Annotated in this window: 89 protein-coding genes (2 of these 89 cut by a window edge); 47 read left to right on the forward strand and 42 right to left on the reverse strand. The window is 43.4% G+C overall.

Annotated features, from left to right (window positions below; all coding sequences use genetic code 11):
• The 4 genes from DXX94_RS15420 to DXX94_RS15435 form a co-directional block, all read left to right on the forward strand.
• Positions 1–431, forward strand: partial view of a glycosyltransferase family 4 protein gene (locus tag DXX94_RS15420; protein ID WP_116017246.1) — the end only. 742 nt of this gene lie to the left of the window's left edge; only the last 431 of its 1,173 coding nucleotides appear in the window; the start codon falls outside the window, past its left edge; it ends in the stop codon at positions 429–431.
• 208 nt (positions 432–639) lie between these two features.
• Positions 640–1,356 carry an acyltransferase gene (locus tag DXX94_RS15425; protein WP_116017248.1) on the forward strand — a complete coding sequence of 239 codons (717 nt, stop codon included), beginning with the start codon at positions 640–642 and terminating at the stop codon, positions 1,354–1,356.
• A 3-nt stretch (positions 1,357–1,359) separates the two neighbouring features.
• Positions 1,360–2,691 carry a glycosyltransferase family 1 protein gene (locus DXX94_RS15430; protein WP_116017250.1) on the forward strand — a complete coding sequence of 444 codons (1,332 nt, stop codon included), beginning with the start codon at positions 1,360–1,362 and terminating at the stop codon, positions 2,689–2,691.
• A gap of 107 nt (positions 2,692–2,798) precedes the next feature.
• Positions 2,799–4,148 (forward strand): response regulator, encoded by a 1,350-nt coding sequence (locus DXX94_RS15435; protein WP_116017252.1) that lies wholly within the window; start codon positions 2,799–2,801, stop codon positions 4,146–4,148.
• A gap of 156 nt (positions 4,149–4,304) precedes the next feature.
• Here DXX94_RS15435 and rpoD read toward each other — a convergent pair whose 3' ends face one another.
• The 4 genes from rpoD to rpsU form a co-directional block, all read right to left on the reverse strand.
• Complete coding sequence (rpoD, locus tag DXX94_RS15440; protein ID WP_116001189.1) at positions 4,305–6,161, reverse strand: RNA polymerase sigma factor RpoD; 1,857 nt, start codon at positions 6,159–6,161, stop codon at positions 4,305–4,307.
• A gap of 122 nt (positions 6,162–6,283) precedes the next feature.
• Positions 6,284–8,056, reverse strand: coding sequence for a DNA primase (gene dnaG / locus DXX94_RS15445; RefSeq protein WP_116017254.1), 1,773 nt, complete (start codon positions 8,054–8,056; stop codon positions 6,284–6,286).
• Positions 8,057–8,236: 180 nt separating this feature from the next.
• On the reverse strand, positions 8,237–8,683 hold the full coding sequence (locus DXX94_RS15450) for a GatB/YqeY domain-containing protein (RefSeq protein WP_116001187.1): 447 nt from the start codon (positions 8,681–8,683) through the stop codon (positions 8,237–8,239).
• Between the two features lie 55 nt (positions 8,684–8,738).
• Complete coding sequence (gene rpsU, locus DXX94_RS15455; RefSeq protein WP_074500846.1) at positions 8,739–8,954, reverse strand: 30S ribosomal protein S21; 216 nt, start codon at positions 8,952–8,954, stop codon at positions 8,739–8,741.
• A gap of 336 nt (positions 8,955–9,290) precedes the next feature.
• Between rpsU and tsaD the strand changes: the two genes are divergently transcribed.
• Complete coding sequence (gene tsaD, locus DXX94_RS15460; protein ID WP_116017256.1) at positions 9,291–10,304, forward strand: tRNA (adenosine(37)-N6)-threonylcarbamoyltransferase complex transferase subunit TsaD; 1,014 nt, start codon at positions 9,291–9,293, stop codon at positions 10,302–10,304.
• A 66-nt stretch (positions 10,305–10,370) separates the two neighbouring features.
• On the opposite strand, the gene plsY is transcribed toward tsaD, so the two are convergent.
• On the reverse strand, positions 10,371–10,949 hold the full coding sequence (gene plsY / locus DXX94_RS15465; protein ID WP_374188839.1) for a glycerol-3-phosphate 1-O-acyltransferase PlsY: 579 nt from the start codon (positions 10,947–10,949) through the stop codon (positions 10,371–10,373).
• A 137-nt stretch (positions 10,950–11,086) separates the two neighbouring features.
• Between plsY and folB the strand changes: the two genes are divergently transcribed.
• The 13 genes from folB to DXX94_RS15530 all read left to right on the forward strand — a co-directional run bounded on the left by folB (position 11,087) and on the right by DXX94_RS15530 (position 27,505).
• Positions 11,087–11,443: a dihydroneopterin aldolase gene (folB, locus tag DXX94_RS15470; protein ID WP_116017258.1), complete on the forward strand. Its 357-nt coding sequence runs from the start codon at positions 11,087–11,089 to the stop codon at positions 11,441–11,443.
• Positions 11,443–11,952 carry a 2-amino-4-hydroxy-6-hydroxymethyldihydropteridine diphosphokinase gene (gene folK / locus DXX94_RS15475; RefSeq protein WP_116017260.1) on the forward strand — a complete coding sequence of 170 codons (510 nt, stop codon included), beginning with the start codon at positions 11,443–11,445 and terminating at the stop codon, positions 11,950–11,952. The genes folB and folK overlap by 1 nt, the downstream gene beginning before the upstream one ends.
• A gap of 19 nt (positions 11,953–11,971) precedes the next feature.
• Positions 11,972–12,781 (forward strand): undecaprenyl-diphosphate phosphatase, encoded by an 810-nt coding sequence (locus DXX94_RS15480; RefSeq protein WP_116017262.1) that lies wholly within the window; start codon positions 11,972–11,974, stop codon positions 12,779–12,781.
• A gap of 198 nt (positions 12,782–12,979) precedes the next feature.
• On the forward strand, positions 12,980–13,432 hold the full coding sequence (locus DXX94_RS15485; protein WP_116017264.1) for a BLUF domain-containing protein: 453 nt from the start codon (positions 12,980–12,982) through the stop codon (positions 13,430–13,432).
• 146 nt (positions 13,433–13,578) lie between these two features.
• Entirely contained in the window at positions 13,579–14,427 is an 849-nt protein-coding gene (locus DXX94_RS15490; RefSeq protein ID WP_116017266.1) for a co-chaperone YbbN, read from the forward strand.
• 132 nt (positions 14,428–14,559) lie between these two features.
• Positions 14,560–14,787 carry a glutaredoxin family protein gene (locus tag DXX94_RS15495; protein ID WP_116017268.1) on the forward strand — a complete coding sequence of 76 codons (228 nt, stop codon included), beginning with the start codon at positions 14,560–14,562 and terminating at the stop codon, positions 14,785–14,787.
• Positions 14,788–14,993: 206 nt separating this feature from the next.
• The gene (locus tag DXX94_RS15500) at positions 14,994–16,784 is read left to right on the forward strand and encodes a tetratricopeptide repeat-containing diguanylate cyclase (RefSeq protein ID WP_147302301.1); all 1,791 of its coding nucleotides are present in this window, start codon (positions 14,994–14,996) and stop codon (positions 16,782–16,784) included.
• Positions 16,785–16,933: 149 nt separating this feature from the next.
• Positions 16,934–18,307 (forward strand): hypothetical protein, encoded by a 1,374-nt coding sequence (locus tag DXX94_RS15505; RefSeq protein WP_116017280.1) that lies wholly within the window; start codon positions 16,934–16,936, stop codon positions 18,305–18,307.
• Between the two features lie 12 nt (positions 18,308–18,319).
• The gene (gene ovoA, locus DXX94_RS15510; RefSeq protein ID WP_116018577.1) at positions 18,320–20,461 is read left to right on the forward strand and encodes a 5-histidylcysteine sulfoxide synthase; all 2,142 of its coding nucleotides are present in this window, start codon (positions 18,320–18,322) and stop codon (positions 20,459–20,461) included.
• A 194-nt stretch (positions 20,462–20,655) separates the two neighbouring features.
• A complete protein-coding gene (locus DXX94_RS15515) occupies positions 20,656–21,816 on the forward strand; it encodes a pyridoxal phosphate-dependent aminotransferase (protein WP_116017282.1) in 1,161 nt (386 codons plus the stop codon).
• A 151-nt stretch (positions 21,817–21,967) separates the two neighbouring features.
• On the forward strand, positions 21,968–24,211 hold the full coding sequence (locus DXX94_RS15520) for a carbohydrate binding family 9 domain-containing protein (RefSeq protein WP_116017284.1): 2,244 nt from the start codon (positions 21,968–21,970) through the stop codon (positions 24,209–24,211).
• 255 nt (positions 24,212–24,466) lie between these two features.
• Positions 24,467–26,416: a TonB-dependent receptor gene (locus DXX94_RS15525; RefSeq protein WP_116017286.1), complete on the forward strand. Its 1,950-nt coding sequence runs from the start codon at positions 24,467–24,469 to the stop codon at positions 26,414–26,416.
• A gap of 462 nt (positions 26,417–26,878) precedes the next feature.
• Positions 26,879–27,505, forward strand: a complete 627-nt coding sequence (locus DXX94_RS15530) for a hypothetical protein (protein WP_116017288.1) — start codon at positions 26,879–26,881, stop codon at positions 27,503–27,505.
• A gap of 388 nt (positions 27,506–27,893) precedes the next feature.
• Here DXX94_RS15530 and DXX94_RS15540 read toward each other — a convergent pair whose 3' ends face one another.
• Together DXX94_RS15540 and pulA are read right to left on the reverse strand one after the other, a co-directional pair.
• Positions 27,894–29,849 (reverse strand): glycoside hydrolase family 13 protein, encoded by a 1,956-nt coding sequence (locus tag DXX94_RS15540; protein WP_116017292.1) that lies wholly within the window; start codon positions 29,847–29,849, stop codon positions 27,894–27,896.
• Positions 29,850–29,863: 14 nt separating this feature from the next.
• Positions 29,864–32,803 (reverse strand): pullulanase-type alpha-1,6-glucosidase, encoded by a 2,940-nt coding sequence (pulA, locus tag DXX94_RS15545; RefSeq protein WP_181901574.1) that lies wholly within the window; start codon positions 32,801–32,803, stop codon positions 29,864–29,866.
• A 397-nt stretch (positions 32,804–33,200) separates the two neighbouring features.
• On the opposite strand from pulA, the gene DXX94_RS15550 reads away from it, so the two are divergent.
• The 4 genes from DXX94_RS15550 (at position 33,201) to DXX94_RS15570 (ending at position 42,435) form a co-directional block, all read left to right on the forward strand.
• Complete coding sequence (locus DXX94_RS15550) at positions 33,201–35,627, forward strand: glycoside hydrolase family 31 protein (RefSeq protein ID WP_116017296.1); 2,427 nt, start codon at positions 33,201–33,203, stop codon at positions 35,625–35,627.
• A gap of 709 nt (positions 35,628–36,336) precedes the next feature.
• Entirely contained in the window at positions 36,337–39,120 is a 2,784-nt protein-coding gene (locus tag DXX94_RS15560; RefSeq protein WP_116017300.1) for a TonB-dependent receptor, read from the forward strand.
• A 240-nt stretch (positions 39,121–39,360) separates the two neighbouring features.
• Positions 39,361–40,863 (forward strand): tryptophan halogenase family protein, encoded by a 1,503-nt coding sequence (locus DXX94_RS15565; protein WP_116018579.1) that lies wholly within the window; start codon positions 39,361–39,363, stop codon positions 40,861–40,863.
• A gap of 72 nt (positions 40,864–40,935) precedes the next feature.
• Positions 40,936–42,435: a tryptophan halogenase family protein gene (locus DXX94_RS15570; RefSeq protein WP_116017302.1), complete on the forward strand. Its 1,500-nt coding sequence runs from the start codon at positions 40,936–40,938 to the stop codon at positions 42,433–42,435.
• A gap of 92 nt (positions 42,436–42,527) precedes the next feature.
• Here DXX94_RS15570 and DXX94_RS15575 read toward each other — a convergent pair whose 3' ends face one another.
• Positions 42,528–44,321, reverse strand: a complete 1,794-nt coding sequence (locus DXX94_RS15575) for an alpha-amylase family glycosyl hydrolase (RefSeq protein WP_258872190.1) — start codon at positions 44,319–44,321, stop codon at positions 42,528–42,530.
• A 259-nt stretch (positions 44,322–44,580) separates the two neighbouring features.
• Between DXX94_RS15575 and DXX94_RS15580 the strand changes: the two genes are divergently transcribed.
• Both DXX94_RS15580 and DXX94_RS15585 read left to right on the forward strand, forming a co-directional pair.
• Entirely contained in the window at positions 44,581–46,215 is a 1,635-nt protein-coding gene (locus DXX94_RS15580) for an alpha-glucosidase family protein (protein WP_116017306.1), read from the forward strand.
• An 838-nt stretch (positions 46,216–47,053) separates the two neighbouring features.
• On the forward strand, positions 47,054–49,657 hold the full coding sequence (locus DXX94_RS15585; protein ID WP_116017308.1) for a TonB-dependent receptor plug domain-containing protein: 2,604 nt from the start codon (positions 47,054–47,056) through the stop codon (positions 49,655–49,657).
• A gap of 128 nt (positions 49,658–49,785) precedes the next feature.
• On the opposite strand, the gene DXX94_RS15590 is transcribed toward DXX94_RS15585, so the two are convergent.
• A complete protein-coding gene (locus DXX94_RS15590; RefSeq protein ID WP_116017310.1) occupies positions 49,786–51,045 on the reverse strand; it encodes a multifunctional CCA addition/repair protein in 1,260 nt (419 codons plus the stop codon).
• Between the two features lie 137 nt (positions 51,046–51,182).
• On the opposite strand from DXX94_RS15590, the gene DXX94_RS15595 reads away from it, so the two are divergent.
• Positions 51,183–52,805 carry an AAA family ATPase gene (locus DXX94_RS15595; protein ID WP_116017312.1) on the forward strand — a complete coding sequence of 541 codons (1,623 nt, stop codon included), beginning with the start codon at positions 51,183–51,185 and terminating at the stop codon, positions 52,803–52,805.
• Positions 52,806–52,818: 13 nt separating this feature from the next.
• On the opposite strand, the gene DXX94_RS15600 is transcribed toward DXX94_RS15595, so the two are convergent.
• Genes DXX94_RS15600 through leuA form a run of 5 tightly spaced genes read right to left on the reverse strand, consistent with a single transcriptional unit; the run spans position 52,819 to position 58,868 of the window.
• Positions 52,819–54,063 carry an HD-GYP domain-containing protein gene (locus DXX94_RS15600; protein ID WP_116017314.1) on the reverse strand — a complete coding sequence of 415 codons (1,245 nt, stop codon included), beginning with the start codon at positions 54,061–54,063 and terminating at the stop codon, positions 52,819–52,821.
• Positions 54,064–54,103: 40 nt separating this feature from the next.
• A complete protein-coding gene (gene leuD / locus DXX94_RS15605) occupies positions 54,104–54,700 on the reverse strand; it encodes a 3-isopropylmalate dehydratase small subunit (RefSeq protein ID WP_116001159.1) in 597 nt (198 codons plus the stop codon).
• A gap of 10 nt (positions 54,701–54,710) precedes the next feature.
• Positions 54,711–56,150 (reverse strand): 3-isopropylmalate dehydratase large subunit, encoded by a 1,440-nt coding sequence (gene leuC / locus DXX94_RS15610; protein WP_116017316.1) that lies wholly within the window; start codon positions 56,148–56,150, stop codon positions 54,711–54,713.
• A gap of 10 nt (positions 56,151–56,160) precedes the next feature.
• Positions 56,161–57,258, reverse strand: coding sequence for a 3-isopropylmalate dehydrogenase (gene leuB, locus DXX94_RS15615; protein ID WP_116017318.1), 1,098 nt, complete (start codon positions 57,256–57,258; stop codon positions 56,161–56,163).
• A 38-nt stretch (positions 57,259–57,296) separates the two neighbouring features.
• A complete protein-coding gene (gene leuA, locus DXX94_RS15620) occupies positions 57,297–58,868 on the reverse strand; it encodes a 2-isopropylmalate synthase (protein WP_116017320.1) in 1,572 nt (523 codons plus the stop codon).
• 496 nt (positions 58,869–59,364) lie between these two features.
• Here leuA and DXX94_RS15625 point away from each other — a divergent pair, with 496 nt between their 5' ends.
• Positions 59,365–60,429 (forward strand): CDP-glycerol glycerophosphotransferase family protein, encoded by a 1,065-nt coding sequence (locus DXX94_RS15625; protein ID WP_116018581.1) that lies wholly within the window; start codon positions 59,365–59,367, stop codon positions 60,427–60,429.
• Positions 60,430–60,556: 127 nt separating this feature from the next.
• Here DXX94_RS15625 and DXX94_RS15630 read toward each other — a convergent pair whose 3' ends face one another.
• The 4 genes from DXX94_RS15630 to DXX94_RS15645 all read right to left on the reverse strand — a co-directional run bounded on the left by DXX94_RS15630 (position 60,557) and on the right by DXX94_RS15645 (position 64,659).
• A complete protein-coding gene (locus DXX94_RS15630) occupies positions 60,557–62,092 on the reverse strand; it encodes a capsule assembly Wzi family protein (RefSeq protein WP_116017322.1) in 1,536 nt (511 codons plus the stop codon).
• A gap of 19 nt (positions 62,093–62,111) precedes the next feature.
• Positions 62,112–62,531, reverse strand: coding sequence for an adenylyltransferase/cytidyltransferase family protein (locus DXX94_RS15635; RefSeq protein ID WP_116017324.1), 420 nt, complete (start codon positions 62,529–62,531; stop codon positions 62,112–62,114).
• 54 nt (positions 62,532–62,585) lie between these two features.
• Positions 62,586–63,647, reverse strand: a complete 1,062-nt coding sequence (locus tag DXX94_RS15640; RefSeq protein WP_116017326.1) for a CDP-glycerol glycerophosphotransferase family protein — start codon at positions 63,645–63,647, stop codon at positions 62,586–62,588.
• Positions 63,648–64,059: 412 nt separating this feature from the next.
• Positions 64,060–64,659 carry a TIGR04211 family SH3 domain-containing protein gene (locus DXX94_RS15645; protein WP_116001152.1) on the reverse strand — a complete coding sequence of 200 codons (600 nt, stop codon included), beginning with the start codon at positions 64,657–64,659 and terminating at the stop codon, positions 64,060–64,062.
• A 265-nt stretch (positions 64,660–64,924) separates the two neighbouring features.
• Between DXX94_RS15645 and DXX94_RS15650 the strand changes: the two genes are divergently transcribed.
• Together DXX94_RS15650 and DXX94_RS15655 are read left to right on the forward strand one after the other, a co-directional pair.
• Positions 64,925–66,424 (forward strand): CYTH domain-containing protein, encoded by a 1,500-nt coding sequence (locus DXX94_RS15650; RefSeq protein WP_116017328.1) that lies wholly within the window; start codon positions 64,925–64,927, stop codon positions 66,422–66,424.
• Between the two features lie 175 nt (positions 66,425–66,599).
• Positions 66,600–67,610 carry a L,D-transpeptidase family protein gene (locus DXX94_RS15655; RefSeq protein ID WP_116017330.1) on the forward strand — a complete coding sequence of 337 codons (1,011 nt, stop codon included), beginning with the start codon at positions 66,600–66,602 and terminating at the stop codon, positions 67,608–67,610.
• 34 nt (positions 67,611–67,644) lie between these two features.
• Here DXX94_RS15655 and DXX94_RS15660 read toward each other — a convergent pair whose 3' ends face one another.
• The 9 genes from DXX94_RS15660 to DXX94_RS15700 form a co-directional block, all read right to left on the reverse strand.
• Entirely contained in the window at positions 67,645–67,896 is a 252-nt protein-coding gene (locus DXX94_RS15660) for an Lpp/OprI family alanine-zipper lipoprotein (protein WP_116017332.1), read from the reverse strand.
• Between the two features lie 227 nt (positions 67,897–68,123).
• Positions 68,124–68,594: an ion channel gene (locus DXX94_RS15665; RefSeq protein WP_116017334.1), complete on the reverse strand. Its 471-nt coding sequence runs from the start codon at positions 68,592–68,594 to the stop codon at positions 68,124–68,126.
• A gap of 12 nt (positions 68,595–68,606) precedes the next feature.
• Positions 68,607–68,933 carry a hypothetical protein gene (locus DXX94_RS15670; protein WP_116017336.1) on the reverse strand — a complete coding sequence of 109 codons (327 nt, stop codon included), beginning with the start codon at positions 68,931–68,933 and terminating at the stop codon, positions 68,607–68,609.
• A gap of 2 nt (positions 68,934–68,935) precedes the next feature.
• The gene (locus tag DXX94_RS15675) at positions 68,936–69,574 is read right to left on the reverse strand and encodes a hypothetical protein (protein ID WP_116017338.1); all 639 of its coding nucleotides are present in this window, start codon (positions 69,572–69,574) and stop codon (positions 68,936–68,938) included.
• Positions 69,575–69,723: 149 nt separating this feature from the next.
• The gene (locus DXX94_RS15680) at positions 69,724–70,419 is read right to left on the reverse strand and encodes a PspA/IM30 family protein (RefSeq protein WP_116017340.1); all 696 of its coding nucleotides are present in this window, start codon (positions 70,417–70,419) and stop codon (positions 69,724–69,726) included.
• 28 nt (positions 70,420–70,447) lie between these two features.
• On the reverse strand, positions 70,448–70,861 hold the full coding sequence (locus DXX94_RS15685; protein WP_116017342.1) for a YjfI family protein: 414 nt from the start codon (positions 70,859–70,861) through the stop codon (positions 70,448–70,450).
• Between the two features lie 204 nt (positions 70,862–71,065).
• Positions 71,066–72,760: a polyamine aminopropyltransferase gene (locus DXX94_RS15690; protein ID WP_116017344.1), complete on the reverse strand. Its 1,695-nt coding sequence runs from the start codon at positions 72,758–72,760 to the stop codon at positions 71,066–71,068.
• 112 nt (positions 72,761–72,872) lie between these two features.
• Entirely contained in the window at positions 72,873–73,778 is a 906-nt protein-coding gene (locus DXX94_RS15695; protein ID WP_116001142.1) for a DUF350 domain-containing protein, read from the reverse strand.
• A 17-nt stretch (positions 73,779–73,795) separates the two neighbouring features.
• On the reverse strand, positions 73,796–74,842 hold the full coding sequence (locus DXX94_RS15700; RefSeq protein ID WP_258872191.1) for a hypothetical protein: 1,047 nt from the start codon (positions 74,840–74,842) through the stop codon (positions 73,796–73,798).
• A gap of 275 nt (positions 74,843–75,117) precedes the next feature.
• Between DXX94_RS15700 and glnE the strand changes: the two genes are divergently transcribed.
• Positions 75,118–78,006 (forward strand): bifunctional [glutamate--ammonia ligase]-adenylyl-L-tyrosine phosphorylase/[glutamate--ammonia-ligase] adenylyltransferase, encoded by a 2,889-nt coding sequence (glnE, locus tag DXX94_RS15705; protein WP_116017346.1) that lies wholly within the window; start codon positions 75,118–75,120, stop codon positions 78,004–78,006.
• Between the two features lie 83 nt (positions 78,007–78,089).
• Here glnE and DXX94_RS15710 read toward each other — a convergent pair whose 3' ends face one another.
• Positions 78,090–78,812: a TcpQ domain-containing protein gene (locus tag DXX94_RS15710; RefSeq protein WP_116017348.1), complete on the reverse strand. Its 723-nt coding sequence runs from the start codon at positions 78,810–78,812 to the stop codon at positions 78,090–78,092.
• 97 nt (positions 78,813–78,909) lie between these two features.
• Positions 78,910–79,854, reverse strand: a complete 945-nt coding sequence (gene lpxL, locus DXX94_RS15715) for an LpxL/LpxP family Kdo(2)-lipid IV(A) lauroyl/palmitoleoyl acyltransferase (protein WP_116017350.1) — start codon at positions 79,852–79,854, stop codon at positions 78,910–78,912.
• A gap of 47 nt (positions 79,855–79,901) precedes the next feature.
• Here lpxL and hldE point away from each other — a divergent pair, with 47 nt between their 5' ends.
• Positions 79,902–81,329 carry a bifunctional D-glycero-beta-D-manno-heptose-7-phosphate kinase/D-glycero-beta-D-manno-heptose 1-phosphate adenylyltransferase HldE gene (gene hldE / locus DXX94_RS15720; protein WP_116017352.1) on the forward strand — a complete coding sequence of 476 codons (1,428 nt, stop codon included), beginning with the start codon at positions 79,902–79,904 and terminating at the stop codon, positions 81,327–81,329.
• An 88-nt stretch (positions 81,330–81,417) separates the two neighbouring features.
• Here hldE and tolC read toward each other — a convergent pair whose 3' ends face one another.
• A complete protein-coding gene (gene tolC, locus DXX94_RS15725; protein ID WP_116001137.1) occupies positions 81,418–82,794 on the reverse strand; it encodes an outer membrane channel protein TolC in 1,377 nt (458 codons plus the stop codon).
• Between the two features lie 154 nt (positions 82,795–82,948).
• Between tolC and DXX94_RS15730 the strand changes: the two genes are divergently transcribed.
• From DXX94_RS15730 to parE, 5 genes are all read left to right on the forward strand, one after another.
• Complete coding sequence (locus tag DXX94_RS15730) at positions 82,949–83,596, forward strand: NUDIX domain-containing protein (protein ID WP_220348121.1); 648 nt, start codon at positions 82,949–82,951, stop codon at positions 83,594–83,596.
• The gene (locus tag DXX94_RS15735; protein ID WP_116001136.1) at positions 83,583–84,050 is read left to right on the forward strand and encodes a DUF1249 domain-containing protein; all 468 of its coding nucleotides are present in this window, start codon (positions 83,583–83,585) and stop codon (positions 84,048–84,050) included. The genes DXX94_RS15730 and DXX94_RS15735 overlap by 14 nt, the downstream gene beginning before the upstream one ends.
• Positions 84,051–84,108: 58 nt before the next feature.
• Positions 84,109–84,960, forward strand: a complete 852-nt coding sequence (locus DXX94_RS15740) for a metallophosphoesterase (protein WP_116017354.1) — start codon at positions 84,109–84,111, stop codon at positions 84,958–84,960.
• Positions 84,961–85,042: 82 nt separating this feature from the next.
• On the forward strand, positions 85,043–85,624 hold the full coding sequence (locus DXX94_RS15745; RefSeq protein WP_116017356.1) for a YqiA/YcfP family alpha/beta fold hydrolase: 582 nt from the start codon (positions 85,043–85,045) through the stop codon (positions 85,622–85,624).
• 30 nt (positions 85,625–85,654) lie between these two features.
• Positions 85,655–87,541 carry a DNA topoisomerase IV subunit B gene (parE, locus tag DXX94_RS15750; protein ID WP_116017358.1) on the forward strand — a complete coding sequence of 629 codons (1,887 nt, stop codon included), beginning with the start codon at positions 85,655–85,657 and terminating at the stop codon, positions 87,539–87,541.
• A gap of 161 nt (positions 87,542–87,702) precedes the next feature.
• On the opposite strand, the gene DXX94_RS15755 is transcribed toward parE, so the two are convergent.
• The 5 genes from DXX94_RS15755 to DXX94_RS15775 all read right to left on the reverse strand — a co-directional run bounded on the left by DXX94_RS15755 (position 87,703) and on the right by DXX94_RS15775 (position 93,394).
• Positions 87,703–88,419 (reverse strand): ZIP family metal transporter, encoded by a 717-nt coding sequence (locus tag DXX94_RS15755; protein WP_116017360.1) that lies wholly within the window; start codon positions 88,417–88,419, stop codon positions 87,703–87,705.
• A gap of 235 nt (positions 88,420–88,654) precedes the next feature.
• Positions 88,655–89,062, reverse strand: coding sequence for a phosphate ABC transporter substrate-binding protein (locus tag DXX94_RS15760; RefSeq protein ID WP_116017362.1), 408 nt, complete (start codon positions 89,060–89,062; stop codon positions 88,655–88,657).
• 9 nt (positions 89,063–89,071) lie between these two features.
• A complete protein-coding gene (locus DXX94_RS15765; RefSeq protein WP_116017364.1) occupies positions 89,072–90,265 on the reverse strand; it encodes a porin in 1,194 nt (397 codons plus the stop codon).
• 244 nt (positions 90,266–90,509) lie between these two features.
• Entirely contained in the window at positions 90,510–91,697 is a 1,188-nt protein-coding gene (locus tag DXX94_RS15770) for a porin (RefSeq protein WP_116017365.1), read from the reverse strand.
• A gap of 77 nt (positions 91,698–91,774) precedes the next feature.
• Positions 91,775–93,394 carry a methyl-accepting chemotaxis protein gene (locus DXX94_RS15775; RefSeq protein ID WP_116017366.1) on the reverse strand — a complete coding sequence of 540 codons (1,620 nt, stop codon included), beginning with the start codon at positions 93,392–93,394 and terminating at the stop codon, positions 91,775–91,777.
• A gap of 548 nt (positions 93,395–93,942) precedes the next feature.
• Between DXX94_RS15775 and acs the strand changes: the two genes are divergently transcribed.
• The 6 genes from acs to DXX94_RS15805 all read left to right on the forward strand — a co-directional run bounded on the left by acs (position 93,943) and on the right by DXX94_RS15805 (position 102,141).
• Entirely contained in the window at positions 93,943–95,886 is a 1,944-nt protein-coding gene (gene acs / locus DXX94_RS15780) for an acetate--CoA ligase (RefSeq protein ID WP_116017367.1), read from the forward strand.
• Positions 95,887–96,049: 163 nt separating this feature from the next.
• On the forward strand, positions 96,050–96,505 hold the full coding sequence (nrdR, locus tag DXX94_RS15785) for a transcriptional regulator NrdR (protein WP_116001126.1): 456 nt from the start codon (positions 96,050–96,052) through the stop codon (positions 96,503–96,505).
• A gap of 76 nt (positions 96,506–96,581) precedes the next feature.
• Entirely contained in the window at positions 96,582–97,706 is a 1,125-nt protein-coding gene (gene ribD, locus DXX94_RS15790; protein ID WP_181901575.1) for a bifunctional diaminohydroxyphosphoribosylaminopyrimidine deaminase/5-amino-6-(5-phosphoribosylamino)uracil reductase RibD, read from the forward strand.
• 62 nt (positions 97,707–97,768) lie between these two features.
• Positions 97,769–98,425 carry a riboflavin synthase gene (locus DXX94_RS15795; protein WP_116001124.1) on the forward strand — a complete coding sequence of 219 codons (657 nt, stop codon included), beginning with the start codon at positions 97,769–97,771 and terminating at the stop codon, positions 98,423–98,425.
• A gap of 24 nt (positions 98,426–98,449) precedes the next feature.
• Complete coding sequence (ribBA, locus tag DXX94_RS15800) at positions 98,450–99,559, forward strand: bifunctional 3,4-dihydroxy-2-butanone-4-phosphate synthase/GTP cyclohydrolase II (protein ID WP_116001123.1); 1,110 nt, start codon at positions 98,450–98,452, stop codon at positions 99,557–99,559.
• Between the two features lie 548 nt (positions 99,560–100,107).
• Positions 100,108–102,141, forward strand: coding sequence for a methyl-accepting chemotaxis protein (locus DXX94_RS15805; protein ID WP_116017369.1), 2,034 nt, complete (start codon positions 100,108–100,110; stop codon positions 102,139–102,141).
• A gap of 262 nt (positions 102,142–102,403) precedes the next feature.
• Here the strand turns inward: DXX94_RS15805 and dxs are convergent, their stop codons facing one another.
• The 3 genes from dxs to DXX94_RS15820 are packed head-to-tail and all read right to left on the reverse strand — an operon-like array spanning position 102,404 to position 105,435.
• Positions 102,404–104,266, reverse strand: a complete 1,863-nt coding sequence (gene dxs, locus DXX94_RS15810) for a 1-deoxy-D-xylulose-5-phosphate synthase (RefSeq protein WP_116017370.1) — start codon at positions 104,264–104,266, stop codon at positions 102,404–102,406.
• A gap of 14 nt (positions 104,267–104,280) precedes the next feature.
• The gene (ispA, locus tag DXX94_RS15815; protein ID WP_116017371.1) at positions 104,281–105,171 is read right to left on the reverse strand and encodes a (2E,6E)-farnesyl diphosphate synthase; all 891 of its coding nucleotides are present in this window, start codon (positions 105,169–105,171) and stop codon (positions 104,281–104,283) included.
• Positions 105,172–105,189: 18 nt separating this feature from the next.
• Positions 105,190–105,435, reverse strand: a complete 246-nt coding sequence (locus tag DXX94_RS15820; RefSeq protein WP_116001119.1) for an exodeoxyribonuclease VII small subunit — start codon at positions 105,433–105,435, stop codon at positions 105,190–105,192.
• A 342-nt stretch (positions 105,436–105,777) separates the two neighbouring features.
• On the opposite strand from DXX94_RS15820, the gene pomA reads away from it, so the two are divergent.
• From pomA to thiI, 4 genes are all read left to right on the forward strand, one after another.
• The gene (gene pomA, locus DXX94_RS15825) at positions 105,778–106,542 is read left to right on the forward strand and encodes a flagellar motor protein PomA (protein WP_116001118.1); all 765 of its coding nucleotides are present in this window, start codon (positions 105,778–105,780) and stop codon (positions 106,540–106,542) included.
• A gap of 11 nt (positions 106,543–106,553) precedes the next feature.
• Positions 106,554–107,513, forward strand: coding sequence for a flagellar motor protein MotB (locus DXX94_RS15830; protein ID WP_116001117.1), 960 nt, complete (start codon positions 106,554–106,556; stop codon positions 107,511–107,513).
• A 209-nt stretch (positions 107,514–107,722) separates the two neighbouring features.
• A complete protein-coding gene (locus tag DXX94_RS15835; RefSeq protein ID WP_116017372.1) occupies positions 107,723–108,313 on the forward strand; it encodes a cytochrome b in 591 nt (196 codons plus the stop codon).
• Positions 108,314–108,425: 112 nt separating this feature from the next.
• On the forward strand, positions 108,426–109,880 hold the full coding sequence (gene thiI / locus DXX94_RS15840; RefSeq protein ID WP_116017374.1) for a tRNA uracil 4-sulfurtransferase ThiI: 1,455 nt from the start codon (positions 108,426–108,428) through the stop codon (positions 109,878–109,880).
• Between the two features lie 116 nt (positions 109,881–109,996).
• Here thiI and DXX94_RS15845 read toward each other — a convergent pair whose 3' ends face one another.
• A complete protein-coding gene (locus tag DXX94_RS15845) occupies positions 109,997–111,019 on the reverse strand; it encodes a ketopantoate reductase family protein (protein ID WP_116017376.1) in 1,023 nt (340 codons plus the stop codon).
• Positions 111,016–111,405 (reverse strand): VanZ family protein, encoded by a 390-nt coding sequence (locus DXX94_RS15850; RefSeq protein ID WP_147302302.1) that lies wholly within the window; start codon positions 111,403–111,405, stop codon positions 111,016–111,018. The genes DXX94_RS15845 and DXX94_RS15850 overlap by 4 nt, the downstream gene beginning before the upstream one ends.
• 182 nt (positions 111,406–111,587) lie before the next feature.
• On the opposite strand from DXX94_RS15850, the gene DXX94_RS15855 reads away from it, so the two are divergent.
• Together DXX94_RS15855 and DXX94_RS15860 are read left to right on the forward strand one after the other, a co-directional pair.
• Positions 111,588–112,070, forward strand: coding sequence for a YajQ family cyclic di-GMP-binding protein (locus DXX94_RS15855; protein ID WP_116001113.1), 483 nt, complete (start codon positions 111,588–111,590; stop codon positions 112,068–112,070).
• A 257-nt stretch (positions 112,071–112,327) separates the two neighbouring features.
• Positions 112,328–113,677 carry a sodium-dependent transporter gene (locus DXX94_RS15860; RefSeq protein ID WP_116017380.1) on the forward strand — a complete coding sequence of 450 codons (1,350 nt, stop codon included), beginning with the start codon at positions 112,328–112,330 and terminating at the stop codon, positions 113,675–113,677.
• Positions 113,678–113,934: 257 nt separating this feature from the next.
• On the opposite strand, the gene DXX94_RS15865 is transcribed toward DXX94_RS15860, so the two are convergent.
• Both DXX94_RS15865 and DXX94_RS15870 read right to left on the reverse strand, forming a co-directional pair.
• Positions 113,935–114,636, reverse strand: a complete 702-nt coding sequence (locus tag DXX94_RS15865; RefSeq protein ID WP_116017382.1) for a TIGR01621 family pseudouridine synthase — start codon at positions 114,634–114,636, stop codon at positions 113,935–113,937.
• Positions 114,636–115,343, reverse strand: partial view of a Na+/H+ antiporter NhaC family protein gene (locus tag DXX94_RS15870; protein ID WP_116017384.1) — the 3' portion only. Its footprint extends 651 nt past the window's final position; only the last 708 of its 1,359 coding nucleotides appear in the window; its start codon lies beyond the right edge, outside the window; it ends in the stop codon at positions 114,636–114,638. Before DXX94_RS15870 ends, DXX94_RS15865 begins: the two co-directional genes overlap by 1 nt.

Genomic DNA, 115,343 nt, shown 5'->3' on the forward strand with positions numbered 1-115,343 from the left:
ATGTTTGTTACATCAAACCACCTGCAGGTGAATCGAGCTGTGTTGATATTGATAGTTTGAGCAGAGAGTTACCGCCGAATGTCAGGCTGTTTGAACAACCAGAAAATTTAGCTCAGTTGCGTGCCCGTTCCAGTATTTTTGTTTCTACTTCTGAGCAGGAGCCTTTTGGCTTAGCAATTTTAGAGGCGCTAGCAGCAAAACTGGCAGTAGTCGTGCCAAGTGATGGTGCTTATTGGGATAGAGTGCTTGAAGACGGTAAAGACTGTGCCAAGTATCAAGCATTATCACCACTTGAATTGGCGCAATGCTTGGCAAGGCTTATTCACAACCCGAAACGCTGTCGTCGTATCGCGGCAAAAGGTAAAGCAAAAAGTAAGCAGTATCGAGCAGCAAACTGTTATTCGCAAATCACAAAAGCACTTTCAATTTAATAAGTTTCCAGCTTGCAATCTGCAATTAAGTTTTCTTTTTTGGTTAAGTTGTTGTTATTTATGGTTTTAATTTTTGGTTCGATTTCTGCAACTCAAAAACAGCAAATAGCAACTTGGAACTAGGAACTAGCAATTAGCGAGAGATCTGCGTCACAGGTTGCTAGCAGACACAAAAGTGGTAATTGAGCTCACATGAGCAGGAGGCAGTATGCAAAGCTTTAGTATTCATTATGCCAAGCAATGGGCGAAAACGAGTGACAATTGGTTAGCCAAGTTAATTAAGAAAGCTTGGTTAGCCGTTAAATCGGCCGAAGTGCCTAATCTACCATTAGTGTTTAATGTGCTGTATCACCTGCATGTTTTGCTTAAGCAATGTTTTAGTGATGTGTTACGCATACTTTACTACACCCCTATTTTTAAAGCGCGATTAAGCAATCAGCCTAAAAAGCTTTACTTGTACGGCGGTTTGCCTGTGGTGATTGGTAGTTTAGATATTTATATGGGTGACCGAATACGATTGGCAGCAATGACCACGATCAGTGGCCGAGCCGTCGGTAATAGAGTACCTAAGTTAGTGATTGGCGATAATGTGGGCATTGGCTGGCGTACTTCAATTTCAGTGGGGCACAATGTGGTGATTGGCGACAATGTGCGTATTGCGGGCGACTGTTATTTAGCTGGCTATCCAGGTCACCCTGTTGACGCCCAAGCGAGAGCAAAAGGGCTACCGGATACTGAAGAGCAAGTGGGTGATATTGTGTTATATGACGATGTTTGGCTGGCCACCGGTGTAAAAGTAATGCCTGGAGTCACCATAGGTAAAGGAACCATAGTTGCGGCTGGTAGTGTGGTGACCAAAGACTTACCTGAGTATGTCTTGGTTGCGGGTTCTCCAGCAAAAGTAGTGAAGTCGTTAAAGGAGTAAGTAATGAATAAGTCATATGCTCCGAAGCAAAGAGAACAAGTTACTCATGACCCGCAAGCTCAGCAAGCGACTGCGACTAAGGGCAACAGTGAAACGAGTCGCCCTATGGTCGTTTTTGGCGAAGACTGGGGGAAACATCCAAGCTCGACCCAGCACTTAGTAAAAGTACTGAGCACGCAAAGAGATATTATCTGGATTAACTCGATTGGGTTGCGTAAACCGAAATTTAGCTGGCGTGATATTAGCCGTGTTTTTAGCAAACTCAAGGCGCGATTTTTTAATGCAAGTGATAAAGCTGGCAAGCGCATGAATGGGCAATATGAGCAGTTCGGCCCACATGAACAAGATGTACAAGATGAATGTACAGCACAAAAACTGCCGGCGAGTCCGTATCAATTTACAGTGATAAATCCGCTAGTGCTTCCTTGTACCGATCAGCCGATATTGCTCTGGCTTAATAAATTCTTACTGAAACGGCAGTTAGCTAGTGCCATAGATGCACTGTCAGGCCGTCCGATCGTTTGGACGTCACTGCCAACAGCGGTCGATTACCTATCGATTTTTGAAAGCACTGAGCATGAATGTGACTGCGTTTATTATTGTGGCGATGACTTTAGTGCGTTGGCCGGTGTTGATCATGAATTTGTGGTTAGCAAAGAGCAAGAGTTGTGTGAACGAGCAAGCACGGTATTTGCTGCGAGTCAGCCGTTACTCGGCAAGCTGCCTGAAAATAAAACTGTGGTTATTCCGCATGGCGTTGATTGCCAGTTGTTTCAATCAGACAGTGTCAATAATGGTTGTCAAGGAACTCCTTGGCCGCGAGATTTACCGCTAGGAAAACCTATCGCTGGGTTTTATGGCAGTATATCGCAATGGCTTGATCAAGCGCTATTGCAGGAAAGTGCCTTAGCATTGCCTAATTGGAATTTTGTGCTAATTGGTAATATTGAGTGCGATGTCAGTTTGCTTGAAAATCAGAATAACATTTACTTTCTGGACGCTAAACCTCATGACGCTTTGCCAGCCTATTTACAGCATTGGCAAGTGGCGATGTTACCGTTTAAAAACAGTCAGCAAATACGTATGTGCAACCCGTTAAAGCTGCGTGAATATTTGGCTAGTGGTACACCCATTGCCAGCACCTACTTTAATGCGTTGGCTGAATACCAGCATTTAGTTGAGGTAGCGAGTGAGCAACACAGCTTCGCCAAAACTATTGTTGCTGCCAGCCGACGCGCTAGCGTGCAAGAGAAAGAAGCGCGAGTGTCGAGTGTTCGACAAGCATCATGGCAGCAACGTGCTGCTGACGCAGCGCTGTATTTGCCTCAATCGTAATAAGCAATAAAAAGGGTTAGGAGTAAGGTGTTGTAAGACATAGGTGATTGCAAAGAGATGCATATTGCAAAAGTTAAATATCGAGTTGTTATTTGTGGAGAAGTATCATGAAGCCGTCAATTTTAATTGTCGACGACGAGCAAGAAATTGTAAAAGCCTTAACACGTTTATTGGTTAAGCGTTACCAAGTGCATGGATTTACCGATCCTCAGCAAGCGCTGGCTTTTTTTGAGTCGTCGCCAACACATATTGTGCTGAGTGATATGAAGATGCCAGAGGTAAATGGCGTTGACTTGATGGCGAGCATCTACAAACTAAGTCCGAAAACGCGTCGTGTGATTTTAACGGGATACGCTGATGCCGAAATGGCGCAAGCGGCAATTAATCAGGGGCATGTTCAAGCCTACTTAGACAAGCCATGGGACAACGAAGTGTTGCTGGCAACCCTAGAGCGCTTGATTAATGACTTAAAGCGAGAAAATAAACGAGCGTTTGCGGTTAAAAAGCTGAAGCAAAAAAACCAATATCTTAAAGATAAAAGTGAGGCGAGTGAGCTAATCAGCACTATGATGTTGTCAAGCAATGAGCATTCTCAACAGCAAACAGAGCGTCTAGTCAGTTCACACAATGATCTAATTAACTTGTCGGCTAACCTAGTCGCTAGTCACACTCAGGACAGCTCTGGTCACGCTAACCGTATTGCACAGCAGGCAAAAATATTGGCAGAACAAGCTGGGTTGCCGATGGAATTGGGGAATGCAATTTATTTGGCGGGCTTGTTCTATCGTATTGCGTTGACTGAACAAGATGCCAATTTAGCAGGCACGCCATTGGAAGAGCTAAAACCACAAGCATTGCATATCTGGCAAAAACTACCTCAGTTAAGCAGTGATATTTTGCTAGATACGCCCATGCTGAGTGCAAGTGCGAAAATCGTAAGCAGTGCTTATTTTGTTTGGGGTAGCACTCATTGCCAGCTTGACGATGCGGAGCCATTTCAGCAAGACAATTCGGTATATGCATTGGCCGCGAAAGTACTTTCGTTAGTGGTGTTTTTAGACCTATATATTTGCGGTCAAATTGATGGCGAGTTACATCAACCTGTTGCGGCTTTTAAAACTCTTAAACCTGTGATGAAAAAATACTTTAACGGCAAACTTATTCTTGAAGCTGAAAAATTGCTTTGTCAGCCATTGCCTAACCACCAGTACGAACTTCCGCGCACTATTAGCCAATTAAACGTTGGGCAAGTGCTAGCTCAAGATGTTTTTGATCGCCTGGAGCAGTGTTTGTTAACACAACATTCAGTGCTGACAGAAGCGAATCTAGAAACGTTAAAGCTGCTGCAAGAAGAGTGCGAGCAGCCAATGTTAGTTTTTGTATATTCAACAGCGCCGACAGTGCCAAAAAGTGCTGATGATACGACATCAGAAGTAGATAAATTAGCAGCAGGTTAAGTGAAAGCCTTGTTTTACTCGCCACTGCGTTTTACTGAAAGGTTAAAAGTGAAAGGTTTAAGAGAAAGTTGAAAAAAGAAATAGTTATAAAAAATCCAGCACTAGGCTGGATTTTTCATATTATGAATTCAATGAGTGTAACTCATTGCTAACCAATTACTCGCCGTCTAAGAAGCTTTTAAGCTGCTCAGAGCGAGAAGGGTGGCGAAGCTTACGAAGTGCTTTTGCTTCGATTTGACGAATACGCTCACGCGTAACATCAAACTGCTTACCAACTTCTTCTAACGTGTGGTCAGTATTCATGTCGATACCGAAACGCATACGTAGTACTTTTGCTTCACGGGCAGTTAAGCCTGCAAGTACTTCGTGAGTTGCGTGCTTAAGGTTCTCTGATGTTGCAGAGTCTACTGGAAGTTCACCGCTGCCATCTTCGATAAAGTCACCTAAGTGCGAATCTTCATCATCACCGATTGGCGTTTCCATTGAAATTGGCTCTTTGGCAATCTTCAATACTTTGCGGATTTTATCTTCCGGCATCACCATGCGTTCTGCCAACTCTTCTGGTGTTGGTTCGCGACCCATTTCTTGCAACATTTGACGTGAAATACGGTTAAGCTTGTTAATCGTTTCAATCATGTGCACAGGAATACGGATGGTACGTGCTTGGTCGGCGATCGAGCGAGTGATCGCTTGGCGGATCCACCATGTTGCATAAGTTGAGAACTTGTAACCACGACGGTATTCGAATTTATCAACCGCTTTCATTAGACCAATATTACCTTCTTGGATAAGGTCTAAGAATTGTAAACCACGGTTGGTGTATTTTTTCGCGATTGAAATAACAAGACGTAAGTTCGCTTCAACCATTTCCTTTTTCGCGCGGCGAGCTTTTGCTTCACCGATTGACATACGACGGTTGATATCTTTAATACCGTGTACGTTTAAGAAGGTTTCTTCTTCTAGCTGTTTGAGCTTAAGAATACTGCGCTCAACATCCATTTCAATGTCTGATAAGCGTTTTGCGTAGCTTTCGCCAGAGGCTTTTTGTGCTTCGAACCAGTCTAATGAGGTTTCATTACCTGGGAAGATTTTGATAAAGGTAGCTTTTGGCATGCCAGCACCAACCACACAGTGCTTCATGATAAGACGTTCTTGAACACGTAAACGATCCATCACGTCACGCATGTTTTTCACTAAGCGGTCGAAAACTTTTGGTACTAAGCGGAACTCTTTGAATACGTCAGCTAGTGCGTCGATTGCTTTTTCTGAATCAGCATGACCACGACCTTTAGCGTCAATTACCTTATTCGCTGCTTCATACGCTTCGCGCAGGGCAGTGAATTTCTCTTTAGCTAGCTCAGGATCTGGGCCTGTATCTGCTTCTTCTTCGCTATCATCATCGCTATCGTCAGAATCTTGGATATCTGAATCTTCATCTTCCAATTCTTCTTCCGATAATTCAGAGCCAACGTGCGTTGCCGCTGCGGCTACGTCATCGTCTTCAGCGTCAGGGTCTAAGAAACCAACAATAATGTCACTTAAACGAATTTCTTCAGCAACAAAGTTGTCCCATTGATCTAATAGGAAATTGATCGCTGGCGGGTATTCGGCTACCGAGCGTTGTACTTCTTTGATACCTTCTTCGATACGCTTGGCGATAACGATTTCGCCTTTACGCGTTAGTAGTTCAACCGTACCCATTTCACGCATATACATACGTACCGGATCGGTTGTGCGGCCTATTTCACTCTCTACCGTGGCAAGTGCTTGAGCAGCAGCTTCGGCAGCATCTTCATCAGTATTGGCCTCGCTCATCATCAGTTCATCGGCGTCAGGGGCATTTTCAAATACCTGAATACCCATGTCGTTGATCATGCGAATAATATCTTCAACTTGATCGGAATCGATAATGTCTTGAGGGAGGTGATCGTTAACTTCTGCAAAAGTTAAATAACCTTGTTCTTTACCTTTGGTTATTAACTCTTTAAGTCTAGATTGTGGGGCTTGATCCATTGACGAATGTCCACCTATTTATGGCTATCAAAATAAGAACAGTAAGCGATAAATTCTAGCAAGTTGACGATAAAATTGCCAGCGCTTTCATTGTTTACTGCGTTACATATTGTCAGATCTTGTTACAGCGATTGCTCGTTTAACAAGGCCTGTAATTCTCTTTTTTCTTGTGCTGTTAATTGATTTAGTCGACCTTTTTGCAGCAGTAATTCGGTGCGTTGTTCAACTAAGGTATTCAGCAACTTTTCAATGCTATCAAGGAATACGTCCTCAGCATTGTCAGCGTTTATTTGATGTTCCCAACACAATAGTTTGGCAAGTTGTTTACCTTCAACACGGTCACGGAACATCTCAATAATTTGACCGCTGTTGATATTGGGGCTGCGCGTGCAAATTTCAAGCAGCTCTGTTAATAAACTTACACCGGGCTGATCTAGCTGGCCGAGTACTTGCGGATTTGGCAGCGTTTGTGCCAATGCTGGTGATTCGAGTAAAAGTGCAATGGCAAGCCTTGCCGGTGTTGTTCTTGTTGGCGTATTGGCTTTGGCTTGCGCTTGCGCCGGTGATGGTGAGGCTTGGCTAAGCTGTTTGGCTAAATGCTCACTACCCGTACCAAAGTTATTGGCAATTTCATTGATCAGACTTTCTTTTAAAATACTGGCGGGCATTTTATTTAAGAACGGTTGGAAAGATTCAGCGAGTGAGGCGCGACCTTCTAAACTGGTCATGTCCACTTTGGCGATAAGGTTCTCCAACAAGAATTTTGACAAAGGCTGTGCTTGTTCTAGCACTTGCTCAAAGGCTTGTTGCCCTTGCTGGCGCACTAAACTGTCAGGATCTTCGCCGTCAGGCAAAAACACAAATTTTAACGATACACCATCTCGCACTAGGGGTAGGGCGTTATCCATGGCGCGCCACGCTGCTTCACGACCAGCTCTGTCACCATCATAGCAACAAATCACTTCATTAACGGTGCGAAACAGGGTTTGCAATTGCTCTGCTGTGGTCGAGGTGCCAAGCGACGCTACCGCATAGTCAATACCGTGCTGGGCAAGTGCGACAACATCCATATAACCTTCTACGACCACTAGTCGCTGTAGGTTTTTATTTGCCTGTTTGGCTTCGTACAGGCCATAGAGTTCTTGGCCTTTATGATAAATACGAGTTTCCGGTGAGTTTAAGTATTTAGGCGTGCCATCGCCAAGCACTCGACCGCCAAAACCGATTACTTTGCCTCGCTTCTCGCGAATGGGAAACATAATGCGACCGCGAAATCTGTCGTATGGACGGCGACCATTTTCACTTTCAATCGCCATCCCCAGATCAATCAGTTGCTTGGCTAATTGATGATTGTGAGCAAAGGTATTCATCATGCCATCCCAGTTATCTGAGATATAGCCAATGCCAAAACGTTTGGCAATTTCTCCAGACAGCCCTCGGCTTTTTAAGTAGTTAATCGCGACATCTTTGTCGCTGGCAACTCGCAATTGTTGCTGATAAAAACGTGAAACTTGCTCTAGTAATTGGTAGTCACTTTGTTTTTGCTGTTGGGCTTGTTGATATTTACGCTGCTGTTCAGGTGTGTGACTGCGCTCTTCGCGCGGCACTTCCATGCCTTGCATTGACGCGAGTTCTTCAATTGCATCAACAAAATCAAGTCGGTCGTATTCCATCAAAAATGAGATGGCGTTGCCATGCTCACCACAGCCAAAACAGTGGTAAAACTGTTTGTCGGGGCTAACACTAAATGACGGTGTTTTTTCGGTGTGAAATGGGCAGCAAGCCTGATAATTCTTACCCGCTTTTTTTAAAGTAACGCGGCCATTGATAAGCTCTACGATATCAGTGCGAGCAAGCAAGTCATCTATAAATTGTCGTGGGATTAATCCGGCCATGGCTGGGAACAAAACTACCTAAGTTATTATCATTATAGCGGCAATGCGAGTTGAGATTTTATGGAAACTATCCAAAGAGAAATACCCGCATAACAGAGCATTTTGACATAAAAAAACCGCGATGCAAAACATCACGGTTTTCTTTGCATATCGCTTGTTGCTTTCAAAGCAACAAGAAAATTATGCGTTTAAAGTTGCTCTAACTTTACCACTGACAGCGCCTAAATCGGCTTTACCCTGCATTGCAGGCTTTAATACTGCCATGACTTTGCCCATATCGGCCATTGAACTGGCTCCGGTATCGGCAATAGCATCAGAAATCATTTTTGCGATTTCTTCGTCGGTAAGAGGCGTTGGTAAAAAGGCTTCTAATGCGGCAACTTCGGCTGCTTCATTAGCGGCTAACTCTTCACGACCACCTTCGGTGTACATAGTAATCGACTCTTTGCGTTGTTTAACCATTTTGGTTAACACAGCAATAATACCAGCATCATCAAGCTCGGTTTTATTGTCGATTTCCGCTTGTTTGATTGACGAAAGCGCCATACGTATTGCACCAAGTTTAATTTTTTCTTTGGCGCGCATTGCGACTTTCATTTCATCTTTTAATTGAACAAGCAAACTCATGTTTTCAGTCTCAAGCAAGTTGACTAATTAGTGTTTTAACAGGGTAAAACAGTGATTAGTACATACGAACGCGACGTGCGTTCTCACGAGATAATTTCTTAGCAGCGCGCTTAACAGCAGCAGCTTTCTTACGCTTACGCTCCCAAGTCGGCTTTTCGTATGACTCGCGACGACGTACTTCAGAAAGGATACCTGCTTTCTCACAAGAACGTTTGAAACGACGTAGTGCTACGTCAAATGGTTCGTTTTCTCTTACTTTAATTACTGGCATATGCCTCTTACCTTAATATTTCTATATAAATCTATAAACGCTTTCGGTTATTACTGTTGGTTGTTAACAGCAACTAGACCTAACGTTTATACGCTCATATTGTGTTAATTGGGGCGCGCATTCTATGCCGAATAGCGAGGTTTGTAAAGATAAAACGCGTTTTGATAGTGAAAAGTTATAAAAGTCTTTTAGGTAAAAGCTACTTTGATAAATTTGGCAGCAACTTGGCTTTTTATCTTTACGGTTTGTATAGCTATAGATATACAGTTACTGCTAAAATCGCGCCCCAGTATTTTTACTATGGTTGCCGCTGAACCAGATTAATAGGTTATTAGTATGCGAATTTTAGGTATTGAAACTTCTTGTGATGAAACAGGCATTGCAATTTATGATGAAGAGCAAGGCATTATGTCGCATCGCCTTTATAGCCAAATTGCAGTACATGCTGATTATGGCGGAGTAGTACCTGAACTCGCATCGCGTGATCACGTACGCAAAACCATTCCATTGATTAAAGAAGTGCTAGCCGAAGCAAACCTAACTCCTCAAGATCTTGATGGGGTGGCTTACACGGCTGGCCCTGGTCTTGTTGGTGCCTTATTAGTTGGCTGTTCAATTGGCCGCAGTTTAGCGTATGGTTGGGATTTACCTGCGGTACCGGTGCATCATATGGAAGGGCATTTGCTCGCGCCAATGTTAGAAGACGATGTCCCTGAATTCCCTTTTGTTGCCTTATTAGTTTCTGGCGGACATACCATGTTAGTGCGTGTTGATGGCATTGGTCACTATGAGTTACTCGGCGAATCTGTCGATGATGCGGCAGGTGAGGCATTTGATAAAACCGCTAAGCTGCTGGGGCTAGACTACCCAGGTGGCCCAGTTTTGGCAAAAATGGCAGAAAATGGCACACAAGGGCGCTTTAAGTTCCCTCGCCCAATGACCGATCGTCCGGGCTTAGACTTTAGCTTTAGTGGTTTAAAGACTTTTGCTGCTAACACGATAGCCAAAGAAGACAGTAGCGAACAAACGTACGCAGATATTGCTTATGCGTTCCAAGAAGCTGTGGTTGATACTCTTGCAATTAAATGTCGCCGTGCGTTAGAGCAATGCGGCTTAAAACGCTTAGTTATAGCTGGTGGTGTAAGTGCGAATACTTCATTGCGTGAAAAGCTCGAAGCAGTGACCGGTAAGCTTGGTGGTAACGTGTATTACCCTAGACCTGAGTTCTGTACTGACAACGGCGCAATGATCGCTTATGCAGGTATGCAACGCTTGAAAGCGGGTGTGTCAGCCGACTTAACTTTTAAGGCAACACCGCGCTGGCCGCTTGATACGTTACCAGCGATTTAACGGGTAATTTGTTAACGGGGAATTTGCTGATAAGTAAGGCGCTAACTATTAATTAAACTACTGCTTCTAGCTGATTTGAGGTTCCGTACCTTTAATCAGCCGAGAAATATTGTCTTTGTGGCGGATCACTATTAGTGCAGACAGCATAAGTACCGGATAGACATAAAGCGGTTTTAATAGCCAAACATACAGCGGTGCCAGCAATACCGTAACGATGGCGGCGAGACTCGAATAACGGGTCGACTTGGCAACAATAATCCAAGTAAGTAGCAGTAACACTCCAAGGTCAATACCGATTGGTACTAGCACACCGAATGCAGTCGCAACGGCTTTTCCCCCTTTAAGTTCAAAAAAGATGGGGAACATATGGCCCAAACATGCTGCCATACCAACCACCCCTAACCATATTGGTTCAACTCCCATAAAGTAAGCCCCCCAAACTGGTAAGGTACCTTTTAACACATCAAGTAGTAATACCGTCGCGGCTGTTGCTTTGTTGCTGATGCGAAGTACGTTGGTAGCACCGGGGTTTTTTGAGCCTGTAGAGCGGGGATCTGGTAGGCCAAGAAGTCGACAGATCAATATCGCGCTTGAGATAGAGCCAAGCAAATAGGCAATCACTATCATAGCTGCGGTAACAATCATCTCGTCTTTAATCCATCAATACGCTTGTTCTTGGTTATTGGTTGGCCATTCTAGCGCTTATAGCACTGGTTTTTCTATACCTTGAGAGGTAAACTCGCGGTTAAATTTAGCAAATCCTGATATGGCTGGGAATAAGCGTGGATAAAGTTTTTATTCAAGGACTTAAGATACAAACCACGATTGGTTTTTATGAGTGGGAAAAGCAAATCAAGCAAACCTTAATGATTGATTTAACCATGGGATGGAACACGCGATTGGCAGCAGAGAATGACGAACTCGATAAAACGTTAGATTATGCTGAAATCTCTGTTGCACTAGAGCAATTTGCCAATGAAAATCCGGTCGATTTACTCGAAACACTTGCCGAACGCATGGCGAACTTTCTGATCACTGAATATCAAATTCCTTGGCTTAAATTAGCGATAGGTAAGCCAGGGGCTGTGCATAACGCGCAAACGGTAGGCATTGAAATTGAACGTGGTCACTTAAGCTAATGGCACAAGTTTTTATATCGCTTGGCAGCAATGTTGAACGTGAAAAGTATGTGGTTAAAGGGCTCGATGATTTAGCTCAAGCTTTTGGCCAGCTTGAGGTTTCGTCTTTGTATGCATGCGAAGCCGTTGGCTTTGATGGCCCTGAGTTTTATAACTTAGTGGTGGGAGCTCGTACGTCAATGTCGCTTGATAAGGTTGCTAAAGTGCTGCGCGATATTGAGTATGCTAATGGTCGCAGCCCAAATGCGGTAAAGTTTAGTCCGCGCACGTTAGATTTGGATCTCTTACTTTACGACGATTGTATCGCCGATTCACCGGCACAAATTCCGCGTGATGAAATTTTAAAAAATGCTTTTGTTCTTTGCCCATTAGCGGAAATTGCACCAAGGTTGCGCCATCCAATTGTTCAGCAAAGTTATGCAAGCCTTTGGCAGGCCTACGATCAAGCCAGCCAGCACATTCAACAATTGCCATTACCGTGGCAACAGCCTGTTTTCACAAACCAATAGCCAGTACCAATTATTATTTATGGATATTATTGAAATTATTCTTTTGGCGCTCATACAAGGACTAACAGAGTTCCTGCCAATTTCTAGCTCAGCACATTTAATTTTACCATCTCAGCTATTTGGCTGGACAGATCAAGGTTTGTCGTTTGATGTTGCCGTACATGTTGGCTCCTTGCTGGCGGTGATGATTTATTTTCGTGAGGAAGTTGGCCGTATGTTTATGGCCTGGTTGGGTTCATTCTCAGCCAGTGGCAGGGCGAGTGGCAATTTTGATGGCAAACTTGCCTGGTGGATTTTATTCGCCACCATTCCAGCTGGCTTATTTGGCTACTTTGGTAAAGATTATATTGAAGAATACTCGCGCTCAATATTGGTAATAGCCGCAACCACGGTATTATTTGGCGTGCTATTAGGCTTTGCTGATATTAAAGCCAAACAAAATGTCTCGCTTGAAAAATTAGGTTTTAAAGGCGCCATGATGATTGGCTTGGCGCAAGCAATTGCTATTATTCCCGGCACATCACGCTCAGGTATCACCATGACCATGGGGTTGATGCTGGGCTTGAGCCGCGACAATGCTGCGCGCTTTTCTTTTTTATTGTCGATTCCCGCAATAGCCATGGCGGGTAGCTATTTAACGTACAAAGCAATTAGCGACTCTGAACCCTTAGTTTGGGGCGATATCGGTATTGGTGCTTTGTTATCATTTATTAGTGCCTATGCTTGCATCCATTTCTTCTTAATTTTAATTAATAAGCTCGGCATGATGCCGTTTGTGATTTATCGCTTGTTGCTTGGCGCTGGTTTGCTAGCGTTTGCGTTTAGTTAAACTTTTGCAAGGTGTTAGGTAGGCTAATAGCATGAACATTCAAAATGTTTTTAGAGTTTTTGTGCTACCTCAAGTTCTCACTCAACGTAATGTTGCAAACTAAGCTGTAACTTCTATTATCAGTATTTGATTTACCCAAGGTTGGGCATGTCTTGAACAACCGACATGTTAGTTTGATAAAGTGCTCTAAAATCAGTTATGAAAGCCTATTTTTATATTAGCCAGCCGTTAGTTCCTGTCGATAGTGCTTCGTTAGAGAGGCTAGTTGCCAGCGCTGAAGTAAAAAACGCAGCCTATGGCATTACGGGTTTTTTGTGCTTTAAAGAGGTGTTTATTCAGTACTTTGAAGGTGAAGCCAACGAAGTTGATGCACTCTTTGCAACAATTAAAGCGGATCCTCGCCATCAAATTTTAAACTGTTTGGTATTTGATAATATTGACTGCCGTCAGTTTCCTAACTGGCGAATGAAGTTAATCAGCCGTGATGTGCTGAATCACGATCGCGTAGAACCTTTCTTATTTAAACAACTAGCACGGGCAAAAGACAAAACGTCTCACCTCGATAAGTGGCGCAAACAAGTATGGCTTGCTGTGCAGTATATTGCCGCTCAATCAGCCCATGAAGTAGCGTTCGTCGAAACTGAAAAGTAAAAGTTTCTTATTTGATTCATTTTAGGCTTGTCTCAATCTGTATCGTTAATCATTGTCAGCGGTTGGAAAACATAGTATTCGACTTGATTGAAATTACTTTTTTTGCCCCAATTAACGTTATTAGACAAAATCATTGAGGATAAAACGTGAACCCAAACGCAGTATCGCTAACGTTAGAAAACTTTCAGCAAGTTGTACTGGAAGACAGTAAAGAAAAGCTTGTGTTGGTGGCCTTTTGGGCTGATCAGATACCAGAAAGTCTTGAGCTACGAGATAAGCTTGCAAGCAAAACCGCAACTGCTGGTGAACACGTTATTTTTGCCGACGTTGACTGTCAGGCACAACAGCAAATTGCTATGCAGTTTGGTATTCAAGGTTTACCAACAGCGGTGCTGGTAAAAGCTGGGCAGCCAATAGATGCGTTGTCAGGCCCACAACCTGATGAAGCTATTGAGCAGTTTTTGGCTAAACACCTTCCGCAGCCGCAAGATGAATTTTTAGCTCAAGCACAAGCTGCGCTAGCCAATGGCGATGCTAACCAAGCGTATTCGGCAGCGAAGCAAGCCTTCGACTTAGATAGTAGCCGTGCAGACATTAAATTAGTGCTGGCTGACGCATGTGTTAGTTGTGGTAAAACTGAAGATGCGCAAGCATTGCTTGATACGGTCATGATGGTTGATCAAGACAGCTATTATCAAGCTGTTGTTGCTAAGCTTGAACTGGCAAACGAGGCGTCGAACTCACCTGAATTACAAGCCCTTGAAGCTAAGCTTGCAGAGTCCCCTGATGACCCTCAGCTTATTCAGCAATTGGCAGCGCAGTATAGTCAGGTTAACCGCCATGAAGATGCGCTCGCCCTGCTATTTAAACGCGTGCAAACTGCCCGTGATGATGCCGATAGCAAAAAGCTACTACTAGATGTGATGAAGGCGTTACCAGACGGTGATCCACTTGCTAGCAAATACCGTCGCAAGCTTTATACCTTGCTTTACTAGCATCGACTCACGAAATAAGAAACAACCTTAAGCAAGAGGTAGTTTGCCTACTCTTGCTTTCTTGTTAACTAAAATGAAGTTAACTCCACTCTAGTTAACTCGGTTTGACCCTCAAATGGCAGGCTTATCTTTATGAAACGCATAGTCTTATACACTATGGCTCGTTGCCCTCATTGCGATACGGCAAAGCGCTATTTAGACGAAAATAATTACCCATATCGGCTGGTGAATGTTAAAACACCCGCAGGGCAAAAAGAGTTAAACCGCCTTGGCTTTCGCGCAGTGCCAGTACTCAAAGTAGGTGACCAACTACTCAATGGCTTTTCAATAAAAGACTTTAAGCGCTTAATGAATAACTAAAGCTAGAAAATTATCAAAATAAGGTTTGAAATTAACCTCTTGTACAAATGTTAAACGCTTTTGAATTGCGTTATCATGGCCCTTATTTAATCGGTTAACCATCTACAAGGACGTTGTAAGTGCTGCAATTTAGATGTGCAATCATACTTGCTTGCTTTTTTGGCGCTGGGTTATTTAGTGCTGTGGTTTTAGCTAACAGCTACTCAGTGGAACATTTTAAAGCTATTGGCAATGATATTAATCGCAATCCACATCCGGTTTACCAACAGCTGCTCGCCATTGAAAACAATAAACAAGCGCTGAGTGATGAAGCTTATCTTTGGCTACTTTACCGTAAAGCCCACGCTGAAGATTTACTGTATTTTCACAAGGAATTTGAGCAAACCGTTGCTGCCGCAAAAGCCTTAATTACTGATCAAACCTCGCCTGAAATACGAGCCCATATTGGCATTTATAGTGGCGTTGTTGCCGAACGCCAAGGGCAGTACGGTCAAGCTATTGCGAGTCTTAGGGCCGCAATGGCGCTAGCAAAAAAAGAAAACCTCAATTACGCCTACACATGGGGAAAACAACATTTAGCATACTCACTTAGCCTGACCGAGCTTTATGAAACTTCTTTATCAGATTTACAAGAAGCCTATGTAGAAGCATTTGCCATGGATGACCATTTTCTTATTGCCGTGATCAATGAAACCTATGGCGCTGTTTATGGCTACATGCATGAATATGACAAATCGATTGAATATTATAATCGCGCGCTCGACACTTATGAGCGTCTAGGCTACCGTCCCTTCGTTGCTGAGGCTATTTATGGTTTGGCTTCAACCTACCGTTATATGAAGCAATACGATAAGGCTATTGCGAAATTCAATTTGTATTTAAAGCGCATAAATTACACCACAAATCGAGACATTAGTTACTTTGGCGCTTATGGATTGGGAATGACTTATGCCGAACAAGGCGACTGTTCAAAGGCGATAGCCACCATAGACAATGCGTTAATGCTCAACGGCCAGATAGATTATGATGCTGAGCTATATAAGCAAAAAGCGAGCTGTTTTATTAAGCAAGGGAAACTGGAGGAAGCAGAAGAAAACATTGTTCGTGCAGAGCAAATTTTTGCGAAAATGCCAGAACTTGCTGACACTACATGGACGCTGGAAAACAAAAAAATTCGCGCCGCTTTACTTTATGCCAGAGGGCAATATCAACAAAGTTATCAGCTATTGAAAGACTATTATGAAGCTTACTCTTCATTGCTCATTAATAACTCCACTAGACAGCTTATTCGTGTTCGTGCGGCCATGGAGCTGGAACGACAAAGTGTTGAACTTTCCTTATTAGAGCAACGTAGTAGGGTGCAATCGTTGCAGCAGGCAAGCAAAGAGCAAAGCACTTGGCAGCAAATAACCATTACGGCTGGTATAGCTACAGCGCTAGTACTAGCGTTGACCATTGCCGTTGTTTTATACCTCAAGAATAAACGAATTTATGAGCTGTCAATTACCGACCCATTATCGGGGGTTTTTAATCGTCGTTATGTTTTTGAATACTTAGATAAGCTCATCGCAACCAGTCACGGCAGAAACGGTGATTTAGCGATTTTGTTGTTTGATATTGATAATTTTAAGCAAGTTAACGATAACTATGGCCATCCATTTGGCGATGAAGTGATTTATCGGGTTAGCCAGATAGCGCAAGACACATTACGTGTTGGTGATGTTCTAGGGCGCATTGGCGGCGAAGAATTTTTGTGTATTTTACCCAGAACTGATGCCGAGCAAGCTGAAACTATTGCCAAACGGTTAGCGGCAAATATTCAACAAGCCTTGTTTACCAATGAATCTGGTCAACAAATTACTATTACTTGCAGTGTCGGTATTAGTGCTATTGACAGTAGCATGCAAGATAGAGCAACGCTCTATGTGCAGTCTGATAAAGCGCTGTACCAAGCAAAAATGAACGGTAAAAACCAAGTAGTGATTTATCAAGAATAATAGCGAAATCTTGGCTGTTTTATTTGTTGTGCGATATTGTTAGGGTAGAGTTAATCGATGCTTAAGCAGGTCTGTTTGCAATTAATGCCAATTAATTAATTGAAGTTGGTAATAAGTAATACACATAGCTTAAATAGACGGGCAAGCATTTGAATCAAAAGCTAAGCAAAAAGCCGTACCAAACCAATAGAGAAGACGGTATGACAACTAGCGCGCTCGCAAGGCGAGCAATTACTATTTTCCAAGATCATATTGAAGCGCTCGGTTATAAGCCGCTGGTTCATTTTGAGCTAGAAGGCTGTTGTCATTCAAGCCAAAACTCAGCGAGTCAAGCTCCGTTTAATCGTACATTGTCAGGTACTAAAGCAGGCACTAAAACTGGCAACAAATTAGCTACTGCCGCTGAACTTTCACATAGAAAGTCAGCTTCGCACAGAGGTCGAGAGCATACTCGCGAGCGAAAGTTATCCTCTGAACACTTTGTTCACATTAACAAAGCACTAAAACATGCAGGTATTGAGGGGCAGTTAGTTGCTGAATATTGGCATAACCAGTGGGAGTACGTGTCATTATTCGCAGGTCAATCGCCATTAAAAGAGGCACAGAACCTTGCGCAGGCTATGCAATTGTTGCCGAAACTTTTTGCTCAGCACGGCTTTGATCAAACCCTAATTAAGCCAGTGGTATGGTCTGGCGATCAGGGGCAATTAGCACTCGGCAGTAAAAACATCTTTACCGAAAAAGCGCGTGCTGTTCATATTCCCAATGCCATTCAAGTCAATGTCAGTGTGCTTGATAGCGACGGTGAAAACTTAGTCGCACGCGATAATTTCGGCGAATTACTGCAACGCTGTTTTCTCAATACTAGCCTAGCGAACTGTTTGTTATTTATGCCTGAACCGGATGCATTTGAACGACTTGCATTGAAAAACAAATATGGCCTAGCACAAGAACTTTGCTCGCCAACCGACATTTCTGGTGGTCATCAAGGTAGTATTGCGCTTTATAAAGAGCGAGGAAAACACAACCAACCCATGGGTGTTGAAGTCATATTGTATGATCAACACAGCCAAGCGTTGCTAAGCGAACAAAACTGGCAAAAAACTGCACGAGTGGAGCATAGATTAGGCTCAGCTAGCATGGCATATGATCCTTATGTCAATGTGGTATTTGCCCTTGCTAACCTTGTTGATGCACTTGAGGCATATCACAACGACAAAGGAAGAGCTTTGTTAGCCACGCCGTTTATTGAACAAGCCTTACCCGTTCAAATGTACTCTCGGATAAAAGAACATCACCTTAACAACGGTCTCGATAATAAATGCACAACTAAGCAGGCGCAGGAACCCAGTGCGTACGAGTTATTTGCAGGCAGTGATTGGTTGGCCAAACGCATTAATCGCTCTGGCCAAGCCTTGAATAAAAGCAATTTACTGCACCGTGAGCTAGGCGAGCAGTTAACTCGTAGTGTACTCACTAAGTATCAGCCCAATAACAATATTGCATTACTGACGACAGGATAATGCGTTTTTATGATGAATATTACGAAACAACAACTAAAAACTCCATATTTAACCGCAGCAGACTCGCAATCAGGCAACATCGAGCAAATTGCAGCAAAACGCGCGGAATTAAAAGCTTACTTTATCAACAGCTGGCAGACTTATGAGTCGCTGTTTGCTTTGATCAATAACGACGAGGCGTTTTACTCTCGACCAGAGCCCTTGCGCCACCCATTGATTTTCTATTACGGCCATACGGCAACTTTTTACATTAACAAACTGATGCTGGGTAAGTTTATAAAGCAGCGAATAAATGAAAAGCTTGAAGCGATTTGCGCTGTGGGTGTTGATGAAATGAGTTGGGACGATCTCAACAGTGCACATTACGACTGGCCAAGTGTTGACGAAGTTAGAACATATCGCAATCAAGTGTTTGATTTGGTCTGCGAGTTAATTGATACCATGGAGCTGAGCTTGCCTATCACGCAAGACTCACTTGCTTGGATCATTTTGATGGGGAGCGAGCACGAACGAATTCACTTGGAAACCTCATCAGTAATCATGCGTATGTTGCCATTGCAAGATTTAACACCGACTGAAGCATGGCAGTCATGTCCTTATCAAGGCCAAGCACCAATTAATGAGTTGCTGCCAGTTGTCGCACAAGCGATTGAGCTAGGAAAAAAAGCCGACGATAACACCTATGGCTGGGACAACGAATATGGCGCTGTATCGCTAGACGTACCTGATTTTCGCGCCAGTAAGTATTTAGTTTCTAACCAAGAGTTTATGGCTTTTGTCGAGGCTGGGGGTTATCAAACACCTTCGTATTGGTCGCCTGAAGGTCAGCAATGGTTGAGTTATAAGCAGGCGACTATGCCGCGTTTTTGGTTGAAAAAAGACGATGGTTATTATCAGCGCAATCTGTTGTCGGAAATGCCGTTACCTTTAAATTGGCCAGTTGAAGTTAACTACTTGGAAGCGAAAGCTTTTTGTAATTGGCAGTCGAGTGTTACGGGGCGCAATGTCAGGTTGCCTACTGAGCCAGAGTGGTATGTGCTGCGTGAAAAAGTCGCTGGCGACTTACCCGATTGGCAAGAGGCTCCAGGCAATACAAACCTAGAATATTTTGCCTCTAGCTGCCCTGTCGATAAGTTTGATAACCAAGGCATTTTTGACGTAGTGGGTAATGTTTGGCAATGGACTGAGTCGAGTATTGATGCTTTTGAAGGCTTTAAAGTGCATCCGTTATACGATGACTTTTCCACACCAACCTTTGACGGTAAACATAACTTGATTAAGGGCGGCTCATGGATTTCCACCGGTAACGAAGCAATTGCGAGTTCGCGTTACGCGTTTCGTCGCCACTTCTTCCAACATGCGGGATTCCGTTATGTGGAAAGTGAGCAACAAGCTATGCCATTGGTGCCTGCCAACCATTTTGAACAAGACCAAGATGTTTGCCAACAACTGCAAAGTCACTATCAAAATGTCGGTCTTAGCGGTGGTAATTACCAGCAGCAATTAGCCGAGCAGGTTCGTACTTGGCTTGTCGAGCACAATGCCAACACCGAGAAATTATTGGACTTAGGCTGCAGTGTTGGCCGCACAAGTTTTGCTCTTGCGGACTTGTTTGAGCATGTTGATGGGGTCGATTTTTCTGCGCGCTATATTCAGCACGGCGTTAAACTTCAACTTGGTGAAGCGGTGCGTTTTGAAACAGTGCAAGAGGGAGATATTGTAGACTTTCATGAGCTTTCATTAACAGATGTTGGCTTGTCTGCTGCCCAAAATGTGTTGTTTAGCCAAGGCGATGCAACGAATCTAAAAGACATTTTCACTGGCTATGACGTAATACTCGCTCAGCAAGTACTAGAGCAATGTTATGATCCAAAGCAGTTTCTAAAGCAAGTCTCGACTCGTTTGAACGACGGTGCTTTGTTAGTGATAGCTTCAGATTATCAGTTTGATGCTCAGGTTGCTCCAAAAGAAAAGTGGCTTGGAGGTATCAAGGTTAATGGCGAAAACCTAGTGGGATTTGAAGGTGTTCAACAAACCTTGGGTAATAGCTTTGAATTACTGGCACAAACTCAACTTAACCAAGTGATTAAAGTGACCAAACGCACCAGCCAGCTCAGTGAAAAGCACGTAACCTTATGGCGCTTTAATGCATAATGGTTTGCTTAGCACTTGCTAATCAGCCGCTAGCAAATCGCGTTAGCCAGTTGATAACTAATCGATAAGGTTCGAGTTAATTAATGGCTATTAACCATTACTGGGTAAAAGGCTAGATAAAAGAGTAGTTAAAAGGCCAGGTAAAAGGAGCTTCGTAAGAAGTTCCTTTTTGTTTTTTTAATTTAAATGTACACATGAAATACGACAGCTTACCTCCTCATATTGCTTATACGCGAGCACTAAACGCTGACATTCGCTATAACCTCAGCCACTCCTGTGGACAAGCGTATTCACTCGCCGAATTAACTGCGATGGATAAACATGGGCGGCTAAAATCATTTGCAGATCAGCCATTAGATTATGCCAGCGTGCAAGGGCTACCGGAGTTACGAGAGGAAATTGCAAGTTTTCATCAATCCATCAATGAAAGTGAGCAGCTACCCTCTGCAAACTCGCTTAGTGCATTGTCCAAAGAATGTGTTGTTACCTTTTCGGGGGCACAAGAGGCATTGATGGGGATTTATCAAAGCTTGATCCGCAGCGGTGATGAAGTCGTTGTTTTTACTCCAAACTACCCTTCATTAACGGCGATGGTAAAGCCACTTGGTGGCAAGCTAATTGAAATACCTGTCACGTTAGATAAGGAAAATGGTGGTTGGCAGTTTGCTATTAAGCAGCTTAGCGCAAGCGTTAATGAGCGGACCCGTTTAGTGGTCATCAATGCGCCACACAACCCAACGGGGGCGACGCTTTCTCAAGCACAGCGCAATGAAGTGCTAGCAACTGTCAAAGCTTACGGTTGTTACCTGCTAAGCGATGACGTTACGCAGCCATTGGCTTATGAACCCTCACTTACACATCAATATTTGAACTACGATAAAGCGATATCAGTATCTGTGATGTCAAAAAGCTTTGGCCTTGGTGGAGTTCGGATTGGCTGGGCAGTAACGCGCAACCGTCAATTAATAGAACGATTAGTTGCTTTCAAAGCCAGCCATAGTATTTGTACATCTCGTTTTGATGAGCAGCTCGCGATAGTCGCTTTAGAAAACAATGAATTAATCATCCAAAATACAAAGGCAATCGCTAAACGAAATATTAATCGCTTTGCCCAGTGCGTTGATAAGTTTCCGAGTTTATTTGAATGGCATCCACCAAGTGCGGGTTTGTTAACGCTTGTTAAGGTTAATACTAATCAGCCGATAGCACAGTGGTGCAAACATATTGCCGAACAAACGGGGATATTGCTGCTGCCGAGCGAATTATTTGGACTAAATGAGCCATACATTCGCTTGGGTTTAGGGCAGGAAAACTTCGTTGAAGCGGTTGGCGTATTAGAGCGTTACTTATCATAGCGTTTTTTATCACTACAAAAGTAGCCTCTTATTTTTAACACAATTTGTTACATTTAGCGGTCAACCAAAATCCCCCATTTCCCGACTAAACCACTAAAATACCAAGCATAAAGCAACGAATGGAATTCGTTCCAATAATAAATTTTATTACATGTCACTGAAAAAACTCTTATCGATAGGAGCTGCGTTAGTCCTTACGCAAAGCTCAATTGCTGCTTATGCCGAGCCAGCAAAAAATTACCAATTACCTCACTTTTCAACATCCATTGAAACGGATGGAAAACTTGACGAAGCGATTTGGCAAAGTGCGCTAGTGATTGACCTTGCTTATGAAAATCGTCCAGCAGAAGGTCAAACTGCGCCAGTAAAAACGCAAATGCTGGTCTTCGAAAACGGGCAAGCATTGCATATTGCCTTTAAAGCATATGACCCTAATCCAAGCGATATTCGCGCCGTATTGCGTGATCGCGACAGCTTATGGCGTGATGATCATGTTGGTATTGTCATTGATACGTTCAATGATGAGCGCAGTGGCTACGAGTTTTATGTTAACCCATTAGGTATTCAAGCCGATTTACGTATGGATGACAGTAATGGTTGGGACGATGATGATTCCTGGGACGCGATTTGGGATAGTGCGGGTCAAATCACCGACTTTGGTTATGTGGTTGAAATGGTTATCCCATTTAATGCACTCAGGTTCCCAGAGCGAGCGGGGAGCTTAACGTGGAATATTGCCGGTCGTCGTATTTACCCACGCGAAGTGCGTTATGAATTGGCAAGCTATAAAAACGACCGCAACTTAAAGTGTAACTTATGCCAATTTGACCAACTTGTTGGGTTTGAATCTGCCAAAGCCGGTAATAACTTTCAGCTAACGCCAACGCTGACCATTTCTCGCTTTGATGAAAAGCCAGAAGTTCCAGGCGACTGGCAACAAGGTGATATCGAAGTTGAACCTGGGTTAGATGTGCGTTGGGGCATTACCCAAGATATGGTACTTAATGCCACGATTAATCCAGACTTTTCTCAAGTAGAAGCAGATTCAAGTCAGTTAGACGTGAACAATACGTTTTCGTTGTTCTTTCCTGAAAAGCGACCGTTTTTCTTGGATGGGGCGTCTTATTTTGATGTCGCAGAGTTTAACTTTGTTCACACGCGCAACATAGTTGAGCCAGATTACGGCGTAAAGCTGACAGGGAAAACCGAAAATCACAGCTACGGTGTGCTTGTTGCTAACGATAAACACACGAATTTTTTGATCCCTGGCGCACTCGGCTCTGACATTGCTGAACTATCGCAAGAGTCAGACGTGGCACTAGCCCGTTATAAAGTGGACTTTGGGGAGCGTCACAATGTCGGCGTGTTAATGACTAATCGCAGTGGCGATGATTATCGCAACACACTGGCATCAATTGATGGTAACTACTGGTTTTCTGATACCGACAGTTTACGAGTCAATTTTGCCTTTGCTGATACGCAAAACCCAGAGAGTGTACAAAACGATTTTGAGTTAGACGAAGAGCAGCAAGACCATGCTTACAGCATTCGTTACGGGCGCGAAACTCGTGATTATAATTTGCGTGCTTCATATCGAAATGTGGGGGAGGATTTTCGCTCTGACTTAGGCTTTGTTTCTAAGGTTGATTTTGAACGAGCCGTATTAGGTGGACGCTACACTTGGTATGGTGAAAAAGATAACTGGTTCCACCGTTGGGGTGTTTTTGGTGACTGGGATGCCACCTACGATCAAGCGGGTAACTTGCTTGAACGTGAGTATGAGATTCACGGCAACTTGCAAGGGCAATCTCAGTTTTATAGCAATTTTGGTGTTGTGACGCGTGAGCGCTTGTTTGACGAGCAATATTTTGATGAAACCCAGTACATGGTTTATGCAGAATTTACCCCAATTGCTGGGCTTGAGTTGGCAAACTTTATTCGAGTTGGCGATCAAGTAGACTTTGCCAATACGCAGCTTGGCGACGCTATTGTGTTAGAGCCAAGAATACTGTGGGATGTGAATCAACATTTAAAGTTAGATATTGCCTATAATTTCTTTGAGCTTGATGTTGATGAAGGGCGCTTATTTACCGCCAACCAAATGGATTTTCGCATTAATTATCAGTTTGATTTACGCAGCATTATTAAACTTGTCGTGCAGTACACAGATATTGATCGCAATGTCGATTTATACCAATACGACACCATTGATGACCGACCTCAAGCGACTGAGCGATTTTTTGCCACTCAGTTAATTTATTCCTACAAAATCAATCCGCAAACCTTGTTTTTCATAGGCTATTCCGATGGCGGCTTTCAAGATGATTCGTTGGAAAATTTAGAGCGAGATCAGCGTAGTATTTTCACCAAATTTAGCTATGCATGGCAGTTGTAGTTATTAGTAGCCAAACTTTGGGTAATTGCTGAAACTGCCGTTGGCAAGTTTTCGTAACAGTTCGTCGCAAATTAGATACCTGACATCGATCGTCGGCTGTTAGGTATCGACATTAAGCTAAATATAGCTACACTCACGACCCTAATTGTTTTGCTTAGTTTTGTTTGGCGTAGCTTTCTTTTAGATAGCCTAGCTCTGCTAACTCACTTAGCCGATGCTCTTTTAGTGCGCTATCAGTGAATCACATAGGTTGTTATGACGTTTTCTCATTTTGCCAAATTATCTCCTATCTATTGCGCTTTAATCGGCGCAGCTTTGGGTCATGGCAAATTGCGTGCAGAGGAGCTTCCCAACTTACCAGCGACACAGGCGTTTAGTGCAATTGAGGTGATGCAGGTAAGTGGCTCACGAAGCCATTTACTATCTAGCCAGTTGGTCGATAATTCCATGTCGAGCATTGAGATAATGGATAGCGCTACTGTTAACCCTACGATTGCCGATTGGCTAATCAATGCGCCGAGCATTAGCTTGAATGGGCAAGGTGGCTTGTTTCAAAGTTATAGTATTCGCGGTTTTAGTCGCTCTCGCATTCGCACTGAGGTTGATGGTATTCCCATTATTACCGATAGACGTGCTGGCAATTCAGCGTCGTTTATCAATAGTGAGCTATTGGCTCGAATTGATATTCAGCAAGGTCCAAGTGCTACTCTATATGGCTCTGAGGCCATGGGTGGCGTGATAAATTTGATCTCTGCCGAGCTAGGCACTAAAAAGCTAACGGCGAGTGCGCAAAGTGACGATCAAGCGACTAATTCAGCTTTACTGTGGGGCAGTGAAACATGGCAAACCGGATTTGCTTATCGCCATGCAAATCAGGCGAGTGCCGCTGACAATACGCCACTCGACAGTGATTTTGAGCAGCGCTCAGCATTGCTCAAATTTAGCCAGACTTGGCAAGGCTTTACCGTAAATGGCAGTACCATTGTTTCGCAAGGTAACGATATTGGTAAATCTTCAAGTCAATTTCCTAATGATCGCGTAGTGCAGTACCCAACTGATGAGCATTGGCTTTCGCAGCTCTCATTGCAAAAAGATCAAGACTGGTTTGTACAGCTATATCAGCATTATCAAAACTGGGAGACAGATACCTTACGTGTTGGCAATCGACGAAATCTAACCCAGTACCAAAGTCATACCTTAGGAGCGCTTGCCTTGGCAAGTCTTGACGCTGTTGGCGGGCAGGGGCGATTAGGTGTTGAATGGCTGGCAAGGCGCGGCGTAAAGATAGCTGAATCTGAATTTTCATTAGGCGGCCAGCAGAACTTTGCGCAACCATTAGTGGATGGCAAGCAAGATAATATTGCTTTATTTAGTGACTGGCATTGGCAGTGGCAGAATTGGCAACTCGATCTCGGTGGACGTTTTGACCACATCAATCAAACGCAGTTTATTAGTAAGCAGTCACGTGATGATCAGCAGTTTAGTGCTAGCTTTCGCATTGGCTATCAACTTAACACACAGCATATGTTAAGCGCTGAAATGGCAACTGGTTTTCGCTTTCCTACCTTGTCAGAACTTTACTTTGCTGGCGAAACGCCACGTGGCACTACGTTAGGTAATTCTGAATTGGCACCTGAGCAAAGCCGAGGCGCTCAGCTAAACTGGCTATACCAAATCAACTCAGCTTGGTCTATTGATGTTGCGGGTTACTACTACGGACTTGATGATTACATTGAACGGTTTACCAGCCAAAATGATCAAGGTGAGAGTTTTCGCAGCTATAGAAATTTAGGTCGAGCGGATATTCAGGGTATTGAAGCAAGCGTGCGTTGGCAGGGTGATAGCGGAATGAGTATGCAGTGGCTTGGTCATTATCAACAAGGTGAAGACAAGCAAGGCGATACGTTAGCTGATTTAACACCAGCCAAATTGAGTTGGCATACCCAATGGCAATGGCGAGGGATTGAATTTAGCAACCAGTTAACTTGGCTAAAGAATCAGTCCGAAGTAGGCAGTGGTGAAGTGACAAGAGCACATCGATTTTTGTGGCAAGCATCATTGAGTAAATCGCTCACATCAAAGTTTACACTGCATTTTTATGGTAAAAATTTAACGGATGAATTGGCGTTTGCCAGTGCTGATGAAGATGCTTCGTTAATGCAAGGGCGCACTGTTGGCGTTAAGCTAGATTATCAGTTTGATTAGCTCCATACTCTTCGCTGAATACTTCCTTGTTTATTGCTTTAAGGAGCTAGTTCAAGGCTAACGATAACTTGCGCACTCTCAGTAATGATTATCTGCTGAACTTAGGCAATTAGTCACGTAAATGTCACCTATTTGATCGTAAAATACACGATCTTGTTGATCTATCGCTATTTTCTCTTATTATTAACGATAAGAAGACAATAAAAAGTGAACAAGCGAAACACATTTATACCAATTGAATTAATTAATTGAGCAATTATGGCGTAGGAAAAAGGTTCATAAACAAGGCGTTATTTTTTGTTAACTAGTTATTCTAATTTCAAAAATAACAACGCAGTTAATGAGCATTTTAACCAGCCAGAATGATCGAGTATTTATTGAAATTGGTATTTATATCTAAATCAGCCCTTATCTAGCTGTTTTCCAATGTTTTAAGAATAATTAAAAGAAAAGGATGTAAACATGCCGTGGAAGCTATTAGTGCTTATTGGCGTAATCTTGCCTTTACTTAACTTTTCTGTCGCTGCTGATGAGTTTGTTGAAGGCAGACACTATCGTGTGCTTGATTTACCTAAGAGCCAACAACAAGAAATTCGAGAGTTTTTTTCTTTTTACTGCAAGCAGTGTTATAGCCAACAAGAGTTTATGCAGCAGTTGGTTAAGCGTATCCCACGCCGTGCTAGCTATGTTAAAAACCATGTCACAGGTCAACCCAATCGTTCAGCTGAGGTCGAGAATTTATTGACCAGTGCAGTGTTAATCGCAGATAAAATGAGGATGCGAGACCAAGTTGTTGAAGCAATTTTCGACCATATACATCAGAAAAAACTAGACTTTAAAACGGTGGACGATGTTCGAAAACTGTTTATTTCAGTTGGTGGTAACGAGTTTATGTTTGATAGTAGCCTTGGCAGCTATAGTATCGACATGCAGCTTGCAGAAATGCAACAAACTGCTAAAGCGTTAAAGGCACAAGGCGAGTCTAATTTACCTAACCTTATTATTAATGGGCGATACAAGCCATTGGCCAGCCAAATCACTAATATCGATGAATATAAACGGTTGATTTACTTTCTACTGCGCAAATAACGCCATTTTTTACCAAGAAAAATTACCAAGAAAAAGCCTGCACTTAGCAGGCTTTATTAATTTTTAAGTCTTGTTTTAAAGTAATGGCTATTAAGTTTTGGCTAAATAACCTCAGGTTTGGATAAGAAATTGTGAATAACAAATTTATTCAAGTAGTTATGCTCAACGTTATCTTCTGGTGAGAAATTTTTGCTGATATCAAGGCAAATTTGCGCGTCAATAGCTGGTCTATTGCAAGTAAATTTAACGCAGGTAGCAGTAAAAATAGCCGCTAGAAGCACATTAGTTATCCGGAGCTGAGGTTAAATAACCTCAGGTTAGGATAAGAAATAGTGAAAAACAAATTTCTTCAGGTAGTTATCCAGAGCTGAGGTTAAACATTTACTCACTATCGTACTTGAAAGATTGTCGCTGTCTTTGCTGGCATCAACATATTTTCTTGAATCGCAATAGGCTTATTATTTAGCACTGGAATAAGGCTTTTGGCTTTACCTAAGAGTTCTGAATATTTCTCCATTGCAAGCGTAACCTCACTGGCGTTTTTGTTTATCACCACCATGTACTTGTTCAGCTCGTCATATCGGAAATATACGTAAACGCCGCTCTCTGGTGCGTAGTGGCGAAGTTCTCCGTGGTGAATGGTCGGCGTGTTTTTACGCCAGTTCATCAATTTACGCATAAATTCTTGCGCTTTTTTCTGGGTTGACGTTAATCCTTTGCCAGTAAACCCACTCACGTCATCACCTTGCCAGCCGCCTGGGAAGTCGGTACGTATCACACCGTGATTTGTAGTGCCCGGATTAGCCATTAAGATCTCGGTACCATAGAAAACCTGTGGAATGCCACGGGTTGTCATTAGGTAGGTCATCGCGATTTTGAACAACTCGTAATCTTCATTTAATTGCGTGAAGATACGGCTCATATCGTGGTTGTCTGGGAAAATCACTAAATCTTCTGGCGCTGCGTATAAAAAGTCATTAGCAAGCACCTGATATAGCTGATTGAGCCCCGTATTCCAGCTTTCTTTATTCGTTAACGCTTTAACGAGCAAGTCTTGCATTGGGAAGTCCATCACACTGGGTAAATAAGATTGATAACCATCGTGTGTGTTAGCGCCTTTTTGCCAATAGGCGACAATAGCTGGATTGGTTGACCATTCTTCGCCGACAATATTGATATTGGGATATTCGTCGGTCACGCGTTTTGTCCATTGCGTTAAAAACGCTTTATCAGGGTAAGAGTATGTATCAACGCGAATTCCCGACAGGTTGGCGTACTCAATCCACCACAAGGTATTTTGAATTAAGTAGTTAGCTAGGTATGAATTACGTTGATTAAGATCTGGCATAGTTGGCACAAACCAACCATCGCTAAATAGCTGCTTGTCGGCGTTAACGGCGTAAGGGTCGTGCAGTGCCTCGCGCTTATGATTGGTACCTACGTATACCTTGCCTTGGTTGTTATACCAATCTTCAGTTGGTAGGTCGTTGTGCCACCAGTGACCTGAGCCACTGTGATTTAATACCACATCAATAATCAGCCCGATACCACGTTTCTGGGCTTCGGTCGCTAATTTTTTATAAAGCGCATTGTCGCCAAAGCGAGCGTCAATTTGATAAAAGTCAGTGGCTGAATAGCCGTGATAGGAATATTCTTGCTGATTATTTTCGACCACTGGGTTGAGCCAAATCTGAGTGTAGCCCATGTCTTCAATGTAATTGAGGTGATTAATAATACCTTGTAAATCACCACCGTGGCGGCCACCAGGTGCCGTGCGGTTTTTTCTTTCCAGCAGCTGGGGCACTTGGTCATTATTAGGGTTGCCGTTAGCGAATCGGTCAGGCGTCACTAAGTAAATAACATCTTTGGCACTAAAACTAATATCGGCTGCAGAGGTTTTATTACGTGCTTTCAGTTGATAAGGGTGGCTGATAACCACTTCGTTGTCTTGTAAAAAATCGATATTAAAGCGATGTGGTTTTGTGCCTTCGCGAATGATCACATCGACAAACAGGTAATTGGGGTTAGCAACCTTGTTAATTTGCTTGATAACGACCTTATCGGCTTTTATTTGCGGTGTCAGTTCGCTGATATTATCGCCATGCACCAACAACTGAAGCGCAGGGCTTTTCATATCAACCCACCAAGAGCTGGGCTCTAAATGTTTGATTTGATAGCTTACATTTACATTATCTGTTTTGCTCGCTGCCACCGCCGTGCTAGCTAGTTCGGAAGCAGCTGCGGCACTTACTAAGGATGAATGTGTTAGCAGCACAGCTGCGATCGCGGTTAACGACTTGCCAGCTGTTTTGGTTGCTAACTTATTGAAAAATGTTTTTTGCATAAATTAAATTACTCTTAATTTGCGGCTGGCGTTGTTTGTTGCACAAATACGGCGGTGGTAAAAGCTGGCACAGTCACAACACCGGCGGTAATTTTACTGGCTTTCACTATCTTGTCAGCGCCATCTTGCTGGCGAGGGTGCAAGGTGAATTCGCTGATATTTTTAAGGCCTACTCTCATTTTAGAAGCGCTATTAAGCTCAAACGACTGTTCAGATGGCGCTGAGTTAAATACCACCAACAGCTGCTGAAAATCATCTGCTAATGCACGCCCTTTGCCGTTATCAATATGCATGACAATGAGGCCGCTTTGTTGGTTTTTACCCGTATTTAAAAAGCTTAGCTTATCGATAATGTCTTGCTTATTCGTTAAGCGCAGCAAACGTGTGCTAGTGCGAATTGCCAAGAAATCGGTAAATACATCGCTAGCAAACCCAATGTCGTTAGCACTTGGCTTGTCACGCCCTTCATTTGCGGCGAGTAAGCGAGAAATAAGCGGCCAGTTAGCTTGATCTTTCTCTGCTGGCGGCAAACCTGCGGAATAAAAGTTTTGCTGTTTGCTAAAGTCGACGCGATTAAACCAATCACTGTAGTCATAGCTGTCACGCAGATAAGACTTTGAACGCAAAAATTCTGAACCCATATGCAAGAATGGAATGCCTTGCGCCAACAATGGGTAAGACAAACTTTGATTATGTAAACGGACGCGCTCTGCTGTCGTTAAGTCAGTGGCGTTACGATATTGGTTGTTGTCCCACAAGGTTTGATTGTCGTGCTTCGAGACATAGTTGATGGTGTCGGCAGGATCGTGCGCGTATCCGGTTGGTTGACCACCATAGAGAATGTCTTTACCAGTAACGGTTGTGCCATCGTGATCAATAAGTGGGTAATCAGCTAGGTTGCCCGCTAGGCCAACGCGCAACTGATCAAGCAGTAAGCCATAGTCAGGTTTGTTGGCATGACTATCTGTAGCATGCGCTGAAGTTAATTCGTTTGGCTTTACGTTAAGGCCGTTACCAATGCCTTGATGGCGGCGAATATCGTCCCCTTGAATATTAAAGCCTGCGCCGCGCACGGCGTCGCGTAAACGATCACTAAATGTACCTATTTCGGTGCCAGCCAGTTCAAGTTGAGAAGCTTGGATAAATTGACGATTGTTCGCCACTTCGCCAAAGTTCCAACCTTCGCCGTAAAAGTAGGTGTCTGGGTCAACAGCTCGCACGGCATCTCGCGCTGCTAACATCAAGTCTTTGGGTTGGTGGCCCATTAGATCAAAACGAAAACTGTCAATTTTATAATCGCGTGCCCACACAACTAACGAGTCTGTCATCAGCTTGGCCATCATAGTGCGCTCGGTGGCCGTGTTGTCGCAACAGGTTGATTGTTCAATGTCACCTGTTAGTGGGTGCAAACGCTGGTAATAGTTTGGCACTATCTTATCAAGTACTGCCGTGCGCTCTAGGCGAGCTTTATGTGTATGGTTATAAACCACATCCATCACGACCCTAAAACCCAAATTGTGCAGGTGCTGGACCATTTCACGAAATTCAACAATACGACTAATACCGTCTGGATTTACGGCATAGCTGCCTTCTGGCACTGTGTAGTGAAATGGATCATAGCCCCAGTTGTACTTGTCAAAGGTTTTCAGCTCGGTAACAAGTGCCTGTGCTTCGCTGCCCATAGGGTCAAATTGCGATAGCACTTGCTTGAGCGATAGCTTGGCGTCTAGGTTTTGGCTACACAGGCTAATGTTTGGTTGTTTTTGACAAATATCACCAACGGTTGAGTGTAAATCAAACGCCTCGCCTTGCGCTTCATTCACCGTACCTATATCAAATGCGGGGAGTAGGTGAATATGGTTAAGGCCAGCGTCTTTGAGTGTATTGAGGTGGTTCATGCCATCTGAATTTTGCTCAGTAAAGGCTTTATATTTTCCGCGATATGCAGTGTTAGAGAGCTTTGCCTCATTGGCGCTAAAGTCGCGAATATGCACTTCATATAAAACTGCATCCTCTGATGCGGCAAGCGCCGGTTGCGCTTGGCTTTCCCAATTTTTCGGCTGAGTGTAATTGGCATTTAAATTGACAATCTGACTGTATTCACTATTAGTCGACAAGCTCAGCGAGTAGGGATCCGTGGTAACAATTTCTTCAACCTTGCCCGTTGCTGGATGGTAAACACTAATTCGGTATTGATAAAACAGTGTTTCGGCACTGGTTGGCAACTTGGTTTGCCAAACACCTGTCTGCTCATCGAACCCCATTGCCATTTGTGCTGGAGCTGCTGGCGATTTATCTTGGTTGAATAACAATAAGTCGACCGAAAGTGCTGTTGGTGCCCAAAGTTTAACGTTAACTGCGCCATCTAAAACACTCGCCCCTAGATCATTGACCTCATCGGCGTCATTGGCTTCGCGTGTGTATAAATCGTCAATAACAGCGCCAGTTTGCACATAGGCAACAATATGCTGAGCTGTTTTATGTTGACCAGTTTTACCGTTAGCCGTCTGCTCAAATACATACAGCGGTTGCTTTAACCAAGTTTTTGCTGTTGCTGGAGCAATACTCACAGTAAAAGCTTGGAATTCTGATAAGTGTGGAAACTTGATAGCTAATGCTGGTGGAAAATCAATTGGCACTAACTTTGTACTTAGTTGTTGGCCTGAAAGCTGGTTGGTAGCGGGCGTGATTGACTGAGTGGCTAAACGATAACTTTTTTTCGCGTTTGCATTTGCCAGCACTATCACGTTTTGACTTAGCCAATGCGCGCTAAAAGATGATGCTTGTTTGTCGATATTAATTAAATCGCCAGTGGCCATATCATCGGTGACTAGTTGCTTGCCTTGGCTTTTGCTGGTTGACTCGTCGCTAATTGGCTGGCAGCCAGTTGTCAGTAGCATTGTTGGCAGTACAAGTGTTGGTAACAGTAATGACGGTTGTAAAGTTTTTGTCAATTTGACTCTTGGTAACCTAAGTGTTGGTAGTGTGGCGTGTTTGCTAATCATATGATGATCCAAAATTCCCCGACTAATTGCTTATGTTAAAGCATGTTGTTTTTATGGTTGCCATGGTAAAAGGTCTGGGTAGCAAAGATATCATTTGCATACGTATTCAGTCGTTTAACTGGGCTACCATCAACACTCAAGCCAGCAAAATAATTACAATGAACCTACAAAAATAAATATTTCATGCAGTTGGTTATTGATCTCCTAAGCATAGCGAATGCCTAGCGTAGCTTGCTTTAAACAAGACATTTACATAGTTCTTTGAGGAATACGCTAGGCTCTAATTGTGCAATCGATAACGACAAAATAAGCATTACGTACCACATCAAAACAGGGGGAAATAGCAATGCGTTACCTGATAACAGGCTTGCTAGTACTTTCGAGCAGTTCATTTATGGCATCAGCCAGTTATATTGAGCATGCTGTCAAGGAGCATAGCGTTCACATTCTCGGTGATGAGGCTTCATTCACGTTGACCGCATACCAGCACAACGCTATTGAGGCTGTGTTTGCCAGTGAGCATCACCGGGAGTTGTCCTCGTATGCCATTGCCCCCAATGCTAAAGGCAGTGCCTTTCAAGTAACAGAAACCCCTAGCAATTTACAAGTCACCAATGGTGCTATTACGGCGATTGTTGATAAAACGTCGCTTACCATTCGTTATCAGCGTGATGGTCAGCCGTTATTAACTCAAACGGACTTTACCAGTCAGCCAGCAGGCATTTCGTTTAGTTTTGCCATTGATGAGCAAGAAAAGCTTATTGGTGGTGGCCAGCGTGTGCTTGGGATGGATCGCAGGGGACATAAACTGCCGCTTTACAATAAGGCTCACTATGGCTACACCACTGAATCAAGCCAAATGTATTACAGCCTGCCAGCCGTGCTCTCATCGAAAAAATACATGCTGTTATTTGACAATTCAGCGACTGGGGAATTGGACTTAGACAGCAGTGCGACGAATACCGTTAAGTTGTCTGCCGTTGGTGGCCGTGCCAGTTATATTGTTGTGGCTGATAACTCATACCCAGCGTTAGTGAAAAACTACGTGGAACTAACCGGTAAGCAACCGCTGCCACCGCGTTGGTCACTTGGTAACTTCGCTTCTCGCTTTGGTTATCACAATCAGCTGGAAGTTTACGATGTTGTCGAGCGTTTTAAGCAAGAAGATATGCCGTTAGACGCGTTGGTGCTTGATTTGTACTGGTTTGGCAAAGACATCAAGGGGCATATGGGCAACCTAGCATGGGATCGCACAGCCTTTCCAACGCCTGAAAAGATGATCGCTGACTTAAGCGCTGACGGTGTGAATACGGTTGTGATTACCGAGCCTTTTATTCTGTCAACCTCAAATCGGTGGTTAAAAGCCGTTGAAAACCAAGCGTTAGCGCTCAACAGTGCAGGAGAGCCGTATCGCTTTGATTTCTACTTTGGTAATACTGGCCTGGTGGATGTATTTAACGAGCAAGGCACCCAGTGGTTTAATCAAGCATACGAGCGTTTAGCTGAGCAAGGCGTTACCGGTTGGTGGGGCGATTTGGGCGAGCCGGAAGTGCACCCTGATGATATTTTGCATACCTTAGCTGATGGCTCGCAAGTGCGCGGCGATAATGTTCACAATGTTTACGGACATAAATGGGCGGAAATGGTGTATCAAAAAAGTTTGGAGCTGGTGCCAAATCAGCGACCAATGGTGATGATGCGCTCAGGGTTTCTTGGTAGTCAGCGCTACGGCATGATCCCTTGGACAGGCGATGTGAGCCGTTCATGGGGTGGTTTAAAGCCGCAGGTAGAGCTTAGCTTGCAAATGAGTTTATTTGGCCTTGCTTACACCCACTCTGACCTTGGTGGCTTTGCTGGTGGTGAAGCGTTTGACGCAGAAATGTATACCCGCTGGTTGCAATATGGGGTATTTCAGCCAGTGTATCGCCCACATGCGCAAGAGCATATTGCGCCTGAGCCAGTGTTTCACGACGAAGAAACCAAGCGTATCGTGCGAGAGTTTATCAAGCTTAGATATCGTTTATTGCCATACAACTACACGCTAGCGTTTGACAACACAACGACCGGCATGCCATTAATGCGCCCACTCATGTTCGAGAATGAACAAGATCTATCGCTGATTGATGAGCAAAACACTTACTTGTGGGGAGATGCTTTTTTAGTGACTCCTGTAACGCAAGCTGGAGCAGCGCAAGTTGATGTTAACTTTCCTGATGGCGTGTGGTTTGATTACTTTACGGGGCAGCTGGTGACGGGAGGAGAAGTGAAAGCTTATCCTGTTTCGCTATCAAGCTTACCTGTATTTGTTCGTGCGGGTAGCTTTGTGCCAACAACCACAGACATTGAAAACACCAAAGCCTACAATCCAAATCAGTTTAACTTGAATTATTATTACCACGATAGCATTGCTAACAGCACAGGTCAGCTATACCAAGATGATGGTATCAGCCAGAATAGCTTGGCTAATAAGGCTTACCAGCTTTGGCAATTTGAGGCGACGAATAACTCAAACCAGCTAGCGATAGATTTTGGGCAATCTGGCAAGGGTTTTACTGGTTTAGCAACGAGCCAAGCGGTTGAATTGATGGTGCATCATTTGCCACATAACCCTAAGGAAGTGTTATGGGCGAACAAGAAGCTGCCATTGTTGCATTCTAAGCGCGCATATTCGCTAGCAAGTGCTGGCGCATTTTGGGACGCTGACACACAAAAATTACAGGTGAAACTAGCGTTGAATAAGTCGCAGCAACAGCTTGTAATTAAAAAGCACTAAGATATTAATTGACACTAAAACATGGACGTTTTAGTTAACTTTTCAACAAACTCTTTACTCCTAAGTAAGCCCCTAAAAGTTTGTTTGGTTTCAAAGCTTTTATGTATTTGGACGTGCTCTAACCAGTGCTCTAGCCAAATTAAACTCAACTTACTTACTAATTGCTCTCGAATAACATCCAAGTAATATGACAAACATACGGGTTTGCATACGTATTCAATATCCCATAATTCAAGGAAAGCAGTTATCGCGCCCCTAGCTAATAAAATAACGATTTTCATTCAACAATAGCCAATAAACAGGAGAATAATGCCTTTTTATCTTCCTATTGAGTTAATCGCTAGCACATATAAATCAAGTAATTAAGGTGCTTAACGTCATAGTACAGGCGATTTATTCTTCGAGAGTTTCCCATCTTTTATATGACAAATTAACTTGTGTTTTTTAATTTTTTGAAAGCGCTTACATGTTGATTTTGTTGGCCTTGTTGGTAATTGCTGACAAAGATGAATACGTATGCAAAATGTGTTTTTAGCTTAGGCTGCAAATTACTATTAGCATATCCATCTGTACCTATGTCATGAGCTTAGTGTCACGAGCTGTATGTGAGAGGGGCGTTGGAACTATCAATTATTAATAAGAAGTCATCACATCAGCGGGATGCTGAATACAATTAAAACAACAAGGATGAAACGGGGGAGAAACCTACATGTTAAAGTTCAAACCAAGCAAAGTAACGCTTGCCATGGTTTCTGGTGGTTTAATGGCGACCAGCTTACCAGTACTTGCCCAAAACGCTGACGAACAAGCGGCAGAGCAAGAAGTTGAAATTATTGAAGTACGTGGTATCCGCGGCTCATTACAACGCGCACAAGCGATCAAAATGAGTGAGAAGTCGATTGTTGAAGTACTTTCAGCAGAAGATATTGGTAAATTACCAGATACTTCAATTGCAGAATCTTTGTCGCGTTTACCGGGTGTAACGGGTGAGCGTCGTAACGGTCGTACTAGTGGCTTATCGGTACGTGGTTTCAATGAAAACTTCGTTGCCACTTCACTTAACGGTCGTGAACTTTTAGGTATGGGTGACAACCGTGGTGTTGAATTTGACTTATACCCAACCGAAATTGTTTCAAATATCGTGGTTTACAAGTCGCCAGAAGCTGGCTTATTAAACCAAGGTATTGGTGGCACCATAGACCTACAAACGGTTAGCCCACTAAACACGACTGAGCGCACACTAGCGTTTAACGCGTCATACGAAGAAAACGGTGACGAAGCCGCAAACCCTGACTTTGACAACAACGGCCATCGCTTATCTTTCAACTATGTTGATAAGTTTATGGACGACACTTTAGGTTTAGCACTTGTTATTGCGTCACAAGAAACGCCGCGTCAGGAAGAGCAATTCCGCGCATGGGGTGACGGCAACTATGCAACAGATCCTGATGGCAATTTTATTATAGGTGGCCACGATTCGTTTGTTCGTTCTGCGATGCTTGAGCGTGACTCAATTGCCGCAGTTGTTGAATATGCACCAACTGATGATTTAAAAATTCAATTTGATGCCTTATACATCGACTTCGAAGAAAACGACGTGAAACGTGGTCTTGAAGAAGGTTTAATTTGGGGCGGTGTAAATTACACCTCAACTAACGTTGAAGATGGTTTTGTAACCTCTGGCTTTTACGATGGCTTCCATTCTGTTGTTCGTAACGATGGCTTAAGCCAAGAAGCAGAATTAACGACATTCGGCTTAAACATTGAGTATGCGATTAACGATGATTGGACGTTAGTTGCTGACTTCTCTACAGGTGAAGTTGATAAAGACATTATTGACGTAGAAAGCTACTCAGGTGTTGGCCGTGCAGGTACTGACGGTCGCCCAACGCCAGCACGTTCATGGCAACAAACGTCATCAGGCATCTTCTTTAGTCCGCACCCGACATTATCTGATGTCGACTATACCGATGAAAACTTAATTCGTTTAGCTGGCCCACAAGCATGGGGTGCGCCAGTGATTGGTGCAGATGCACAAGATGGCTTTATTAACCGTCCAACGTTCGAAGAAGAGCTTGATGCCATTCGTCTAGAAGTTAACGGTGTACTTGAGTACGGTATTGTGTCTGGTCTAACTGCAGGTGTGGCTTATGCAGACCGCAAGAAAGAGAAGATCAACGAAGGTGATTACTTAACTGCACCAACATACCCAGGTGACGGTCCTATTCCGGATGTGTTGGGTGTTGCTGACTTAAGCTTCCTAGGTTTAGGTGGTGTCTTAGCTTACGACAGTGTTGGTTTGTACCGCAGCGGTTATTACACAGAAACGCCAGCGTCATTAGTACAAACAGACCGCTTGGGCGATACCTACACAGTTAACGAAGAGCAAACCACGGTTTACGTAAAAGTAGATCTAGATGCTGACTTTGGCGGCGTATACATGACCGGTAACTTCGGCTTGCAGTACGTTGATGTTGACCAAGAATCTTTCGGTTTCTCAACGGTTGAGAATGCGCAAGGTTTTGTTGAAGCAACACCTGTTAGCGGTGGTGACTCATACGGTGACTTACTACCAACGTTAAACTTAAGTTTCGAAGTTGCTGAAAATCAGTTTGTTCGTACCGCTATGGCAAAAGTATTAACACGCCCACGTATCGATGATATGCGTCCTAATGCGCGTGCTACTTTTGCCTACAACGATAACCAAATTAACAGTGCAGATCCTTCAAATGGCCCATGGAGCGGTAACTCAGGTAACCCGCTGTTAAAACCATATGAAGCAAACCAGTTCGACTTATCTTACGAGAACTACTACGCTGATGATGGCTACTTTGCTGCGACTTTCTTCTACAAAGAACTAACAAACTGGCACCGTAGTACGTCAATCTTAACTGACTTCACGCCAGTGTATATCCCATCGCTACATCAAGACTCAAACGGCAATGCACCAGCCACCCTAAACGGCTTTGTTGATGCTAACATTGATGGTTTCGAAGGTTTTGTGCGCGGTTACGAATTCCAAGCAAGTTTACCACTTCGTTTAGTTGCTGATGCACTTGATGGCTTTGGTATTGTGGCGAGCGCAACATACCTTGATGGCGAGCTAGACGAAAACGAAGAGGCAGGTGTTCCTGCTGGCCGTGTTCCCGGTTTGTCTGAAGAGTCTTACTCATTCACCGCTTACTATGAAAATAACGGTTGGGAAGTGCGTATCTCGGGTACTAAGCGTGATGAGTTCGTGACTGAAACTCGTGGTACCAGCTTAGCGTTAACCGAAGTTGCACGCCAAGGTGCTGAACTTTGGGATGCACAAATTGGTTACGACTTTGATGCGTCAGGTATTGAGTCGTTAAAAGGCTTGCGTATTACGTTGCAAGGCCAAAACTTAACAGATGAAGACGATGTTGAGGTGAACTTAGACGATCCGCGTTTAGTGGTACGTCATCAGTCATTCGGCCGTAACTTTATCTTAGGCTTAAACTACCGCTTCTAATTTGATGCGGTAAACCTAGCGAATAAAACCTGCTAAATTCCTATTTAGCAGGTTTTTTGTTTTTGGCTCTTTTACTTTGGCTCCTCTAGTTTGATTAAGCTCACTTTTTTCGCTGTAAAAGTGGGTACACTAAGAAGCTAGAAAATTATAAAAAATAAAACATTAACAATAATTACGATAAGCAGTCTTATACAATAACGTCAATATATGATGAACAACTCAACGAAAGCGGAATCTTCAATGTTACATTCTCAACCCATCCGAAAAGTCGTCATTTTAGGTGGTGGCACCGCAGGCTGGATTTCAGCAGCCTTACTTAAAAAGTTACTTGGAGAGGCAGTTGCCATTGAACTCGTTGAGTCTGAAACTATAGGCACAGTAGGGGTTGGTGAAGCCACGATTCCCCCGATTCAAGTGCTTAATTCTGTACTTGGCATTAACGAGGCGGAGTTTTTAAGGGAAACCAAAGCAACCATTAAGCTGGCTATTCGTTTCGAAAATTGGAAACAACAAGGTCACCAGTACTACCACTCATTTGGCGCGATTGGCAAAAGCATGGCGTTTTGCCATTTTCATCATTTGCTTAAACGCGCTGGTGGTTTAGATGACGAATCTCAGCTGTGGCAATATGACTTAAATTACCTGTGTGCAGAAGCAGGCAAGTTCGCCAAAATAAAAAGCAAAGATCCGATTATTGATATGCCTTACGCCTATCATTTTGACGCGGGGTTGTATGCTCAGTACTTGCGAAAGTTTAGTGAAAAGCTGGGTGTTGTTCGCACGGAAGGCTTGGTTGAACAGGTTGTTCAATGTCAGCAAAGCGGCAGTGTTCAAGCACTTGTATTAAAAAGTGGGCAAAAGGTGACAGGCGATTTGTTTATCGACTGCTCAGGTTTTAAAGGCTTGCTGATTCAAGACACCTTGCGCACTGGCTACGAAGATTGGAGTCATTGGCTGCAGTGCGATAGTGCGCTTGCTGTGCCAACAGAGCGACATGAAAAAACGGCACCTTATACCCGTTCAATCGCACATAGTGCAGGCTGGCAATGGCGTATTCCACTGCAGCATCGAAACGGTAATGGCCTAGTTTACTCGAGCAGCCATTACTCGCAGCAAGAAGCCGCTGATATTTTGATGAGCAACATCGACACTAAACCGCTTGCTGATCCGAAACTCATTCGCTTTCAAACCGGTCGCCGTTATCAGCAATGGCATAAAAATGTGATTGCCGTTGGCCTTGCTAGTGGCTTTCTAGAGCCGCTGGAGTCCACCAGTATTCATTTAATTCAGTCGGCCGTTGTGCGCTTAGTACACTTGTTCCCACACCAAGGCATTACGACGGATATTGTCGATGAATACAATAAACAATCGAAAGTTGAGTTTGAGCAAATTCGCGACTTTTTAATTCTGCATTATCACGTTACAGAGCGCACCGATAGCCAGTTTTGGCGTGATATGCGGGCAATGGAAATTCCAGATAGCTTGCGCCACAAAATTGCTTTGTTCCAAGAGAATGGTCGTCTATTTCGCGATCAAAACGACTTATTCTTGGAGAACTCTTGGCTTCAGGTCATGGTGGGGCAGGGCATTATTCCGAAAGATTACCACCCCACGGCTAATAGTATGTCGCTTGAATATATTGAAGAGACGTTGAAAAAAATCAAAGCGATTAAAGCGGATCCGGTCAGTAAGCTACCATCGCATGATGAGTTTTTAGCTCACTATTGCAAATTAGGAAAATAGTGTCAGCTTGGAAAATAGCGTCAGTTAGAAAGTCAGTGGTAGTTAACAAAATAGCGAGGAGTTGTGCACTCAATGAATAAGCCATTCAATATTGTTATTCTAGGGGGCGGTACCGCAGGCTGGATGGCGGCTAATCTATTTGCCAAGCGCTGGGGCAATAAGGTGAAAGTGACCTTAGTGGAATCGCCTGATGTTGGTATTATTGGCGTAGGCGAGGGCTCTACGCCTAGCTTGAAACGCTTTTTTGAAATCTTGGGCATTGAAGAGCACCAGTGGATGGCGCGTTGTCAGGCAACTTACAAACTCAATATTCGTTTTAATGATTGGTCTCCGGCATCCGGTATTACCAGTTATAGCCACCCATTCCCTGCACAAGTAGACACTTTCACCAAACGCGCTTTTATGGTGAATGCGCAAACTCGCCGAATGGGCCTAGACACGCATATTCAACCGGAAGACTTTCTACTTAATGGTGTCCTAGCACGTCAAGGGAAAGGGCCAAAGGTAGGGGCTCACTTCCCCTTTAAAATGGAATACGGTTACCACTTTAACTCAGCATTACTGGGGGAGTTTTTAGCAGAATTTGCACAGGGTCTCGGTGTTGATTACCAGCAAGCGCATATCGCCGACATTACCCGTTTAGAAAATGGCAATATCAATTCACTTGTTACCGATCAAGGGGAAGCTATTTCCGCTGATTTTTTTGTTGATTGCACTGGCTTTGCTGGCTTGTTGATGGAAAAAACACTAGGGGTGGGTTTTAACTCCTACAAAGAAAACTTGTTCAATGATGCCGCAGTGGTGCTGCAAACACCTTACTCGCCAGAGCAGGCTGCTCAGATTCCCGTTGAAACTGAATCAACGGCATTGTCGGCGGGTTGGTGTTGGAAAATTCCTTTAACAGAGCGCTTTGGCAATGGTTATGTCTATAGCCAAGACTTTATTAGCGCGGAGCAAGCAGAGCAAGAATTTCGACAACACCTTGGTGTGTTAGATGACAATGTTGAAGTTCGGCATTTAAAAATGAAAGTCGGGCAACTGAATCAACACTGGTCACATAATTGTTTGGCGCTTGGCTTATCACAAGGCTTTATTGAACCACTTGAAGCAACAGCGCTGCACCTTGTGCAAGTGAGTATCGAGCTGTTTATGCAAAAACTTGAAGCAGGGCACTTTAGTGCTCAATATCAAGCGGAATATAACGAACTGGTTTCAGAGCGATTTGAACGGGTGCGCGATTACATAGTTGCTCACTATAAACTGAATACCCGAAACGACAGTGAGTATTGGCGAGCTAACCGCGACAATATGAAGCTTTCTGATTCGCTAAAGGAAATTCTTCACGTTTGGTATAGCCGAGGCGATATTGCCAAAGAAATCGCACGAAAAAACATTAGTAGCCATTTTGATGAGATCTCATGGCATTGTTTATTGGCAGGCTATGGCGCGTTTCCGCTGTTACACCCAAATCAGCCGGGCAAGGGTGACTTATACCAAGAAAAAGATATTCAAGCCTTCTTGGCAGGATGTGCGTTAAACTTTGATAGGCATAATACGAATCTATCGATGTAATACATTGATAAATTGCAGCATTAAAGAAAGGTAAAACATTGAAAACAAAAGGACGCCTAAGCGCCCTTTTTTTTAACTGACTGAGACTTAGCCTAGTTTGACAATTGGAAAATTGCTACGCTAAGTGGTGCCATGTTTAGATTTAATTGGTTACTTTGCGAATTACCCTCTGCTGCCCCGGATTGATAAATTAACTTCTCGACATTTTGCGACAGCAATATATTGGCGTTACTAGTGTGGTTGGCAGTATTAAACGCTACCAAATATTGCTCGCCCGATGGCAAAGTGCGCGTCACGGCAAAAATCTCAGCCTTGTCATTGCTATGAACAACTTGTTGCTGACCGTAGCGCAGTACAGGGTGAGCTTGATAGATTTCTGCCATTTCTTTAAGCGCTAAATACAAAGGGTGCAATTGGTCAAAGTTGTCATCCTCGGTGGTTTTATCTGTACCTAACAGGTCATCATCGTTATAACTCGCCACTTGCGATGGCATCATATCTTGGCGTGAGTCATGGTTGCCGCCGTCACCAACAAAGCCTTGTTCTGTGCCATAGTAGGTCACAGGGATACCACGCAGGAAGTACATCATTTGATGGGCTAACGTTAAACGCGCAAGTTTTTCTGCCTCAACGTAGTTGTGCTCGCTTTGCTGCAAATACCAAGCGAATCGGCCAAAGTCATGATTGCCGACAAAATTAAGTAGTTGGTTTTCATCGCTATCGTGATCGCGATATTTAACATCTTGCGCAAACAAATTAGCTAATTCACTTGTACCTTTTTGGTCTACTAAAACGTTGCGAACCGCAAAGGCAAAGCCGAAATCGAGTACCGATGGCACTTTGCCTTCGGTGGTGAATCGACTCAAGACATCAGGGTTCCCATCGAAAACCTCTCCGAACATAAAGAACTTGGGCAAACCTTGCGATTTTGCATGTTCAACTAGGGCAGGCGAGAATGCTTGCCAGAACTCAATATTTACGTGCTTAACTGTGTCTATTCTAAAACCGTCAGGCTTGAATTCGGTGATAATGTCTTTGAATACCTCTGTTAAACCCGCCACTACCTCTGGATCATCAGTGTTAATATCGTCTAAACCAAAGAAGTCGCCATAAATAGAATTTTCACCTTGGAACGTAGAATCACCTTGGTTGTGATAGTACTTAGTGTCATTTAGCCAGCTAGGTACCTTTAGATTTTCCATACCATCTGGCACAAACGGTGTGTACTTATCGCCTGCGGCAACTTGTGCCAACGACTTATATTCACACTGCTGTTCGCCATCAGAAAAGGCAGTTTCGCCTTCACCATGGCATTCTTTATAGCGGATCACATCAGCTGTGTGGTTGGTAATAATATCGAAGAATACTTTAATGTTCTCATCGTGTGCGGTATCGATAAAGCGCTTTAAATCAGCGTTTGTGCCTAGGTGTGGGTCTATTTCCGTGAAATCGAGCACCCAATAGCCGTGGTAGCCAGATACATCACCTTGCACTGCTTGATTGCGCAAAATAGGGGTTAACCAAATGGCGGTAATGCCCATTTCTTTTAGGTAAGGAATTTTGTCGGTTAAGCCTTTTATGTCACCGCCGTGATAGTAACTTTTGCTGGTTTTATCAAAGCCGCCACGTGAAATTGCAATGTTCTCGGAGCCTAGGTCATTGGCAGTATCACCGTTGTGAAAGCGATCCGGCATGACGAAATAAAACACATCATCTTGAATGTCACGGTTTAAGTAGTGCGCGAGCGTCGAAGTGTTTTCTTGCTCGACAATCGAAGTATTATTATCGCTTTCGTTCGAGTTATTTGAATCGTTACAGGCGGAAAGTGCTAGCGTCACGCTCAAGGCCATGCTTGAGAGGACGAGAGGCTTGTTAAGTTTCATCATAGTGGCGTCGATTAGTTGTTATTTATTTTGTATTTTAGTGCCAAATTATCGCGTCATTAGCTGTTTGGAAACAAACTACATACGTATGCAAACTATATTGTTGCATACGCTGGCTTGCATACGTATGCAGGCCGTTCACATCACTTGCTAGATACCAGATACTGAGCACCATCTATAACTAACAATTGTTTATAGCGAGCCTAGAAGGTAGGGGGAAGCTGTACTTCTGAGCGCGTAATGTAAACATCATGGGATTCTCATGCAGCAACAACCTTGGTGGCGCGGCGCCGTTATCTATCAAATTTATCCTCGTAGTTTTATGGATGCCAATAACGATGGCATTGGTGACCTGCAAGGTATTATTGCCAAACTTCCTTACATCAAAAGCTTAGGTGTCGATGCGATTTGGATTTCACCGTTTTTTAAATCACCAATGAAGGACTTTGGTTACGACATTAGTGATTACCGTGATATTGATCCTATGTTTGGCACCATGGCTGACTTTGATAAGTTAATGGCTGATGCGAAAGCCAAAGATATTAAAGTTATCATTGATCAAGTCCTTAGCCATACATCAGATCAGCACCCTTGGTTTTTGGAAAGTCGCGAGAGCCGAGACAATGCCAAAGCTGATTGGTATGTGTGGGCTGATGCCAATCAAGACGGTTCACCGCCGAATAACTGGTTGTCGATTTTTGGTGGCGTAGCTTGGCAATGGGAGCCAAGACGTCAACAGTACTACTTGCACAACTTTTTAACAGAGCAACCCGATCTTAACTTCCACAACCCTGAAGTACGCAAGCATGTGTTAGATAACGTTGAATTTTGGTTGAAAAAAGGCGTTGATGGCTTCCGTTTAGATGCGATTAACTTCTGTTTCCACGATAAGTTATTACGCGATAATCCTGCTAAAGCCATTGAAGATCGCAAAGGCCGTGGCTTTAGTGAAGACAACCCTTATGCCTTCCAATATCACTACTACAACAATACTCAGCCAGAAAATGTTGAGTTCATGGAAGAAATCCGCGCCTTAATGGATAAGTACCCAGGTGTGGTGACGCTAGGTGAAATTTCCTCTGAAGATTCACTGCAAACCATGGCTGAGTACACAGAAGGTGATAAGCGTTTGCACATGGCGTATAGCTTTGAGCTGTTAACGGAAGATTGTTCGCCGAAATACATCCGCGACACCATTGAAGAATTAGAAACCAATATGGCGGACGGCTGGCCGTGCTGGGCAATCGGTAACCATGATGTGCAACGTGTCGCCACACGTTGGAATAAGCATGACAAAACCAAAGCAAATCCTGCTCAGGTAAATATGTTTAATGCAATGTTAGCTTCGCTACGCGGCAGTGTGTGCAGTTATCAAGGTGAAGAACTCGGTTTGGTTGAAGCTGAGCTAACCTTTGAGCAGTTGCAAGACCCTTACGGTATTACCTTTTGGCCAACGTTTAAAGGCCGTGACGGTTGTCGTACACCTATGCCATGGCACACCAATGAACAACATGGTGGATTCACTAATGCTGAGCAACCTTGGTTACCTGTTGTTGATAGCCAACTTGCCAGTGCCGTTGATGCTCAGCAAGGTGTTGCGGGTTCAATGTTGAGTCGTTACCAAGGCTTTATGGCGTGGCGCAAGCAACAGGGCGAATTGCTATACGGTGATATTGAATTCCTCGAAGCGAGCGATAGCGTGCTAGCCTTTACTCGAGAATTTGAAGGGCAGAAAGTACTCGCGGTATTCAATTTTTCAGATGCCGCTCAGTGCTATCAGTTGGGTCAAGTACAATTGCTTGAGCAACTATCAGGACATGGTTTCGATGCCGTGCAAGCAGATGAAAAGCAAGTTGAATTAACAGCCTACGGCGCTGCATATTTCCGCCTAAAATAGCCAATTTAGCGGTAATTTGTCCGAACAAATTGTTGATTAAACGGTTTCGTATAAGCCCTTTGTAGCGTGCTACAAAGGGCTTTTTCATTTCCGTCAGTTACTGATTAATATCTATAGGTCGCTTACTGATCACTGACAAAACCATACCTCTACTAAATACTGATAATACTACTTTCATTTCAGGGCTTTTATGTCGTTGAAGTGGCTCTATTGCCAATTAGATTGATCAGTGAATTCTTAATAAATGCACTGAGCAAATAGATTTATTTGCACGCTAATTTCCCGATTGAATTCGATTAGTAGTGAGTGATTAGTGAACAAGTACATTCGCCATTAACCTTACTTTTTATCATGGAAATATCGCCTAAGTGGCAGAAATGTAAGTTAAAATTCACATTGTAATTTAGATGTTAATTTTGCTGCTGCTCACTAATTTAGGCTGTTTTTTGGTCTATTCAAACACAGGTTTTAAACAAAATTTGAAAAAATTTTTTGTAATCACTTATACGAAATTGTTCGCATAGTACGCTAACCCTGTTTAGCCTCTAGACACTGATAGCGCTAGCTTTGAATGATTTATGTGCAATGAATCATGTTCCGTATTTTTCGTAGATACTCTGATGAGCTGAACAGAATTCATCCATTTTCCCAAAACCCTCTCTTGTAAAGCCATATTAGCTGTTTTATAAATAATTGAACTTAGTCGTTTTGTGTTGCTGCGTTTAGCCGCTAATCACTAGCTAAGCAAAATAAATAAGTGCGCAAAGACGCACTCAAAAAACAAAACACATAAAAATAATTAGTTAAAAATAACTATAAATTTTTGGAAGGAAATAACATGTCTACTACATTCCGTGCTGGCGCATTAGCCTTAGCCGTGGGCGCTGCGCTGGGTACAGCTCCAGCCTACGCGTTCGATGATGATGCCGCCGTTGAAGAAGTTGAAAAAATCGTTGTTGTTGGTTCACGTGCTGCGCCACGTTCAATCGCCGACTCTGCTGTTCCCGTTGATATTGTGGGTGGTGATGAGCTAGGTAAGTCTGCTTCGAGCGATATGCTTGATCAGCTGGTAAGTTCAGTACCGTCGTTTAACGTACGTGCTCAACCTATTTCAGATGCTGCTACGCTAATTCGTCCAGTGAATTTACGTGGCTTATCGTCAGATTCAACCCTAGTTCTTGTCAATGGTAAGCGTCGTCACCGTGCATCAGTTATTGCCTTCCAAGGTGGTGGTGTTAACGATGGTGCCCAAGGTCCTGATATTTCAGTTATCCCTTCAGTTGCATTAAAGCAAGTAGAAGTGCTACGTGATGGTGCTGCGGCTCAATACGGCTCTGATGCAATTGCTGGTGTAATGAACTTCGTTTTAAAAGACGATGCCGATGGTGGTTCACTGTCGATTAAACGTGGTGAATTTTACGAAGGCGACGGTGCTACAACGACTATCGATGGTAACATCGGTATGCCATTTACTGATGATGGCTCGGTTAACTTAAGCTTCCAATACAAGCAAGCTGATGCAACTAGCCGCTCTGTTCAGCGTGCCGATGCTCAAGGCATTTTTGACGCTGGTAACACGGCAATTCAAAACCCTGCACAAATCTGGGGTAATCCTGAAATTGACGACGATATCACTTTGTTTGGTAACGTTAAGTTAGATTTGGGTGACGACAAAGAATTCTATCTATTTGGTAACTACGCAGAGCGTGATGTTACTGGTGGCTTCTACTACCGTAACCCTCATAACCGCGGTAACGTATATTCAATTGATGGTGGCCAAACGCTATTAGTGGGCGATGTTGGTTTTGCAACTGACGGTGTACCAACTTGTACATTGTCTAACGCTTATGCGGAAGCCTTCCTAGGTGGCGACGGCAGCTCATCAAGTGTTTCTGCAAATGTTGGTAACGTATTGAATACGCAGGCGTATCAAGATTTAGTTGCAGATCCAAACTGTTTCTCAATGAACCAAATTTTCGAAGGTGGTTACACGCCTCAATTTGGCGGTAATATTACGGATACATCACTAACTGCAGGTGTTAAAGGTGATATTCAATCGGGCTTCTTAGAAGGCTGGTATTTTGATTTAAGCGGCTCAGTTGGTCGTAACGAATCTGATTTCTTCTTGAAAAACACCTTAAACCCTTCACTTGGTCTAGCGACTCCAGTTGATTTCGATACTGGTAAATATATTCAGTTAGAAAAAACCTTTAACTTTGATTTAGTTAAAGGTGTAGATATCGGTTTAGAAGAACCATTAAACGTAGCAACCGGTATTGAATTCCGTGAAGAAAGCTTTGAAATTATTGCCGGTGAAGAAGCGTCTTGGGTCGCTGGTCCATATGCAGAACAAGGCTTTAACATCGGTTCACACGGTTTTGCTGGTTTCTCTCCAGCAGCGGCTGGACGCAACGACCGCCGCAACTGGGCAGCTTATGTTGATTTAGAAGCATACTTAACTGACGACTTTATGGTTGGTGGTGCACTACGTTGGGAAGACTTCAACACCTTTGGTAGCACAACCAACTACAAGTTAACGGCGCAATACTCGTTAACTGAAGAAGTGTCATTACGTGCTTCAACAAGTACTGGTTTCCGTGCACCGACGGTTGGTCAAGCAAACGTGGTTAACACAGCAACGTCACTTGTGAACGGTGAGCTAATTCAAAGCTTCTTAGCGCCACCAACAGATCCTCTATCTTCTTTCTACGGTGGTCGTGAACTAGACCCAGAAGAGTCAGAATCATATGCAGCGGGTCTTGTTTACTCATCAGGTGATTTCTTCTTAACGATTGACGCCTACAGCATCGAAGTAACTGACCGTTTAGCACAGTCTAGCCAAATTGACGTGTTGCCAGAAGATTACGACGAGTTACGTGCACGTGGTGTACAAAACCCTGAATTAATCTCTGCGGTAACATTCTTCGCGAACGATTTCGATACTACCACTCGCGGTGTTGATATTGTTGCTAACTACTCAATGTCGTTAATGGGCGGCGATACGCAATTCGCGCTTGCTTATAACTTTAACGAAACGGAAGTAGATGAGTTCAACCCTGAAACGGTTAGTGAAGGTAAAGTTCGTCGTTTAGAAGAAGGTATGCCAGATCACCGTGCAACCTTCACGGTTAGTCAAAGCTGGGATGAGGTTGCTGCTTTCGTTCGCTTGAACTACTTCGGTGAATACTACGCAGTGCATGCTGATGATACATCAGACTTGTTCTCAGAGACTGCTGATGCGGCAGTAACGGTAGATGTAGAAGCTAGCTACTTTATTAATGACATGTTCACTGTATCAGTTGGTGCAAGTAACATCTTTGACCAAGAAGCTGAAGAGCTACAAAACGGTGTTCCTGAGATCTTAGGTGCGCAGTACTACGAAAGTGGTCCATTCGACTACAACGGTGGTTTCTACTACGCGAAGTTAACGTACAACTTCTAATTCTGTCACCACTCCCTTTTAAACCCTGCCTTGGCAGGGTTTTTTTATGCCTACTGCAAAAATAGAGTAAACAAACGATGATAGCGTATAAGAATGGCTTTTAGGCAATTTTGCTGAAACAGGGGGCGCTAGCTTAGCTTTGCCAATAATTCTGCCTTTTTCTCAGCGATTACGTTGATTTTAGCAGCAGTCATCGCCTCTTTAATTGCTTTACCTTGCAGGCCCTGTTCAACGAAAGGTTTAGCAATCACTTGTTTACCCACATTAGCTAACTCGGCGATATAATCTGCTTGTGGGTAATCATTATGCTCTGCGCCCATCCGGCCTAGGCTATCGGCTCGGCAAACGAGCAAAATATTCGCTAATAGCTCAGGTTTACGTTGATACTCACACTGCTCTAGCAGTTTTAATACTGTGCTTGGCTTAAGCTCAAATGCGCGATGCACATTAAGATGAAACTGCGAGACTTTAGCTGCTAATAGTTTGTAATCGTTAGGCACTTTTAAACGCGCCGCGACTTGCTCTATAACTTTGACGCCTGCCAGTTCATGACCGTAATGTTTTGGCCATTTTGCTTCGGGGGTTAAGCCTTTGCCTAGGTCATGACAAAGGGCGGCAAACCTAACTTTCGGCTCAGCTGACAGTTTTACAGCTTGTTTCAGCACTAACATAGTATGTTCGCCTGAACAGATTTCAGGGTGGTGTTCGACAGGATTAGGAATGCCCCACAGTTTATCTAGCTCTGGCCAAAGTTCTTTTAAAGCACCACAGGCTCTTAGCACCTCAATAAATACTTCCGGGTTAGGCTCAGTTAGTGCCCGCTCCATTTCCTTCCAAACACGCTCTGCTGATAATGCCTTCAGTTCACCACTAGTTGCTATGTTAGTCATTAGCTCTAGAGTGTCATCGGCAATGGTAAAACCGTACTGATGATAACGCGCGGCAAAGCGAGCAACGCGTAATACCCTCAGAGGGTCTTCACTAAACGCAGGTGATACATGGCGAAGAATGCGATTGTCGAGGTCTTGCTGGCCATGGTAGGGATCGATTAAGTCACCATTTGGCGCTTGCGCCATGGCATTGACGGTTAAATCACGGCGGATTAGATCTTGCTCTAAGGTAACATCTGGCTCGGCGTAACAAATAAAGCCAGTGTAACCTTGCCCTTGCTTACGCTCAGTGCGCGCTAGGGCATACTCATCTTTTGTTTCTGGATGCAAAAATACAGGAAAGTCTTTACCAACTTGTTGAAAGCCTAAATCAAGCATTTGCTGTTGGCTGGCGCCCACCACCATATAGTCGTGTTCGAGCACTTTACGGCCGAGTAATTGATCGCGCACTGCGCCGCCGACCAAGTAGACTTCTAAGTCAGCTAGTTTAGTTACCATAAGCTATTTGAATTTTAATGATTTTACCTAAATTACGGTGCCATCTTACCATGAATCAGGCGGATGCTTGTATGGCCTTTGACTTATGCTGATTGAGCAGGTAGTTTGAGCGTGTAATTAACCAACGTATTGGCTTCATGTACACAAGTTTTTTTGGTCTTAATGATATCCCGTTTTCGATAGCACCTAATCCTGATTATCTATTCTTAGGTGATCGTCATAAGGAAGCCTTGTCGCATTTGAGCTATGGCTTAGGTGATACGGGCGGTTTTGTTTTATTAACCGGTGAAGTCGGGACAGGGAAAACCACTATTAGTCGCCGTTTACTGGAGCAGTTGCCAGAAAACACCCAAGTCGCCTTTATTTTAAACCCGACGCTCTCTTGTTTAGAGCTATTGGCCACCATTTGTGATGAGCTTAACGTTCGCTATAAAAAAACAGGTACCACGCTTAAGTACTTAACCGACAAAATTCAGCAAAAGCTGCTGAGTAATCAAGCAGAAGGCATTAATACTTTACTGATTATTGATGAAGCGCAGCATTTGCAACCGGAAGTGCTAGAACAGTTAAGGCTGTTAACTAACTTAGAAACGAATACCAAAAAGTTGCTACAGGTGGTGTTAATTGGCCAGCCAGAGCTACAGCAGTTGTTGCAACGTCGTGATTTACGCCAATTAGCGCAGCGCATTACCGCCCGTTATCATTTGCTGCCATTAACGCGCAAAGAAGTCGCGCTTTATATTAAACACCGTTTGACGGTTGCAGATTGCCATCGTCAATTGTTTAAACCAAGCGCGATTGCCTTAATTCATAAAATCTCAAAAGGTATTCCACGGCTAATTAACTTACTCTGTGATCGCGCCTTGGCCACGGCGTATGGTAATAATGACTCTGTGGTTAACCGCAAAACTGTGCTCACTGCCTCTGAGCAAGCGTTAGGTAGCGAATTTCACTTAACGCCTTGGTGGCAGAAAAAGTCATTAATCGCAGCGAGCATTGCGGCAAACCTAGCGATTGTGGTTGCTGGTGCCTACTGGTTTGGTGGCTACTATCAGACACAAACTCAAGCGGAAACAAGTACTGTAAATGAAGCAGCTAATGAAGTGGCTAATAAGGATCTAAGTGGCAGCAACGCTAAGTTATCAAGTCAGAAACCAGTCGATGAAAGTAGTAGCGAGCAAGCTACATTGGTTGAATCAAGCGAGCTAGCACAAGATGTAGTTCAAGTGAGTTTGAACCAATCAACACAGCCGGAAGTATTGCCAGCTAAAGTGGCGTCGGTTGAAATAGTACCTGCTAATATGCAAAATGAATTGGCGAACAATAATGCTAACCTAGAGCAAGCGACTGAACGAAATTTGAAGCCTCAATCCGCATCTGAGCCAATACCAGCCGCTGAACAAAATTTGGATTTTGATTTAAGCCAACTAGAAGGGGTGTCACCAGAATTACTCGCTAAAGTTCAGCAGGCGGTAGATGACACCGAGCAGCAACAGCCGCTAGCTCCAGCTGCTCCTGAATCGCCAGTACCTTCGTTATTAGACATGCCGAGCCATATTCAAAATAGCGTACCGGCTATGACCTTTGAAGTTCATATTTTTGCCACTGATGGCAATGGTTGGGTCAGGGTCAATGGTCGAGAGAGATATGAAGGTGATGTGGTTGCTGGCCGTGTGGTATTAGCGCAAATCAATCAAGAAGACGTTGTGCTAGAGCTTGATGGCCAACAGTTTTCACTGCCAGCCTTAAGCTCTTGGTAAGCGTTTTACAATACTATGCTTCAAACGCAGTTTTGAAAAAGCTCATTAAATTTAGGTTAAATTCTTCTGGGCGAATGCATTTGTCGATTTGATCGCGATATTTCGACTTGCTTAAGTCAATATCTTCAATGGGGATGGTTTGATTTAAGCGCGCGTTATAAAACACTTTAACAATTGGGTGAGTTGGCTTGGTTTGGTTAATTTCTGAAATTAAGCCAATTTTTCCGCTGTTAAGCTGTACGAGCGTACCAACTGGATAAACCCCCAAGCACTGGATAAATTTCTCAACCAACTCTTCATCGTAAGCGGTTGACGACTCTTGCGTTAAGGTTTTAAATGCCGCTGTTGGGTGCACCGCTTTTTGATAACAACGATCTGAAATCATCGCACCGTAGCTGTCGACAATCGCCATCATTTTGCCGTACTTGCTGATGTCGTCATCTTTTAGCTGTCGAGGGTAGCCACTGCCATCAAGGCGTTCATGATGTTCGCGAATACAGGTCATCGCAATATGAGAAATATGCGGCGTGTCTTCGAGTATTTTAGCGCCCAAAGCAACGTGAGTTTGCACTAACTTTTGCTCTTTATCATTAAGCGCGCCTGGCTTATCTAAAATATCGTTTGGAATAAACACCTTGCCAACATCATGCAGGAAAGCGCCCAAGGTAAGTTGCTCAATAATCTCGCGATCAAGCTTTAAGTGCTTAGCAAAAATCGCCATCAAAATAGAGCAATTTAGCGCATGCTCAGAAAGGTAGTCACTTTTAGAATGCAGACGTGATAAGCAAGCCAGCGCATCTTGGTTGCGAAAAATGGAATCCACCATAGCATCGGTGGTTTCACGCACTTCTTCGGCATCTAGTGAGCGGTCAGCTTGTACAGTGCCGAGAATTTTCTTTTGTATGTCTTTTGCGTTGCCATACAGTGATTTGGCATTTTTAAGCTCGTCTTCCAGCGATACCGACTTGTGATTCCCCACTTTATTAAGCTTGGTTAGTGGGCTAGAGGTAATGTTGGGCATTACCTTATCAATCTGCTCAGCAGCTTTTTGCTTAGCTGGGTCGATAATCAGTTTTTTGATGCCGGCCGCTTTGAGCTGCATCACTTTGCTAGCACTCAGCACATAGCCTTCAGACTTTAGAATAAAGCCCTTATCTTGAAAGGAGATAGATTTAACATACATACCAGGACGAAGCTGGTTGATGTCGATTTCGTTGAATTTAGATGAGTTGTCGTTAGCTAATTGATCACTTGGCATCTGGCACTCTTTAATGCAGGAGATGCCAAGTGTGTAAAGGTTATTGCCAGCTCGCTAGCTTACCTTCATAGGCTTCAATGGCATCGATTTTCTTCAATGTCCAACCAACACTATCAACACCATTTTCCAAACAGTACTGGTGGAACTTGTCTAAGCTGAAAGTGTAGCAGGTCTCGTTAAGCGAGACTTTATTATTAACTAAATCTACCGTCAACGATTTTGTGTCGCCGTTACATTGTTGAAATAATTCGTTAATTTCTTCACTGCTCAGTTTTACCGGCACGATACCAATATTTATACAGTTGGCGTAGAAAATGTCGGCAAAACTTGGTGCGATAATCACCTTGAAGCCATATTCCTGCAATGCCCAAGGCGCATGTTCACGACTAGAGCCACAACCAAAGTTTTCACGAGCAAGCAAAATACTTGCCCCCTGATATTGTGGCGCGTTTAAAATAAACTCAGGGTTAGGTTGAGTACCCTCAGCATCCAGGTAGCGCCAATCGTGAAAGGCGTGTTGGCCAAAGCCAACGCGCTCGGTTTTTTGCAAAAACTGTTTTGGGATAATTTGGTCGGTGTCAACGTTAGCAACATCTAAGGGGACGACTAAACCAGTATGGGTTGAAAATTTTTCCATGATAAGACTCCTAGTGTTGCTGGTCTGACTGAGTAGCTAAATTTGCACTTAGGTCTACAAAGTGACCTTCAATTGCCGCCGCTGCCGCCATTTCTGGACTCACTAAATGAGTGCGGCTACCACGGCCTTGGCGGCCTTCAAAGTTACGGTTCGAGGTCGAGGCACAGCGGTCACCTTCAGCTAGCTTGTCATCATTCATGCCTAAACACATAGAGCAGCCCGGTAAGCGCCATTCAAAACCTGCTTCGGTAAAGACTTTAGCCAAACCTTCTTGCTCTGCTTGTTCACGCACTCGGTATGAGCCGGGTACGACAATGGCATCAACGGTTTTTGCGACTTTTTGTCCTTTCGCGCTGTATTCGCGAACAATGCTGGCCGCAGCGCGTAAATCTTCAATACGTGAATTGGTACAAGAGCCGATAAAGACCTTGTTAACTTCAATGTCAGTAATTTTAGTGCCAGCTTCTAAGCCCATGTAAGCCAATGCTTTGGCACACGAGTCTTGCTCAACTGGATCGCTAAAATCTTGTGGCGCAGGCACTGTGCTATCAACTGAAGTTACATGGCCCGGCGTTGTGCCCCAAGTCACTTGTGCTTTAATTTCGCTACCTTCTAGTATTAATTCGGCGTCAAAGGTTGCTTCAATATCTGTTTTTAACGTTTGCCAGCTTGCTACCGCTGCGTCCCATTCGTCTAGCTTTGGCGCATATTCTTTGTGCTGTAAGTAGTCGAAGGTAGTTTGATCCGGCGCAATTAAGCCAGCTTTAGCGCCAAACTCGATGCTCATATTACAAATGGTCATGCGTTCTTCCATCGATAATGCGCTAATCGCATCACCACAGTACTCAACCACATAACCCGTTGCACCCGCGCTGCCAGTTTTACCAATAATGGCAAGGATAATATCTTTCGCGCTAATGCCCGGTGCTACTTGGCCGCGTACTTCAATTTTCATGGTCTTCGCTTTGGTTTGGCGTAGCGTTTGTGTCGCTAACACGTGTTCTACTTCGGACGTACCAATACCAAAAGCTAATGCACCAAATGCGCCATGCGTGGCGGTGTGTGAGTCGCCACAAACGATCACTTGGCCCGGTTGGGTAATGCCTAATTCTGGCCCCATAACATGAACGATACCTTGGTTTTTATGGCCCATGCCGAAAAGCTTAATGCCAAAGTCTTCACAGTTCTTTTCTAACGTACGTAGCTGATTGGCCGCGCCTTCACCGGCTGCGTCAATCGCGACTGAGCGCGTAGAAATATTGTGATCCATGGTTGCAATCGTTTTGTCAGGGCGACGCACTGGGCGATCATGGAATTTTAAGTTAGCAAATGCCTGTGGTGAGGTCACTTCGTGAATTAGGTGACGGTCGACATACAACAAAGGTGTTTCACCGGGAGTATCGTCAACCACGTGACGTTGCCATAATTTCTCGTATAAAGTAGTAGCCATGGTGAGTGTCCTATTGTGCTGGTGCTGCTTGAATTGCTTGGCAAATAAAGTCGCCAACTTCTGCTGTGCGTTTCGCTAAATGTTTTTGCTCGGCTGGTAACAGATCTGCTGTTAACACCCCTTCATCTAGGGCTTTTGCTACCGCAGCTTCAATTGCATCTGCTGCTGCCCCTTGGTTTAAGCTGTAACGTAGCATTAGCGCTGCTGATAAAATTTGGGCAATCGGGTTAGCGATACCTTGGCCAGCAATATCAGGTGCACTGCCACCAGCTGGCTCATACATACCAAAACCAGAAGAGTTTAGGCTTGCCGAAGGTAACATGCCCATTGAACCTGTGATCATGGCGCAAATATCAGACAAAATATCGCCGAATAAGTTAGGGCACAGCATGACATCGAATTGGTTTGGATCGCGTACTAACTGCATAGCAGCGTTATCAACATACAAATGCTCTAACGCCACGTCTGGGTAATCTTGTGCCACTTCGTTGACTACTTCGCGCCATAAAATACTGGTCGCTAACACATTGGCTTTATCAACAGAGGTAACTTTGTTGTTGCGTTTCTGGGCAGCTTGGAAAGCAAGACGAGCAATGCGGCGAATTTCTTTACGCGAATAAATCATGGTGTCAAAGCCCGACTCTTCTTCGCCTTCACCTTTACGGCCTTTTGGTTGACCAAAATAAATATCACCGGTTAGCTCGCGCATCACTAAAACATCAAAACCTGAAGAAGCAATATCGCTACGCAATGTTGAAAGGCTTGCTAGTGCCGGTTGCAGTGTTGCTGGGCGCATATTACAAAATAATTCAAAATGACCGCGTAAGCCCAATAATGCACAGCGCTCTGGTTGCTCTGTTGGTGGTAAGTTTTCCCACTTAGGGCCACCTACTGAGCCAAACAAAATAGCGTCTGCTTGTTCACAACCCTTAACCGTGGATGCAGGTAGGGCTTCTCCGTGATTGTCGATAGCACAGCCGCCAACATCATAGTCTTGTGTTGATAATGGGAAATTAAATTTATCCGCAACAGCAGCAAGCACTTTTTTGGCTTCCTGCATTACTTCTGGGCCGATACCGTCGCCGGCTAAAATTGCAATGCTTGACATCTTTCTTCCTAACTATATTAGTTCTATTAACTTTATATTTATTTGCTTTCGCTTGCCGCAGCTTCTTGATTGGCTTTTTGCGCGCGAATCGTTTGAATTTGTTGGGCGCGATAAATCGCGTTTAATGCTGAAACCAGTGCTTGTCCTGACGCTTCAATGACGTCAGTATCGATACCATAGCCGTGGAAATTACGGGCTTGCCAATTGACCACTAGGTTGGCAACACCTAAGCCGTCTTCACCAGCGCCTTTGTTAGAGATTTTGTAATCGGCGACTTCAATATCAACATCGATACACTTTTTGATTGCTTGGTATAACGCGTCAACCGGGCCGTTACCGGTTGCTGATTCGGTAAATACTTCATCACCAATCGCCAATTGCACACCGGCAGTGGCAAATTGACCGCTGCCCGCTTGCACATTTAAGCTTTCGATGCGGTAATGCTCTTTTTCATCTTGCTGTTGAATATTGAATAACAAGGCTTCTAAATCATCATCAAAGACTTGGCCTTTTTTGTCGGCTAATTTTAAGAAGTCTTGGTACAAGGTATCTAAATCAAAGTCATCGGCTTGATAGCCTAAACTCTCCATGCGGTGTTTAATTACATGGCGACCACTGCGTGAGGTTAAGTTTAATTTCGTTTTCGCGATACCGACACTTTCAGGCGTCATGATCTCGTAAGTGTTAGACGCTTTTAACATTCCATCTTGGTGAATACCTGAAGAGTGGCTAAAAGCATTACTACCAACAATCGCTTTGTTCGGCTGCACTGGCATATTGCACAAGTGACTAACTAACTTAGAGGTTTTAGCGATTTCTTGGTGGTTGATGTTTGAGTGCACGCCTAACAAGTCGGCGCGGGTTTTCATGATCATCGCCACTTCTTCTAACGAACAGTTACCAGCACGCTCACCAATACCGTTAATAGTACATTCGATTTGACGTGCACCCGCTTGCACTGCCGCCATGGAATTAGCCACGGCTAACCCTAAATCGTTGTGACAATGCACAGAAATGCGCGCTTGGTCGATATTTGGCACGCGGTTAAATAGCGTTTCGATGATGCCGCCAAACTCATGGGGCAGGGTGTAGCCAACGGTATCAGGAATATTGATGGTGTTGGCGCCCGCTTTAATTGCTTGCTCAACCATACGACATAAATTATCGATTGGCGTGCGGCCAGCATCTTCACAGGAAAATTCAACGTCATCGGTAAAACGACGGGCAAATTTCACCGCATGGATGGCCATGGCTTCGACGTCAGCAAAGTCTTTACGTAACTTTTGTTGAACATGCACATCTGATGTGGAAATAAAGGTGTGAATGCGAAATTGATCAGCAACGCTTAGCGCATCGGCACAAGCTTGAATGTCGGCTTCGACCGCACGAGATAAGCCACAAACAATGGAATTTTTTACCGTTTTGGCAATTTGCTGCACTGAGTTGAAATCACCGGGAGAGGAAACAGGGAAGCCAGCTTCGATAATATCTACTCCCAAACGCTCAATCGCTTGAGCAATTTGAAGTTTTTCATGCACGGATAAACTGGCTGTTAATGCTTGTTCGCCATCGCGTAATGTGGTGTCAAAAATGATTACTCTGTTATCCATCATTCTTTCCTCTATATCCTTAATCGGCCTTTGCCTTGTTTGTGTTTCTGGTTGCTGTGCAACCCCATCAAGCTAAACAGGCGGGCATAAAAAAACCCGCGGATTGTAGCGCGGGTTTTATGTGTTCTTTACTTTATGCTTTATCTGTTAAGTAACAACAATCTATCCGCGCGCAGTGAAGGCGAGGAGGAGTTTAATAATGGTGATGTTTGTGTTGTTGCTAAACATGGTGTTTTCTAATGTAAACTAAAATTATTAAATATTTACTTTTTTTGCATATTGATGCGTATTTCAGCTTGAAAACTTGCATCAAAATTCACTGCAGCTATTAGTAACGTACAATGGTGCTCTAGGTCAATAGCTAATTTGCTTTAAATTTAAGTTTTTTGAACAGTGATTTTAATGACAAATATATTACAATGCGATAAATCCGCTGTTTTGCGTTAACTGGAGCGCTTACTGCCTTTTTATGCCAACAAAACCTTCTGAAGAAAATATGCCAACTCAGTCATCGAGTACTAGCCTAAATCGTCGTAAAAAATATTTGTTGTACATTGCTCAAAATTATTCGTACGCGATTTTAAGACCATTGCAAGCGGCAATTCTTGCACGCGGTGATGACGTAAAATGGTTTGTTCATGGCGATGAAGTCAACCAAAGTTATTTTGAAGAAGGTGAGCAACGTTTAGGTTCTGTTGAGGAGGTGATTGCGTATCAGCCCGATGCGGTATTCGTGCCTGGTAATATTGTTCCTGACTTTATTCCTGGGTTGAAAGTGCAGGTTTTTCATGGTTTTAATGCCGGTAAAGTGTCAGATAAACGAGGTCATTTTAACATCAGAGGTTTTTTTGACTTGTACTGTACGCAAGGTGAAAACACTACCCTACCGTTTCTTCAATTAGCACAGAGACATCAACACTTTAGTATTGCTGAAACAGGCTGGCCAGCGATTGATCCGCTCTATAATTACACGCCAGTTGTCAATGCTAAATCAACGGTTTTATTGTGCTCGACGTTTTCTCGAAACTTCACCTGTGCGCCGCATTTATTTGAGCAAGTAAAGAGACTTAGCGAAACAGGGCGTTGGAACTGGCTGGTACAATTTCACCCGAAAATGGACAAGGCGATCGTTGACCAATACAAGGGCATTCAAAACGAGCACCTAACATTTGTTGAAACCGATAATGTCCTGCCTTTGCTACAAAAAGCAGATGTCATGGTCTGTGACACTTCATCGGTGCTGATTATGTTTTTGTTATTGGGTAAACCTGTTGTGACTTTTAAAACGGCTCGCCCAAAAGATTATTTACTTGATTTTGATAACCCAACTGAACTTGAACAGCATATAGAAACGGCGTTAACTCACCCTGAGCCCTTAATGACCAAAATAGCCGAATATAAGCAACAAACTCACCCCTACGAGGATGGGAAGTCTGCAGAACGTGTATTAGCAGCAGTTGATGAGCGTTTGGCTGGTTTGCATAAGCCAGCTAAGCGAAAGCCGTTAAATTTATTGCGTCGGTTCAAAATACGTAAGCAATTTAACTATTGGAAGCTATAGCGCAGTGAGTATTCATTGCTAAAGAGAGGCATTGCCGATATTTTTCAACCGGCAGTTTTAAATCGCTAGGTAATAGCTTAGTAATGGTTAGGTGGTATCTAGATAGTCGATAGTGCTTGCACTTGAGCTAAAGCATAAATTCGATATTAACTGAAAGGTTAGCGTTAGTGTCATCATCAATGTCGTTTTCAAAGCTTGATTGGCTGATGTCTGCGTCTAGCGTAAAGCGCCAGTTTTGATAACTATATTGCACCTTGCCTGATAGCATCACGATATCTTCAGCTATCGGGGTCAGGGTGTTACCGATTAACGGATTGTTTGGTGCTTTATCGTTATTATCTTGGTTGAGCTCAAGCCAACGTAGCTTGAACTGGTAGCCAAGATCGTTATTGACTTGCGAAATTGCGCCAAAAACGATGCTTGTTGCATCATTCTCATATAAGTTACCTAGTGCTCGACCTTTGTAGCGAACACCTGTTTGGTAAATATGGTGTTCATAATAACAATCGCCAATTGCCGAAGTACCATCACCATTAACACCATCTCGACACTTTGCATAAGTGTCAGTCCATTCTGCAAATAAACGCCAGTTTCTACCGAATACCGTCGCGCGCGTATCTATGCCCGCTTGATAGCGCTCTTCACCTAAAATACTTAAGCCACCTTTACTATCACCATCTTCTGCAAAGGAGGTAAAGTAAAGTGCTACAGGGTGATCCAAGAGCTTAGTTGAGTATCGAATATCATAACCTGCAAGCTGGTTGCCGGGCTCTTCACCGGCAGCACATTCTTCAACAGAAGGGCCAACACCACCGCAGTTATCGCGCCCTGCGAGAACGTCAACAAAAGTATCTAAACCACTAGGTCGACCGTCGCCTGCCCATTGCGCGAGGCGTGAAATACCCACTTCCCAGTTCTGAGCAGGGCGAAAATTAAGTCTAAAGCCCCACAACAAGGTGTCGTCGACGATACGGTCATCATTCATTAATCCCATAAACGTGGTTACTGTCCATGGAATGTTATGCTCAGTAAATGGCACGGTTACTGGCTCGGCAGATAACCTTGACAGCGATAGTGCTGGCATTGGGCGAGCATTGTTGGAAAGGCTTAAACTAGTGTCCCAGCCTGGCCCCCACCACCTGTCTTGCATGCCTGCGGCAACTACCCAATTGCCAATAAAGGCGGCCGCATAACTACCGTCATAAGTTACTTTGTCATCATCGCTCGGTGAAGATGTGTATTTCGGCGAAAAGTTGAATGCAAAGCGATCCGTCATAAAGGAGTTGTGGATCTGAATGGTATTCTTATCGCGGTATTTATCACCAAAGCTGGTGAAACGAGCGTCTTTGGTTGCAAGGTTTAGCTCTATGCGTTTCGTACTTTTCTTGGCAAGCCTTAACTGGTGATTGACGTAGCTATACGCTGTAAGTGTTTGTTCATCCATCAAATTAAGAGGAGCTTGCTCAAGATCTCTGGCAATGTCGCGCCACATCAGCGGGAAGGTTGTCGTTGGTGTCGTGACAATGTTGACGTCTGCTAGGTGCTCAATACTCTCTCTTAAAAAAGCATCGTTGGTATCAACCCAAGGGCCGGCGAGCGCTTGAAAACTGGTTGCTGCAAACAGCAAAAAAGCCTGATGTTTTAGAGATGAGAATAATTGCATAAGATATGTTTACTTTACTTTATTTTACTAAGTCGCCTAATGCTTCGCGTAGGATCGTGCTTGAAGTATGCGTTGTATAGGGGAAATACATGATCTCCACACCAACTTCGTTGAACTCTTTTTCAATTTTCAGCCACTTATCTGTGCCTTGCCAATCGTCGCCAACAAACATCATGTCAAACTTTAGATTGTTCCATGCTGCCATTTTGTCATAGCTTGTTTGTGGAACGACTTCGTCCACGAACTTGATAGCCTCAACAATTTCCATACGCTCGCTAAACGGAATAATTGGCTGTTTGTTTTTAGCTTTCAAAGAGAGCTCATCGCTAGTTACACCGACGATAAGATAATCACATTCCAATCGAGCGCGCTTTAGTACATTTAAATGACCGATATGGAACATATCAAACACACCAGTAGTGTAACCAATCTTCTTCATGAGACCTCTTTGTTGGTTGGCGTTATGAAATTGTGTGGCAGTTTATCACAGCAATTAGTGGCTTAGTAGGTAGTCGGCTATTCGCAAGCTGGCTTTGCCGTCGAGCTTACCGGCTAGTTTTTCACTCAATGAGAGTCTAACGTGGGCGAGTTGCTCTGGGTTGGCAACATGGCTGTCTACCAAGCTTTTTACATCTCGGTATTTTGCGGCGTGGGCAGCAATGCTTGCATATTCACCGTAATCTTCATCCATTCGTCGTTTAAAGCGGTAGCTAAATACGCCGCGGTAGCCCCAGCGCAACTTTAAGAAATCACACCAAATTACCGGCTTATTTAGTGCCGCAAATTCAAACAAGGCTGAAGATGCATCGCTGATCAGAATATCGGCTGAACTTAGGAATCTAGTCAAACAGTAATCAGACACTTTAGCGAGGTATACATTGTCGAATGTCGCCCAGTGTTCGAGTAACTTTTTATGTTTGCTATATTTGGGCTTACTAACCGAAAAATAATGCGGCTTGATCAAGATGTTGTAATCAGCAAATGACGCAGGCCAATGTTTAGGAAAGAGTTCAAGACTGCTTGGGTAAAATGTTGGTGCGTAAGCTATGGTCGGTTTATTGGGGTCTAAACCAAGAGAACCTAAGTCAAACCCTACATTTTCGCCATTGATTATTGGATCGAGCTTAGCAAAACCAACATCAATAAAAGTATCGTCAGGATACATCTCTTGGAATCGTTGGGTGCGATATGCTCCCTCAACAAATCTTACCGTAGTTGGTGTATCAGATTTTTTGTAGTAGCTCGACTTAGGACCTATGCCATGACCTAATTGAACCGTTTTACTGACCTGATGGACTTGATCTAGATGCGGGTAAGAGTTCGCAAGTACGACCCAGTCTGCCTGTTTTTCGAGATATAAATTGGTTGCTTCTTGCTGCCCATTCACCCAATGTGCGTTCAGCGCTTCGGTGGCAATGACTTCTTTGATCACAGTATCGTGAGTACTGTGGTAGAAGACAAACTCAATGGAACAACCTCGTTGAGTAAGTTCTTTGGCTACAGGTAAATACTGAGGAAGGTAATAGAGGTGAAGTACATCAAAAATTATGTGCATTACTACAGTTTCCGGTCAATGCTATCACTAACAGCTTAAAGTTTGGATAACTCAATTGCTTCTAGCTACTAGTGTTACTGCTATCATTGTTAAATTCACTTGCAATAGACCATCCATTAACGCGTAAGTTCGCCTCGGTTTCAGATAAATGCATTTTGCTAGCAGATTGTGATAGTTAAGTGATTGAACTTAAATGTAACTTACTGCTTATTATGTTAAATCTTTAGTTAACTATGCTTGAACTTAACCAAGTCTGAAATCAGCTAAGCCTGAGATTAACTAAGCCTTAAATTAATTTAGCACCAAATTTATTGGGCTCTTCGAACTAGGAAACGTCAGCATTTTCGTAAACCAACAAGCCTCTTTCTTGAGGCTTTAATATACTGCAGTCAACACTTAACTAATCTTGATATTACTTCCAGCTGTCCATTGATGATTTGCGACGACCAAATAATTGAGGGAGAAATAACCCCGCTAGTAGGCCAAGGCCAGCCACAATGCCACCATTGAAAAACCATTCCTTCATTACGTCCATATCTTGCGTTTCTAGTTTAGCTTGGGCGCTTGCTAGCTCGCTTTCTAACGATGTGATCTTGTTAGTGAGCTCAGTGTTTTGTGATTGGGCAGCAGTGAGCAATTTTTTACTTTCAGCAATTTGTGTTCGAAATTGGGCTTCTTGCTCACCGGTTGAAGCGAGTTGGCCATTAAGCTCTGCTACGACATGGCGCAGGCCAGGCTTGTTTGAAACATATCTGTCTTCAACCCAAGCGGTGCGGTCTTTATCGTCAACAATCTGGGTATAACCATTAAGTTTTTCACCCGTTAGTTTAACTTGTGAGCCCGCATTGATGCTGCCAACTATACGATAGTTGTTACCAGCACCTGAGTGCATGTAAATGAAAAGTTCGTCAGAAATAAAGCCGTCTTCAAGCTCAGGAGTAGCTTGTTGAGCAAAACTAGTTAAAGACACTGCAAATAAAGCTGCACTGGCCAGCTTAATGAATTTCCCCATGCGATACCGATTGAAAGACTTTCCCAAAGATGCACACGATATTAGGGCTTTGTGAACAAGAGCGCAAGCCAGAGCGCTGTAATTTGAGGAATAAGCACCAATTGCACAAATTCCGTGGATTTTTCGTTTATTTCGACACCAATTAGCCGTGCTTAGCTGAGAAATAACTTGCTTGTTAAATGGCGCTTTTGTAATCTAATTTTCTGGTTTTCACAAGGACATCCATATCAGCTTGCGAATAGCTAGGTGTCCCAACAACAAATACATGTCCACAGAAATCGAGCTTAAATATTTAGTTAGCGACGACAATGTCGTTAGCCAATTTACTCAACTACTTAATCAACACCAACTTACTTTCATCCAAGCGTCACGCCAGTTAAGTAATACTTACTTTGATACGAATGAACGAACATTACGCGAGTTTGACTTTGGCCTACGCGTACGTAAAGCCGATGATTATACTGAGCAGACAATAAAAACTGCCGGAATCGTCGTTGGTGGATTACATCAGCGCCCCGAATATAACGTTGCCATTGAGCAAAATATTCCTGATTTAGCCTTATTTCCAAGTGATATTTGGCCTATAGCTGCCAATGTTACGGAACTTCAAAATCAACTAGTGGCAATATTTACCACGAATTTTCATCGCACGAGTTGGCGGGTTGAAGTTAGTGGCTCAATAATTGAAGTTGCATATGACCGCGGCGAAATTAGCGCTCAAGGGCAAATACTTCCAATTAATGAATTGGAATTAGAGCTGGTTAGTGGTGAGCGTGATGCGATTTTTGTACTTGCCGAACTGCTTTGTCAGTCATTTCAACTGACCCCTGGCCGTCTAAGTAAAGCAGCTCGTGGTTATATGTTGTGGCAAGAAAAGGCTGCGCTAAAAAGTGAGGAAACGATAAGTTTTCAAGTGCCGCTAAATCCAGAGCTTTCTGTTGAAAAAGCCATGGTTATTGGCTTAGAGCATGGTTTAAATTGCTTGCAAAAGGCGATTGCGCAATCGTTGGCGGCAACTGAATTGGCTCATGTGAAACAAGTATTTGAAGCATTGAGTTTTATTCAGCAAGGATTGCATTTACATCAGAACCTAATTGAATCCGCTAAATTTGAACAATTCGATACGCTGTTAAAACACGCAATAGACAGTTTAAGTTGGCTTGAAACGGCTATTCATATCAACGATTTAACGCTGAAGTCAGGTAATTACCGCAAAAAACTCGAGTACAGCAATCAGTTGGTGTCTACCTTAAAAATAGAGCGCAGCCAGTTCCCAAGTGAAGAGGCGATTCAACAAGAGCTAATGTCGGCGACATTTAATTTACTTCAGTTGCATTTGTTGAAGTACGTTTTGGAGCCCGTGGTTAAGCCAGTAGATAAAACACGCTCTTTATCAGAGCATGCTAAAACCAAACTGAGTACTAATTTAACGGCCATTAAAGATGTGTGTGGCAATAAATTACAGTTATCCGCACAAGAATATTTAGTGATTCAAAAACACCTATTTTCTAGTTTGCACACAGGGAGTTGGTTTGGTGCATTGTATGAACAAGGAAGCCGAACCGAATACCGCCGAACTTGGCTAGATGTGTTTAATGGCATTGAAGAGTTGGCGACATTGAATCTGTTGCAACAGCAGCTTAACGGTATCGAACAAAGCTCGCAAAAGCTCAACCGTTGGCTCAATACAAAAGTTGATAACCTGCTGCAAGTGATTAATCAGTCATACCAAGCGGCCGTTAAAGTTGAGCCGTACTGGCTGTAAAATCAGCACAAGTTATTGAAACTATTGGTTGTTATATTCGGATCAACTGGCCTAATAGTTTTAATAACCGTGACTTGATGACAACAAAAATAACGACTAACACAATGGTAAATGGCGAACTAGTGAAAAAGCGGCTATCGAACTGAATCAACAAGGAGAGGGTATCCAAAGCACTATGATTAAACCATGGAGATGTAATGCCCTTATCGCTTTACTTTGTTTTCTAATAACAGCTAAGTTAGCTTTCGCTACAGCTTATCCTTTACCGCCACCCCATCAGCGCCTTATCGGGGAGCCAACTAAACATACCGTTGTACGCGGTGACTATTTTCAGCGATTAGCAGAGCAATTTAATGTTGGCTTTCTTGCCTTGATTGCGGCAAATCCAGGTGTTGATCCATTTCTTACTTATCAAAAACCTTCCGATACATTGGTTAGCGCTCAGCAATCAGCAGAACATGCCGTAAGCCAATCAGAAAAAAAGGCACAAAGCCAAGCAAGTATCCATATTCCGACACAGTTATTGCTCCCATTTGTTGAGCGCAGGGGGATTGTTATCAACTTGCCGGAATTAAGGTTGTATTATTTCCAACCGGAATTAAATCGTGTTCATGTGTTTCCTGTCGGAATTGGCCGTAAGGGATTGGCGACACCAAATTTAACGAGTTATATCGGTGAGAAGCGAAAAGATCCAATTTGGCGTCCAACACAAGAAATGAAGGCCCGTTACCTTGCCGAAAAAGGCATAATTTTAGCGGATGAAATACCATCAGGGCCAAACAACCCTTTTGGCAAATATGCGCTACGCCTAGCCACCAGTGAATTTTTAATTCACGGCACAAACCAGCGCTTTGGCATAGGTACTCGTGCAAGCTCGGGCTGTATTCGCATGTATGACGATGATATTAAATGGCTATTTGAAAATGTACCGCTCAACACACAAGTTAAGATAATCGATCAGCCGATAAAAATGTCTTACGAAAAGCCAGGGGTGAAACTTTTTGAAGTACACCAAGCGCTCACCTCGGAGCAAACTGCACAGCAAAATGCAGATGGTTGGCAAAGGTTAGTAAAGTTTATTGGGGAAAGCGAAATTGAACGTTATCGGGCAGATTTCGAGAAGCCATCAGGATTAGTCATTCGCGTTGAAAAAGCTAAATCGGCAGCACAGCAAGCTGCCGACTAATTGTTAAAGCGGCGAAAATTTATTTTTCGAACAGTTACTTCTTGAACGTGGCAACCATATTGTTAACGCGCTCATTCGCTTGGCTAGCGAGTTCGTTAGCTTCAGTAATTTTACGTTTTTGTTGTTGCTGGCGCGTCTTTAAGTTGTCGACTTCACGCGATAGCTTGCTAACTTGATTAGACAATCGGTCGATTTGGTTAGACATTTGATCGAGCTGACTATTGTTAGCGCAGCCTGATAAGCCTAAGACAGCGGTTACGCCAGCAATTAATGTGAATTTATTCATAAGCTTCCCTTTTATTCTTATTACACTTTCTTATTGTGTTGCTAGGTCTTTTACTAGCAACTTTAGTGAGTATGGCATAGCTTGAAATACTCGCCAAGTGAGTAGCTTAGTTAGGTAAGCTTAGACTTTGCTTGTACTTCGAAGCTATTCATTAAAGCTATGATTTGAGGTGGTGAATAGGATGCAAAGCGCGTTGCTTTGGGAGACAACGCGATTAAGTGAAAAGCTTATTGTTGGCGCTGGGTCGCCAACAATTGATCAATTTTTTGCTCGAGGTCATTAACCTTAGCGAGAATTTCTTGGTTTTGTTTTCTCAGCTCGCGATTTTTAATGTTCGTGTCTGAAAACCCAAAGGCTTTTTGAACAAAAACACCACCAAGCAAGCCCAGAATACCAACGCCTAAGACAAACATCGAAAACACCATGGCTCTGCCGAGCACAGTAACCGGTAATTCACCGCCAAAACCAATCGTTGAAGAGGCCATTAACATTAACCAGACCGCATCCGCATAATCGGCAATAGTTGCGCCATCTTGGCCGAATTCTGCCTGATAGGTGATGTAGCCAAAGCTCAACGTTAATGAGATAAACAGTGCAATGGCAAATAGGCTGATAACACCAAGGTTATAATTTTTAACGCCATATTCGTCGATATTGTAAAAGCCAGATTTTTCGATAATAGATTTGAACACAATCATGATGTTAGTGGATTAATCTTGTTGGTTTTTAACGTACATCACTAAATCATCCATCAATTTGCGTTTGATTTCTAGCTGCTGATCAGCATTTAAGTCGTATTTTTCAGCGAGTAATTCGTAATCAGCGGGCGATAAGCTTACAGTTAATCTTGGGCGTTTAGGGCGCTTGCTTGTTGGTAGGCCAAGAATAGTGCGAATTTGATCTGACGGGCTAAGGCCAGCATCAAGTGCTTCACGGCGTATGGCGAGCTGAAATTGTTCGTCCATATCAAAGGCCACCTGAACGGCCTTCATGGCTTTAACGGATGATTGCCATTTATCTGGTATTTTACGTGACATGATTAACTCCCAGGGTACATATCGACAATATCCGTGACAGGGCGAAACAGCGTTAGGAAAACATCGGTATCTCCATCTTGCCATACTTCAATATCAATACCTTTATCTTCATCTTGATTGTACAAGGTATAAAGTTCAAATTGCTCGCCGCTATCACTACCTTCATATTGGCTTAGATTGCTCACCCGGTTGTCTTTGCGATGAAAATAGCCCACTTGCGCGAACGCTTGTTGTTGGTACTGACTATCACTCCAATCTAGGCTGAGTGTTGAGTCTTGTTGTCGTTCAAGTTGTGCTTGGCCTGGTTCATCAAATACCGTTGAAAACTGGTCCAAATCAAATAAGGTTTCAACGTCGTTGTCGGCAATTTTAAGTGAGAATTTTAGGTAGGTTTTATCATCAGCCTCGAGCGACAGGTATAGTTCGACATCGCTTTGGCCGGTGAGTACCCACTCTGTTTGCGTGCGATGCTCAAATTCGTAGCAGTTAATGGCGGTCACTTGAAATTGTTGGTCGCGCAATACGCTTGGTAAGCCAAAGCTGTCTGACATGGCAATCATGTCATTTAATTGTAAGTCTTTAACATGGGTAACGGCACGTTGCTTTTCTTCGTTGCCAAATAGCTTTTTGATAAAACTCATGGTAGTTCCAGTTATTTGTTCTTTGCCGGTATTCTTGTTGCACACATTAGGCGCAATTGAAACCTAATCTAGAAACAAGAAAACTCAGCCTAACAAGTCGCAGGGGGAACGACAAGACAGACTGAGTTGGTTGGGTAACACTCGCGCAATTAGCTTTTGTTTTGTTTCGCTTTTATACGATCTAACACTGAGCTTGCGTTGTTATCAGCAGCACCAATACCCGCTGCTTTAAGCTGTGCTTCTAGCGAGCCGTCGCCGGTTTCCGCTTCAAGCGCTTCAGCCGCTTTCATCTTGTCATCAAACTGTTGTTGCTTAGCTTTAATGCGCTCTAATGAGTCTTTAGCATTTAACAATTTTGAATTGCTTGACGAAAAGTTGTCGGTAATGGCTGAAGTTGCTTTTTGTACACTTTCAGTCGTCTTTACCATAGATAATTGACGTTTGTGCTCTTGAATTTGGCGTTCACTCTTACGTACTAGCTCTTTTAAGCGATTAGCATTGGTTTCGAAGCTTGTTAACGCTTGTTGCTGTGAGCTAAGTTCAGTTTCTAAACTCGCAATTTTTTCAGCAACCGCTAACGCTAAAGACTCGTCACCTTTCTCAAGTGCTTGTGCTGCGTAGCCTTCATGCTCGGCAACTTCACGGTTTAAGCGCTCAACTTCACGGCTTGCTGCCATTTGTTGCGCCATCACATTGGTTAAGTCACGCTTAGCTTTGGTCAAATGGTGCTCTGCATCGCGAATTTCTTGTTCAAAGATTCGAGTGCCATTGGCATCAACAATTGCTTCACCCACTTCCGTAGCACCACCACGGATCGCTGTCATAATTTTCTTAAAAATACTCATAAAAATTGCTCCTCAATGATGGTCGAATTTAAACTAGGTAGTCGCTCATATCGTCGATAATTTCGATAGCGTTGTTACTCAAAACGGCTAGCTCGTGCTCAATGTCCGCAAACGTTGAACCGATCGATAAGGCGCCAAAAATAACGTACTTATCGCCAATTTTTGAGAACGAAGACAATGGCATTGGAATGCTCATTTCTAACATAGCGGTGTGCATATCAGCGATTTTTTCTTGTTTCACTTCGTCGTTACCCCAAAGGTAGGTAATGCAAAGAATTTGATCATCGGTTACCGATACAAAAATAGGTAACTCTTCACGACCTTCAACAGTAATTTGCAGCACATCAACATCACCTGAAATAGGCTGGCAATCAAAAACCATCCCGGTTTCAGAGTTGTCTGCTAGCGCATTTAAGTGATCAGCTATCTTATGTATATTCATGTTTATCCTCATGCAAACTAAGTAGCAAAGTGGCGATATCGACACTAATTGCTAAACGACATAATATGTCATTGGTTGTTAATGTAGCACTCAGACATAATATGTCAAGCTGCTACGGTGAAGTTTTTACTTTTTTATCTTTGCTCGTTATATGTAGGCTACCCAAGAATAAAAAATATCTTTAGATAGCTTTTAAATAACGTATTACTGGACAATGCCTTGTTGATCTTTCCATGCTTCTTGATGCAATTGGTATATCGTATGGCTGCCCAAATAGTTGATGCCATATTGTTCTTGCTCATCATAAAACCCTTGCGGAAAATTAAATGAAGAGAGAATCAAAGGCAGCGTAAGCCAGTTATGCTCAATAGGTAAACCTGTTAGCTGATTCAGTCGCTGTGAAGGTGAAAGCCCAGCTTTTGATGCAATACTCCACCCCCATTCGCCAAAACTAGGCACATTGTCATGGTATTGCTCAACATGAAGAAAGTTAGCAGCCTTCAAGGTATTGCCAATAGCGATAAAAGAAGCTTTAGCATGATAAGGGCTGGTTGATTGCACACCAATAATCCCATCGCTAGAGAGCAACTGGTTAAGTCGCGCATAAAAATTAACGGAATAAAGCTTATTCAAATCAGGGTGGCTTGGATCAGGTAAATCTACCAAAATGGCATCAAAGTGCTGGCGATTAGCGATAAGCTGATCAATTGCAATAAATGCATCAGCAGGCATCAGTGTCACTCTATCATCAGTTAGGCTGCTCTGATGAAGTTGAGTAAGCTTGTTGGCAAGCGGTGCTGGCAGGTGTTCGCTCGGCTTAGCAAAAATATCGAGTAACTGCTCATCTAAGTCAATTAACGTGACTTCTTTTGCGCCCCACTTGAGCACATCGCGCAAGGCTAGCCCATCACCGCCACCAATGATTAATACCTTATCAGTACGCGCTGAACTTGCCATGACAGGGTAAACCAAGTAGCCGTGATAAATGTCTTCATCGATAGAGGAAAATTGCAGACGACCGTTAAGGTAAAAGCTGATTACCGACTCATTCTCCAAACCCATATTACGTTCGGTAAAGGTTAACTGTTGGTAACGGGTTTTATCGGTATAAACGACCTTATCGAGATAAAGTAAATTATTCATTTGATTAAGCCAGCCGTTACCAAACTGGTAGACAACCATAATGATGATCGCCAGTAAAACATGCAAACTTACCAAAACTTTTCGCCATTTTAACTGGTGCCAAAAGCGCGTAATAAACACGGTTCCAGCCAAGAGGTTTAATGCTGCGGTCAGCGCGCCAGCCTTGCTAATATCAATCGCAAGTAAAAAAATAACCCAAATCGCCGCGCCTATGCCTGCGCCAATATAATCTGCGCCGTATATTGTGCCTAAGTTATGTTGTAGGTGCTTTTGGTGAACATGCTCGCGAATTTTGGCGATCAGCGGAATTTCCATGCCAATAAAAAACCCTAAAAGCACACCAAAAATGTAAGGAAGCTTGAGCGCGAGCCAGCTTAGTGTTTGAAACAATCCACCACGTGGCATGGCATCTGGTGGTAACAAGAAAGTATCAGCAATTAATTGAGGAAGTAATTGCGTGGCGGCAATAGCACCGCCAATTAATAAAATGGCGCTGCAGCCGAGTAGGGCGATAATGGCTTCAAGCCAGACAAAGCCATTAAACGGGCAAGATATTTTACGCGCCGCGAAAGCACCTAACCCCATTGAAACTATCATCAAACCGATCATGGTGTAGATAGTACTTTCCATTACACCAAGTACACGGCCAGCATAATGAGAGAGCAGGTATTCGTAGATAAGCCCACAGCCAGCAAGTACGGCCATGGTTAAGATAAGGATTGTGTCGTCAAGTAATAGACGACGAGTATTGTTCATTTGATAAACCGTGAGTTGTTGACGGTATGATTGCCCAATTTGGCATCGTTAGCTTTGGCAATGTTCAATCATACCGTCATCACAAGTATTAATGGCTACTTGTGAAACAGTGTTAGGCCATTAGGCCAGTTAAAATCATCGCAATTGAAATACTAATCGCCATTTCAATTGCTGCAACACCAATGTTGTGCTGCTGATCAACTTCTTCAACAAGGTTAATACCCCATAAAATTAGTTTTTTGGCGATAAAGGTGAGTAGGGTAACCAATAACGTCATTAAGATACCAAACACTAACCAGCCAGCTAAATTGACGACCAGCGTTTCAGGGCTATAGCTAAAGAAGTAACTCGCGGCGGTCACCGCAAGTGCAGTACTAATTACTTGACCTGCGTAGCGAATTGCAAGCGCTACCTGACCGTTGGCAAAGGCTTGTTGCATTGAGTCGCCTTGATTGTTTTTAGCGTATTGACGTTCCTTAATACGCGTCGCGATAATCAGCACAGCCTGTGAAACAACAAAGCCACTGAAGATGGCGATAAAGGTGTTTACATCTAAGCCATAAACCCAAATCAAAACCGCTTTAATGATAATCGCAGTTGCGATAGCGCCAGCAGCGTCAACAATACCAACAGTGATGTTGGCAGCCTTTATTTGCTCTGTTTTGTCAATTTGATTAAGCGCAAATTTGTCGTGAATAAGTCGGCCAACTTTGATTAATACTAAGCCGAAAATACCATAAGAAGTCATCCCAATAACTTCCATCGTTAAGCTTTCGGCAGCCTCGCCAGTAATCGCGCCAGTTAACACAATCCCTAGAGCGGCAATCGAGCCTGCGACACTAATACCAAATGCAAAGTTGTCTTGCTTAGCCAATTCGTCTGTGGTGTTAACTTTAGCCGTTACGCCAGAAACAAAGCGCATCGCGCTTAACAAGACAATGGCAATGGCAATATCAACGGCGAGGAATGTCATTAAATTCGAATTCAACGCAGTAATTTCTAATAAGGTGTTTAACATTTTTATTCTCCTAATTCTTATTTACCGCGACGAAATCCGCGTGATGTACTACTGCTGCTGTTTCTGAAACTGGCATTACTTTTACTATATTTGCTTTTTGACGTGGCGCTTGATGACTTAGCAAATTTACTTTTATTAGTGTTGTTTGATGAAAATCGAGATGCACTGGCTTGTGCTGTTTTACTCTGGCTCGAAACACCTGATGCACCGCTGCGATTTTTACCGTAAGCGCTAGTGAATCGTTGACCACGACTTTCAAATGACTTGCGAGTACGAGTCTCTAATTGCGTTTGCTTACTCAACTGAGTTGGAGAGCTATATCGGGTGCGACCATAATCGTGGTAGTAGCTGTAATTTCGCGATTTACCCCAACGGCTGTAATACACTTTACCGCGACGCTTGCGATCGATATCTAACACATCGTCAAGCAGGCGATAAACACCATACCAAGCCCAGAATGACATGCCATTGCTATCGGTTTGCCATTGTCCGTATGCTGGGTTGCCGATAAGTTGTTCGCCAACGCCGAAGTCTTGTGCATTATTCGCAGCCATACTTTGCGCTTTTGACATCGAGTTAACGCGAGGTAGCTCACCGTCAGACATATCGGCTAAGACATTAAGCGGGTCACTGAGCGCATCAGAATACAGGATAGGATCGGCCGCCTGATAGATGTTCAAAAGCTCTTCAAATCGCGCTTGCTTGTTAGCAAACATTTGCGGCTGTGTTTTTACTAAATCAACGCGTTCAAGCAGTGCTTGGTATAACGGGCCACTGGAAGTGGCGTCTTTGCGAAATTCATCAACAATACTAAGTAACTGTGGCGATTTTTTTGCCACGGTATCAGCGTATTGGGTGATAAATTTAGCATTGCGTATTTGGCCGCTATCAAGCATGTCGCCAAGTTGTTGAACACGTTGTTCAGTTAAGGGGATTTGTGCATCAATTTGCTCTTGTACTGGATCGCCACAGGCGCTCAGCAGCAAAACGAATGCTAAGACTAAGGTTTTGGTGATTTGCATTTGTGCCATCTCATCCTTAAAAATGCTATGGTTATCATTCATTAATAACATCTATGACATAATATGTCTATTGAAACCCTGCTCAAGGTCAATCTTATGTCTTGTTGTAGACATAGCGATATCCTTTGACTCAATAGCCGATTGTAATAGTTTTATGACCTAGAATAAGTCCAGTCCATACTTGTTATGCTAAATCTTATCCGTTGTTTATTGAAACATTATTTTTATGCCAATATCTTTCAAAAAGTTTCTAACGATTAATACTTGAGCGCTCGATAACCAACCACACTACTTCGGGCGATGTTGAAAGGAAATGTATGCCAAACCTGCCGATCATAAATACACATTTTGATGAATTAGTCGCACTTGCTAAGCAGCGGAATCAGCAATTAGTTGATGACTATCAAAACTACATTGAACCGCTTGATAGCAGTGCGGTGGAAAACTTAATGGCAGCGGTCACGCTGAGCGATTTTGTTTTTCGTGCATTTGAGCAACAGCCTGAGGCTATTGCTCAGTTGTTTGCCGAGCGAGATTTCACTGACAGTCACGTGCCAGATTATGAGGAACAACTCGCCAATTTGCTCCAAGGCTGTGACAGCGAAGCCTGCTTGCATCGAGTGCTGCGTCAGTTTCGCCAACAGGCAATGGTCGATATTGCCGTGTCTGATATGGTTGGGCATGCTTATCTTGATGTTTCTCTTGCTCGCCTAACCAAACTAGCCGATGCGCTGATTTTATCAGCACTTAACTGGCTTACTCTTTTTTGCCAAGAGCGCTGGGGCGTGCCCTATGGCGTTGATGGTCAACAGCAAACCTTGCTTGTCTACGGAATGGGGAAATTAGGTGGCGGTGAACTCAACTTTTCTTCCGATATAGACCTTATTTTTACTTATCCTCAAACTGGCAAAACGCATGGCGCTCGAAAATCGCTAGACAACCAAACGTTTTTTACACGACTAGGGCAAAAACTCATTGCTGTTCTAGATCAGCAAACAGCCGATGGCTTTGTGTATCGCGTGGATATGCGACTGCGCCCGTTTGGTGATAGTGGGCCACTGGTACTAAGTTTTTCTGCACTGGAAGATTACTATCAAGATCAAGGTCGAGATTGGGAGCGTTACGCCATGCTCAAAGCTCGGCCAATAGGCCAAGGTGAACATCACCAAGAGCTGTCGCAATTATTACGCCCGTTTGTTTATCGCCGCTATATCGATTTTAGTGTCATCGAAAGCTTACGCAAAATGAAACTGATGATCAGCCGTGAAGTTAGGCGCAAGCAATTAACCAACAATATTAAACTGGGAGCCGGTGGAATTCGCGAAGTTGAGTTTATTGTTCAGGTTTTTCAGTTAATCCGCGGTGGCCGTGTCAAAGAACTTCAGCAGCGCAACCTTTTGACTGTATTGCCACTGTTAGTTGAACATCAAATAGTGCCGCCGGAAAGTGCCCGCGTACTGACCAATGCGTACCGGTTCTTACGCCGTGTTGAGAATGTGATTCAAGCGTTAGACGACCAGCAAACGCAAACACTACCGGATAGTGAGCTTGATCAAGCGCGATTATTACACGTGCTTGGCATTGATACTTGGCAGGAGTTTTTGACTAGGCTCAATGCGCATTTAGGCTTTGTGCACGATGAGTTTAATCAGCTGATTGGAGAAGAAGCTCCCAACCATGAAGATATACAAGCCCAGTGGCAAACACTTTGGCACGATAGCTGGCATGATACTGACGACTTCACCTGGCAAAAAGCGATTGCTTCAAATTGGCAAAAAGACGGTATTTGGCAAACGCTATACGAATTTAAGCAAGAGTTAGACAAGCAGCCTATTGGTCAGCGAGGTCGAGTGGTCTTAGACAAACTCATGCCACGCGTCTTGTTTCACATACATAGTAATAGTGCTTTTGAGAATGCATACGAGAATACTTACGAGGTAGTGCTGCCTAGGGTATTACAAATTATTCAAAAAGTAGCGAGTCGAACGGTTTATCTTGAACTGCTTTATGAAAACGACGGCGCACTTATTCACTTAATTCGTTTGTGCCAGCAAAGTCACTGGATTAGTGATTACATTGCGAAATTTCCAATACTGTTAGATGAGCTTATTGACCCTAAGCTACTGCATAACCCGCCAGCGTTGGCTGACTATGTCAATGAATTACAACAAGCCATGTTGCGCATTCCTGAAGATGATGTTGAAAGCCAAATGAATGGCTTACGGCAATTTAAACAAGCGCAACAACTGCGTATTGCTGCTGCGGATATCAGCGGTGTATTACCACTAATGAAAGTAAGCGATCACTTAACAGCCTTGGCAGAAGCCATTATTGGCGAGGTAATTCAACAGGCTTGGCATCAATTAACAGCGCGTTTTGGCCAACCCAAATCTACCTTAGGTACTAACCACAAAGGATTTGCCGTACTTGGCTACGGCAAAATGGGCGGCATTGAGCTGGGTTATGGCTCAGATCTAGATTTGGTTTTTGTTCATGATTGCTCACTTAACGATACCACTAATGGTGAACGAGAAATTGCTGCTAGCCAGTTTTACGTGAAGTTGGCGCAAAAAGTGATGCATATTTTCAATACTCGGATGAGTAGTGGCATTTTGTATGAACTTGATATGCGCTTAAGGCCGTCTGGTAATTCCGGCGTATTAGTGATTCACATCGACTCGTTTGCTGACTACCAGCTAACTGAAGCTTGGACATGGGAGCATCAAGCTTTGGTCAGAGCCCGCATGGTTTATGGTCATGACGATATTAGAAATAATTTTTCCGCTATTCGAAAACGGGCATTAACTAATCCTAGAGAAAACGGTGAATTGAAAAAGCAAGTTGTCGAGATGCGCGAGAAAATGCGTAACCACATTGATACATCGTCAGGGCAATGTATCGATATCAAGCACGGTCACGGTGGCTTGGTAGATATTGAATTTTTAACGCAATATTTAGTCTTGAGATTTAGTGGGAAATATCCACAACTAACTGAATTTTCAGACAATATTCGAATTATTGAAGGGCTAGCGAAAGTGGGGGTAGTATCTGACGAGTCGGCTCAGTGCTTAGTTGACAGCTATTGCCAACTTCGCAATGCCAGCCATCGGGCAGTATTGCAAGACGGTAAAGCACAGCTATCACAAACAATGTTTAATCAGATGGCAGGTTCAGTTGCACAGATTTGGCAAAGTTTTATGGAATAAGCAAAGTTTTATGGAGTAAACAAAGTAAAATAGGTGAGTTACCTACTGACTTACACATTATCGACAGTGGCAGTAACTCATCTCTAATAGTAGCTACGGGAGTTGCTGACATTACCCGTTGAACTGAGTAGTCGGCATTTTTTAGCAAGGTAGTCTTGTGGGCCTGTTTGGAACACAATCGTACGCTGTTGGTAGCAAAAGTATACGTCTACGCCTTCAGGAAAGTGGCCGCTAATCGCATTACCTACTTGGTAAGCGGTCGCCAAAATTTCTTTGTTGATGCGAAATGGATCTTTGATGACTAAATCTCGGTTTAATCGCCACATGACTTCTAGGCCATCTTGTTCTGCATACTCAACCAGCTTTTGAAAAAGTGTTGAACCAGTTCTAAAGGGACGTGACTCTGTTGAGCCTTGCCAATCTTTTTTTAATGGCCGAGTGATAACGGTTTTGGCTTCTAAAATTTTTTCTAAATCGCCGCGTGGTTCAGGAAGGTACACCACATTATTTCTAATTTTCGGTCCACTGCCTTTCTCGTCAGGACCTTGGATGCTGGCGTAGAAGCGTGATAAGCCTTCTGCGGCTTTGTTTTTTGAGTTGGTTAATGGCTTTTTCGCGTGCTGTGGTGGCTCAGTCACCTGTGATGCTTCAGCGGGTGCTGCTGCCTCAGCTGGTTTTACCTGCTCAGGTTCGGATTCCGCAAAGCTATCACCAAGCGAGGCGATAAGCTCGTGGTTAGCCAATAAATAGTAGGCTAAGCCAGAAAGCACAATGGCAAAAAGCCCATTACGGATCCAAAAATTCATTGATTATTCATTCATATATCAAGTGCAACTCAATATAACCATACTGAAAAATCAAAATTTATACAATTTTCTCTAAAAATGAGCAGGTTGACTACTATTAATAGAGCGGTGGCGAATTTTCGTCTGGCCTTGTTTTAAAGCGGCGGTGTAGCCACATATATTGCTCGGGTTTACGGCTAATGGCTTGCTCTAATTCTTGATTGACACGCGTGACATCTGCAACGTCATCTTGGGTTGGAAAGTCTTTCAGCGCTGGCGTAATTTCAATGGTATAGCCTGAGCCGTCGTCGTTTCTTGTCGGGATAACCATATGCGTTTGAACATTTGGTTGGCGGGCAAAAATTAATGTACCTGTCGTTGTTGCAGCGTCAGGCACACTGAAAAATGGTACAAACAAGCTGCGGTTTTTGCCGTAGTCTTGATCTGGCAAGTAAACACAAGTTTCGCCTTCGTGAAGCGCGCCAATTAAGCCTTTAATATCACGCTTACTTAGCATGTATTTGTTTGAGCGGCCACGACCACGGTATTGAAAATACTCCATTAAAGCGTTGTTGTGAGCGCGATAAAATACCACCATCGGGTGAGTGTAGCCTACGCCTCGGCAGCAAATTTCAACGCTGAGATAATGCATCGCTAGCAGTAATACGCCATGACCTTCTTGTTGAGCCTTTTCTAAGTGTTCAAGGCCTACAACCTTGACTTTGCGTTTTGCTCGCCAATCTGGCCACCACCAGCCCATGCCTGTTTCAAGCAGGGCAATCCCTGTATTTTCAAAGTTCTTTTTAAGGACTTGTTGACGTTCTTCTTCTGGCATGTCAGGAAAACATAATGCCAAATTGCGCTGGGCAACATGTTTGCGTTTGCCGCCAATTTTATAGAGTAAACGGCCAAGTTGCTTGCCCAGTGCGAGCTGCAATTTATAAGGTAGCCAAGAAATAGCGAACATCACCAATACGCCAATCCATGTGAGCCAATATTTAGGTAGGAAAAAAGACAGTTTAAAGTTCGGCTGTAATATTTTATTTTTGCTCACGGGATACATTCTAGGCATGATAAACTATTGGCATTATACATATTTTGGAAGTCAGGATGAAAGTAGATATTCCTTCCTTTGCCAAAGCGCGCGTGCTAGTTGCAGGCGATATTATGCTAGATAGATACTGGCAAGGTTCAACCCAGCGTATTTCTCCGGAAGCTCCCGTTCCTGTGGTTAAAATTAATCAACATGAAGACCGTCCGGGCGGTGCTGCTAACGTAGCGTTAAACATCGCTTCGCTAGGGGGCTCAGTGACGTTAGCGGGGATTACCGGACAAGATGAAGCCTCGCAGACGCTAAATACTCATTTATCTGCTGTGAATGTTGACTGTGCTTTTGCCGAGCAAAGCTCAGCGCCAACGATTACTAAGCTACGTGTGGTAAGCCGTAGTCAACAGCTTATCCGATTAGACTTTGAAGAATCGATGGCAGCACTTGATAAACAAGCACTTCATGAACTAATTGACGCTAAGCTGGCGGATCACGATGTATTACTGCTGTCTGATTATGACAAAGGCACCTTGTCTGACGTGCAACAGCTTATTCAGCTCGCTAAGAATAAGAATATTCCCGTATTAGTCGATCCAAAAGGCAGCGATTTTAATAAATATCGCGGCGCCACTATGTTAACGCCTAACATGTCTGAATTTGAGGCGATTGTTGGCGTTTGCGACAGTGAGCGCGCCATCGTTGATAAAGGCCAGCAGTTGCTTGCTGACTTGGAATTAGATGCGCTGCTTATTACTCGCAGTGAGCAAGGGATGACACTGCTTCGCAAAGACTGTGAAGAGTTTCACTTACCTGCGCTTGCCCGTGAAGTATATGATGTGACGGGTGCTGGTGACACGGTTATTGCCACGTTAGCACTTGCAGTTGCGAGCCAAGCGCACTTGACCCAAGCATCAGCATTAGCGAATTTAGCAGCGGGTATTGTAGTTGGTAAGTTAGGCACATCAACCGTGAGCGAAGCTGAGTTACTTGCCGCAACACATAGTGGTCAAGAAAGTGGCTACGGTGTCGTAACTGAAGAGCAATTGGCGATCGCAGTAAAGGCAGCGAAGGCGCGTGGTGAAAAAATCATTATGACCAATGGCTGCTTTGATATTTTGCATGCCGGTCATGTGTCATATCTCGGCAATGCAAAAGAGCTTGGTACCCGATTGATTGTTGCGGTTAATAGCGATGCCTCAGTAACAGCATTAAAAGGTGTTGGCCGACCTGTTAACCCAAGTGATCGCCGTATGGCGGTTCTCGCTGGGTTAGGCGCGGTAGACTGGGTGGTTGAGTTTGGGGAAGATACTCCTCAACGTTTAATTGCCAATATTTTGCCAGATGTCTTAGTTAAAGGCGGCGATTACAAAGTTGAAGACATTGCAGGCGGCAAAGAAGTTATTGCTAATGGCGGTGAAGTTAAAGTACTTAACTTTGAGCAAGGCATTTCAACCACAGAGATAATCAACACCATTAGGTTAGAAGATTAATAATCGCAGAACTCGTAACCGCCGAGCTCAAGATACGAAAAAGGCAGCCTAGGCTGCCTTTTTACTATTTGTCATCAAGTAGAGCGCTTTATTTTGCTGCTTCTGCAGCTAAACCGGCGTTAATATCTTTCAAATCTTTGCCTGTTAATGTGCCTGCGGCACGTTTTAACGCAAGAATTGAGTTGATGTATAGGTAGCGCGTGCTTGATAAGTTACGCTTAGCATCGTACAGATTACGCGTGCTGTTTAGCACATCAACAATAGTACGCGTACCCACTTCAAAGCCCGCTTCTGTTGCTTCTAGTGCTTTTTCTGCACTTAATACTGATTGTTCAAGTGCCTTGATAGCCGATACACCTGCAATTACTGTGTTGTATGCGTTGCGTGTGTTGCGAACGGTATCGCGGTATGCAAATTGTAAATCTTGGCTAGCGGCAACATAGTTGTGCTGTGCTTGGCGAACAGCACTAGATGTTGCACCACCTGAGTAAATTGGCACAGTTAACGTGATGCCAATCGACTTGGTATCTAAATCAGGATCTTCAATTTCTGGAATATTCGGCAAGCGGAATGTGTCTTCTGAATTTGAGTATCGACCTGATAAATCTAGTGTTGGGTAGTGACCAGAACGGGCGATATTGATATTTTCTTTGGCAATATCAACAGATACTTTCTGCGAGATAATATCTAAGCTTTTCGCTTCTGCCGTTTGTTGCCACTCGTTTGCACTGTCTGGCATTGGGCGAGAGGCAGAAAAACGATCTGTATTTAGCACGAAAATATCGCGCGGGTACACGTTCGTTAATACACGAATCGCTTCTTCCGCATTGTAAATATCGTTCTGAGCTCGAATTACCTGAGTTACAGAATCGTCAAATTGCGCTTGTGCTTCGTGCACATCAGTAATCGCGGTTAAGCCGACAGAAAAGCGCTGCTTGGTTTGTTCAAGTTGACGCTCAATAGCGACTTTTTGCGCTTCAGCAAACTCTAGAGTGTCCTTTGCGCTTAGTAAATTAAAGTAGGCTTCACTTACGCGGATAATCAAATCTTGTTGTGCGATTTGATAAGCAAGGTCTGCTTGGTGTGCTGATTTTTCGGCATTATCTAAACGCAACCAAGTATCGTGATGATAAAGTTGCATGCTAAGGCTGGCACCGTACGAAATATTGTCATTCTCAGCGGTGTATACTGCGCCCGCTGGAATACCAAAACCGTTATTTTGACGAGCAATATTGTCTACATCGGTTTCTGTATATGAGCCAGTTGCACTGATCTGTGGTAGCAATACCGCACGAGCTTGTTCAATGCCTTCTTTTGATGCTTCAAATTGCGCAGCGGCTTTTAGTAGCACAGGGTCATTAGTTAGTGCCTGTTGGTAGACTTGCATTAGGTCATCAGCAAATGCTGATGTCGCGCTCATCGCAAGTGACATCCCTACAACCAGGGAAGTTAGTGTTTTTTTCATGGGCAAGCAATTCCTTAGTGTGCGATTTACTCTTATTCTTGTAAGCCGGATATGGTACTAGGCTTAAATAACTAACTGAAACAAATAAGTGTTTACCAGTGTTATGCTTATGTAACAAAATATTATTAAACAGTGGAATGATAGGATATTTCGCGTGAAAGTTAAAAACAAAATTCATCAATACGATAGATGCGATGTGAACTTGCACGAGCAGCGATGCCGTTATCAAGGCTTTTTTCGCATTGATGAATACGTAGTGAGTCATCAACTGTTTAATGGTGGTGAAAGCAAAGTGTTGTCTCGTGAAATTTTTGAACGAGGTGATGCCGTTGCGGTGATACCTTTTGATCCCCAAAACAATTCAATAGTTGTTGTTGAACAGTTCCGAGCGGGTGTGCTGCGTTCAGCAGAAAACCCGTGGTTGATTGAATTTATTGCGGGCATGTTCGGCCAAGACGAAGCGCCAGAGCAAGTTGCGGTGCGCGAAGCAAAAGAAGAAGCGAACCTTAATCTATCGCCAGAGCAACTTATCCACCTCACCAGCTATTTTTCATCGCCAGGCGGTACTTCAGAGCAAATTCATTTATTTGCTGCGCCAATAAATAGTGAAAATCTCGGCGGCGTTTATGGGCTAGATGACGAAGGCGAAGATATAAAAGTGCACGTCTTAACGCTTACCGATGCGCTCGCCTTGGTAAATGATGGTACAATTAACAATGCGATGACCATCATTGGTATACAGTGGCTGGCATTAAACGCGCAACAGCTTGTTAACCACTGGAATATCAATGACCTCAACTAATGCATCAGCAAAACCTGCTTATCGCCCTAACTTGCCCAGTTTGATGGAGCTATGTGCTGTCAACTATATGCTGGCGTTAAAGTTACTGGCAAATAAGGAAGAAGTGGGCGAGGTCAGAGAGTTTTTTATCGCCGATAAGCTGCACTATGCTATTACGGTTAAAGAGGTTACCAAGTACACGTCACTGATCACGGTTGAGCAAGTTCAACAGTTTGATTTTTCTGGCCTAGATAATTTACTCGCTCCTAAGATGATGATCCGCTTGTATCACGATGCACAAGCGGCAGAGGTCATCAGTAGCCAAGCCATCCGCAACATTAAGCCTAAGTATCATTACCCGAATGATTTGATGTTACTGCCAGATGAAAAACTGCAAGTTAATGCGTTTCTAAAAGAATGGTTGCAAGTTTGTTTAATGCACGGTCGCTCCGCGGTAAGCAATACTGCGCAATAGCACCTTATTTATTAGTTTTTATTTTGCTTTAACTTTGCTTTAACGTTGCTTTAATACCATGACCAACCACCTTGACTCTGCGCCTTGTTTTACGATTGCTCAGTTTAGCGACAGCCATTTGTTTGCTGATAAGCAAGCAATGCATCATGGCGCAGATGTTTATCAAAACCTTGCCAAGGTTTGTCAGCAACTTGCCAGTAACAAAGCGATTGATATTGTGGTGTTCACCGGTGATTTAACACAAGATCATTCGGTTGAATCATATCATCGCTTTAAGGCACTTGTTGAAACCCTGCTATGCGATAAAACCGTCTACTTTCTTGCCGGTAATCATGACGATATTGACGTGTTAAATGATGTGCTGACGGGGAAGCCATTTAACCAAGCAAAGTCATTTTTGCAGGGTAACTGGCGCTTTCATTTACTTAATTCGAAATCTGCTACGCCTGCGGGCTATGTTAGCATTGAGCAACTGAGTGAACTTGTTTCTGATGCGCTAAACTCAAGCGCGAACAATAGCAACGCAGAAAATAGCGTGAGCGATGACAGTAGCCTAAAAATTGTTAAAGCAGATATTGAGCTGTTTCAGTTTTGTTTTATGCATCATCACCCCGTTGATCTGGGTTACTTTATTGATCGCCATGGGTTAACGAACCATAGTGAATTTTGGCAATGTATGAACAACTGGCGTTCACTCAAAGGTATTGCCTGCGGTCACGTGCACCGTGCTTTTGAGATTCCAGCGCAATCAGGACAAAGAAATGTACCGGTTTATACCTGCCCTGCAACGTCAATTAAGTTTGCTCGCGATACAGAACAGCTTATCGCAGAGAGTTTACAACCCGGGTATCGTTTGTTTGATTTCTTCGCCAATGGTGAGATTAAAACACAGGTTGTTTATTTAACTTAGGCCTGTTTAGCTCAAAGTTTATTTAGCTTAAGGTTGTCCATCTAACTTGAGGTTATTAAGTACATTATGATGAGTCTTTATTATGTCTAAAGCGGTTTTATATATTCACGGTTTTAATTCTTCGCCACAATCAAAGAAAGCGGAGCTCACTCGTGACTATTTGGCAAAAAATTGCCCAGAAGTAGAGTTTCACTGCCCACTAATAATGAATTCACCTAATGCTGCGATTGCGCAGTTAGAAGAAATCATCAATAGCAAAACTGATGTCAACTGGCACTTTATCGGTTCTTCGCTGGGAGGTTATTTCTCAACTTATTTAGCACAAAAGTATCAATGTAAAGCGGTTCTGGTTAACCCTGCAATTACACCTTATTTGTTACTTAGCGATTATATTGGTTGGCAAACCAACCCGTATACGCAAGAGCGCTATGAAGTAAAGTCAGCACATATGGCCGAACTTAAGCAGCTTGAACAGCAAAAAATCACAGAAAACTTGTATCAAGTCATGGTACAAACAGGGGATGAAGTGTTAGATTACCAACTTGCCGTGAACAAATTCTCCAATAGCCAATTAATTGTGCAGCAAGGTGGTGATCACAGCTTTATTAATTTCGCTGATATGTTACCAGCAATCACTGATTTCCTAGATTTAGTAAACGCCTAACTAAAATAATAACGACGATTAGAAAACCCGATGAGTGAACAATACAATTCCGAATCCATTGAAGTTTTAAGTGGCCTAGAGCCCGTACGCCGCCGTCCTGGCATGTATACCGACACTGACCGACCGAACCATTTAGGGCAAGAGGTTATTGATAACTCGGTGGATGAAGCCTTAGCGGGATTTGCCCAAAATATCACGGTTATTTTAGATAAAGATCAGTCGTTAGAAGTGATTGATGATGGCCGAGGTATGCCAACGGATATTCACCCTGAAGAAGGCGTTTCAGGGGTGGAGCTGATCTTTTGTAAACTGCATGCAGGCGGTAAATTCTCTAATAAAAATTATCAGTTCTCTGGTGGTTTGCACGGGGTAGGTATTTCTGTCGTTAACGCGCTTTCTACACGCGTTGAAGTGACGGTAAGACGTGACAGTAAAGTGTTTGAGATGGCGTTTGAGCACGGTGAAAAAGTACAAGAGTTGACGGAAACTGGCACAGTAGGTCGCAGAAATACTGGCTCTCGTGTTAAGTTCTGGCCAGATGCTAGTTATTTTGATTCGGCTAAATTCTCAACCACTAAGCTAAAACGTTTACTTAAAGCAAAGGCGGTTTTATGCCCCGGCTTAACCATCAAATTTCACGACAAAAACGAAGGCGAAAAGCACGTTTGGTGTTATGAAGATGGCCTAAGTGACTATATTAAAGAAAGTGTTGGTGACAGTATTAGCCTGCCAGAAGAGCCATTTATTGGTAGCTTTAGTGCACAACATGAAGCGGCAGACTGGGCAGTTACTTGGTTACCAGAAGGTGGTGAAACGGTTTCTGAAAGTTATGTAAACCTGATCCCAACCATTCAAGGTGGTACACATGTTAATGGTTTACGCCAAGGCCTGTTGGAATCGATGCGTGAGTTTTGTGAGTTTCGTAACTTGATCCCAAGAGGGGTGAAGCTAACGCCTGATGATATTTGGGATAAATGTAGTTTTATCTTGTCAGTAAAAATGCAAGATCCGCAATTTGCCGGTCAAACCAAAGAGCGTTTGTCATCGCGACAATGCGCCGCTTTTGTCACTGGTGTGGTTAAAGATGCGTTTAGTTTGTGGCTCAATGAACATACCGAAATTGCTGAAGCGCTTGCTGAATTTTGTATTTCTAACGCTCAACGTCGCTTAAAGGCGAGCAAAAAAGTTGTCCGTAAAAAGGTCACCCAAGGCCCTGCTCTGCCGGGTAAATTGACCGATTGCGGTAGCCAAGACCCAGAAAAAACCGAGCTGTTTTTAGTGGAAGGTGACTCGGCGGGCGGGAGTGCAAAACAGGCTCGCGATCGCGAGTTCCAAGCGGTGATGCCACTGCGCGGTAAAATCCTTAATACTTGGGAAGTGGAATCAGGCCAAATTCTTGCTTCGCAAGAGGTTCATGATATTTCCGTTGCGCTGGGTATTGATCCAGATAGCGAAGATTTATCGGCACTGCGTTACGGTAAAGTTTGTATTCTTGCGGATGCGGACTCAGACGGACTACATATCGCGACATTATTGTGTGCGCTCTTTACGCAACACTTCTTACCACTAGTTCGTGCAGGCCATGTCTATGTGGCGATGCCGCCTTTATACCGTATAGATATCGGCAAAGAGGTATATTACGCACTGGATGAAAGCGAGAAAGAAGGGGTATTAGACCGTATTGAAGCGGAAAAGAAACGCGGTAAAGTCAATGTGCAGCGCTTTAAAGGGTTAGGTGAAATGAACCCTATGCAGCTGCGTGAAACGACCATGGATCCAAATACGCGTCGTTTAGTTCAGCTTACTGTAGATGAACACGATGAAACCATGGAAACCATGGATATGCTACTTTCGAAAAAACGTTCAGGGGATCGCAAAGATTGGTTGCAGAGTAAAGGTGATATGGTTCAGCTTTAGTTTTAATGTTGAACTAATTTCAATAAGCAACTAAAAAGCCCGTAATCTTATAATTACGGGCTTTTTGGTTTGCGTGGCTCTTTTATTCAATTGTTTAGTTGTTTTGTTTTGTTTAGTTTAATTTAGCTGTTTTACCTCTCTAATAAAGGCTAGAGACGCGGTTAATGGCCTAGTAGTTGTTGACCATAAAGTGTTAAACAAAAGCCTAGTACTGCACCTAGTGGCGGTGCCCAATGTTTTTCTAAGCGTGATTGTGGGGCAATATCTTGGAAGATTAAATACAAGATACCGCCCGCCGCAAATAGCATCATTATGCCCAGCAAACTTTGGTAGCTTGAGAGCCAATAAAAGCCAGCTAAACCTGCTGCAGGGCCAACAAAAACAAGAATGAACATGTAGCTAAAAATTGTTTTGTTCTTTACTTTATTGGCTTTTAGTTCTTTATAACTATTAAAGCCTTCCGGCAAATTTTGTAAGCCTATTAACACAGCCAGCAGCAACGCGGTTGGTGATTGCGTAGCAACCAAGCCGCCTAATGCGATGGCTTCCGGAATATAGTCTAGAATCATGCCCATTAGCTGAGGATTTTCCCGCCGCTTTAATCCTAGATAACGCTCTAGTAAGAAAAAGTATATACCGCCAGCCAAAATAATAACTACGTTCAGTGAGTCAGGCTCAATATAGTTGCTGCCTTCAGGAATTAGTACAAGTGTTGTCGCCCCTAATAAAATACCGCCACCAAATGCGATAACCAAATGGCGAAACTCTTGTTCAAGCCATTGGTTTTGAATATTTTCGTGACTGGCGAAAAAGGCGCCGAGTGGAATACATAAGCCCGCTAAGGTCGTGAGAAGAATTATGATCAGTGTGTCACTCATAAATCACCAGATAACAATAAGATAAAGTGGTTATTCTGCGTTAATAGTACAAATCAGAATGGAAAAAGTCTTATGGAAAAGTGTTATCACTTGCACCTTGTTTTATGGAAAGTGAATAGGATAAATAAAGCCGAATACTGAAGCTTTTCAGTATTCGGCAGTAGAGTAGCGCTATAAGTGTTTTTTAGCTTATTTAGAGCTCGCTAATGGTTAGTTAGATATGACTAATGTTTAGTTAGAATTGTCCAACCGATTTAACACTGTCGTTGACAGCCCCGTCACTGACATAGCCAATTAAGTTTGGATTTTTGCTGATCAGATCGACTATCTCAGCTTCAGAATCAACACTTCTTGGGGCCTGGCCTTTACCTGTGAAGACCAACTTTGACCAGTAAGCTTTGAATTGGCTTTCTGACTTTCCGACAACGGCTTTGAGAAAATCTCCTCTGAGTTGACCAGATTTAAGATCAATAGGAATTGCTTCATCGCCATTAGGAAACTTCTTAGTTTTTCCTAAGAATATTTTTTTGACCGCCTTTTTATCAAGTGCATCGGCATTGGAAGGGTGCACAATAACAGTGACTGCTTGGCTGCTAAAGGCCGCGAAACACGAAGACAACAATAATAATTTTAATTTATTCATAATGAGCTCCTAGAAAACAACATCAATGCCAGCGGACATGATAGAGTAATCACCTATATCTAGGCGAGTATGATCTCCACTAATATAATCGACTTTGAATGCTGCATTGGGATGAAAATCATATCGCAGTGTAATGCCAACCGCATCAAATTCGGGTTGCCCTAACACCTCAATAAAAGTTTGCCCCGTAGCCAATAAAATTGGCGATTGCACTCCAGATAGTCCCTCACTGTAGTCAATTTCCTGTGTTTGTTCTTCTGCGTGAACAGTAATAACAAATTCGTTGAAGCGATAGCCAAGCGCGACGTACCAACCCTCGTTTGTCGAGTCAGAGGACTCGTCTACACCGTAACTAACATATTCCGCATCAAGCAATATATTATTGTAGTCGATACCAAAACCTGAAAACCAATAAAGGCCATCTTTCTCGTGCCAGCCCAAACCGTTAATAAAGTTATTAACATCATTGGCGGTTGCTCCTTGAGCAAGGGCTAAATCGATACCAGGTTGAACGCTTGCCAACACTACGGTTTGGTCAAACTGCTCTGCTTGAATTTCGGCGCCGAAAATACCGGCAAACACCTTCCACCAATCGCTAGATAAGGTGAGGTTAAGTGAAATAATTTGGTCGAATGCCAGTGGCACCTCTCCACCAACAGCAGACAAAAATAGAGCGCCGTCCCAATTCCCAAATGATAATTTGGTATCTAAGGTATAATCACCATCGGCAAGTGAAAACTGGCTGTTTAGTGAAATACCTTCCATCGTGGAAAACTCAAAGTCGGAATAAACCGCCGTTGGCAGTCGCGAAAAGTTATGTGCATAACCAACTTTTTCATATTCGGATTGGTGGAAGATTGGGTTGGCGAGTTTACCTATGTGTACTTGATGTATATCGTTAATTTGATAGCTAAGATATGCCCACCTTGCTTCGACATCAAAATCATCTCGACCTTCGGCAAAAAGTTGAATTGTTGCTGACAGGCCTTCGCCTAGCTCCCCTCTGGCTTGCAAGGCAAACAATGACTCTCCTTTAAAGGTGACCTCGCCTTCATCAAGGTAAGTTAAGGGGGGAGCACCCTCGTCAGAATCCGAATAGCTGGCTCGAACTGAGCCAAAACCGTTGAATTCTATTTGAGCTAATGCGTGGGGAGAACACATTAAAGCGGCAATGACTGCCGTCAAATATCGTTTTTTCATCATAAATTGCCCTTTTCGGTACTAATAATGATTTGCCCAGTTGTCGAGTCACTTTATTCGTGATTCTTATCCTTAATTTTTATCGACTTTGTTTTGTTTTGCGCTTTCACCCTTATTTGCGTGAGTAGAACTTTTAAGTCTTCACTTGCAATTACCAACAGCGTTGCTCACATAGGTAAATTCTTAGTTGCTCATTCATTGCTCTTATAGTCATTGAGTTTAAGGCTTGGCACTCATGCTTTATCACTTAAAAAATAAAATCAATGCCCGCAGAAACGATTGAATAGTCGCCGATATCGGTACGAGTATTTTCACCTTTTAGGTAATCAATTTTGAATGCGGCACTCGGATGAAAATCGTAACGCAGCGTAATACCAGAGGCATCAAACTCGGTAAAAGCTAATGAGCTGATGACCCGTTGACCGCTAGCTAAGAGCACGGGTGATTGCACATTGTTAAGGATGCTAAAGTCTCTGTCTTGGGTTTGCTCTTCTGTGTGTATGGTCACCACAAATTCATTGATTCGATAACCAAGCGCGACATACCAAGCGTCGTTTTCTGCATCTGAAGAGTCGTCAATAACATAGTTGACGTATTCAGCGTCCAATAAAATATTGTTGTAGTCGATGCCAAATCCAGCGAACCAATACATGGCATCTTTTTCATCCCATGTGATCGCATCAGTATAAGTCGTAACATCGGCCTGAGTAGCCCCCTGTGCCAAGGCTAAATCAATGCTGCCCTGAACAGCGGGTAAAATGCTTTGCTGATCTACCTGTTCACCATCTATTTCGGTGATAAATGTGCCGGCAAAAAGCTTCCACCAATCACTAGATAGCGTTAGGTTGAGCGAGAACAGGTTATCAAAGCCAAGTGGCACATTATTGCGAATGGAAGCGATAAAAACCTCACCGTCCCAGCTGCCATAAGACAGCTTGGTTTCTAGCGTTAAATCGCTATCTCCCAAACTAAATTGACTGCCGAGTGATATGCCTTCCATAGTCGCAAATTCGAAATCCACGTAGACGGCAGTCGGTAATCTTGAAAAATTATGCGCATAGCCAACTTTTTCATATTCTGATTGATGAAATATGGGGTTGGCGAGTTTTCCTACATGCAACTGATGAGTATCGTTGAGTTGATAACTAAGGTAGGCCCACCTTGCCTCAACATCAAAATCATCGCGACCTTCTGCAAATAGTTGAACCGTCGCCGATAAACCTTCACCTAATTCGCTTCTTGCTTGCAGTGCAAATAGAGACTCCCCTTTAAATGTGACTTCGCCTTCTTCGAGATATCTAAAGGGATCAGCCCCAAAATCAGAGTCTGAATAACTTGCTCTAACAGAGCCAAAGCCATTAAAGTCGATCTGAGCAAGTGCCTGAGAAAAGGGCGACGTTGCTATGATTGCCATGGTCAAATATCGTGCTTTCATATTTACTAACCTTTTTAGGTACTGGTTTTTCGGGATAAGGCCCTACTCGAGCATAATCTGCGCAGTCTAAATTCCAATTAGACCTTAAAGCCTTTGGCTATAATTTCTAAGTTGTGTGCTAAGCCTGCTAGTTCGCTACTCACTGACGCTAGTTCTTGAGAAGCGCTGTGAGTTTGATTAGTGCTTTGGCTGATATCGTCTACATGCGAGACGATTTGGCCTGCAGCTTGTGATTGCGAATCGGTGGCGTGAGCTATATTGGTGGTCATTTCACTGATTTGCGAAACTGATGTTGTAATCTCAGCAAGCGAAGTTCCCGCCATGGTTACTTGTTCAACACTGCTTTCCGCCAACGACCGACCATTGCTCATTGCACCTACGGCTTTACGGGCAGCTTGCTGTAGCTTTTCAATGGTGGTTTGAATCTCAACCGTCGAGTCTTGTGTCCTAGAGGCCAGTGTTCTCACCTCGTCAGCAACAACGGCGAAACCACGTCCTTGCTCGCCCGCTCGCGCCGCTTCAATTGCTGCGTTTAGCGCTAATAAATTAGTTTGTTCGGCAATACCTCTGATCACGTCAAGCACAACGCCTACTTGATTAGCGTCACTGTCTAGGTGGTCAATTACTTCCGAGGAATCTTCAACGGTTTTCGCCAGTTGGTGAATTGTTTCAACCGTCTTGGCAACAACATCCGCGCCTTCAGTAGAAATTGTACGAGTTTGTGTTGCTGTATCGGCAGCTAAAGCGGCACTATCAGCAACGCTTTTGACACTGTGATTTAAATCATCAACAGCGGCTTTAGTGTTGTGTGCACCATCTTGTTGGAGTTGAGTAATGGTATTGGTTTGTTCCGCGTTAGCACTAACAGAGTTTGCCATTTGTGAAAGCGGTAAGGCGATATCGACGACTTGTTTGATGGTGTTTTGGAGCTTTTCAATGAACATATTAAAACGATTAACAAGTTCACCGATTTCATCGCTACTTTTTGAATTTAGGCGAACCGTTAGGTCTCCTTCACCCTCTGCGATGTCTTGCAAAGAATTAACCACGCTCGATAATGACGATCTAATGCCTGAAATTATCGGTATAGCGGTGCCAAATAGCAGAATAATAGTAATAATGCCGACAATAAACCCAATATTAACTAAGGTTTCTGCAGAGTTATTAGCATCGGTAATCGCCTGCTCAAATTCTTGCACTCGTGTTTTATTAAAGTTTTCAAGCCCACCTTTAGCCTGTTCAAAGGCGGCGTTCATGGCTTTCCCCATTTCTGGCAGCTTCTCAAAATCTATGGTGTCATTAATCATGCCACTGCTTAGCGTCCTAGCCTGTTGGTAATAGCTATTAAAGTCGTTTAAAAGGCTTTGTTGGTCAGATACAAATTGCTGATCAGTTGCACCTATTTGGGTGATGGAATCGATAATTTTTTCTGATAACTCGTCTGCTGACGCAATACCATCTTCATCGCCTGTGGTTACCGCAGCATTGAGGATTTCCGATAGTCGCACGATATCAACGGCAGCGGCTTCCGATAGTTGGACGACAGGAAACTGAACGTCTTTAACCCGTGAAAGCTGTTCAACGTTGTTAGTGGCATTAAAAATGGAGAGGGCGAGGTAAATGGTAAAACTGATCGTGCCTATTACTGGTATCAAATAAATTTTTTGAGCAATAGAAAGTCGATAAAGAAAATTCATACTTTGTCCTCTAATTTTAGCTATCTAAACTGTAGAACATAAATTTCAATTTTGAGAAGTTTTGGTGCTAAAAGTAGCGTTCCGATTCGCAGATATATCCTGTTGACTTTTCCTACTTTTTTACACTTTAAATGCGGCAGTGGTACTGTTGGGAAAAATTCTAAAACTAGAAATCTGCAACAAACCTTTTAGTTAGACAAATAGTTGAACAAAAACTTCATAAAATTAGCTGGTGCCACTTGCTAAGTTAGTAGTCGAAATAGCATTTCAATGAATAGCGGAAGAGCTTGCTATTCGGCAAGCATCAATAGGTGTATTGCTGTATAAGTGCAGGCAGAGGTGTAGGTGTAGTGCTATTGATAATTTGATGATAGTTTATACAAAGCGATTAAGGATGACGCCAAAACATTCGAATAAAGCACAAGAATAAATATAAAGATAAATGAAAAAGTAGCGCAGACGTTTTTATCCAACTATCAAAAAGTAATAAAAACAAACGATTACAACAAGCTATAACAATAATATATTAAAACAATAAGAGTCAGGATATGAAGGAACTATTGAGCCGTTATCCGGTATCACCACAGGCAACACAAAATACACATATTAACGCTGATAAATATCAGCAAATGTATCAACAATCGATTGAACAACCAGACGTGTTTTGGGCTGAACAAGCAGAGCAATTTATTGATTGGTATAAACCTTGGAAGCAAGTCTCTGAGGTTAATTATCAAACCGCAGACATCAGTTGGTTTAAAGGTGGGCAACTCAATGTTAGCTATAACTGTATCGACCGCCATTTAGCGAGCAAAGCAAATCAAACGGCCATTATTTTTGAAGGCGATGAGCCAACAGATGACTTTCGAGTTAGCTATCAAGAGTTGCACGATAACGTCTGTCGTTTGGCTAATTTGTTAAAAACTCGCGGTGTTAGCAAAGGCGATAGAGTTTGTATTTACATGCCGATGATCCCCGAAGTGGGCTATGCCATGCTCGCTTGTGCACGTATTGGTGCGGTGCACTCAGTGGTGTTTGGCGGTTTTTCTACCGAATCGATAAAAGCACGTGTACTAGATGCTGACTGTCAGGTGGTGATCACTGCTGATGAAGGCGTTCGTGGCGGTAAAAAAATACCGCTGAAAGCAAATGTTGATGCAGCGCTGGTTGATTGCCCCGATGTCCACTCGGTGATCATGGTCGAACGTACTGGCGTTGAAGTTAACTGGCAAGATCAGCGAGATGTCAACTATCAGGAAGTGATTAATCACTACGAGCCAATGTGTGAGCCGGAAATGATGGACGCTGAAGACCCTTTATTTATTCTTTACACCTCAGGGTCAACCGGTAAACCTAAAGGCGTACTGCATACTTGTGGCGGTTATATTTTGTATGCCGCGATGACGCATAAATATGTGTTTGATTACCAAGAAGGTGAGATTTATTGGTGTACTGCAGATGCCGGCTGGATAACGGGTCATTCGTATATTTTCTATGGCCCACTGGCCAATGGTGCAACGACCTTAGTGTTTGAAGGTGTACCGACTTATCCAGATGCAGGGCGATGCTGGCAGGTGTGTGAGAAACATCAGGTCAATATTTTCTATACCGCACCAACGGCAATACGTGCATTAATGGGGCTAGGTGATGAGCTGGTTGAAAAGCATGATCGCTCAAGTATTCGCTTGTTAGGGACGGTTGGCGAGCCAATTAACCCTGAGGCTTGGCACTGGTATTATGAAGTGGTTGGTCAAAGCTGCTGTTCAATCGTTGATACTTGGTGGCAAACTGAGACTGGCGGCATTTTAATTACCTCACTACCTGGGGCTGTCGATATGAAACCAGGTGCGGCGGGCAAACCATTTTTTGGTGTAAAACCAGCGATTGTCAGCAAAGAAGGCGACGTTCTTGAGGGTGAAGCACGTGGTCGCTTAGTGATGACAGGTAGCTGGCCTGGACAAATGCGCACTGTATATGGTGATCATCAGCGCTTTTTTGATACCTACTTTAGCCAATACACAGGCTACTATTTTACTGGCGATGGTGCCAAGCGTGATGCCGATGGTTTTTATTGGATCACCGGCCGTATTGACGATGTGCTTAATGTCTCCGGTCACCGATTAGGCACAGCGGAAATCGAAAGTGCATTGGTCTTGCACCCTAAAGTGGCTGAAGCAGCAGTGGTTGGCTATCCGCATGAAATCAAAGGCCAGGGCATATACTGCTATGTCACCTTGATGTCGGGAGTTGATTGTCAGCAATCCCTTACCGAAGAATTGCAAGCCTTGGTCGCAGACGAGCTAGGTCGCTTTGCTAAGCCTGACTACATTCAATTCGCGCCGGGTTTACCAAAAACACGATCGGGTAAAATCATGCGCCGTATCTTGCGTAAAATAGCAGAAAATGAATTGGAGAATCTTGGAGATACTTCAACCTTAGCTGACCCAAGCGTTGTTAAAGATCTTATCGACAATCGCATCGTTCACGGTTAGCTGTCTTAGTTAGTTAAAACACACCGAGTGCTGCTAGTTTGCTGTTTTCGGTGTGTTATATCATTTACTCGCCTAATTGCGATAAAAGGCATCATAAAGCTTTCGCTTAACTGTTTGTTTTCGATTAAAATGCTCGACAATTTATAACCTATCGAGCGACTTCATGTATTGTCCTTTTTGCTCTGCAACTGATACTAAGGTGATCGATTCACGACTTGTGGCTGATGGTCACCAAATCAGACGTCGTCGTGAATGTAGCGAGTGTCATGAGCGTTTTACCACTTTTGAAACTGCCGAATTGGTGATGCCGCGCATTATTAAACGCGATGGCTCAAGAGAGCCGTTTAACGAAGACAAAATGCGCAGTGGTTTGCAACGTGCACTGGAAAAGCGACCTGTTAGCATCGAAAAAATTGAGCTGTCGGTGAATAAGGTTAAATCGCAATTACGTGCAACTGGCGAGCGCGAGCTAGACTCAGAAATGCTAGGCAATTTAATTATGGAGCAGCTTAAAGAACTCGACAAAGTTGCTTATATTCGCTTTGCCTCTGTATATCGTTCATTTGAAGATATCAAAGAGTTCGGTGAAGAGATTGCTCGTCTGGGCGATGAGAAGTAACAAAACACCAAGCAGGATATCTAAGTCTTTTTTTGGTGTATTTTAAAGTTTAAGTTAGGTTTGATTGAGAACAACGTTGACACAATTTAGCAACCAAGATCATCAATATATGGCACTAGCCATAAAGCTGGCAAAACAAGGGCATTACACCACTTCACCTAACCCTCGTGTTGGTTGTGTCATTGTTAAAAGCGGTCAAATTATTGGCCAAGGTGCGCATCTAAAAGCTGGTACGCCACATGCTGAAGTTCATGCATTGCGTGAAGCAGGTGAGCAGGCACGTGGTGCTACAGCGTATGTCACATTGGAACCTTGCTCACATTTTGGTCGCACACCACCTTGTGCACAGGCCTTGATTGATAATGGCTTGGCAAAAGTGATTGCTGCCAACGTTGATCCTAATCCGCAAGTTGCTGGTCGTGGCCTTGATATGCTCGCAGCTGCTGGTATTGAAACAGCCTATGGTTTACTTGCTAATGAAGCTGAGCAGCTCAATCAAGGTTTTCTTAAATTAATGCGCACCCAAATGCCTTATGTTCGCTGTAAACTTGCTGCCAGCTTGGACGGGCAAACGGCTATGGCATCCGGTGAAAGTCAGTGGATTACCTCGCCAGAAGCACGTAAAGACGTACAACGTTTACGCGCGCAAAGCTGTGCTGTGCTGACGGGCGCTGACTCTGTGTTAATGGATGGTGCGAAAATGACCGTGCGACATCAAGAGCTTGGCTCACTTGCCAGCGACTATCCTGCAGAGGTTTTACGTCAGCCAGTGCGAGTAGTGATTGACGGTCAGCAGCGTTTAACACCAGACTTGCCGATGTTCGAATCTCCTCATCCCGTCATTTTACTGCGAACTAAGGTTGAAAATGAGCAAGACTGGCCGCATTTTGTCAGCCAAGTAGCGATAAAAGAACACGATGGAAAAATTGATTTAGCGGCAGCGCTGGCTTATCTAGGCACGCTTGGCTTAAACGATATTTTACTTGAGTCGGGTCAGCGCTTAGCTGGTGCCTTTATCGAACAAAACTTGGTAGATGAATTAATCTTGTATCAAGCGCCCAAATTAATGGGCGTTGATGGCAAAGGCTTATGCGCAATGCCAAGTATTACAAAACTTAAGCAAGCAAAGGCGCTTAATATTCGTGATGTCACTATGGTTGGCACAGATCTTAAAGTTACCGCGCAATTTGCCAATAGTTAAGCTTTGTCCTAGCTAAGCATGGCAAGTCAGGTCGTTAAGCTTATAACGTAAAGAGAAAAGATATGTTTACCGGAATTATTGAAGCTGTGGGCACCATAGCGGCGATTCAAATGAACCAGCAAGGGGCTGCGATTACCGTTAATGTCGGTAAATTAGACATGGCTGATGTCAAATTGGGCGACTCTATCGCCACCAATGGTATATGCCTAACGGTCGTGCACTATAGCGATAGCAGCTTTACCGCAGATGTTTCAAACGAAACCTTAAAACGTACTGGCTTTGCGAATTATCAAGTAGGCCAAAAGGTTAACTTGGAAAAAGCCATGCTACCAACAACGCGCTTTGGTGGTCATATGGTCTCAGGCCATGTTGATGCGGTGGCAGAAGTAACGTCGATTACACAATCAGGTAATAGCTGGGATTATTGGATTACGATGGCGGCGGATATCGCCCCTTATATCGCGGAAAAAGGGTCTATTACCATTGATGGCGTAAGCTTAACGGTTAATAGCCTTGCCAGTGACCAATTCCGCTTAACGATTGTGCCACACACAGCGCAAGAAACTATCATTGCTGACTACCAAGTCGGCACTAAGCTCAATATTGAAGTTGATGTGGTTGCTCGTTATATCGAGCGTTTATTAACAAAATCCCATCAACCAACCACTTCCTCTGGTGTTAGTCATGACTTACTAGCACGCAGTGGCTTTATTAAGTAACGAAAGGCTAAACAAGAGGCAGCTATGCAATTAAATACGCCACAAGAAATTATTGATGACATCAAGCTCGGTAAAATGGTGATCTTGATGGATGATGAAGATCGCGAAAATGAGGGTGACTTCATTATGGCTGCCGAGTTGGTAACGCCAGAAGCGATTAACTTTATGGCTACCCACGGTCGTGGTTTGATTTGTTTACCTATGTCGGCTGAGCGTTGTCAAAAGCTTAAGTTACCTTTGATGGTAGAAAAGAATGACGCACAGTTTACCACTAACTTTACCGTATCAATTGAAGCTGCTGAGGGTGTCACAACCGGTATTTCAGCAGCGGATCGCGCAACCACGATTTTAGCGGCGGTGGCAAAAGATGCAGATCAAAACTCAATTGTGCAGCCGGGCCATATTTTTCCGTTGATTGCCAAAGACGGTGGCGTGTTAAACCGTGCTGGTCATACCGAAGCGGGTGTTGATTTAGCGCGCTTAGCGGGTTTAGAGCCAGCAGCAGTGATTGTTGAAATTTTGAATGAAGACGGCACCATGGCGCGTCGTCCTGATTTAGAAAAAATTGCTGAAAAGCACGGTATCAAAATGGGCACTATTGCCGATTTAATTGAATACCGCAATGCCAATGAAACTACGATTGAGCGTATTTCGCAGTGTAAGCTGCCAACCGCTTTTGGTGATTTTGATTTAACGGTCTTTAAAGACACCATTGACGGCCAAACACACTTCGCACTGACCAAAGGCGAAATCAAAGCTGAAGAGCCTACCCTAGTGCGTGTGCACTTGGAAAACACGTTCCGCGATCTATTATTTAGCCAGCGCGATAGCATCAATAAGTGGCCTATTGGCAAAGCGTTAGAGCGCATTGCTGAAGAAGGTGGCGTATTGGTGTTACTGGGTAAGCACGAGTCACCGCAAAGCTTAATTGAGCAAGTTGAAAAATACGCCAAGCTTGATGCTGGCGAGACAATCAAAGAAGTGAAGCGCCACATTGGTTCGCGTAACGTTGGTGTCGGTTCGCAAATTTTAGCTAACTTAGGTGTTAGCAAGATGCGTTTATTGAGCTCACAAACTAAATATCACTCACTATCAGGCTTTGGTCTAGAAGTGGTTGAGTATCTTGCAGAGTAAATTAGATAAGACTTATACCAATTGAATTAATTAATTTAGGAATTCAGAGCGCTGTCAGCGTTGGGAGAACAAGCCAAATTTTTGTTGATATAGTTATTCTACATCTCATCAATTGGGCGAAGTTATCGCGACGCTGACACGCTCCCTAAGGGCGAGTTTAAAAGGCTCATATGTATCGTTATTGATTTTGACAAGGGAACGACCATTCTCTGCAATCAATGCCTTGCCTCTGAGACTTTTAATTCTCGCTGAATGCTTAAGTATTTATTTCAATTGGTATTAACCAATTCAAAAGCTACTGATGTCAGTAGCTTTTTTTATGCCTACACGTTTTGCCGTAAACGTTTGACACAACCGCTAACAAGATAACGACATAGTTTCGCTCAAAAAACTTTCATTTTATCTTTTCATTTACCTGTATCGCTGTTTTAATAACCGTGTCTGATATAAAAAATAAGCTAATAAATTCAGCTACATAATAATGTAATTTGAATAGCAGTAATTCAGCAAAAAAATAATAAATACAGATATTACAAGTAGGTGTTCATATGAATGTAAAGGTTGCCCATAAGATCATTCTTGGCTTCGTTGTCATACTTTTACTGCTCATCTTTGCCAGTGTCAGCTCCATTGGCATTCTCGCCGATATTGAGCAGGCGACTAAGGAAGTTGACAGTATTGCGATACCCGTGCAAAAACAAAGTACTGGGTTGCAAATTGGCTTGCTAAAACAAGCTAAGCAAGCCTCCCAAATTACCACCGTAGATAGCGAGCAGCAGCTTTCAATTCTTAAGTCAGGTTTTGGCAATCAAGGCATCAGGCTTAGTGAAGCAAAGCAAAACCTCGATCAATTATCATTACCTACTGCGCTAGCCCAGCAGTTAAGCGCCTTTGAGCAAGAGCAGTCACTATTCGCACAAACAGTGGCGAATATGTTTGGCTTTCAGTCTAAATCACTTTCTCTAGCCCAGTCACTCACAAGCGTTGAGCAACAGATTGGCGCCAATCTTAATGAAGCGGGAGCTTTGCTCGTTGACTTAACGTATTTGGAAGATGACAAAGAGCAAGCGATTGTCGACCGTATTATCGGCTCTGCTGGGCAAATAGAAGGCTATGTGATCAACCTTGCTGATGCCGCTAACAGTGTACTTAGTATCAATGATTTAGAGGAGCTAAATCAAAGCCAAGAGCTAATCGAACAGTCTTTATTGAATATTAAAGATTTAGTCGGCTATTTGGTTAGGCAAGGCGAAGACTATGACACGCAAGGGCTGATTGAGCAGTTTGTCAGCGAGTTTGAACAGGCGAATGACAAGCTCACTAATGAGCGCAGTTTGTTTGTTATCAAGCGAGAACAATTGGAAAACAGAGCAAACCTAATAGAGGCTGCTAATCGCTCTGAACAGCAAATAGAACAAGCGCTCGCGACCATAGATAAACTGCTTGAACAAGTTGATTCTAACTTATCGAATTTACAGCAAAATGTTTTTGACGATGTTGATAATGGCCAAGCACTAACCTTAATTATTTTGGCGGTTATTATGCTTGTGAGTGTCACTATCGCAGTTTTGACAATTCGTGCGATGATCAAGCCGCTCTTTCATATCAATGAAGTCCTGCACCGCATTGCTCAGGGAGATCTCACTAAACAGCTGGATGTGGTTAGTGAGGATGAATATGGTCAGCTATCGAAAAATGTCAACTCTGTGGTATCACACTTAAAAACCTTAATTGATGATATTGGGCAAAATGCGAATGCACTGGCGCAAGCGGCTAATCGCTCACAAACCGAGTTACAAGCGGTGGCAACCTCACTGGATTCTCAGCAATCAACGGTTGATGAAGTTAATCATAATACCTTGTCGCTCAGTGAACATGCGGATGAAGTATTGGCTAAGTCGACCGATGCTGAAAATCAGATGACAGAAGCTTTAAATCGCAGTAATGAACTTGAGCAGCGTGCTAATAGCACGGCAGGTAAGATTAATGATTTGACGATGTTGCTGCAAAATACCGCTGGCAAAGTCAGTTTGTTGAATCAAGAAGCAACCAATATCAGTAGTATCTTAGAAACTATTCAAAGTATTGCTGATCAAACTAACTTATTGGCACTTAATGCGGCAATTGAAGCTGCACGTGCCGGGGAGGCTGGTCGAGGTTTCTCAGTGGTGGCCGATGAGGTGCGTATGCTTGCCAGTCGTACACAAGAGTCAACTTCTGAAATTAATGCGATGATTGATTCGCTACAGGCACAAACTAGCAGTGTTGTAGAGGAGATTGAGCAAGGGAAAAACAACGCGACCCGCTGTCAGACAGACACTGAGTTACTGTTAGAAACACTGACGACGATTAGCCAAGCAATTTCACAAATGCATTCAATGAGTATTGATATTTCAAGTGCAGCGCAACAGCAGAATAACTTGAGTAGTGAAATCAACGATAGTATTTCGCAAGTAGCCTTAGTGAGCCAGCAAAGTAGTGAAAAATCGACAGTAACTCTTGGCTACAGTGAAGAGGTCGCGAAACTTGCTCAATCGCTAGAAAGCGCGGTTGATGCCTTTAATGTTAGAACAGGTACCTAATACCAATTTCAATAAATATTTGATCATTCTGACTGGTTAAAATGCTCACTAACTGCGTTATTATTTTTGAAATTAGAACAACTAGTTAACAAAAAATAACGCCTTGTTTATGAACCTTTTTCCTGCGCCATAATTGATCAACGAATTAATTCAATTGGTATAAGCTAATATTCATGGAATTGAAGGTCATGGACTGAAAAACCAAAAAAGCCGCAATAGCGGCTTTTTTGGTTGTTAGGGATAGCGGGGTAAGTCGCAGAGACTAACCAATAAACGCGTTAACTTTATCGATAATACCCTGACAATCTAAGCCCAACTCTTGGTGAATTTCTTCTTGTGTCCCGTGTTTAATAAAAACATCTGGTAAGCCAATATTGAGTACTTTTATTGCACGTCCTTGGCTTAACAAGAACTCATTCACTGCTGAACCAGCACCACCGGCAATGGCATTATCTTCAACCGTTACAATCACATCGTGATTGTCGGCAAGTTCGTTGATAAGTGCTTCATCAATTGGTTTAACAAAGCGCATATCAGCTAAGCTTGCATTAAGTGCATCCGCAGCTTGTGAGGCTTCGCCCAAAACCGTACCAAAATTCAAAATCGCAATTTTTTCACCTTGGCGTTTTTTCACGCCTTTGCCTAGCGTGATAGTTTCATCAAGCGTCGGCAATTCAGCGCCCGTGCCACTGCCACGAGGATAGCGTACCGCAGCTGGGCCATTATGCAGGTGACCAGTTGTTAACATCAACTGACACTCGCGTTCGTCAGACGGTGTCATAATCACCATATTTGGTATACAGCGCATAAAGCTTAAGTCGAACGCACCTTGGTGCGTAGGGCCGTCAGCGCCAACAATGCCAGCACGGTCAATCGCAAACAAAACCGGTAAGTTTTGAATGGCAATATCGTGAATCAGCTGATCATAACCGCGTTGTAAGAAGCTTGAGTAGATAGCGACAACGGCATTTTGGCCGCCAATGGCAAGGCCTGCTGCGTAGGTCACAGCATGCTGTTCGGCAATGGCAACATCGAAATATTGATCAGGAAAACGCTGGCTAAATTCAACCATACCCGAGCCTTCGCGCATCGCTGGTGTAATTGCCATTAACTTGCTATCGCGCTCGGCCATGCCACATAGCCAGTCACCAAAAATCTTAGAATAAGTTGGTAAGCTTGGCTTGCTTTTCGGTAGTGACGTTTCAGCAGGGTTAAATTTAGGTACCGCGTGGTACTTAATTGGGTCTTGTTCTGCTGCTTGGTAGCCTTTACCTTTCTTGGTTGCGATATGCAAAATTTGCGGCCCTTTCAGGTTGCGCATATTGCGAATGGTATCAACTAAGCCATTAACGTCGTGGCCGTCAATTGGCCCTATGTAGTTAAAGCCCAATTCTTCAAAGAAGGTACTAGGTACTACCATGCCTTTGAGATGTTCTTCGGCACGACTGGCTAATTCTTTGATCGGCGGAATATTGTTAAGTAAGCGTTTACTACCTTCTCTGAATCCAGTAAATAAGCTACCAGAAAGTAGTTTGGCTAAATGATTATTCAACGCACCCACGTTTTCCGAAATTGACATCTCGTTGTCATTTAAGATGACTAACATATCTTTATTGATGTCACCGCCGTGGTTTAATGCTTCAAAAGCCATACCTGCGGTCATCGCACCGTCACCAATAACGGCAACAACTTTGCGATCTTTGGCTTCTTTTTCGGCAGCAACGGCTAACCCTAGTGCGGCAGAAATTGACGTACTTGAGTGACCGACACTCAGCACATCGTATTCACTTTCTTCGCGCCACGGGAACGGGTGTAAGCCGTCTTTTTGACGAATCGTGTGAAGTTGGTCGCGACGACCCGTGAGAATTTTGTGCGGGTAGGCTTGGTGGCCAACATCCCAAATCAGGTGATCAAACGGTGTGCGATAAACATAGTGCAGCGCAACCGTTAGTTCAATTGTGCCTAAACCAGAGGCGAAATGGCCGCTGCTTTTACTGACAGAGTTTAATAAATAGCTTCGTAACTCATCACTGACTTTGGTTAACTGATCTTGGCTCAGTAAACGCAAATCGTCAGGGGAATTGATCGTTGATAATAAAGGATATTCAGCTAGATTAATGGTCATAGTCTTATTAGTAATTAATGAGTACGGCGAACAATAAAGGTCGCAAAGTCTGCCAAAGTGTCGGTATTGTAGGGCAAAGTAGCTAAAGCTTGAAGCGATTCTTGGTATAGCGTTTCTGCCTTTTGCTGGGCATCTGCTAAGCCAAGTAGTGCTGGGTAAGTTGATTTATTGGCTTCAATATCTGAGCCTTTAGGTTTACCAAGTTGCTCTTGTGTCGATGTAATATCGATAATATCGTCTTGTACTTGATAAGCTAGCCCAATAAGTTCGGCAAATGTTGCGAGCGTCGTTTTTTGCTCATCAGTAACTTGTAGCGCACATTCTGAGGCCATTGTAACCGAGGCTTTTAATAGTGCGCCGGTTTTGAGCTTGTGAATGGTTTCAAGCTCGTTCAATGAAACACGCTTATCGGTTGCACTTAAATCTAATGCTTGGCCACCACACATGCCTTGGTAACCGGCCGCGGCAACTAGTTGCTGTAACAGAGTTGGCATTTTTTGTTGACCAAAGTCTGAAAACGGGTGATTGGCAAGAAAGTCAAACGCCAGTGTTTGCAAGCTATCGCCTGCCAAAATAGCTGTTGCTTCGTCAAAAGCCTTGTGACAAGTTGGTTGTCCGCGTCGTAGATCATCGTCATCCATAGCAGGCAAATCATCGTGTAGTAATGAATACGCATGAATGCACTCTAAGGCGCAGGCAATGCCGTCTAAATCTTCAAGTTTGGCGCCTAAAGCTAGACCAGTGGTATAAACCAAATAGGGACGCATGCGTTTGCCGCCAATTAACAGGCCATAGCGCATTGCTTCTAATAGCTTAGTGTCATTAACGGGTAGACCATCAAGCTTGTTGGCAAGTAACTGGTTAACGCGTGCTTGATATTCACTAAGTTGAGGTAAAGTCGTCAAAATCTTTATTGCCTTAAACTAAGCGTTATCGTCTTGTTCAAAGTTCGTTAAAGTACCTTGACCATTTTGATTAATCAGCATTTGCACTTTTTGCTCTGCGCCTTGCAGTTTTTGCTGACTTAATTGACTAAGCTTTAAGCCGCGTTCAAAAACCGCCATTGACTCTTCTAAACTTAATTCACCTTGCTCTAATTGTTGAACAATAGTGTCAAGTTCGCCAAGCGCCTCTTCGAACGATAGATTTTCCAGTTTCTTCTTTGCCATTTCTATACCACGGATAGCCCGTTTTTGATGATAAACAAGTGATGACCAAACGCACTCTCTGCCTATTTAATAAGCATCGCTTCGATTGATTAAGGTTAGTTTAGCATTGCAACCTAGTAATAAGGCGCAAAGGTACATGAGCGGCGCGTCTAGGTCAATCAATGGCACATATTCGCCCGCTTATAGTAACGATAGCTGAACTGAATCAAAAACAAGTTAAGTTATTGACCTTTCGGGCGATACTATCTGTGTAACAGGCTGTAATACAGGTCGCGATTCATTTATTGATAATGTATTATCAGCAGAGTTCTGCTCGTTAAAGACACACATTAGGAGGCATTTGTGGATTTAGCTACGCTAATTGGGATGTTGGGCGCAATCGGTTTCATCGTGATGGCGATGATTTTAGGTGGCGACATTTCAATGTTTGTCGATACCCAATCAATTCTTATCGTATTCTGTGGTTCTATTTTCGTTGTTTTATCGAATTACAACCTTGGCCAGTTTTTTACCATTGGTAAGATCATTGGCAAGGCATTTATGTTCAAGCTGGAAAAGCCAGAAGAGTTAATTGAAAAGTCTGTTGAAATGGCTGACGCTGCGCGAAAAGGTGGTTTTTTAGCCTTGGAAGAGGCCGAGATCTCTAATGCCTTTATGCAAAAAGGTGTCGACATGTTGGTTGATGGTCACGATGCCGACGTGGTGCGCGCCACCATGCAAAAAGACATATCACTAACAACCGAGCGCCATGATACCGGCGTAGGCATGCTAGGTGCGCTTGCCGAAGTTGCACCAGCGATGGGGATGATTGGTACCTTGATTGGTCTAGTTGCGATGTTATCTAACATGGATGACCCTAAAGCGATTGGTCCTGCGATGGCGGTTGCACTATTAACCACATTGTACGGTGCTTTCCTAGCAAACGTTATTGCCATTCCAATTTCGAACAAGTTATCGCTTCGTATGGCAGAAGAAAAGTTAAACCAAGAGCTTATCTTAGATGCGGTTTTGGGGATTCAAGACGGCCAAAACCCACGTGTTATTGAAGGTCTGCTGAAAAACTATTTAGCAGAAAGTAAGCGAAAAATAGACACCACTGAAGAGTAGTGAGGTAAGCCATGTCATCTCCACCTCCTGAGTGTAAGTGCCCGCCCGCAGGTCTACCTGCGTGGATGGGAACTTTTGCGGATTTGATGTCACTGTTAATGTGTTTTTTCGTTTTGCTATTGAGCTTCTCGGAAATGGACGTATTGAAGTTCAAGCAAATTGCTGGCTCGATGAAGTTTGCCTTTGGTGTGCAAAACAAAATTGAGGTGAAAGATATTCCTAAAGGAACCAGCATCATTGCACAAGAATTTCGCCCAGGTAAGCCTGAGCCAACACCGATAGAAGTTATCCAGCAGCAAACCATGGAAATGACCCAACAAATGTTGGAATTCCAGGCGGGTGATGAAACCTCTGCGGGTGGTCGCCAAGAGCAACGTGGCACTGAGCGTGGTGGTCAATCGCAAAGCACCGACACGCAAATGTCGCAACAACAAATTGAGCAAGCTCAGCAGCAATTAGAACAAGCGCAACAAGAGCAAGTGAATGAGTTGGTGAAGAAAATTGCCGAGCAGCTTGAACAACAAATTCAAGATGGCGCGATTGAACTAGAATCACTAGGGCAGCAAATCACGATACGTATTCGTGAAAATGGCTCGTTCCCTTCGGGCTCTGCGTTTTTACAGCCGAAGTTTAAGCCGATTATTCAAGAGATTGGTGTCTTGCTTAACAATGTACCAGGCGAGATCATGATTTCAGGTAATACCGATAATCAAGGTATTGATTCTGAACTCTACCGTTCAAACTGGGATCTTTCTAGCCAACGTGCTGTGGCAATTGCCCATGAAATGGTGAAAGTGCCGAATTTTGATCCCACGCGATTACTTGTCGTTGGTCACGCTGATACGCGCCCATTAGTGCCAAACACCAATGCCTTGAATCGCCGTCGCAATCGCCGAGTCGAGATTTCGATTAACCAAGGTAAAGCGAAAGTCACTGAACCAATTTCTATCAGTGAGAGCAGTGGCAATTAACGACTGATTCACCCATTATCTTTAAGATGAATCAAAATGGCTGACTATACCTGTATAGTCGGCCATTTTTTTGCCTTTTTTCAGCTCACCTAGCTTCATGCATTGTGTATGTAAATAAAGGTAAATCAGCTATACGCCTAGCGCTTGATTAGCATAGGCTAAACTCAATGTTTATTCGCTAATCAGGCATAAATTGAAGGGCTAGCTTTATGATGTTAAAAAATTCATCAACCGACTATGGTTTTATTGCCAAGTGTTTTCACTGGGGAACGGCACTTTTATTTTTAGCATCTTATGTGAGTGTTTATTACCGCCAATGGTTTACCGAGGCTAAAACGCCGGAGAATTGGACCGCATTACAACTTCACCTATCAGTTGGTGTGTCGCTTGGGGTTATCGTTGTTTTGCGCATTATCTGGCGGGGGATAAATCAAGCACCTGAATCTGAACCTGGCAGCAAACTAGAGCACTTGGCTGCCCACCTTGGCCATTATGCGCTGTATGCGGTCATGATTATTATGCCGCTGACCGGCTATTTGGGAACAGGTGTTAATACCGAATTCTTCTTTTTGTTTGATGTACCAAAATTTGAAGATACATGGCTATTTACTTTCATAGTTCAGGATTTGATGGGACTGTCGTTTAAAGCTTTTGAAACTCCGATTGATTTTATCCATAAAGAGATATTCGGTGCTTGGTTGGTATGGCTACTAATTCTAGGTCATGTATTAGCGGCGCTTTATCATCATTATGGTAAGGGCGACCGTACCCTTAAGAAAATGACATCAGGTAAGCCATAAGTTCTAAAGCGCTCACTTGAGAGTACTTACTTATCCCGTGAAGCTGACTAACGCGCATTTTCTTAGAAATAGTGTATAATGCGCGCCACTTTATCCAGCGCTGGGGGAATCAATGAAATTCATCGTTAAATTGCAGGCTGAAATCGCCGTTAAAAGTCGCTCTGTTCGTAAACGTTTTACTAAGATGCTTGAGTCAAATATCAAGAATGTTTTAAGACGTATAGACGAGCAAGTCACCACGCAACTTAACTGGGATAGCATTGAAATTAATACCAAAAATGACACTGCACAGAACCGTGCTGCGTTAGTTGAAACGCTAAAGTGTATTCCGGGTATTGCCTCGTTTTTAGAAGTTCAGCAAGACGAATTCACCGATTTGCATGATATCTACGAAAAAACCTTAGCGGTACATGCCAGCACAATTGAAAATAAAACCTTTTGTGTGCGAGTTAAACGCAGTGGTGAACACGACTTTAACTCGATTAAGGCAGAGCAATATATTGGCGGCGGCTTAAATCAAGCGGTTGAGTCAGCTAAGGTGAAATTGAAAAAGCCTGACGTCACGATTCGCCTTGAAATCAATAAGAGCAAGTTATTTATCGTGACTGAGCTTCACAAAGGTTTAGGCGGCTTCCCAATTGCAACACAAGAAGACGTGTTGTCGTTAATGTCAGGCGGTTTCGACTCGGGTGTTTCTAGTTACCAAATGATCAAAAAGGGCTCGCGTACTCACTTTTGTTTCTTCAACTTAGGTGGCAGCGCTCATGAAGTGGGTGTTAAGCAAGTGAGCCATTTCTTGTGGAATAAATTTGGCGCATCTCACCGTGTGAAATTTATTGCGGTTGATTTTGACCCAGTAGTGACCGAAATCTTAGAAAAAATAGACAATGGCCACATGGGCGTTGTCCTTAAGCGCATGATGATGCGTGCTGGGTCTAAAGTCGCGGAAAAACTAGGTATTCAAGCACTGGTAACCGGTGAAGCGCTAGGTCAAGTCTCTAGCCAAACGCTGACTAACTTAAACGTTATTGACCGAGTTACAGAAACCCTTATTTTACGCCCTTTAGCGGCGTACGATAAGCAAGATATTATTGATATTGCCCGCGCTATTGGCACTGAAGATTTTGCGAAAACTATTCCAGAGTACTGTGGTGTTATTTCGAAGAAGCCAACAGTAAAAGCGGTATTGGCGAAAGTTGAAGAAGAAGAAACTAAGTTTGACTTAAACATTATCGACCAAGTAGTTGAAAATGCCCGTGTATTTGATATTCGCGATATCGGTCAAGAAACCGAAGAAGAAGTACATGCCGTTAAAGAGCTAGCAGAAGTCGGTGAAAATACCGTAATCTTGGATATCCGCAGCCCAGAGGAAGAAGATGATAGCCCGCTGGAGCTAGACGGTATTGAAGTTAAGCATATTCCATTCTTTAAGCTCGGCACTCAGTTCGGCGATTTAGACCAATCAAAAGAATACTTGCTGTACTGTGATCGCGGTGTGATGAGTAAGCTACAAGCACTATACCTGCACGACAATGGCTTTAGCAATGTGCACGTTTATCGCCCTTAGAAAAGTGGCCTAGTTAACAAACTTAAGCTTAATGTTTATAAAAGCCGTGGTTAGCCTTTGCTTACCACGGCTTTTTTTATTTTACTGTTTCGCTAATACTCATTGACGCTAGCAAATCACTGACTAGGTGCAGCACTCTTTAATAACGCATTCACCTGCTCAACTAATGCCGAGTTGCTCGGAACACTAATGCCTGCCTCTATCGCTAACTGACAAATGTAGCCATTAATGGCATTGATTTCGGTTGTTCGATCAGCGCGAACATCTGCTAGTGTTGATGAAACATTGTTGGCCGTGGCTTGGGCAACCGCTAATGCTTGTTCAACAATAGTGTTCGCTTCAAGCGTAATGTCTTGGCTGCTCGCAACTTCCGATACCTCTTTCGCGATGGCCGATATCTGCGGCAAATATTGAGCTTGAGTAATTTCACCATTACACACATTGTTAAGCGCCGTTAATGGGTTAATCACGCAGTTAATCGCTAATTTTTGCCATTGCTTGGTTTTGATATCTGATTGCCAATGGGCATTAGGGAGTGCGCATTTCAGCGCGTTAAACCAAGGTGCTGGTTCGTTTTGCACGAAAGCATGACGACCAATATCAAAACTGCCCAAGCCGGTATGAATTACGTGGCTTTTTGTTGGTCGAAATGCGCCGTGGGTGGTTAGGCATGTATAGATGTTATGTGTTGCCTTAATCTTATCTGACAGCGCTTCGTATACCCCCATGCCGTTGTGCACTAATAAAATATCGGTTGTCGGTGCTAATTTACTGGCGATGTTATTAACGAGCTGTGCAGCATCGTAGGATTTTAAACACACAACAAGCAAGTCAGCATTGTTTAGTGTTTTGTCATCGGCTAAGAGGCAGTGATATTGGTAACTTTGACCGTTAAAATGGCTAAAGCTGAGCTGTTTTTTTAGCTTAGGAGCACTAGGAGTATTGGGAAAACTAGAGATCGTTGGAGAAGTAGGAAAAGCAGGCGCTCGGGTGACAGTAGACAAATTAACCGCCGAGTATTGGGTTAAATACCAACACCAAAGTGAGCCAATAGCGCCTTGTCCAGCCACCACGATGTTTAAATGCTTACACTTGTCAGTTGTTAGGGCAGCAGCTTTCATCTCAGGTGCTTTACTCATACTTTCATTTGGCTTTTGCTTTGGTTCTCAACACACGAGGTATTGGCTGGGCCGTAAACTAACCATAACAATTTCAGTAACATAAAGAGTAAAATGCCAATTGTATCGCCAACAAAATCTTTAAATTCGCCGTTTCTAAAACCTAAAGAGTATTGCGCAACTTCACTGAGTGCTGCATAGCCAATTAACGCTATGGTCAGTGGCCAAGCAGGTAGTTTGAATAAATTACTGAGTAGCCATGTCAGCACGAAAAAACCGATGGCATGACCTATCGTGTCGATTTGCGTGTTGCTCACGACAATGTCGCGTAATTCTGGTGAGAAAAAGAATGCGATACTGGTAAGTGCAAGTATGAGAAAAAATAGAATGTGATGGAGATTTTTCAAACTAAATTATTTCTTAACGTTGTGTTTAAACTATCTCAGCAGAGCTTAAATTGTGCCTGATAGTTGGCAATTAAATTAAAGCATCATCATATCATGGCAAAGGTAAGAAAAAACGGTTGAGTTAGTTAGAAATTCTTGGCTATTTTGATAAACTGGCGAAAAATTTTAGCGAAGGGCACACTATGCCGTCATTTGATATTGTTTCAGAAATTAATTTAGAAGAAGTACGCAATGCCACGGAAAATTCAACACGTGAGTTGAGCACTCGTTTCGATTTTCGCGGAGTAGAGGCGAGCTTTGAGTGGAAATCGCCAGCAGTGGCAGTAAAAGCTGAAGGTGATTTTCAGGTTAAGCAAATGGTTGATATTTTACGTAATCAATTAGTTAAACGACAAATCGACCCGAGAGCAATGCAAATCTCTGATCCTGAGTTTTCTGGCAAGAACTGTACGCAACGTGTTACTTTTCAAGAAGGCATTGAAAAAGACGTGGCTAAGAAAGTTGTTAAGTTGATTAAAGATAGCAAAATCAAAGTTCAAGCAGCTATTCAAGGCGAACAAGTGCGCGTTACCGGTAAAAAGCGTGACGATTTGCAAGCGGTAATGCAGTTAGTACGTGAAGCAGAGTTAGACCAGCCATTCCAGTTTAACAACTTCCGCGATTAGCCAAAAATATAAACAAAGAACGAGCGTTAAGCTCGTTTTTTGTTGCGCCCATTTACAGGTTTACATTGCTTTGAGTTACTACAACTTAGCTGCATGCTTACCTGTAAAGAAATTGATTGATCTTTGTGCACATTATTGTGCACAGTCTATTTAAGTTGTCAGTCAACTATTTTACGCCACTGGCTTGTCTTCGCGGGTCGGTTTTACGTAAATTATGTCGCTAACAACGTAAATATAATAATAAAAGTAGATAGTTTATGGCTGTTTCTAGAGGCGAGTTTAGCTCGCGCATCGGGTTTATTATGGCGGCCGCAGGCTCTGCGGTTGGTCTGGGTAACGTTTGGGGTTTTCCTACACAAACTGCGAGTAATGGTGGTGCAGCGTTCGTACTAGTGTATTTAGTGCTGGCGTTTTGTTTAGCATATCCTGCTTTCATGGCAGAAATATTAATTGGTCGCTATGGCCAAGCAAATGCCGTTACTAGCTTACAAAAAATGTCGAGTAAGGCTTGGCAAAAGCGCTTTGCGTTTATTGTTGGCTTTGGCGGTATTATCTGTGCCTCACTCATTTTGAGTTTTTACGGCATTTTAGCCGGCTGGATGATGTCGTTTGCCGTTGAATCTGCCGCTGAAATCGCCGGATTGCAATCTATCGCGTCTTGGGCGGTGAGCGACTCCGTTGCCCGTAATGTCTTTTTCACCACCTTATTTATGTTTCTCACCGTGTTTATTATTCGCCGCGGTGTCGAGCAAGGCATCGAAAAGTGGTCAAAGCGCTTAATGCCAATGATGATTGGCTTATTGATATTGCTGATTGGCTATGTCATGACCCTAGACGGTGCAATGCAAGGGTTAGAAGCTTATCTAAACCCTGATATCAGCCGCGTGTTAGAGCCGAACCTACTGGTCAGTGCGTTAGGTCAGGCGTTCTTCTCATTGTCACTTGGTACCTCGGTGATGGTGATTTACGGCTCTTATATTGCCAAGAAAGAAAACATGGTCACCATAGGGGCGCAAGTTACCCTGATTGATGTTTCTATTGCTTTCCTAGCTGGCTTGTTAATTATCCCTGCGATGTATGTCGCACAAGCACAAGGCGTGCAAATTTTTGCCGACGACGGTAGCTTAATTGCAGGGCCGACTTTAGTGTTTACCGTATTACCTAGCCTGTTTGATGGTATGGGCGGTTTAGGTTTGTTTATTGGTTTAGCCTTCTTCTTGTTAATGTCGATTGCAGCGCTAACTTCCTCCATTTCAATGCTTGAAGGGCCAGTTTCCTATGCGGTTGAACGCCATAATATCGATCGCAAGAAGGCAACAACCATCATTGGCTTGGTTATTTTACTCATAAGCTTCGGTATTATTTCAAATCTAGGTGTGATGTTAGGTTTTGTGGCGACCCTTTCAACAGAATATGGTCAGCCAATTATTGCCATGCTTTGCTGTGTGTTTGCTGGCTGGATCTGGCAACGTAGCTCACTATTAGCAGAAATAAAGCAAGGCAATGAAACGGTTGAAGACAGCTTGTTCTGGAAAGTCTGGCCGTGGTACACCAAATTTGTTTGCCCTGTGGCAATTGGTGGCGTGTTTGTTCACAGCTTGCTGTAATAGGTATCAAACAAAAATGGCAGTCAATAGACTGCCATTTTTATTTAACCTCAGGTTTGGATAAGAAATAGTGAATAACAAATCAATTCAAATACTGATGTTGGTTTTTATCTTCTTGCGAGAAATTTTTGCTGATATCAAGGCAAATTTGCGCGTCAATAGCTGGTCTATTGCAAGTAAATTTAACGCTGGTAGCAGTAAAAATAGCCGCTAGAAGCACATTAGTTATCCAGAGCTGAGGTTATTTAGCAAAGTTGCTAGCACTTGGGCCAAGCCTGTTGCCATGGTGGCGAAATACTCGAAAGCCATGCTAACGCCTCAGAAGACTGAAAATGTTTTCCAAAATTCGGTGTTTGAAGGTAGTCAAACACTTTATCTTGGTAAGTAAAGCGCAGCGCGTAGGCGTGTAGGTAACCGCGATCGGCAACAAATTTTTCTGAACCGGGATTACCATACAAAGTATCTCCTAGTATGGGCGCACCAATACTGCTTAGTGCAACGCGAATCTGATGAGTCTTGCCACTGTGTGGCTTAAGCAAATAAGCGCGCAGGCCGGCAATTAAGCTGGTGCTAAAAAACTGTGTAATTGCTGGGTTCTCCATAGTACGAATTAACTTCCACATACCGCGGCGGCTTTTCGCCATATCGCCTTTGATTAACCCTTGCTTTTTTTTCGGCTTTTTATCGCTTAACGCAATGTAATACTTATCAATTTGATGTTCACGAAAAAGCTGCTCAAAGGTGCGCGCTGCAGCAAGGTTTTTGGCAAAGATAACTAAGCCTGAAGTTAGCTTGTCTAGTCGATGAACCGGGTAAAGCTCAGTCAGTTCAAGCTGGCTTTTTACTTGTGAAAATAAGCCTGCGCCAAGCTCACCTTCATCGTGAAAGTTAACGTTTGGCGCTTTGTTGACTAACACAAAATCTGGTTGCTCATCGACCAGTTCAAACCCACTAGTCATTAGAAGCTAAGACCAATCAAGATGTAGATAACTATCGTTAACATAGCGCCAAATAAAGCATAAGGTAGTTGGGTTTTTACGTGTTCGTAATGATCACAGCCGCTGGCAATAGATGCAACCACTGTGGTGTCTGAAATTGGCGAAGAGTGGTCGCCAAAAATACCGCCACCTAGCACAGCCGCGACAAGGAAAGACACGGGCAGCCCAGTTTGCATGGCAATTGGTACGGCAATTGGAATTAAGATGGCAAAAGTACCCCAGGAGGTGCCGGTGGCAAATGCCATTACCGCAGCAACTAAAAAGATAATTGGCGCAATTAAAAATAGTGGGACTTCCACCTGCATTAATTCACTAACATAAGTGCCTGTACCAAGCGCTTTAATGACATCACCAAAGGCAAATGACAAAACTAGAATCATTACCACAGGTGCCATATACCAAAGGCCATTAACGAATATTTTAGCCATTGCTTGCACACTAAGCAGGCGGTAATAGCTGATCATGCCAATCACTAACACGCAGCTACTAACGATGGCCCAAAACACCGAGAATGAGCCAGAGCCGCGACGCATGTCGCCGTCACCCGTGATAAATAACAAGGTTAAAGTGATTGCTAGTAGTGCAATTAATGGCACCCACATCACGCGTGCAGGGCCAATTTTTGTGTCGCCAGACTCATTTGGTGTGTTCACTAAGCTTGTTGCGCT

Source organism: Thalassotalea euphylliae, from assembly GCF_003390375.1.
Taxonomy (GTDB): Bacteria; Pseudomonadota; Gammaproteobacteria; order Enterobacterales; family Alteromonadaceae; genus Thalassotalea_F; species Thalassotalea_F euphylliae_A.

Excerpts from the sequence above, each read along its gene's own strand:
- DXX94_RS15680 (WP_116017340.1), bottom strand. The coding sequence starts at position 70,419 with ATGAGTATTTTTAAGAAAATTATGACAGCGATCCGTGGTGGTGCTACG.
- DXX94_RS15745 (WP_116017356.1), top strand. The coding sequence starts at position 85,043 with ATGTCTAAAGCGGTTTTATATATTCACGGTTTTAATTCTTCGCCACAA.
- DXX94_RS15515 (WP_116017282.1), top strand. The coding sequence starts at position 20,656 with ATGAAATACGACAGCTTACCTCCTCATATTGCTTATACGCGAGCACTA.
- dnaG (WP_116017254.1), bottom strand. The coding sequence starts at position 8,056 with ATGGCCGGATTAATCCCACGACAATTTATAGATGACTTGCTTGCTCGC.
- DXX94_RS15830 (WP_116001117.1), top strand. The coding sequence starts at position 106,554 with ATGTCATCTCCACCTCCTGAGTGTAAGTGCCCGCCCGCAGGTCTACCT.
- tolC (WP_116001137.1), bottom strand. The coding sequence starts at position 82,794 with ATGAAAAAAACACTAACTTCCCTGGTTGTAGGGATGTCACTTGCGATG.
- rpoD (WP_116001189.1), bottom strand. The coding sequence starts at position 6,161 with ATGGATCAAGCCCCACAATCTAGACTTAAAGAGTTAATAACCAAAGGT.
- thiI (WP_116017374.1), top strand. The coding sequence starts at position 108,426 with ATGAAATTCATCGTTAAATTGCAGGCTGAAATCGCCGTTAAAAGTCGC.
- DXX94_RS15625 (WP_116018581.1), top strand. The coding sequence starts at position 59,365 with ATGCCAACTCAGTCATCGAGTACTAGCCTAAATCGTCGTAAAAAATAT.
- leuA (WP_116017320.1), bottom strand. The coding sequence starts at position 58,868 with ATGGATAACAGAGTAATCATTTTTGACACCACATTACGCGATGGCGAA.
- DXX94_RS15645 (WP_116001152.1), bottom strand. The coding sequence starts at position 64,659 with ATGGGGAAATTCATTAAGCTGGCCAGTGCAGCTTTATTTGCAGTGTCT.
- ribBA (WP_116001123.1), top strand. The coding sequence starts at position 98,450 with ATGCAATTAAATACGCCACAAGAAATTATTGATGACATCAAGCTCGGT.
- leuD (WP_116001159.1), bottom strand. The coding sequence starts at position 54,700 with ATGGAAAAATTTTCAACCCATACTGGTTTAGTCGTCCCCTTAGATGTT.
- DXX94_RS15655 (WP_116017330.1), top strand. The coding sequence starts at position 66,600 with ATGATTAAACCATGGAGATGTAATGCCCTTATCGCTTTACTTTGTTTT.
- DXX94_RS15450 (WP_116001187.1), bottom strand. The coding sequence starts at position 8,683 with ATGAGTTTGCTTGTTCAATTAAAAGATGAAATGAAAGTCGCAATGCGC.
- DXX94_RS15755 (WP_116017360.1), bottom strand. The coding sequence starts at position 88,419 with ATGAGTGACACACTGATCATAATTCTTCTCACGACCTTAGCGGGCTTA.
- DXX94_RS15565 (WP_116018579.1), top strand. The coding sequence starts at position 39,361 with ATGTTACATTCTCAACCCATCCGAAAAGTCGTCATTTTAGGTGGTGGC.
- DXX94_RS15550 (WP_116017296.1), top strand. The coding sequence starts at position 33,201 with ATGCGTTACCTGATAACAGGCTTGCTAGTACTTTCGAGCAGTTCATTT.
- DXX94_RS15590 (WP_116017310.1), bottom strand. The coding sequence starts at position 51,045 with ATGGTAACTAAACTAGCTGACTTAGAAGTCTACTTGGTCGGCGGCGCA.
- DXX94_RS15740 (WP_116017354.1), top strand. The coding sequence starts at position 84,109 with ATGACCAACCACCTTGACTCTGCGCCTTGTTTTACGATTGCTCAGTTT.
- folK (WP_116017260.1), top strand. The coding sequence starts at position 11,443 with ATGGCACAAGTTTTTATATCGCTTGGCAGCAATGTTGAACGTGAAAAG.
- acs (WP_116017367.1), top strand. The coding sequence starts at position 93,943 with ATGAAGGAACTATTGAGCCGTTATCCGGTATCACCACAGGCAACACAA.
- DXX94_RS15735 (WP_116001136.1), top strand. The coding sequence starts at position 83,583 with ATGACCTCAACTAATGCATCAGCAAAACCTGCTTATCGCCCTAACTTG.
- DXX94_RS15775 (WP_116017366.1), bottom strand. The coding sequence starts at position 93,394 with ATGAATTTTCTTTATCGACTTTCTATTGCTCAAAAAATTTATTTGATA.
- DXX94_RS15570 (WP_116017302.1), top strand. The coding sequence starts at position 40,936 with ATGAATAAGCCATTCAATATTGTTATTCTAGGGGGCGGTACCGCAGGC.
- DXX94_RS15795 (WP_116001124.1), top strand. The coding sequence starts at position 97,769 with ATGTTTACCGGAATTATTGAAGCTGTGGGCACCATAGCGGCGATTCAA.
- DXX94_RS15575 (WP_258872190.1), bottom strand. The coding sequence starts at position 44,321 with ATGATGAAACTTAACAAGCCTCTCGTCCTCTCAAGCATGGCCTTGAGC.
- DXX94_RS15560 (WP_116017300.1), top strand. The coding sequence starts at position 36,337 with ATGTTAAAGTTCAAACCAAGCAAAGTAACGCTTGCCATGGTTTCTGGT.
- DXX94_RS15495 (WP_116017268.1), top strand. The coding sequence starts at position 14,560 with ATGAAACGCATAGTCTTATACACTATGGCTCGTTGCCCTCATTGCGAT.
- DXX94_RS15845 (WP_116017376.1), bottom strand. The coding sequence starts at position 111,019 with ATGAGTAAAGCACCTGAGATGAAAGCTGCTGCCCTAACAACTGACAAG.
- DXX94_RS15860 (WP_116017380.1), top strand. The coding sequence starts at position 112,328 with ATGGCTGTTTCTAGAGGCGAGTTTAGCTCGCGCATCGGGTTTATTATG.
- lpxL (WP_116017350.1), bottom strand. The coding sequence starts at position 79,854 with ATGTATCCCGTGAGCAAAAATAAAATATTACAGCCGAACTTTAAACTG.
- glnE (WP_116017346.1), top strand. The coding sequence starts at position 75,118 with ATGCCAAACCTGCCGATCATAAATACACATTTTGATGAATTAGTCGCA.
- DXX94_RS15675 (WP_116017338.1), bottom strand. The coding sequence starts at position 69,574 with ATGAGTTTTATCAAAAAGCTATTTGGCAACGAAGAAAAGCAACGTGCC.
- DXX94_RS15525 (WP_116017286.1), top strand. The coding sequence starts at position 24,467 with ATGACGTTTTCTCATTTTGCCAAATTATCTCCTATCTATTGCGCTTTA.
- parE (WP_116017358.1), top strand. The coding sequence starts at position 85,655 with ATGAGTGAACAATACAATTCCGAATCCATTGAAGTTTTAAGTGGCCTA.
- plsY (WP_374188839.1), bottom strand. The coding sequence starts at position 10,949 with ATGATTGTTACCGCAGCTATGATAGTGATTGCCTATTTGCTTGGCTCT.
- DXX94_RS15835 (WP_116017372.1), top strand. The coding sequence starts at position 107,723 with ATGATGTTAAAAAATTCATCAACCGACTATGGTTTTATTGCCAAGTGT.
- DXX94_RS15700 (WP_258872191.1), bottom strand. The coding sequence starts at position 74,842 with ATGAATGATAACCATAGCATTTTTAAGGATGAGATGGCACAAATGCAA.
- DXX94_RS15855 (WP_116001113.1), top strand. The coding sequence starts at position 111,588 with ATGCCGTCATTTGATATTGTTTCAGAAATTAATTTAGAAGAAGTACGC.
- DXX94_RS15480 (WP_116017262.1), top strand. The coding sequence starts at position 11,972 with ATGGATATTATTGAAATTATTCTTTTGGCGCTCATACAAGGACTAACA.
- rpsU (WP_074500846.1), bottom strand. The coding sequence starts at position 8,954 with ATGCCAGTAATTAAAGTAAGAGAAAACGAACCATTTGACGTAGCACTA.
- DXX94_RS15660 (WP_116017332.1), bottom strand. The coding sequence starts at position 67,896 with ATGAATAAATTCACATTAATTGCTGGCGTAACCGCTGTCTTAGGCTTA.
- leuC (WP_116017316.1), bottom strand. The coding sequence starts at position 56,150 with ATGGCTACTACTTTATACGAGAAATTATGGCAACGTCACGTGGTTGAC.
- DXX94_RS15530 (WP_116017288.1), top strand. The coding sequence starts at position 26,879 with ATGCCGTGGAAGCTATTAGTGCTTATTGGCGTAATCTTGCCTTTACTT.
- DXX94_RS15435 (WP_116017252.1), top strand. The coding sequence starts at position 2,799 with ATGAAGCCGTCAATTTTAATTGTCGACGACGAGCAAGAAATTGTAAAA.
- DXX94_RS15650 (WP_116017328.1), top strand. The coding sequence starts at position 64,925 with ATGTCCACAGAAATCGAGCTTAAATATTTAGTTAGCGACGACAATGTC.
- leuB (WP_116017318.1), bottom strand. The coding sequence starts at position 57,258 with ATGTCAAGCATTGCAATTTTAGCCGGCGACGGTATCGGCCCAGAAGTA.
- nrdR (WP_116001126.1), top strand. The coding sequence starts at position 96,050 with ATGTATTGTCCTTTTTGCTCTGCAACTGATACTAAGGTGATCGATTCA.
- ovoA (WP_116018577.1), top strand. The coding sequence starts at position 18,320 with ATGAATATTACGAAACAACAACTAAAAACTCCATATTTAACCGCAGCA.
- DXX94_RS15690 (WP_116017344.1), bottom strand. The coding sequence starts at position 72,760 with ATGAACAATACTCGTCGTCTATTACTTGACGACACAATCCTTATCTTA.
- DXX94_RS15595 (WP_116017312.1), top strand. The coding sequence starts at position 51,183 with ATGTACACAAGTTTTTTTGGTCTTAATGATATCCCGTTTTCGATAGCA.
- DXX94_RS15635 (WP_116017324.1), bottom strand. The coding sequence starts at position 62,531 with ATGAAGAAGATTGGTTACACTACTGGTGTGTTTGATATGTTCCATATC.
- DXX94_RS15600 (WP_116017314.1), bottom strand. The coding sequence starts at position 54,063 with ATGCCAAGTGATCAATTAGCTAACGACAACTCATCTAAATTCAACGAA.
- dxs (WP_116017370.1), bottom strand. The coding sequence starts at position 104,266 with ATGACCATTAATCTAGCTGAATATCCTTTATTATCAACGATCAATTCC.
- DXX94_RS15640 (WP_116017326.1), bottom strand. The coding sequence starts at position 63,647 with ATGCACATAATTTTTGATGTACTTCACCTCTATTACCTTCCTCAGTAT.
- DXX94_RS15760 (WP_116017362.1), bottom strand. The coding sequence starts at position 89,062 with ATGAATAAATTAAAATTATTATTGTTGTCTTCGTGTTTCGCGGCCTTT.
- hldE (WP_116017352.1), top strand. The coding sequence starts at position 79,902 with ATGAAAGTAGATATTCCTTCCTTTGCCAAAGCGCGCGTGCTAGTTGCA.
- DXX94_RS15585 (WP_116017308.1), top strand. The coding sequence starts at position 47,054 with ATGTCTACTACATTCCGTGCTGGCGCATTAGCCTTAGCCGTGGGCGCT.
- DXX94_RS15695 (WP_116001142.1), bottom strand. The coding sequence starts at position 73,778 with ATGTTAAACACCTTATTAGAAATTACTGCGTTGAATTCGAATTTAATG.
- DXX94_RS15430 (WP_116017250.1), top strand. The coding sequence starts at position 1,360 with ATGAATAAGTCATATGCTCCGAAGCAAAGAGAACAAGTTACTCATGAC.
- DXX94_RS15710 (WP_116017348.1), bottom strand. The coding sequence starts at position 78,812 with ATGAATTTTTGGATCCGTAATGGGCTTTTTGCCATTGTGCTTTCTGGC.
- DXX94_RS15820 (WP_116001119.1), bottom strand. The coding sequence starts at position 105,435 with ATGGCAAAGAAGAAACTGGAAAATCTATCGTTCGAAGAGGCGCTTGGC.
- DXX94_RS15520 (WP_116017284.1), top strand. The coding sequence starts at position 21,968 with ATGTCACTGAAAAAACTCTTATCGATAGGAGCTGCGTTAGTCCTTACG.
- DXX94_RS15685 (WP_116017342.1), bottom strand. The coding sequence starts at position 70,861 with ATGAATATACATAAGATAGCTGATCACTTAAATGCGCTAGCAGACAAC.
- DXX94_RS15805 (WP_116017369.1), top strand. The coding sequence starts at position 100,108 with ATGAATGTAAAGGTTGCCCATAAGATCATTCTTGGCTTCGTTGTCATA.
- DXX94_RS15580 (WP_116017306.1), top strand. The coding sequence starts at position 44,581 with ATGCAGCAACAACCTTGGTGGCGCGGCGCCGTTATCTATCAAATTTAT.
- DXX94_RS15665 (WP_116017334.1), bottom strand. The coding sequence starts at position 68,594 with ATGATTGTGTTCAAATCTATTATCGAAAAATCTGGCTTTTACAATATC.
- DXX94_RS15485 (WP_116017264.1), top strand. The coding sequence starts at position 12,980 with ATGAAAGCCTATTTTTATATTAGCCAGCCGTTAGTTCCTGTCGATAGT.
- DXX94_RS15765 (WP_116017364.1), bottom strand. The coding sequence starts at position 90,265 with ATGATGAAAAAACGATATTTGACGGCAGTCATTGCCGCTTTAATGTGT.
- DXX94_RS15425 (WP_116017248.1), top strand. The coding sequence starts at position 640 with ATGCAAAGCTTTAGTATTCATTATGCCAAGCAATGGGCGAAAACGAGT.
- DXX94_RS15865 (WP_116017382.1), bottom strand. The coding sequence starts at position 114,636 with ATGACTAGTGGGTTTGAACTGGTCGATGAGCAACCAGATTTTGTGTTA.
- DXX94_RS15540 (WP_116017292.1), bottom strand. The coding sequence starts at position 29,849 with ATGCAAAAAACATTTTTCAATAAGTTAGCAACCAAAACAGCTGGCAAG.
- tsaD (WP_116017256.1), top strand. The coding sequence starts at position 9,291 with ATGCGAATTTTAGGTATTGAAACTTCTTGTGATGAAACAGGCATTGCA.
- DXX94_RS15630 (WP_116017322.1), bottom strand. The coding sequence starts at position 62,092 with ATGCAATTATTCTCATCTCTAAAACATCAGGCTTTTTTGCTGTTTGCA.
- DXX94_RS15770 (WP_116017365.1), bottom strand. The coding sequence starts at position 91,697 with ATGAAAGCACGATATTTGACCATGGCAATCATAGCAACGTCGCCCTTT.
- DXX94_RS15670 (WP_116017336.1), bottom strand. The coding sequence starts at position 68,933 with ATGTCACGTAAAATACCAGATAAATGGCAATCATCCGTTAAAGCCATG.